This is a genomic window from Streptomyces sp. NPDC014734 (assembly GCF_043083325.1).
GTDB lineage: Bacteria > Actinomycetota > Actinomycetes > Streptomycetales > Streptomycetaceae > Streptomyces.
The window spans coordinates 81,128-196,470 of sequence record NZ_JBIBYN010000004.1 but is presented as its reverse complement, the minus strand read 5'-3'; the positions used below and the strand labels follow the sequence as shown (position 1 = coordinate 196,470).

Annotated in this window: 93 protein-coding genes, 1 tRNA gene, 1 pseudogene and 1 riboswitch (1 of these 96 cut by a window edge); of the genes and pseudogenes, 52 read left to right on the top strand and 43 right to left on the bottom strand. The window is 71.1% G+C overall.

Going from position 1 to position 115,343, the window contains the following annotated elements:
* Window positions 1-1,543, bottom strand: the 5' portion of a protein-coding gene (locus ACF1CT_RS09545; RefSeq protein WP_391783225.1) for an acyl-CoA dehydrogenase. Its footprint begins 635 nt before the window's first position; 1,543 of the gene's 2,178 nt are visible here — the first part of the coding sequence; the start codon lies at window positions 1,541-1,543; the stop codon falls past the left edge of the window.
* Window positions 1,544-1,968: 425 nt separating this feature from the next.
* On the opposite strand from ACF1CT_RS09545, the gene ACF1CT_RS09540 reads away from it, so the two are divergent.
* Window positions 1,969-3,765 (top strand): MFS transporter, encoded by a 1,797-nt coding sequence (locus ACF1CT_RS09540; RefSeq protein ID WP_391783224.1) that lies wholly within the window; start codon window positions 1,969-1,971, stop codon window positions 3,763-3,765.
* Here ACF1CT_RS09540 and pepE read toward each other — a convergent pair.
* Together pepE and ACF1CT_RS09530 are read right to left on the bottom strand one after the other, a co-directional pair.
* Complete coding sequence (gene pepE / locus ACF1CT_RS09535) at window positions 3,728-4,456, bottom strand: dipeptidase PepE (RefSeq protein ID WP_391783223.1); 729 nt, start codon at window positions 4,454-4,456, stop codon at window positions 3,728-3,730. The genes ACF1CT_RS09540 and pepE overlap by 38 nt on opposite strands.
* Window positions 4,457-4,588: 132 nt before the next feature.
* Window positions 4,589-5,422 carry an IclR family transcriptional regulator gene (locus ACF1CT_RS09530; protein ID WP_391783222.1) on the bottom strand — a complete coding sequence of 278 codons (834 nt, stop codon included), beginning with the start codon at window positions 5,420-5,422 and terminating at the stop codon, window positions 4,589-4,591.
* Window positions 5,423-5,591: 169 nt separating this feature from the next.
* Here ACF1CT_RS09530 and ACF1CT_RS09525 point away from each other — a divergent pair, with 169 nt between their 5' ends.
* From ACF1CT_RS09525 to ACF1CT_RS09515, 3 genes are read left to right on the top strand one after another with little or no spacing between them, the layout of a single operon-like run.
* Window positions 5,592-6,545, top strand: coding sequence for a DUF1177 domain-containing protein (locus ACF1CT_RS09525; protein WP_391783221.1), 954 nt, complete (start codon window positions 5,592-5,594; stop codon window positions 6,543-6,545).
* Window positions 6,545-7,936, top strand: a complete 1,392-nt coding sequence (locus tag ACF1CT_RS09520; protein ID WP_391783220.1) for a cytosine permease — start codon at window positions 6,545-6,547, stop codon at window positions 7,934-7,936. The genes ACF1CT_RS09525 and ACF1CT_RS09520 overlap by 1 nt, the downstream gene beginning before the upstream one ends.
* Window positions 7,933-9,264, top strand: coding sequence for a M20/M25/M40 family metallo-hydrolase (locus tag ACF1CT_RS09515; protein WP_391783219.1), 1,332 nt, complete (start codon window positions 7,933-7,935; stop codon window positions 9,262-9,264). The genes ACF1CT_RS09520 and ACF1CT_RS09515 overlap by 4 nt, the downstream gene beginning before the upstream one ends.
* Before the next feature lie 122 nt (window positions 9,265-9,386).
* Here ACF1CT_RS09515 and ACF1CT_RS09510 read toward each other — a convergent pair whose 3' ends face one another.
* Window positions 9,387-10,490: a DUF4037 domain-containing protein gene (locus ACF1CT_RS09510; RefSeq protein WP_391783218.1), complete on the bottom strand. Its 1,104-nt coding sequence runs from the start codon at window positions 10,488-10,490 to the stop codon at window positions 9,387-9,389.
* A 284-nt stretch (window positions 10,491-10,774) separates the two neighbouring features.
* Here ACF1CT_RS09510 and ACF1CT_RS09505 point away from each other — a divergent pair, with 284 nt between their 5' ends.
* The 5 genes from ACF1CT_RS09505 (at window position 10,775) to ACF1CT_RS09485 (ending at window position 16,024) form a co-directional block, all read left to right on the top strand.
* Entirely contained in the window at window positions 10,775-12,031 is a 1,257-nt protein-coding gene (locus ACF1CT_RS09505; RefSeq protein WP_391783217.1) for an MFS transporter, read from the top strand.
* Between the two features lie 205 nt (window positions 12,032-12,236).
* Complete coding sequence (locus ACF1CT_RS09500) at window positions 12,237-12,824, top strand: class I SAM-dependent methyltransferase (protein WP_391783433.1); 588 nt, start codon at window positions 12,237-12,239, stop codon at window positions 12,822-12,824.
* Between the two features lie 113 nt (window positions 12,825-12,937).
* Window positions 12,938-13,870 carry an N-acetylmuramoyl-L-alanine amidase gene (locus ACF1CT_RS09495; protein WP_391783216.1) on the top strand — a complete coding sequence of 311 codons (933 nt, stop codon included), beginning with the start codon at window positions 12,938-12,940 and terminating at the stop codon, window positions 13,868-13,870.
* 187 nt (window positions 13,871-14,057) lie between these two features.
* Window positions 14,058-14,894, top strand: a complete 837-nt coding sequence (locus tag ACF1CT_RS09490; protein WP_391783215.1) for a hypothetical protein — start codon at window positions 14,058-14,060, stop codon at window positions 14,892-14,894.
* 122 nt (window positions 14,895-15,016) lie between these two features.
* A complete protein-coding gene (locus ACF1CT_RS09485) occupies window positions 15,017-16,024 on the top strand; it encodes an LLM class F420-dependent oxidoreductase (protein WP_391783214.1) in 1,008 nt (335 codons plus the stop codon).
* A 130-nt stretch (window positions 16,025-16,154) separates the two neighbouring features.
* Here ACF1CT_RS09485 and ACF1CT_RS09480 read toward each other — a convergent pair whose 3' ends face one another.
* The 7 genes and pseudogenes from ACF1CT_RS09480 to ACF1CT_RS09450 form a co-directional block, all read right to left on the bottom strand.
* Window positions 16,155-16,820 (bottom strand): VOC family protein, encoded by a 666-nt coding sequence (locus ACF1CT_RS09480; protein ID WP_391783213.1) that lies wholly within the window; start codon window positions 16,818-16,820, stop codon window positions 16,155-16,157.
* A gap of 3 nt (window positions 16,821-16,823) precedes the next feature.
* Window positions 16,824-17,912: a PHP domain-containing protein gene (locus tag ACF1CT_RS09475; protein ID WP_391783212.1), complete on the bottom strand. Its 1,089-nt coding sequence runs from the start codon at window positions 17,910-17,912 to the stop codon at window positions 16,824-16,826.
* A 361-nt stretch (window positions 17,913-18,273) separates the two neighbouring features.
* Window positions 18,274-19,047 carry a maleylpyruvate isomerase family mycothiol-dependent enzyme gene (locus tag ACF1CT_RS09470; protein WP_391783211.1) on the bottom strand — a complete coding sequence of 258 codons (774 nt, stop codon included), beginning with the start codon at window positions 19,045-19,047 and terminating at the stop codon, window positions 18,274-18,276.
* A 41-nt stretch (window positions 19,048-19,088) separates the two neighbouring features.
* A pseudogene (locus ACF1CT_RS09465) lies at window positions 19,089-19,360 on the bottom strand (hypothetical protein); the annotation flags it as partial.
* Between the two features lie 164 nt (window positions 19,361-19,524).
* A complete protein-coding gene (locus ACF1CT_RS09460; RefSeq protein ID WP_391783210.1) occupies window positions 19,525-20,595 on the bottom strand; it encodes a prenyltransferase in 1,071 nt (356 codons plus the stop codon).
* Window positions 20,592-21,377 (bottom strand): methyltransferase domain-containing protein, encoded by a 786-nt coding sequence (locus ACF1CT_RS09455; protein WP_391783209.1) that lies wholly within the window; start codon window positions 21,375-21,377, stop codon window positions 20,592-20,594. Before ACF1CT_RS09455 ends, ACF1CT_RS09460 begins: the two co-directional genes overlap by 4 nt.
* Before the next feature lie 78 nt (window positions 21,378-21,455).
* Entirely contained in the window at window positions 21,456-22,787 is a 1,332-nt protein-coding gene (locus ACF1CT_RS09450; RefSeq protein ID WP_391783208.1) for a glycosyltransferase family 4 protein, read from the bottom strand.
* Window positions 22,788-23,065: 278 nt separating this feature from the next.
* Here ACF1CT_RS09450 and ACF1CT_RS09445 point away from each other — a divergent pair, with 278 nt between their 5' ends.
* From ACF1CT_RS09445 to ACF1CT_RS09415, 7 genes are all read left to right on the top strand, one after another.
* Complete coding sequence (locus ACF1CT_RS09445; RefSeq protein WP_391783207.1) at window positions 23,066-23,671, top strand: TetR family transcriptional regulator; 606 nt, start codon at window positions 23,066-23,068, stop codon at window positions 23,669-23,671.
* 193 nt (window positions 23,672-23,864) lie between these two features.
* Window positions 23,865-25,112 (top strand): substrate-binding domain-containing protein, encoded by a 1,248-nt coding sequence (locus tag ACF1CT_RS09440; RefSeq protein ID WP_391783206.1) that lies wholly within the window; start codon window positions 23,865-23,867, stop codon window positions 25,110-25,112.
* 72 nt (window positions 25,113-25,184) lie between these two features.
* Window positions 25,185-25,919, top strand: coding sequence for an ABC transporter ATP-binding protein (locus tag ACF1CT_RS09435; RefSeq protein WP_391783432.1), 735 nt, complete (start codon window positions 25,185-25,187; stop codon window positions 25,917-25,919).
* Entirely contained in the window at window positions 25,916-26,662 is a 747-nt protein-coding gene (locus ACF1CT_RS09430) for an ABC transporter ATP-binding protein (protein ID WP_391783205.1), read from the top strand. Before ACF1CT_RS09435 ends, ACF1CT_RS09430 begins: the two co-directional genes overlap by 4 nt.
* Window positions 26,662-27,549, top strand: a complete 888-nt coding sequence (locus ACF1CT_RS09425) for a branched-chain amino acid ABC transporter permease (RefSeq protein ID WP_391783204.1) — start codon at window positions 26,662-26,664, stop codon at window positions 27,547-27,549. The genes ACF1CT_RS09430 and ACF1CT_RS09425 overlap by 1 nt, the downstream gene beginning before the upstream one ends.
* Complete coding sequence (locus tag ACF1CT_RS09420) at window positions 27,546-28,697, top strand: branched-chain amino acid ABC transporter permease (protein WP_391783203.1); 1,152 nt, start codon at window positions 27,546-27,548, stop codon at window positions 28,695-28,697. The genes ACF1CT_RS09425 and ACF1CT_RS09420 overlap by 4 nt, the downstream gene beginning before the upstream one ends.
* Entirely contained in the window at window positions 28,694-29,581 is an 888-nt protein-coding gene (locus tag ACF1CT_RS09415; protein WP_391783202.1) for an alpha/beta hydrolase, read from the top strand. The genes ACF1CT_RS09420 and ACF1CT_RS09415 overlap by 4 nt, the downstream gene beginning before the upstream one ends.
* A 64-nt stretch (window positions 29,582-29,645) precedes the next feature.
* Here the strand turns inward: ACF1CT_RS09415 and ACF1CT_RS09410 are convergent, their stop codons facing one another.
* Window positions 29,646-31,670, bottom strand: a complete 2,025-nt coding sequence (locus tag ACF1CT_RS09410) for a helix-turn-helix domain-containing protein (protein WP_391783201.1) — start codon at window positions 31,668-31,670, stop codon at window positions 29,646-29,648.
* Between the two features lie 131 nt (window positions 31,671-31,801).
* Window positions 31,802-32,659 carry a 3-hydroxybutyrate dehydrogenase gene (locus ACF1CT_RS09405; RefSeq protein WP_391783200.1) on the bottom strand — a complete coding sequence of 286 codons (858 nt, stop codon included), beginning with the start codon at window positions 32,657-32,659 and terminating at the stop codon, window positions 31,802-31,804.
* Between the two features lie 390 nt (window positions 32,660-33,049).
* Between ACF1CT_RS09405 and ACF1CT_RS09400 the strand changes: the two genes are divergently transcribed.
* Window positions 33,050-34,540 carry a PHB depolymerase family esterase gene (locus ACF1CT_RS09400; RefSeq protein ID WP_391783199.1) on the top strand — a complete coding sequence of 497 codons (1,491 nt, stop codon included), beginning with the start codon at window positions 33,050-33,052 and terminating at the stop codon, window positions 34,538-34,540.
* Between the two features lie 156 nt (window positions 34,541-34,696).
* Here the strand turns inward: ACF1CT_RS09400 and ACF1CT_RS09395 are convergent, their stop codons facing one another.
* Entirely contained in the window at window positions 34,697-34,930 is a 234-nt protein-coding gene (locus ACF1CT_RS09395) for a ferredoxin (RefSeq protein ID WP_391783198.1), read from the bottom strand.
* A complete protein-coding gene (locus tag ACF1CT_RS09390; RefSeq protein WP_391783197.1) occupies window positions 34,930-36,420 on the bottom strand; it encodes an aldehyde dehydrogenase in 1,491 nt (496 codons plus the stop codon). Before ACF1CT_RS09390 ends, ACF1CT_RS09395 begins: the two co-directional genes overlap by 1 nt.
* Before the next feature lie 911 nt (window positions 36,421-37,331).
* Between ACF1CT_RS09390 and ACF1CT_RS09385 the strand changes: the two genes are divergently transcribed.
* A complete protein-coding gene (locus tag ACF1CT_RS09385) occupies window positions 37,332-37,775 on the top strand; it encodes a nuclear transport factor 2 family protein (RefSeq protein WP_391783196.1) in 444 nt (147 codons plus the stop codon).
* Window positions 37,776-37,887: 112 nt separating this feature from the next.
* On the opposite strand, the gene ACF1CT_RS09380 is transcribed toward ACF1CT_RS09385, so the two are convergent.
* Window positions 37,888-39,720 carry a protein kinase gene (locus ACF1CT_RS09380; protein ID WP_391783195.1) on the bottom strand — a complete coding sequence of 611 codons (1,833 nt, stop codon included), beginning with the start codon at window positions 39,718-39,720 and terminating at the stop codon, window positions 37,888-37,890.
* A 286-nt stretch (window positions 39,721-40,006) separates the two neighbouring features.
* Here ACF1CT_RS09380 and ACF1CT_RS09375 point away from each other — a divergent pair, with 286 nt between their 5' ends.
* The 7 genes from ACF1CT_RS09375 (at window position 40,007) to ACF1CT_RS09345 (ending at window position 48,179) form a co-directional block, all read left to right on the top strand.
* Window positions 40,007-41,047, top strand: coding sequence for an MBL fold metallo-hydrolase (locus ACF1CT_RS09375; protein WP_391783194.1), 1,041 nt, complete (start codon window positions 40,007-40,009; stop codon window positions 41,045-41,047).
* A 221-nt stretch (window positions 41,048-41,268) separates the two neighbouring features.
* A riboswitch (cobalamin riboswitch) is annotated at window positions 41,269-41,343 on the top strand.
* A gap of 130 nt (window positions 41,344-41,473) precedes the next feature.
* Window positions 41,474-42,757 carry a prenyltransferase/squalene oxidase repeat-containing protein gene (locus ACF1CT_RS09370; protein WP_391783193.1) on the top strand — a complete coding sequence of 428 codons (1,284 nt, stop codon included), beginning with the start codon at window positions 41,474-41,476 and terminating at the stop codon, window positions 42,755-42,757.
* On the top strand, window positions 42,754-43,461 hold the full coding sequence (locus tag ACF1CT_RS09365) for an SCO2322 family protein (protein ID WP_391783192.1): 708 nt from the start codon (window positions 42,754-42,756) through the stop codon (window positions 43,459-43,461). Before ACF1CT_RS09370 ends, ACF1CT_RS09365 begins: the two co-directional genes overlap by 4 nt.
* On the top strand, window positions 43,458-44,633 hold the full coding sequence (locus tag ACF1CT_RS09360) for an energy-coupling factor transporter transmembrane component T (protein WP_391783191.1): 1,176 nt from the start codon (window positions 43,458-43,460) through the stop codon (window positions 44,631-44,633). The genes ACF1CT_RS09365 and ACF1CT_RS09360 overlap by 4 nt, the downstream gene beginning before the upstream one ends.
* On the top strand, window positions 44,630-46,354 hold the full coding sequence (locus ACF1CT_RS09355; protein WP_391783190.1) for an ABC transporter ATP-binding protein: 1,725 nt from the start codon (window positions 44,630-44,632) through the stop codon (window positions 46,352-46,354). The genes ACF1CT_RS09360 and ACF1CT_RS09355 overlap by 4 nt, the downstream gene beginning before the upstream one ends.
* Entirely contained in the window at window positions 46,351-47,247 is an 897-nt protein-coding gene (locus ACF1CT_RS09350) for an ECF transporter S component (protein WP_391783189.1), read from the top strand. Before ACF1CT_RS09355 ends, ACF1CT_RS09350 begins: the two co-directional genes overlap by 4 nt.
* Before the next feature lie 245 nt (window positions 47,248-47,492).
* On the top strand, window positions 47,493-48,179 hold the full coding sequence (locus tag ACF1CT_RS09345; protein WP_391783188.1) for a hypothetical protein: 687 nt from the start codon (window positions 47,493-47,495) through the stop codon (window positions 48,177-48,179).
* Between the two features lie 22 nt (window positions 48,180-48,201).
* Here the strand turns inward: ACF1CT_RS09345 and ACF1CT_RS09340 are convergent, their stop codons facing one another.
* Both ACF1CT_RS09340 and ACF1CT_RS09335 read right to left on the bottom strand, forming a co-directional pair.
* Entirely contained in the window at window positions 48,202-49,506 is a 1,305-nt protein-coding gene (locus ACF1CT_RS09340; protein WP_391783187.1) for an alpha/beta hydrolase, read from the bottom strand.
* Between the two features lie 152 nt (window positions 49,507-49,658).
* On the bottom strand, window positions 49,659-50,828 hold the full coding sequence (locus tag ACF1CT_RS09335) for a steroid 3-ketoacyl-CoA thiolase (protein WP_391783186.1): 1,170 nt from the start codon (window positions 50,826-50,828) through the stop codon (window positions 49,659-49,661).
* Window positions 50,829-51,111: 283 nt separating this feature from the next.
* On the opposite strand from ACF1CT_RS09335, the gene ACF1CT_RS09330 reads away from it, so the two are divergent.
* Complete coding sequence (locus ACF1CT_RS09330) at window positions 51,112-52,464, top strand: cytochrome P450 (protein WP_391783185.1); 1,353 nt, start codon at window positions 51,112-51,114, stop codon at window positions 52,462-52,464.
* Window positions 52,465-52,631: 167 nt separating this feature from the next.
* Entirely contained in the window at window positions 52,632-53,735 is a 1,104-nt protein-coding gene (locus ACF1CT_RS09325; RefSeq protein WP_391783184.1) for an AEC family transporter, read from the top strand.
* A 169-nt stretch (window positions 53,736-53,904) separates the two neighbouring features.
* On the opposite strand, the gene ACF1CT_RS09320 is transcribed toward ACF1CT_RS09325, so the two are convergent.
* Window positions 53,905-56,016 carry a phosphatase PAP2 family protein gene (locus tag ACF1CT_RS09320; protein ID WP_391783183.1) on the bottom strand — a complete coding sequence of 704 codons (2,112 nt, stop codon included), beginning with the start codon at window positions 56,014-56,016 and terminating at the stop codon, window positions 53,905-53,907.
* Between the two features lie 493 nt (window positions 56,017-56,509).
* On the opposite strand from ACF1CT_RS09320, the gene ACF1CT_RS09315 reads away from it, so the two are divergent.
* Together ACF1CT_RS09315 and ACF1CT_RS09310 are read left to right on the top strand one after the other, a co-directional pair.
* A complete protein-coding gene (locus ACF1CT_RS09315) occupies window positions 56,510-57,616 on the top strand; it encodes a DUF2330 domain-containing protein (protein ID WP_391783182.1) in 1,107 nt (368 codons plus the stop codon).
* A gap of 27 nt (window positions 57,617-57,643) precedes the next feature.
* Entirely contained in the window at window positions 57,644-58,135 is a 492-nt protein-coding gene (locus ACF1CT_RS09310; RefSeq protein WP_391783181.1) for a GNAT family N-acetyltransferase, read from the top strand.
* Window positions 58,136-58,268: 133 nt separating this feature from the next.
* Here the strand turns inward: ACF1CT_RS09310 and ACF1CT_RS09305 are convergent, their stop codons facing one another.
* Both ACF1CT_RS09305 and ACF1CT_RS09300 read right to left on the bottom strand, forming a co-directional pair.
* Window positions 58,269-58,658, bottom strand: coding sequence for a VOC family protein (locus ACF1CT_RS09305; RefSeq protein WP_391783180.1), 390 nt, complete (start codon window positions 58,656-58,658; stop codon window positions 58,269-58,271).
* Window positions 58,659-58,735: 77 nt separating this feature from the next.
* Window positions 58,736-60,838 (bottom strand): MFS transporter, encoded by a 2,103-nt coding sequence (locus tag ACF1CT_RS09300; protein WP_391783179.1) that lies wholly within the window; start codon window positions 60,836-60,838, stop codon window positions 58,736-58,738.
* Between the two features lie 363 nt (window positions 60,839-61,201).
* Between ACF1CT_RS09300 and ACF1CT_RS09295 the strand changes: the two genes are divergently transcribed.
* A complete protein-coding gene (locus tag ACF1CT_RS09295) occupies window positions 61,202-61,864 on the top strand; it encodes an HAD-IA family hydrolase (RefSeq protein WP_391783178.1) in 663 nt (220 codons plus the stop codon).
* A gap of 171 nt (window positions 61,865-62,035) precedes the next feature.
* Here the strand turns inward: ACF1CT_RS09295 and ACF1CT_RS09290 are convergent, their stop codons facing one another.
* On the bottom strand, window positions 62,036-62,770 hold the full coding sequence (locus ACF1CT_RS09290) for an ABC transporter permease (RefSeq protein ID WP_391783177.1): 735 nt from the start codon (window positions 62,768-62,770) through the stop codon (window positions 62,036-62,038).
* Window positions 62,771-63,055: 285 nt separating this feature from the next.
* Between ACF1CT_RS09290 and ACF1CT_RS09285 the strand changes: the two genes are divergently transcribed.
* From ACF1CT_RS09285 to ACF1CT_RS09275, 3 genes are all read left to right on the top strand, one after another.
* Window positions 63,056-63,700: an HNH endonuclease family protein gene (locus ACF1CT_RS09285; protein WP_391783176.1), complete on the top strand. Its 645-nt coding sequence runs from the start codon at window positions 63,056-63,058 to the stop codon at window positions 63,698-63,700.
* A gap of 1,104 nt (window positions 63,701-64,804) precedes the next feature.
* Window positions 64,805-65,248, top strand: coding sequence for a DoxX family protein (locus ACF1CT_RS09280; protein ID WP_391783175.1), 444 nt, complete (start codon window positions 64,805-64,807; stop codon window positions 65,246-65,248).
* Window positions 65,249-65,670: 422 nt separating this feature from the next.
* Window positions 65,671-66,360 carry a DedA family protein gene (locus tag ACF1CT_RS09275; protein ID WP_391783174.1) on the top strand — a complete coding sequence of 230 codons (690 nt, stop codon included), beginning with the start codon at window positions 65,671-65,673 and terminating at the stop codon, window positions 66,358-66,360.
* Here ACF1CT_RS09275 and ACF1CT_RS09270 read toward each other — a convergent pair.
* Together ACF1CT_RS09270 and ACF1CT_RS09265 are read right to left on the bottom strand one after the other, a co-directional pair.
* The gene (locus tag ACF1CT_RS09270; RefSeq protein ID WP_391783173.1) at window positions 66,347-66,571 is read right to left on the bottom strand and encodes a DUF2277 domain-containing protein; all 225 of its coding nucleotides are present in this window, start codon (window positions 66,569-66,571) and stop codon (window positions 66,347-66,349) included. The two genes, ACF1CT_RS09275 and ACF1CT_RS09270, sit on opposite strands and share 14 nt — an antisense overlap.
* Before the next feature lie 114 nt (window positions 66,572-66,685).
* On the bottom strand, window positions 66,686-67,120 hold the full coding sequence (locus ACF1CT_RS09265) for a hypothetical protein (protein ID WP_391783172.1): 435 nt from the start codon (window positions 67,118-67,120) through the stop codon (window positions 66,686-66,688).
* Between the two features lie 439 nt (window positions 67,121-67,559).
* On the opposite strand from ACF1CT_RS09265, the gene ACF1CT_RS09260 reads away from it, so the two are divergent.
* From ACF1CT_RS09260 to ACF1CT_RS09250, 3 genes are all read left to right on the top strand, one after another.
* On the top strand, window positions 67,560-68,765 hold the full coding sequence (locus ACF1CT_RS09260) for a serine hydrolase domain-containing protein (protein WP_391783171.1): 1,206 nt from the start codon (window positions 67,560-67,562) through the stop codon (window positions 68,763-68,765).
* 221 nt (window positions 68,766-68,986) lie between these two features.
* Window positions 68,987-69,721: a TetR/AcrR family transcriptional regulator gene (locus tag ACF1CT_RS09255; protein WP_391783170.1), complete on the top strand. Its 735-nt coding sequence runs from the start codon at window positions 68,987-68,989 to the stop codon at window positions 69,719-69,721.
* A gap of 261 nt (window positions 69,722-69,982) precedes the next feature.
* Complete coding sequence (locus tag ACF1CT_RS09250) at window positions 69,983-71,032, top strand: N-acetylmuramoyl-L-alanine amidase (RefSeq protein ID WP_391783169.1); 1,050 nt, start codon at window positions 69,983-69,985, stop codon at window positions 71,030-71,032.
* Between the two features lie 99 nt (window positions 71,033-71,131).
* Here ACF1CT_RS09250 and ACF1CT_RS09245 read toward each other — a convergent pair whose 3' ends face one another.
* The 4 genes from ACF1CT_RS09245 to ACF1CT_RS09230 form a co-directional block, all read right to left on the bottom strand.
* On the bottom strand, window positions 71,132-71,701 hold the full coding sequence (locus ACF1CT_RS09245; protein WP_391783168.1) for a hypothetical protein: 570 nt from the start codon (window positions 71,699-71,701) through the stop codon (window positions 71,132-71,134).
* Window positions 71,694-73,553 carry an alpha/beta hydrolase gene (locus ACF1CT_RS09240; protein ID WP_391783167.1) on the bottom strand — a complete coding sequence of 620 codons (1,860 nt, stop codon included), beginning with the start codon at window positions 73,551-73,553 and terminating at the stop codon, window positions 71,694-71,696. The genes ACF1CT_RS09245 and ACF1CT_RS09240 overlap by 8 nt, the downstream gene beginning before the upstream one ends.
* A 9-nt stretch (window positions 73,554-73,562) precedes the next feature.
* Entirely contained in the window at window positions 73,563-74,000 is a 438-nt protein-coding gene (locus ACF1CT_RS09235) for a hypothetical protein (protein WP_391783166.1), read from the bottom strand.
* 117 nt (window positions 74,001-74,117) lie between these two features.
* Window positions 74,118-74,189, bottom strand: a tRNA-Val gene (locus ACF1CT_RS09230).
* A 276-nt stretch (window positions 74,190-74,465) separates the two neighbouring features.
* Between ACF1CT_RS09230 and ACF1CT_RS09225 the strand changes: the two genes are divergently transcribed.
* The 4 genes from ACF1CT_RS09225 (at window position 74,466) to ACF1CT_RS09210 (ending at window position 78,064) form a co-directional block, all read left to right on the top strand.
* Complete coding sequence (locus tag ACF1CT_RS09225) at window positions 74,466-75,239, top strand: DUF4097 family beta strand repeat-containing protein (protein ID WP_391783165.1); 774 nt, start codon at window positions 74,466-74,468, stop codon at window positions 75,237-75,239.
* A gap of 71 nt (window positions 75,240-75,310) precedes the next feature.
* Entirely contained in the window at window positions 75,311-76,846 is a 1,536-nt protein-coding gene (locus ACF1CT_RS09220) for a hypothetical protein (RefSeq protein WP_391783164.1), read from the top strand.
* Window positions 76,847-77,212: 366 nt separating this feature from the next.
* Window positions 77,213-77,794 carry a DUF4383 domain-containing protein gene (locus ACF1CT_RS09215; protein ID WP_391783163.1) on the top strand — a complete coding sequence of 194 codons (582 nt, stop codon included), beginning with the start codon at window positions 77,213-77,215 and terminating at the stop codon, window positions 77,792-77,794.
* A 42-nt stretch (window positions 77,795-77,836) separates the two neighbouring features.
* A complete protein-coding gene (locus ACF1CT_RS09210) occupies window positions 77,837-78,064 on the top strand; it encodes a zinc ribbon domain-containing protein (protein ID WP_391783162.1) in 228 nt (75 codons plus the stop codon).
* Between the two features lie 163 nt (window positions 78,065-78,227).
* Here ACF1CT_RS09210 and ACF1CT_RS09205 read toward each other — a convergent pair whose 3' ends face one another.
* From ACF1CT_RS09205 to ACF1CT_RS09195, 3 genes are all read right to left on the bottom strand, one after another.
* Entirely contained in the window at window positions 78,228-79,130 is a 903-nt protein-coding gene (locus tag ACF1CT_RS09205) for an HAD family hydrolase (protein ID WP_391783161.1), read from the bottom strand.
* Window positions 79,127-81,892 (bottom strand): phosphoribosyltransferase, encoded by a 2,766-nt coding sequence (locus tag ACF1CT_RS09200; RefSeq protein WP_391783160.1) that lies wholly within the window; start codon window positions 81,890-81,892, stop codon window positions 79,127-79,129. The genes ACF1CT_RS09205 and ACF1CT_RS09200 overlap by 4 nt, the downstream gene beginning before the upstream one ends.
* Window positions 81,893-82,053: 161 nt before the next feature.
* A complete protein-coding gene (locus ACF1CT_RS09195; RefSeq protein WP_391783159.1) occupies window positions 82,054-83,217 on the bottom strand; it encodes an HpcH/HpaI aldolase/citrate lyase family protein in 1,164 nt (387 codons plus the stop codon).
* Window positions 83,218-83,438: 221 nt separating this feature from the next.
* Here ACF1CT_RS09195 and ACF1CT_RS09190 point away from each other — a divergent pair, with 221 nt between their 5' ends.
* The gene (locus ACF1CT_RS09190) at window positions 83,439-84,386 is read left to right on the top strand and encodes a TerD family protein (RefSeq protein WP_391783158.1); all 948 of its coding nucleotides are present in this window, start codon (window positions 83,439-83,441) and stop codon (window positions 84,384-84,386) included.
* 91 nt (window positions 84,387-84,477) lie between these two features.
* Here the strand turns inward: ACF1CT_RS09190 and ACF1CT_RS09185 are convergent, their stop codons facing one another.
* The 6 genes from ACF1CT_RS09185 to ACF1CT_RS09160 form a co-directional block, all read right to left on the bottom strand.
* Window positions 84,478-85,215, bottom strand: a complete 738-nt coding sequence (locus ACF1CT_RS09185; RefSeq protein ID WP_391783157.1) for a Tellurium resistance — start codon at window positions 85,213-85,215, stop codon at window positions 84,478-84,480.
* A gap of 172 nt (window positions 85,216-85,387) precedes the next feature.
* The gene (locus ACF1CT_RS09180) at window positions 85,388-86,533 is read right to left on the bottom strand and encodes a DUF475 domain-containing protein (protein ID WP_391783156.1); all 1,146 of its coding nucleotides are present in this window, start codon (window positions 86,531-86,533) and stop codon (window positions 85,388-85,390) included.
* 50 nt (window positions 86,534-86,583) lie between these two features.
* Window positions 86,584-87,159, bottom strand: coding sequence for a TerD family protein (locus tag ACF1CT_RS09175; protein ID WP_391783155.1), 576 nt, complete (start codon window positions 87,157-87,159; stop codon window positions 86,584-86,586).
* A 133-nt stretch (window positions 87,160-87,292) separates the two neighbouring features.
* The gene (locus ACF1CT_RS09170) at window positions 87,293-87,868 is read right to left on the bottom strand and encodes a TerD family protein (protein WP_391783154.1); all 576 of its coding nucleotides are present in this window, start codon (window positions 87,866-87,868) and stop codon (window positions 87,293-87,295) included.
* A gap of 191 nt (window positions 87,869-88,059) precedes the next feature.
* The gene (locus tag ACF1CT_RS09165; RefSeq protein WP_391783153.1) at window positions 88,060-88,518 is read right to left on the bottom strand and encodes a peroxiredoxin; all 459 of its coding nucleotides are present in this window, start codon (window positions 88,516-88,518) and stop codon (window positions 88,060-88,062) included.
* A 378-nt stretch (window positions 88,519-88,896) separates the two neighbouring features.
* Window positions 88,897-89,334, bottom strand: a complete 438-nt coding sequence (locus ACF1CT_RS09160; RefSeq protein ID WP_391783152.1) for a DUF3052 domain-containing protein — start codon at window positions 89,332-89,334, stop codon at window positions 88,897-88,899.
* 469 nt (window positions 89,335-89,803) lie between these two features.
* Between ACF1CT_RS09160 and aceE the strand changes: the two genes are divergently transcribed.
* Window positions 89,804-92,536, top strand: a complete 2,733-nt coding sequence (gene aceE / locus ACF1CT_RS09155) for a pyruvate dehydrogenase (acetyl-transferring), homodimeric type (protein WP_391783151.1) — start codon at window positions 89,804-89,806, stop codon at window positions 92,534-92,536.
* A gap of 225 nt (window positions 92,537-92,761) precedes the next feature.
* Here aceE and ACF1CT_RS09150 read toward each other — a convergent pair whose 3' ends face one another.
* Window positions 92,762-93,202: a peptidase inhibitor family I36 protein gene (locus tag ACF1CT_RS09150; protein WP_391783150.1), complete on the bottom strand. Its 441-nt coding sequence runs from the start codon at window positions 93,200-93,202 to the stop codon at window positions 92,762-92,764.
* A 173-nt stretch (window positions 93,203-93,375) separates the two neighbouring features.
* Window positions 93,376-94,986, bottom strand: coding sequence for an MFS transporter (locus tag ACF1CT_RS09145; protein ID WP_391783149.1), 1,611 nt, complete (start codon window positions 94,984-94,986; stop codon window positions 93,376-93,378).
* A 367-nt stretch (window positions 94,987-95,353) separates the two neighbouring features.
* On the opposite strand from ACF1CT_RS09145, the gene ACF1CT_RS09140 reads away from it, so the two are divergent.
* From ACF1CT_RS09140 to ACF1CT_RS09115, 6 genes are all read left to right on the top strand, one after another.
* On the top strand, window positions 95,354-95,950 hold the full coding sequence (locus ACF1CT_RS09140) for a TetR family transcriptional regulator (protein WP_391783431.1): 597 nt from the start codon (window positions 95,354-95,356) through the stop codon (window positions 95,948-95,950).
* A gap of 242 nt (window positions 95,951-96,192) precedes the next feature.
* Window positions 96,193-97,404: an alpha/beta hydrolase gene (locus ACF1CT_RS09135; protein ID WP_391783148.1), complete on the top strand. Its 1,212-nt coding sequence runs from the start codon at window positions 96,193-96,195 to the stop codon at window positions 97,402-97,404.
* A gap of 103 nt (window positions 97,405-97,507) precedes the next feature.
* Window positions 97,508-98,512, top strand: a complete 1,005-nt coding sequence (locus ACF1CT_RS09130; RefSeq protein ID WP_391783147.1) for a DUF4429 domain-containing protein — start codon at window positions 97,508-97,510, stop codon at window positions 98,510-98,512.
* Window positions 98,513-98,727: 215 nt separating this feature from the next.
* Complete coding sequence (locus tag ACF1CT_RS09125) at window positions 98,728-100,176, top strand: sensor histidine kinase (RefSeq protein ID WP_391783146.1); 1,449 nt, start codon at window positions 98,728-98,730, stop codon at window positions 100,174-100,176.
* Window positions 100,173-100,856 carry a response regulator gene (locus tag ACF1CT_RS09120; protein WP_391783145.1) on the top strand — a complete coding sequence of 228 codons (684 nt, stop codon included), beginning with the start codon at window positions 100,173-100,175 and terminating at the stop codon, window positions 100,854-100,856. The genes ACF1CT_RS09125 and ACF1CT_RS09120 overlap by 4 nt, the downstream gene beginning before the upstream one ends.
* A gap of 384 nt (window positions 100,857-101,240) precedes the next feature.
* Window positions 101,241-102,317 carry an alpha/beta hydrolase gene (locus ACF1CT_RS09115; RefSeq protein WP_391783144.1) on the top strand — a complete coding sequence of 359 codons (1,077 nt, stop codon included), beginning with the start codon at window positions 101,241-101,243 and terminating at the stop codon, window positions 102,315-102,317.
* Window positions 102,318-102,418: 101 nt separating this feature from the next.
* Here ACF1CT_RS09115 and ACF1CT_RS09110 read toward each other — a convergent pair whose 3' ends face one another.
* Window positions 102,419-103,435, bottom strand: a complete 1,017-nt coding sequence (locus ACF1CT_RS09110; protein ID WP_391783143.1) for an aldo/keto reductase — start codon at window positions 103,433-103,435, stop codon at window positions 102,419-102,421.
* Entirely contained in the window at window positions 103,435-103,902 is a 468-nt protein-coding gene (locus ACF1CT_RS09105) for a MerR family transcriptional regulator (RefSeq protein WP_391783142.1), read from the bottom strand. The genes ACF1CT_RS09110 and ACF1CT_RS09105 overlap by 1 nt, the downstream gene beginning before the upstream one ends.
* A gap of 213 nt (window positions 103,903-104,115) precedes the next feature.
* Here ACF1CT_RS09105 and ACF1CT_RS09100 point away from each other — a divergent pair, with 213 nt between their 5' ends.
* Together ACF1CT_RS09100 and ACF1CT_RS09095 are read left to right on the top strand one after the other, a co-directional pair.
* On the top strand, window positions 104,116-104,466 hold the full coding sequence (locus ACF1CT_RS09100; protein WP_391783141.1) for a tyrosine-type recombinase/integrase: 351 nt from the start codon (window positions 104,116-104,118) through the stop codon (window positions 104,464-104,466).
* Window positions 104,423-104,803: a tyrosine-type recombinase/integrase gene (locus ACF1CT_RS09095; RefSeq protein ID WP_391783140.1), complete on the top strand. Its 381-nt coding sequence runs from the start codon at window positions 104,423-104,425 to the stop codon at window positions 104,801-104,803. Before ACF1CT_RS09100 ends, ACF1CT_RS09095 begins: the two co-directional genes overlap by 44 nt.
* Before the next feature lie 87 nt (window positions 104,804-104,890).
* Here the strand turns inward: ACF1CT_RS09095 and ACF1CT_RS09090 are convergent, their stop codons facing one another.
* Both ACF1CT_RS09090 and ACF1CT_RS09085 read right to left on the bottom strand, forming a co-directional pair.
* Window positions 104,891-105,181 (bottom strand): hypothetical protein, encoded by a 291-nt coding sequence (locus ACF1CT_RS09090; protein WP_391783139.1) that lies wholly within the window; start codon window positions 105,179-105,181, stop codon window positions 104,891-104,893.
* Window positions 105,182-105,369: 188 nt separating this feature from the next.
* The gene (locus ACF1CT_RS09085) at window positions 105,370-111,753 is read right to left on the bottom strand and encodes a polymorphic toxin-type HINT domain-containing protein (protein WP_391783138.1); all 6,384 of its coding nucleotides are present in this window, start codon (window positions 111,751-111,753) and stop codon (window positions 105,370-105,372) included.
* Here ACF1CT_RS09085 and ACF1CT_RS09080 point away from each other — a divergent pair.
* Both ACF1CT_RS09080 and ACF1CT_RS09075 read left to right on the top strand, forming a co-directional pair.
* Window positions 111,746-112,279: a hypothetical protein gene (locus ACF1CT_RS09080; RefSeq protein WP_391783137.1), complete on the top strand. Its 534-nt coding sequence runs from the start codon at window positions 111,746-111,748 to the stop codon at window positions 112,277-112,279. The two genes, ACF1CT_RS09085 and ACF1CT_RS09080, sit on opposite strands and share 8 nt — an antisense overlap.
* Window positions 112,280-113,020: 741 nt before the next feature.
* Window positions 113,021-115,343, top strand: a 2,323-nt coding sequence (locus ACF1CT_RS09075; protein ID WP_391783136.1) for a DNRLRE domain-containing protein, incomplete at its 3' end; no start/stop codon positions are given.

Sequence of the window (115,343 nt, the reverse complement as noted above, 5' to 3'; positions counted from 1 at the left end):
GGTCGGCCGTCCGGGCGGCGCTGGTCCACACCTTCTGCCCGTTGATCCGCCATCCCTTCCCGGTGCGCTCCGCCCTCGTCCGCAGCGAGGCGAGGTCGGAGCCTGCACCGGGTTCGGAGAAGAGCTGGCACCAGGAGAGTTCGCCGCGCAGGGTGGGCAACAGGTAGCGCTCCTGTTGTTCGGGCGATCCGTGGGCGATGAGCGAGGGAATCACCCAGGTCGCGATTCCGAGGTCGCTCAGCCGCACCCCCTGTTCCCTCAACTCCTGCCGCACCGCCAGTTGTTGCAGGGGCCCGGCGCCCAGACCGTACGGGGCCGGAAGGTGCGGGGCGGCGTAACCGGTGGGCACGAGGGCACGGCGGGCGTCCTTCGGGCCGAGGCCGCGGGCGGCGGCGACGGCCTCGCGCGCCGCGCGGCGGTGGGCGGCGGCCTCGGCGGGGAGTTCGAGGGCGAGTTCGCGGCGCGCCCCCGCCTCGGCGAGCCGCACGGCCCGCAGCCGGTGGGCGTCCCCGGCGCCCAGCAACTGCCGGGCGGCAACGGCCCTGCGCAGGTACAGATGGGCGTCGTGTTCCCAGGTGAAGCCGATGCCGCCGAGAATCTGGACGCAGTCCTTGGCACAGCCGTGGGCCGCGTCGAGGGCTTCGGAGGCGGCGAGGGCCGCGACCAGGGAGCGCGCGTCCGGGTCCGCTTCCCCGGCGGCGCGGGCCGCGTCCCACACCAGGGCCCGGGCCCGCTCGACCCGGACGAGCATGTCGGCGCAGAGGTGTTTGACGGCCTGGAACTGTCCGATGGGGCGGCCGAACTGTTCGCGCGTCCTGGCGTGCTCGGTGGCGGTGTCGAGCGCCCGGGCGGCGATGCCGCACGCCTCTGCGCCCAGGAGGACGGCGGCGAGGTCGCGGACGTGTGCGGTGCCGGTCCGGACGAGGCGGTCCGCGGGGACCAGGACGCCGTCGGCGCGGATCTCGGCCGTGGGACGGGTCGGGTCGATGCCGCGGTGTCTACGGGCCGTCAGCCCCTCGGTGGCGGCGTCGACGGCGAACCAGAGGGTGCCGGTGGCCGATTCGGCGGGCAGCAGCAGGAGGTCGGCGTCCGCGCCGGAGAGGACGGGGGGCGCCGTGCCGTCGAGCAGGTGGCCGTCCCCGTGCTCCACGGCGGTGAGGGTGCCGACTCCGAGGGCGACGGCGCCGACGCGCGCGCCGGACGCCAGATCGCGCACCGCCTCATCGGCGCCCGCCGCGTGGAGTACGGCGGAGGCGAGGGTACTCGGGAGGTACGGGCCCAGAAGCCCTGCCCGGCCGGTCTCCTCCAGGACCACGGCCAGGTCGAGGAGGTCGCCGCCCCCGCCGCCGCGCTTCTCGGGCAGGTGGACGGAGAGCAGACCCTGTTCCGCGAGCCCGTCCCAGTACCCGGGGCGCGGGGCGCCGGCCGGGAGGATGTCGGTGTCGAGGAGTTCGCGCGCCTCCTCGGGCGGTACGGCGCGGGCGATCCAGCCCCGTACGGCCCGCGCCAACTCCCTGTGTTCTTCGGTGATTCCGATGCCCATGCGGATCCTCGCCGGTCGCAGCCACTGGAACGGGCGCAAGAGTAGAACACGTTTCATTCTGACGGAAGGTCAGAAGATGTCCGAGGCGTTCACCGCCACGGATTCACCACTCCCGCCAGGTCCGCGGCGGATCGCCCGCCGGGCCCGCGCCACCCGGGGCGAACCACCTCCCGCTCCGCACGTCTGGCTCAACTCCCCATGTTCACAGCTCACTTCAGGCCAACGTGGGCAACCAGCACCGTTCTCGACGCAGTCGGCGGAATACCTGACGCCCGGAGGAGGTTTCACCCTGCACGCACTCCCGACCTCGCCCACCGTCCTTCGTGGGTGAGGTCGTCGGCGATCCGTGCCGCCCGCCGAAGCGGGCGCACGCCTCGCCCGCCCCCTCTTCTCCCGTTCGACAACGCCGCCCGGAGGCCGCACGCATGCCAGAGACGACGAATGGACAACGATCCGGGGAACTCCCCGATCCGCGGACGCGCGGCGCGGGCGGCGGGGTGGTCCCCGTACTCGCCTTCGCGGGCATCACCGTCGCGGTGATGCAGACCCTGCTCGTCCCCGTCATCAAGGATCTGCCCGCCCTTCTGCGCACCGACCCGTCCAACGCCACCTGGGTGATGACCGCGACCCTGCTCGCGGGGGCCGTGGCCACCCCGATCATGGGGCGGCTCGGCGACCTCCACGGCAAGCGGAAGATGCTGCTCGCCTCTCTCGCCGTGATGGTGGTCGGCTCGCTGATATGCGGCTTCACCGACGATCTCGTGATCATGATCGTGGGACGCGCGCTCCAGGGCTTCGCCATGGGCGCCATTCCGCTGGGCATCGGCATCATGCGCGACGAACTGCCCCGGGAGCGGATGGGGGCGGCGATGGCGCTGATGAGCTCCTCGATCGGAGTGGGCGGCGGACTCGCGCTGCCCGCCGCCGCGCTGATCGCCCAGCACTTCGACTGGCATGCCCTGTTCTTCGCCTCGGCCGGCCTCGGTGCGCTGTCGATGGCGCTCACGGTCCTCGCCGTGCCGGAACCCTCGCTGCGGGCCCCGGGCCGGTTCGACCTCGTCGGGGCGCTCGGCCTCTCGCTCGGCCTGGTCTGCCTGCTGCTGCCGATCACCAAGGGCAGTGACTGGGGCTGGACCTCTCCGACCACGCTCGGCCTGATCGCCGCCGCTCTGCTGATCCTGGTGCTGTGGGGCCTGTTCGAGCTGCGCAGCCCTGCCCCGCTGGTCGACCTGCGGACCACGGCCCGGCGCGAGGTGCTGCTCACCAACCTCGCCTCGATCATGGTCGGGGTCGCCTTCTACGCCGTGTCGCTCGTCCTGCCGCAGCTGCTCCAGCTACCGACGGCCACGGGGTACGGCCTCGGACAGTCGATGGTGGTCGCCGGGCTGTGCGTGGCACCGCTCGGTCTGACGATGATGCTCGTGGCCCCGTTGTACGCCCGGCTCTCCGCCCGCCGGGGCCCCAAGGTGTCGTTGATGGCCGGGATGCTGGTCATCGCGGTCGGCTACGGGGCGGGGCTCGGGCTGATGGGCTCCGCCTGGCAGACGACGGTGATCGCGGTGCTGATCGGGGCCGGCATCGGACTCGCGTACTCCTCGCTGCCCGCACTGATCATCGGAGCCGTCGATCCGTCCGAGACCGGCGCGGCCAACGGTCTGAACGCCCTGATGCGGTCGATCGGTACCTCGGTGTCGAGCGCCGTGATCGGCATGGTGCTGGCGAACACCTCGGTACGGACGGGTGGGGTGTCGGTGCCGTCGATGGAGGGGTTCCGGATCTCGTTCCTGATCGCGATGGGCGCGGTGGCGGGCGGGCTGGTGCTCGCCGCGTTCCTGCCGTCGCGGCGCGAGGCGGCGCGCCCGACGCTGCTGGCGAGCAGCGAGGACGAGGCTCCGGCTCCGGTGCCGTCCGCCTCCCGCCCGGTCGCGGGCTCGGGCGGCTTCCGCGGCAGGGTGCTGGACGAGGACGGGGCCCCGGTGGCCCGCGCCAACGTCACGCTGATCGACCGTCACGGCAGGCAGGCGGGGCTCGCCGTCGCGGACGGGGACGGCCGTTACGCGCTGTCCGCCCCGTCCGGCGGGGCCTATGTGCTGGCCGGGTCGGCCACCGGGTACACGCCGCGCGCCCGCTCCGTGGCCTACCCGGGCGACGGGCTGCCGGTCGACACCGATCTGGTGCTGGCCGTCAGCGCACCGGAGCGTCGAACCGCGGTGTCGTCGTGAGCAGATGGGAGACGTCCGACCCGGCGGGGAGTTCCTGCGGCTCGGCGCCGCGTGCGAACAGCCGGGCGGGGCGGGCGCCCCGCACCCGGGCCTGACGGCCGTCGACCCGCAGCCACGTCCCCTCGCGCAGGCCGAGCACCGGAACGTCGTTCTCCTCAAGGAACTCGGTGATCCGCTCCTCGCGGGTCTCGCCCTTGTGGGTGCTCCCCGGGTCCGGGTCGAGGTAGTGCGGGTTGATCTGGAACGGGACGAGGCCGAGCGTCTCGAAGGACGGCGGCTGCACGATGGGCATGTCGTTGGTGGTGCGCAGGGTGGGCGCCGCCATGTTCGTTCCCGCACTGGCGCCCATGTACGGGAGTCCGTCGCGCACCGCTTCGGTGACGGCGTCGCGCAGCCCGGTCCGGTACAGCGCGCTCAGCAGCCGGAAGGAGTTGCCGCCGCCGATGAACACGGCGTCGGACGCCGCGAGTTCGGCGACCGGATCGGCGTTCTCGTGGACCCCGCGGACGGTGATGCCGGACGGAGCGAGGGCGTCGCGGACGCGCGCGGTGTACGCCGTGTAGTCGGCGAGCGCGTACGGCACGAAGGCAAGGCGGGTGCCGGAGGGCAGGAACGCGGTGACGGTGTCGAGGGCGTGTTCCAGATAACCACGGCCGTACTGGGTGGAGTTGGAGAGCAGGAGCAGGTTCACGGGGTTCCTCTCGGTTCTGTTCCGGATCAGCGGTTCTCGTCCGGAGCAGCGGTTCGTTTCCGGATCACCGGTTCCGTGCCGGACCAGCGGTTCGTTTCCGGACCAGCGGTTCCACGGACGGTGCCGGGGACATCAGGTGGCGCGGGGGCGCCGGGTGCGCTGCTTGGGGCGCTGCGGGGGCTGGGTGAGCCGTCGCTCCAGTAGCTGGGCGGCGTGGCGCAGGGGTTCGAGCCGGTCCTCGGGCGCCTCCCGGAAGAGTTCCTCGGCCCCGCCGAGGCTGAGGCTGCCGTACGGTTCACGGCCGAGGAAGACCGGGACGGCGACGGTCGCGATCCCGGTGTCGTACTCGCCGACCGTCCACGCGTACCCCTGGGAGCGGACCTTGAGGAACTCCTCCTCCAGCCGGTCCGGGTCGGTGACCGTCCGGTCGGTGAAGCGGGCCATCGGGCGGCCCCGGAAGAGCCGGTGGCGCTGCTCGTCGGGCAGGTACGCGTAGTACGACTTGCTGGTGGCCCCGGCGTGCGCCGGATAGAGCTCGCCGACCAGGGGGTAGTAGCGCAGCGGCCCGGCCACGCCCTCCTCGGCAGCGACGCACCGCATGTGGAAGCTGTCCGGCAGGCAGAACAGCACGGTGTCGCCGGTGACCCGGCACAGCTCCTCCAGGACCGGCCCGGCCAGCAGCTCCAACGAACCGGAACGCTCCCAGAGCCTGCCCAGGCGCAGCACGGCGGGGCCGATGCGGTAGCGGCGGGTGACCGGGTCGGAGACCAGGAAGCCGCGCCCGGCGAGGGTGGCGAGCAGCCGCTGGGCCACCGAGGTGTCCCAGCCGAACTCCTCGGCGACCTCCGTGACGCCCCAGTCGGGCCGGGTCCGCTCGAAGGCGAGCAGCACGATGAGCGCCCGGTCGACGGTTTGCAGCGCACCGGCGGGGGTGCGCCGGTCGAGATCGAACTCCGCCATCGTCATCTCACCATTCAGACCTGAATTGCAAATAACGGGAAACTATTGCGTTCAACGCTATCCGATCCCGAATGTTGCCTGAACACCCCGCCCCCGCCCTCTCCCCCGTCGGGCGCCGGCCCGGGTGACCGGATCGCGCCGTCCCGGGTGTCCGGATGAGTGAGAAAGGCCCCCCATGTTGAAGTACGTGCTGGACATCGTCGATCTTCTGGACGATCCCCAGGTCAATGGCAAGGCCGTAGCCGAGTACCTCGACTCCGTCAGCGGCGCCGAGGGCGCGTCCGCGCAGGTCACCACGGTCGTCGGCGAGCGTGGCTCGACGGACTTCGTGATGGTCCGCGTTCCGGGCTCGCAAGGACGCTCCCGCGGCGGCGACGCCCGCACGCTGGGCGTGGTGGGCCGGCTCGGCGGCATCGGCGCCCGGCCCGAGGTGACCGGCCTGGTCTCCGACGCGGACGGCGCGGTCGCCGCGATCGCCACCGCCGCGAAGCTGCTCGACATGCGCCGCCGCGGCGACGTGCTGCCCGGCGATGTGATCGTCGCCACGCACATCTGCCCGAACGCGCCGACCGAGCCGCACGACCCGGTGCCGTTCATGGGCTCGCCCGTGGACATCGCGACCATGAACCGCCACGAGGTGACCGACGAGATGGAGGCCGTGCTCTCCATCGACACCACCAAGGGCAACCGCATCATCAACCACAAGGGCCTCGCCCTGTCGCCCACCGTCAAGGAGGGCTGGGTGCTGCGGGTCAGCGAGCAGCTCGGCGAGCTGCTGGCCGTGGTGACGGGTGAGCCGTTGGTCACGTACCCCGTGACCACACAGGACATCACGCCGTACGGTAATGGTGCACACCACATCAATTCGATCCTGCAGCCCGCCACCGCGACGGCCGCCCCGGTCGTCGGCCTGGCCATCACCTCGGCCGCCGCGGTGCCGGGCTGCGGCACGGGCGCGAGCCACGAGACGGACATCGCGTCCGCCGCCCGCTACGCCGTGGAGGTCGCCAAGACCTACGGCGGCGGCCACCTGGACTTCCACGACGCGGTGGAGTTCGACAACCTCGTCAGCCGTTACGGGTCGCTGACTCACCTCCAGACCCTCGGCCGCACACCCCAGGAGTCCTGATGGCATCCACCCCGCAGGCCGAGGCCGTCGCCCACGAGACCAAGGCCATCGGCAGCGACGACTACTCGCTGTCCCGCGTCCCGCGCGACAAGCGGTTCGGGTTCTGGTCCATGCTGCTCCAGTGGCTGGCCCAGTCCGGTTCGATCTCGCAGTTCACCCTCGGTGCCACCATCGGTGTCGGGATGAGCTTCGGAAACGCCTTCCTTGCCTTCACGCTCGGCGCGGTGATCCTGGAGGTCGTGATCTTCGCGATCGGCCTGGCCGGGATGCGCGAGGGTCTGGCGACCCCGATGCTGACCCGTTGGGTGGGCTTCGGCCGCAACGGCTCGGCGCTGGTCAGCTTCGTCATCGCGGTCAGCCTGGTCGGCTGGTTCGGCGTCCAGAACACGATCTTCGGCAACAGTGTCTCGGCGCTGGTCGGCGGGCCGTCCTGGATGTGGTGCGTGCTGGCCGGCATCGCCATCACCGCCCTGGTGATCTTCGGCTTCAAGTACATGGCGAACTTCGCGAAGATCGTCACGCCGCTCTTCTTCGCGATGGTCGCCTGGTCGGTGATCTCGACGCTGAAGGACCACTCGCTCAGCGAGCTGATCCACTCGCCGCCGCCGGGCGACGCGATCCCGCTGGCCGTCGCGGCCACCGCCATCGCGGGCGGCTACATGACGGGGGCGATCGTCTCCCCGGAGATGACCCGCTACAACCGGAAGGGCTCGCACGTCTTCCTGCAGAGCGCCTCCTCGATGATCCTCTCCGAGTACATCGTCGGCATGACCGGCGTGCTCCTGGGCCACCTGGTGAAGAGCAACGAGGTCTCGCACATCGTGCTCTCCACCTCCGGTGCCTTCGGTGTGATCGTGGTCCTGATGTCCACCGCCAAGATCAACGACTGGAACCTGTACGGCTCCTCGCTCGGCGTCGTCAACTTCTTCCAGGTCGTCTTCGGCAAGCGCGTCCACCGCGGCGCCGTCACCATCGTCCTCGGCATCGCCGGCACGCTCCTGTCCGCGGTCGGGATCATGACCCACTTCACCGAGTTCCTCACGATCCTCGGCGTCGCCATCCCGCCGATCGGCGGCATCATCGTGGCCGAGTACTGGGTCGTGAAGCGGATGCGCAAGCCGCTGGACGACACCCGTGAGTCCGAGACCCTGCCGAAGTCCTCGCCCACCTGGGTGCCGATGTCCATCGCCATCTGGATCGCCGCGTTCTGCGTCGGCAAGTTCTACGACGGCGGCATCCCCGCCCTGAACTCGCTGGCCACCGCCTTCGTCCTCTACAGCGTCCTCGGCCTGCTGGGCTGGGTGAGGCCGTACGGCACCTCCACCCTGGACGACGACGGGGCGACCGACGCCCCCGCCGCCCGTGACACCACCCCTGTGGGAGCAGCATGACCACCCCCGACCCCCTCTCCTCCCCGCTCGCCCCGGCCTCCGGCCTGGCCCAGGACGAGGTCGTCGAACTCTGCGCCGAACTGATCAGGTTCGACACGTCCAACCCCACCAGCGACGAGCGCGCCTGCGCCGACTGGGTGGTGGGCCGCCTCGCCGAGGTCGGCATCGAGTCCGAGCTGATCGAGTCCGCCCCCGGCCGGGCCAGCGTGATCGCCCGGATCGCGGGCGACGACCCGGAACGCGGCGCCCTGCTGGTCCACGGCCACCTGGACGTCGTCCCCGCGGACGCCGCCGAGTGGCAGGTCCCGCCGTTCTCCGGCGAGATCCGCGACGGCTACCTCTGGGGCCGCGGCGCGATCGACATGAAGGACACGGTGGCCGTCATGCTGGCCACCGCCCGCCACTTCGCCCGCACCGGCACCAAGCCGTCGCGCGACCTGGTCCTCGCCTTCCTCGCCGACGAGGAGGCGGGCGGCAAGTTCGGCGCCCACTGGCTGGTCGAGCACCGCCCGGAGCTGTTCGCCGGGGTCACCGAGGCGATCGGCGAGGGCGGCGGCTTCTCCTTCGCGATCGACGACACCCGTCGTCTCTACCCGATCGAGAACGCCCAGCGCGGCATGGCCTGGATGGAGCTCACCGCCACCGGCCGGGCCGGCCACGGCTCGTCCCCCAACGACGAGAACGCGGTCACCGACCTCGCCGAGTCGCTGGCCCGCATCGGCCGCGAGACCTTCCCGATCCGCCTGATCGAACCGGTCCGCGCCCTCCTCGAAGAGGCCGCCCGCCTCTACGGGGTCGAGTTCGACGAGAACGACATCGAGGGCAGCCTCGAACGCCTCGGCCCGGTCTCCGACTTCATGCAGGTGGTGCTCCGCAACTCGGCGAACCCCACCATGTTCGACGCGGGCTACCAGACCAACGTCATCCCCGGGAAGGCGACCGCGCGGGTGGACGGGCGCTTCCTGCCCGGCCACGAGCAGGAGCTGATCGACACCGTCGACCGGCTGCTCCTGCCCTCGGTCACCCGCGAGTGGGTCAACCACGACATCGCGATGGAGACCACGTTCGACGGCCCGCTGGTCGACGCCATGTGCGCGGCCGTGCGCGCCGAGGACCCGGACGGCCACCCCGTCCCGTACTGCAACCCGGGCGGCACCGACGCCAAGGCGTTCACCCACCTCGGCATCCGCTGCTTCGGCTTCAAGGGCCTGAAGCTCCCGCACGACCTGGACTACGGCCGCCTCTTCCACGGCGTGGACGAACGCGTCCCGCTGGAGGGCCTGCGCTTCGGCGTCCGCGTCATGACCCGACTCTGGCAGAGCTGCTGACCTCCATATCGCAGCCCTGCCGGGAACGCCCCGACCCGGGCTCACCCCTCGTACGCCCCCGCCGGACGGATTCCCCGTCCGGCGGGGGCGTGCGGCATCGCGGGCCCGCCCCGTACCCGGGCTCACGGTTCCTGGGCGTCGAGCGCGGCCCGGGTGACGGCACGCGCCGACTCGGCCCGGCCGAGGACGTCGGTGCTGTCGACGAACTGGTCGACGGCGCCGCTCGGCGGCAGGGCCCGCACGGCCGGGTCGGTGATGCGGGCGGCGAGGGCGGCGGTGAAGCGCTCGGCGTGCAGCACCCGGAACGGGCGGCTGTGGTACGGCCGGGTGGCCGGGTCGACCGGGTCGGTGAGGGCGAGCCGGTTGTGCAGAGCGGCGACCGTCTCGTAGGCGCGGCAGAGGTGCGCCTCCCGGGTGCGCCAGTCGGTGGCGGCGAGCGCGGCGGTGAGGTGCGGGGTGAGGGAGGCCGCTTCGGACGTGCGGGCGAAGGCCGAGCCGAGCCATTTGCCGTACGGCGGGTAGCGGCGGTCCATCAGCAGGCACAGCCGCATCAGATCGCGCACCAGACGGGCGGCGACGACGGCGGAGCCGAGTTCGTCGCCGGTCTCCCCGCAGCGGCCGACGAACGCCTCCTCCTGGGAGATCCGCCGCCACTGGCGGGCCAGCAGATGGAGCCAGAGGTCGTGGGGGTACCAGTCGAGAGCGGTCCGGGCCGGGCCGAGCCGCCCCAGCCCGTCGTGGAGGACGGCACCCGCGGTCACCTCGGCGAGACGCTGGGTGGGGGCGGACAGCCAATCGTCCGTGGTGACGCCCTCCCCCGGATCGAAGCCGAGCCGGGCGACGAACCAGGTCGCCGGGTCGGTGATCTCGACCCGGTGGTGGACGGGCCCGTCGGTCGCCCGCATGACCCCGATGCCCGCCTCGCCGGTGGCGGCGAAGTGGGTGGGGTAGCCGCAGACGGTCTTCGGCAGGCGTTCGGAGAGCAGGGCACCGATGGCCGCGCCGTGGCGGGCGACGTCCCGGGGGCTCAGGAAGACCTGGACGCGGGGGCCCCACTCGTGGTCCGTGGAGCGGGCCGTGTCGTATCCGAGCACCTCCGAACCGCTGCCGATCCGGGCGGCGGAGTGCACCAGACCGGGAACCGCCTCCTCCAGTACGGGCCGGACGGCTTCGGCGTAGAAGCGGCGGCAGAGTTCGAGGCCTGGCAGGAAGGCGGGGGCGTCCATACCGGGCAGGGTGCCGCAGCGCGACGGTCGGGTCGACAGGTTTTCCCACGGGTTCCCGCGGAATCCGCGGGCGGACCGGCCGGGGGCCGCCGCCGCGCCGACGGGGAACGGCCCGGACCCCGCGCCACCGGTCCGGTATCCCTGCCACAACGGGATTCAAAGGGGCCGACGCACGCACCTCATCCAGGAAATCATCAATGGGATACCATTTATCCCCGGCCGGTACGCCCCGCACCGGTGGGACGGCCGCCCCACCGAGAGGAGCCGTGCCCCAGGTGCCGTCCGTGACCACTCCCGCCACCGGCAACGACCGGGGGCTGCGCGCCGCGCTGGCGTCGCTCCGGGGGAACCGGCCCTTTCGACGGCTGTGGTTCTCCAATGTGTTCTTCTTCGGCGGCGTGTGGACACAGACCCTGGTGCTCGGCTGGCTCGCCTTCGAGATGACGCACTCGGAGTTCCTGGTCGCGGTGTTCACCGCCGCCCGGCTGGCGCCGATGTTCCTCGGGCCGGTGGCCGGCGCCTTCGCCGACCGGCACAACCGTGTCCGGCTGCTCGTCGTCGCCTGCGGGTGGGCGATGGGCGCGGTGTCCGTCGTGGCGGCCCTGGCCACGGCCGGCCTGCTGCCGTACTGGGTCCTGGTCGTCGGCGGGCTCGCGATCGGTCTCGCCCAGTCGCCCTCGCAGCCCGCCCGGGCCTCGCTGGTCCTCGAACTCGTGGGCCGCGAGAACCTCTCCAACGCGAACGCGCTCAACGCGATGGCGCTGAACATGACGCAGGTGATCGGCCCGGGGCTGGGTGGGGCGCTGATCGCGACGGTCGGCGCGCCCGCCGCGTTGTGGGTCTCCACCGCCTGGTACGGGGCCTCGCTGGTGCTGCTCCTGCCACTGCGCGGGTACGGAAAGGCCGTCCACGACGGAACCCAGTCGGTGCTGGCGATGGTGGCCGGAGGGTTCCGGATCATCGGACGCAACCGTCTGGCGGTGGCGGTGCTCCTGGTCACCCTCGCGGCGAACACGCTGCTGTGGCCGGTGTACCAGTCCTTCATGCCGGTCTTCGCCCAGGATTCCCTCGGGCTCGACGCGGCGGGCCTGGGCGCTCTGCTGACCTGCTGCGGCATCGGCGGGCTCGTGGGCTCGCTCGTCATCGCCGGCCTGGGCGACTTCCGTCACAAGGGAGGCGTCTTCGTCATCGGCACCGCGGTCTGGGCCTCGCTCTGGGTGCTGTTCGCCCTGTCCCGCAGCGTGCCGCTGTCGTTCGTGCTCATGTGCCTCATCGGCCTCAGCAGCGCCGCCTTCGGGGTGCTCCAGACCACCCTGTTGCTGCTGACGACCGCCCCGGACGTGCACGGCCGGGCCCTGGGGCTCCAGGAACTCGCCATCGGCATCATGCCGTTGGCCACCCTCACGCTCGGCGCGATCGCGGAACGGGCCGGGCTGGACCGGACGGTGTTCGGCGCGGGGCTTCTCCTCGTCGTCGCCCTGGGCGTCCTGACGCTGCGCATACCGGCCCTGCTCAGGTTCGACGGACGGCGGTCCGCCTGACGGGCGGCGGAGGTCCCGGGGGCGTACACCGCCCCGCCCGCGCCCCCGGCCGGGGCGTACGGCACGATGAAGCGCCGTCCCCCACGCGTCCCCGCCGCACCCACCAGGAGGAACCGTGCCCGCCGAGTCCGTCGCCGAGCCGTCGCCGGAGATTGCCGAACCGTCGCCGGAGGTTCTCGCCGCCTTCCAGGCCGCCAAGGGCTTCATGCCGGTGGTCGAGGGGCTGGCGCTGTACCGGGCCGCCGTCGAGGGCGCCGCGCTGGGGCTGCCGATCCTGGAGGTCGGGACGTACTGCGGGCGTTCCACCATCCTGCTCGCCGATGTCGCCCGGGCGGCGGGAACGACGGCACTCACCGTCGACCACCACCGCGGCAGCGAGGAACAGCAGCCGGGCTGGGAGTACCACGACCCGACCGTGGTGGATCCGGAGGTCGGCCGGATGGACACGCTGCCCACCTTCCGCCGGACCCTGCACGCGGCGGGACTTGAGGACCACGTGGTGGCGATGGTCGGAAGGTCCCCGCAGGTCGCGGCCGTCTGGAGCGGGCGGTTGGGCTTCGTCTTCATCGACGGCGGGCACACCGACGAGCACGCGAACGGGGACTACGAGGGCTGGGCACCGCATGTCGCCGAGGGCGGTCTGCTGGTGATCCACGACGTGTTCCCGGACCCGGCGCACGGTGGCCGGGCTCCGTACCGGATCTATCTGCGGGCGCTGGAATCCGGTGCGTTCACCGAGGTGTCGGTCACGGATTCGCTGCGGGTGCTTCGGCGTACCGGCCCGGGGATCTGACGGGCGGCCGGAAGACCGCCGGAGAGGCCGGGCCGCCCGGGCCGGCACGGGCACGGTGCCCCGGCCCGCGGCGTCCGGCCTGCCGTGTGTCACCGCCCCGATAGCATCGCGGGGTGCCGTACGACGAGAGCGTTCCCCCCACACCGCGCCGCCGGCCCCTGTTCGCCGCCGCCGCGCTCGCCGCCGTGTGCCTGACCGCCGCCGGCTGCGGCGCGGGCGAGAGCGGCGGGACACGGGCCGCGCCCCGGCCCGGCGACGACGGTTCCTCCGCCGCGCCGCCCTCGGCCCCGGCGCCGGAGAAGACCTCGGCATCGCCCACGCCGTCCCCTGAGTCCCCGAAGTCCCCGAAGCCTGCGGACCGTCCGGTCTCCGGGCCGCTGTCCGGGAGAACCGTGGTCATCGACCCGGGGCACAACCCGGACAACCACCTGCACACCCGCGAGATCAACCGCCCGGTGGACATCGGCACCGCGCGCAAGGAGTGCGACACCACCGGGACGTCGACCGACGCCGGTTACGCGGAGGCCCGTTTCACCCTGGACGTCTCGCACCGGGTGCGGGATCTCCTTCGGGCGCAGGGGGCGAACGTCGTGCTGACGCAGGACGGCGACCGCCCGTACGGCCCCTGTGTCGACGAGCGGGCCCGAATCGGCAACGAGGCACGGGCCGATGCCGTGGTGTCGGTGCACGCCGACGGTTCCGCGGTCGGCAACCGCGGCTTCCACGTGATCCTTCCCGGGCCGGTGCGTGCCGGGAAGGCGGACACCTCGAAGATCGTCGAGCCGTCGCGCGATCTCGGCACCAGGATCGCCGGTCTTTTCGTCCGCGATACCGGAAGCGCGCCTTCCAATTACATCGGCGGCGGCAGCGGATTGGACACGCGCGAGGATTTGGGCGGACTGAATTTGTCGACCGTACCCAAAGTCTTCATCGAATGCGGCAATATGCGTGACCCGAAGGACGCCGCCCTGCTCACCCGTGCGGACTGGCGCCAGAAGGCGGCGCAGGGCATCGCCGACGGCATCAGCAGCTATCTGAAGGGGTAGCAAGAAGGACGTTCCGACGCGAAACCGAGGGGAACCGCGTCCGAGTTGCGGGCTGGGGCACGACCCGCCCGGGCAGACGATAGATTCATCCGTACGATGGGGAGCCACCCCCGAGCTTCGCACGCCGCGACCGCCCACCGGCGGTGCGGCGACCACCCCGACGAGACGATCGACTAAGGACCTTCACGTGAATATGCGCTCCCTCACTCGAGGCGACGGCGTGGTGATCGGAGCAGCGGTGGTGCTGTTCATCGCCTCTTTCCTCCACCTCAACGGTTACACGTGCCCCGCGGGCCTCAACTGCTCCGGATACTCGGCCCCGAACGCCTGGGACGCCCTCTCGGTGCTCATGAGCCTCTTCCTGGGCGGCATCATCGCGGCGGCGCTCGTCGTCGTCGGCCGCACGATGCCGAGCCGCAAGGTTCTCGGCCTCGAACTCGGCCAGCTCGGCACCGCGTTCAGCGTCTTCGTGCTGTGGACGGCGTTCTGGACGATGATCGACTCCAGCAACGCGGGCGCCGGTCTGATCCTCGGCCTGCTCGGCGCGATCCTGCTCGCGCTCGGCGCGGTCGGCACCCCGCTGATCCCCGCGCTGCGGGCCCCGTTGATGGGCGCCCCGAGTCCTCAGGCCGTGCAGCCGCCGTACGGCGGCCAGCCGCAGGCCGGGCAGGGCTACGGCTACCCGGGCGCCCAGCAGCAGCCGTACGGTGCGCAGCCGGGCCAGCAGCCGCCCTACGGCGCGCAGCCGCAGGCGGGCCAGCCGCAGCCCACGCAGCCGGACCCGAAGCAGGGCCAGGCGGGCACGGCGGCCGGTGCCCCGGCGGGCGACTTCACCCCGTTCTGGTTCGCGGTGCCGGTGGCCCGCCCGCTGTACGGCGAGGACGGTTCGCCGTCGCCGATCGCCGAACTGGCGCCGGGCACCTGGTACCTCGCGGTCGAGCAGCGCGGTGCGGCGCTCATCGCCCAGACCCAGGACGGCCGTCGCGGGGTGCTCCAGGACACCACGGGCATCCAGCGCGGCTGACCCCACCCGCTCCGCGGCACGAACAGCGGCCCCCCGCCCTTCCGGGCGGGGGGCCGCTGTCGTATCCTCCGTCCTACGTCACACACCTGACAGACCGTCAGAATCGTGCAGGAGGCGGCGACATGCGGCTCGGACTCGCGCTCGGCTACTGGGGCCGCGGCCCGAACGCGGATCATCTGGAGCTCGCCCGGGAGGCGGAACGCCTGGGCTACGCGTCGGTGTGGACGGCGGAGGCGTGGGGGTCCGACGCGTTCACCCCGCTGACCTGGATCGCCGCGCACACCTCCCGCATCCGGCTGGGCACCGGCATCGCGCAGATGGCGGCGCGCACCCCGACCGCGACCGCCATGCAGGCCCTCACCCTCGACCATCTCTCCGGCGGCCGGATGATGCTGGGACTGGGGCTGTCCGGACCGCAGGTGGTGGAGGGCTGGTACGGGCGCCCGTTCCCGAGCAGCCCGCTGACCGCGACCCGCGAGTACGTCGACGTGGTCCGCCAGGTCCTCGCCCGCGAGGCTCCGGTCGCGCTGGACGGGCGGTTCCACCCCCTCCCGTACGACGGCCCGGACGCCACGGGCCTGGGCAAGCCGCTGAAGTCCATCACCCATCCGCTGCGGGCCCGGCTCCCCGTGCTGCTCGGGGCGGAGGGGCCGAGGAACATCGCGCAGACGACCCGGATCGCCGACGGCTGGCTGCCGTTGTACTGGTCGCCGATGCGCACCGATGTGTACGAGGCGTCGCTCACCGGCCTCCCCGACGGTTTCATGATCGCGCCGATGGCCCGCGCGTCGGTCTGCGACGACGTCGCGAAGGGGCTGCTGCCGGTGAAGGCGATGCTCGGCTTCTACATCGGCGGGATGGGGCACGCCGCGCGGAACTTCCACGCCGATCTGATGGCGCGGATGGGGTTCGAGGAGGAGGCGCGGCGCGTCCAGCGGCTCTTCCTCGAAGGGCGCAGGCAGGAGGCGGTACTGGCGGTGCCGGACGCGTTCGCCGACGAGATCTCGCTCGTCGGTCCGCGTGAACGCATCGCGGAACGACTGGAGTCGTGGCGTGCGGGCCCGGTGACCGATCTGCTGGTGACGGCACCGGACCCGCACACGCTGCGGGTGCTCGCGGAACTCGTCTGAGATCCTGTCGGGTGGCCTCCGGCCGGGCGGCCACGTCCCGGCACGCACGCTTCCGGCGTCCGCGGCGGACCGGCGCCCGGCGAGGAAGGGATGCTCCGGACCCGCGCGGAGAACGGCCGGTGGAACGGGCTCAGGAGGAAGGCGCGGCCCCCGGACGGTCCGGGTCCGTGGGCCAGGTCCCGGCGGCGGCCGGTACGGGAGCGCGGCCCGCGCAGGACACCGGTTCCAGCCGGTCCGGGTCCGTGGGCCAGGTCCCGGCGGCAGCGGCCGGTGCGGGCCGGGCGCGGCGCCGGGCGGCGGTGGCTTCCCAGGGCTGCGGGTCGGGATACGTCAGGAGTTCCAGGGTGCTGCCCCACGGGGTGCGCAGATAGGCGAACCGGTTGTGCTCCCCCGCCTCGGGGCCGGGCAGCGGCCGGGGTCCGTCGAGGAGCGCGGCGCCCGCGGCCACGCAGTCGCGCACCGCCGCGTCCAGGTCGTCGGCGTAGAGCGCCACGTGCTGCCATCCGAAATCGCAGGGCAGCGCGGGCGGTTCGCGGCGTGGTCCCTGGTACTCGAACAGCTCGATGCCCGGCCCGGTGCCGGGCAGGGCCAGCATCCTGATCGCCAACTGCTGTGTCCCGGCGGGGACGCCGAGCAGCCGCTCGACGTCCGGGCCGCCGTTCGGTCCGTCCTGGCGTCGCAGGGCGTCGTACAGCACCTCGGCGCCGAACGCCCTGCTGAGGAAGAGGGTGGCGGTCTCCAGGTCGGGGACCGTGACCCCGACGTGGTCGATGCCGCGCACGGTTGTGGCCGTCATGCTTCACCGCTCCTGTCCCGGGGCGGCACCGACCGTCCCGCGTGCCCCGTCCGTCCCGGTGCGGGCCGACCGGGGGATCGTGCCGTCGCGCGACCACGCCAGCAGTTCGTCGGCCGACCAGGTGGTGACCACACGTTCCGCCGGTACGTGGCACTCCTCGGCGCGGGCGCAGCCGTGGATCTGCCAGTCCAGTTGGCCGGGCGCGTGCGCGTCGGTGTCGATGGCGAACAGCACACCGGCGTCGACTGCCGCGCGCAGCAGCCGCCGGGGCGGATCGAGCCGTTCCGGTCTGCTGTTGATCTCCACGGCGGTGCCCGCCTCCGCGCACGCGGCGAAGACCTCGTCGGCGTCGAACCGCGATTCGGGACGGCCGCGTCCGGTGATCAGCCGCCCGGTGCAGTGGCCGAGGACGTTCGCCCGCGGGTGGCGTACGGCGGCGACAAGGCGCCCGGTCATCGGCGCGGGGTCCATCCGCAGCTTCGAGTGCGCGGAGACCACGACGACGTCCAGCCGGTCCAGCAGGTCGTCGTCCTGGTCGAGGGAGCCGTCCGGGAGGATGTCGCACTCGATGCCGGTGAGCAGCCGGAACGGCGCCCACCGGGTGTTGAGCTCGGCGACCTCGTCAAGTTGCCGTCGCAGTCGGTCCGGGGAGAGTCCGTTGGCCACGGTCAGCCGGGGCGAGTGGTCGGTGAGGACCGCCCAGGCGTGGCCGAGCTCGGCGGCGGTGCGGCCCATCTCCTCGATCGGGCTGCCGCCGTCCGACCAGTCGGAGTGCAGATGGCAGTCGCCGCGCTGGAGGGCGAGCAGGCCGGTGCCGTGTTCGGTCCGGGGTGCGGCGGCCACCGATTCCTCCAGCCGGGCCAGGTATCCGGGCACCCGCCCGTCCGCCGCCTCGCGGATCACCTCGGCGGTCCGCGGCCCGATGCCCCGGACCGACTCCAGCGAGCCGTCCGCCGCGCGCCGGGCCGCCTCCCTGTCGGCCATGGCCGACACCACGGAGGCGGCCGTGCGGAAGGCCTGGACACGGTAGGTGTCGGCGCCGTCGCGTTCGAGCAGGAAGGCGATCCGTCTCAGGGCACGGACGGGCTCCATCGGCACCTCCACGGGGCCGCCGGGTGCTGGGGGCGGACACACGCCAGCGGCGTTCCGGGCGTCCGGCACGCACGCCCGGGTGCCCGGGCACCCCCAGGGCTCTCCCCTCCAGCTTGGCCCAGCACGGCCGCGCCCGCACAGCGGCGGGGCGAAGCGCCCGGAAGCCTGCCGGAGGCCGCCCGTCGGCCCGGTGGCTCAGAGGCTTTCGGGTGACCTCCGACCGGGCGGCCACGTCCCGGCACGCAGGCTTCCGGCGTTGCCGGGATGACCGAGCAGCTCCGCTACCGGGCGCTCCCGACGCCTTGGAATCGCACGCACCATGCCGCGTCCGCCTTCCGGTCGAAGGTCACCCGACAGGCTCTCAGAAGCTGGTGCGCTCCAGCCAGAAGTCCAGGACCTCCGTGTCCCCCAGTACCTCGACCCGGTCGCTGTTGACCGGGAGACGCCGGTTGAAGACCAGCATCACGTCGGTGAGCGGGCCGCGCAGCGCCACGGACGCCTTCCCGTGGGCGCGCCGCCACTCGAAGCCGTCCTCGCCCAACTCGATCAGCCATTCGGCGTCCGGGGCGTCCGTGGCGTGCAGGTGGATCGAGCGCCCGGGTCCGGTCAGCCCGGCGGCCTTCTTGTCGCCGGCGGCCCGCACGAACGAGACGATCTCCAGCCACTCGTCGATCGTGTCGGCGGCGAACTCGGGCGCGACCTCGAAACCGGCCCGGACGGCGAGTGCCGCGTCGGCCTGGTGGACGATCGTCTCGTGGGCCATGCGGCGCGCCCAGAAGCCCGTGCTGTGCTCCCAGCCCCAGGACCACACCTCCAGGTCCGTCCCGGCCTTCCGCAGCGTCTCGGCGGTGCTCTCCGCGCCCTCGGCCAGCCAGGCGTCGAGCACGGCGGGGTCGTCGCCCTCCGGCCTGACGTGCGGCACGTCCCGGGGCTGCACCGCTTCCTCCGCCCGGGTACGGACGATCTCGCCGGCCCAGCGATGGGCGCCGCCGACGTGCCCGGCGAGGTCACGCAGGGTCCAGTCGGGGCAGGTCGGTACGTTCGTGTCGAGGTCGGCGCCGCGCAGCACGCCCCTCAACGCGTCGGTGCGGGCGATGATTTCGTCGCAGTAGAGGTCGTGCGAGAGTGATCCCATGACTCGCACCCTAGTACGACCGGGGGGCTGGACCTCAGCGGTTATCCGGCGAGTTGTGCGGTGCTGGGCACCCGGTCACGGACGTCCGCGCCCGCGCTGCGGCCCGCGCCCCTGATGCCGTTGATCACGCTCTCGAAGGCGCCGATGTCGGCCTCGCCCGCCTCGCCCCTGCGGGGAGTTTGCCGCCGAGCCCCTTGAGGGTCTCGATGCCCGCCGTCAGCGGTGCCACCGCCTTCGACAGCAGCGGGTCGCCCTGGGCGTCGGCCGCGGCGGCCTTCAGCCGGTTGTACGCGAAGCCGCCCGCCAGCCCGGCCGGCGGGCCCACGGCGGCGGACACCGTGGCGAGCGCCCGACGTGGCACTCACAGCACAGGCTGGCCCCGAACCGGACGGCGTGCCAGCCGGGGCGGCCGTCCGGGTGCGCCGCCGCCGTCCCGCCCGGTGCGGCCCTGCCGGTGTCCCCGCGCGGGGGCGGGACTCAGCAGCAGTCCGGTTCCAGCCCGCGCGGCAGCCGTTCGCCGCCGAAGACCGCGGTGGTGGCCTCGTCGCCACCGAGCGCGGCGACCGCGAGCAGCAGCGAACCGGCCGTCCAGGTGGTGAGTTCCTGGGGCCAGAAGTCCCGGTTGCCCTCGAAGACGTACCCCGTCCAGTACATGCCGCCCTCGGCGCGCAGGTGCCCGATCGACTGGAGGATCTCCAACGCCCGGTCGGACTCGCCCGTCGCCCACAGCGCCAGGGCGAGTTCGCAGCTCTCGCCGCCGGTCACCCACGGGTTGGGCAGCACGCAGCGCACCCCGAGGCCGGGGACGACGAAACGGTCCCAGCCCTCGTCGATCCGCTCCCGCGCGTCCCGCGCGTCGAGGACCCCGCCGAGGACCGGGTAGTACCAGTCCATCGAGTAGTGGCTCTTGTCCAGGAAGCGTTCCGGGTGGTGGCGGATCGCGTGGGCAAGCGCGCCGGTCGCCAGCTCCCAGTCCGGCTGCGGCTCCTCGCGCCGTTCGGCGATGGCCAGGGCGCAGCGCAGCGCCTGGTGGATGGAGGAGCAGCCGGTCAGGAGGGCGTCGGTGACGGGGGTTCCGTCGGCCTCGCGCTTCCAGCCGATCTGGCCGCCGGGCTGCTGGAGCCGCAGCACGCACTCGACGGCGGCGTACACGGTCGGCCACATCCGGTCGACGAAGGCGTCGTCGCCGGTGGCCAGGTAGTGGTGCCAGACGCCGACGGCCACGTACGCGCAGAAGTTGCTCTCCAGGGCGCGGTCGGTGGGCCGGTCCGGGTCGCCGTCGTGGTAGGCGGCGTACCAGGAGCCGTCGCCGTTCTGGTGCCGGGCCAGCCAGGCGTAGGCGCGTGCCGCGGCGTCGTGCTCGCCCGCGGCGTCGAGGGCCATGGCGGCCTCGGTGTGGTCCCAGGGGTCGAGGTGGTGGCCCCGGAACCACGGCAGCGCGCCGTCGTCGCGCTGGACGGCGAGCAGGGCGGAGACGGTCTCGGCCGCCTGCTCGGCGGTGAGGACTCCGGGCAGGACGAGGTGTTCGGTCTGCTCGGGAGTGGTCACGCCTCGGCCCTGGGGGATTCCTCGGCGGCGGCCTCGGCACCGGGCTCGGTACCGGCGGTGGTGGCGGGGAGGTGCGGTTTGGTCGCGTACGCCACGAAGCTCTTGCCGACGACCGGGTTGAGCAGTTGCTCGGCGACCCGGGTGGCCATCGGCTTCTTCATGATGTCCCAGACCAGCAGCTTGTGGTAGGCGCGGACCGGCAGGGCCTTGTCGTTGTCGACGCCGAACGCGCACTTGAGCCACCAGTAGGGGGCGTGCAGGGCGTGGGCGTGGTGGGTGCCGTACGGCTTGAGACCGGCCCCGCGCATCTTCGCGAGCAGTTCGTCGGCCCGGTAGATGCGGATGTGACCGCCCTCGACCTCGTGGTAGGCGTCGGAGAGCGCCCAGCAGACCTTCTCGGGGCCGTAGCGCGGCACCGTGACCGCGATCCGGCCGCCGGGCCGCAGGACCCGGACCATCTCGGCGAGCACGCCCTTGTCGTCGGGGATGTGCTCCATCACCTCGGAGATGATCACGACGTCGAAGGACGCGTCGGGGAACGGGAGGTTGAGCGCGTCGCCCTCCATGGCGGTGGCGGTGGCGCCCTCGGGGGCCTCGCCCTCCGCCTTCATCGCGGCGAACCACTTCGCGACCTCGCGGATCTCCTCGCCGTTCCGGTCGAGGGCCACGACCTGGGCGCCGCGCCGGTAGCACTCGAAGGCGTGGCGTCCGGCGCCGCAGCCCAGGTCGAGCACCCGGTCGCCTGCGGCGAGCGGGAAGCGGGTGAAGTCCACGGTCAGCACAAATGCCTGCTTTCGCGGTCGAGGGGGATCAGTGGGCAGGTACGGCGGGAACGGCGGGGGCGGGCTCGGCCTGCCGGGTCAACGGCGTCTGTCGCGGCCGGTGGCGGCGGCCCGGGCGGCGATCGCCTCGCGGTAGCGGGCGGCGGTGCCGAGGGCGGCCTGCTTCCAGGTGAAGCGGGCGAGCACCCGGGCCCTGCCCGCGGCGCCGAGCCGGGCGCGCAGTTCCGGGTCGCCGAGCAGCCTGCCGAGCGCGTCGGCAAGTGCCCCGGCGTCGGCGGGCGGAACGGCCAGGCAGGTCTCGCCGTCCGGGCCGGCGACCTCGGGGATCGCCCCGCCGGTGGTGGCGACCAGGGGTGTGCCGGTGGCCATGGCCTCGGCGGCCGGCAGCGAGAAACCCTCGTACAGGGAAGGAACGCAGGCGATCTGGGCGCCGCGCACCAGGTCGACGAGTTCGGCGTCGCTGACGCCCTTGACGAACTCGACGGCGTCCTGGAGTCCGTGCCGTTCTATGGCCTGTGCGACGGGTCCGTCCTCGGCCCGCTTGCCGACGACGACGAGGTGGGCGCGGTCGTTGCCGGTGCGGAGCTTGGCGAGCGCCTCGACGAGGTGGACCAGCCCCTTCAGCGGGACGTCGGCGCTGGAGGTGGTGACGATCCTTCCGGGTATCTCGGCAACGGAGGGGTCGGGGGACCAGAGGTCGGTGTCCGCGCCTATGTGCACGACGTGGACGCGGTCCGGGCGCACCCCGAGGTGGTCGACGATCTCCTGCCTGGAGGAGCCGGAGACGGTGAGCACGGACGGCAGTCGGCGCGCGACCCGCTTCTGCATGCGGGTGAAGCCGTACCAGCGGCGCACGGAGGCGCGTCGGCGGCGGGTCTCGGCGGCGTCCAGATCCAACTGGCGGTCGACCGTTATGGGGTGGTGGATCGTGGTGACGAGCGGGGCACCGAGGTCCGCCAACAGTCCGTAGCCCAGGGTCTGGTTGTCGTGGATGACGTCGAAATCGCCCCGCCGGGCGGCGAGGTGGCGACGGGCGCGCAGGCTGAAGGTGAGCGGTTCGGGGAAGCCGCCGGTCCACATGGTGGCGACCTCGGCGGCGTCGATCCAGTCCCGGAACTCGTCGCGCCCCGGGGTGCGGAACGGGTCGGGCTGGCGGTAGAGGTCCAGGCTCGGCAGTTCGGTGAGCGGGACGCCCTCGTCGAGCACGGGGTACGGCTGGGCGCCGATCACCTCGACGCTGTGGCCGAGGCGGGCGAGCTCACGGCCGAGGTGGCGCACGTAGACGCCCTGGCCGCCGCAGAAAGGATTTCCCTTGTAGGTGAGGAGTGCGATGCGCAACGGGCGGTCGCCGGACGCACCCGACGCGCTGCCGCCCGTGTGGGGGCCGGTCTCTATGGCCTCAGCGGTCACACTCGGCACCCTTCTCGCTGCGTGTTCGCCGGAGCGTAACCGCTCACGCTAATCTAGAACAAGTTTCAGACTGGATCGTTCAATGAGCTACGAATCTACCGGCAGGTAGCGTCGGTGCAACGGCGGGACCGGGTGATTCGCGCCACGACCGGCGCCCTGGCATGCTGTGCGCCGCCGGGAGGCCGAGCACCTCCTTCCGGCCGCTCCGGTCACTCCGGTCGCTCCCGGTCGCTTCCGGTCGCTTCCGGTCGCGGACAGACGCCTTGGATGGGGGACACATGACAGCGGAGGCCAGGCCGGTATCGCCACCCCTGACCGAGCGTCAGGAGGCCCGTCGGCTCCGGATCCTGCACGCCAGTGCCCAACTCGCCCTCCGCGGCGGGTTCGAGGCCGTGCAGATGCGCGAGGTCGCCGAGGCGGCCGAGGTGGCCCTCGGCACCCTGTACCGCTACTTCCCGTCCAAGATCCACCTACTGGTCGCCACGATGCAGGACCAGCTCCAGCGGATGCACACGACCCTGCACAAACACCCCCCGGCCGGGGACGATCCGGCGCAGCGGGTCGCCGGCACCCTGATGCGGGCGTTCCGCGCGCTCCAGCGCGAACCGCACCTGGCGGACGCGATGGTGCGGGCGCTGACCTTCGCGGACCGCAGCGTCAGCCCGGAGGTGGACACCGTCTCGCGGATCACGACGGCGATCATCCTGGACGCGATGGGCCTGGAGCACCCGACGCCGGAGCAGTTGTCCGCGGTCCGGGTCATCGAGCACACCTGGCACTCGGCACTGATCACCTGGCTGTCGGGGCGGGCGTCGATCGCCCAGGTGAAGATCGACATCGAGACGGTCTGCCGGCTGATCGACCTGACCGCGCCGGAGCGCTGACGGCGGCGGGCCCGCTCCCCGGGCCCGCGCCGAAAGGTTTCGGCCACCCGGCTTCCGACGGCCCGCCCCGGCTCCCATGTGTGCGCGGCACATGGCGGTCGCGCGAGGTGGGGTGCCCGGCACCATGTCGACGGCGGCGCGGTGTTCATACGGTTCGGCGACATCCCATGAACACGCCGAGGAGCCGGTCACCATGCGTCGCTCAGCCACAGGCACCGTCCGCCGCCCCAGATCCCTGTCCACCGTCGCCGTGCTGGCCGCGGCCGGCCTCCTGCTGACCGGGTGCACCGCCGCCGGGAAGGCCGGCGAGGACGATGCCGGGTCCGGCGGGGACGGCAAGGACAGCACCGTGAAGGTCGGTCTCGTCTACTCCCGCACCGGGCTGCTCGCCGACTACGGCAAGCAGTACCGCGAGGGCTTCATGGCGGGCCTGGACTACGCGACGAAGGGCACCGGGAAGGCAGCCGGGCACCGGATCGAGGTCTCCGAGCAGGACGACGCGGGCGACCCCGGCAAGGCGGTCGCGGCGGCGAAGAACCTGATCGGGAAGGGCTACAAGGTGCTGGCCGGCACCACCGATTCCGGGGTGGCGCTCCAGATGGCGCCGCTCGCCGCCCAGAACAAGGTGCTCTACATCAGCGGCCCGGCCGCCACCGACGCCGTGACCGGGATCAACGGCTACACCTTCCGCTCGGGGCGGCAGTCCTACCAGGACATCCTCACCGCCGGGGCGATGCTCGGCGACGCCAGGGGCAAGAAGGTCACCGTGCTGGCCCAGGACTCCACCTTCGGCCAGGCCAACGTGGCCGCGGTGAAGGCGGTCCTCGGCGGCCGGGGCGCGACGGTGGGCTCCGTGCTGGCCCCGCCCAGCGCCACGGACCTGACCCCGTTCGCCCGGCAGGTCAAGGCGGGCGGTCCCGACCTCGTCTTCGTCGCCTGGGCCGGCTCGACCGCGCCCGCGCTGTGGACCGCGCTCGACCAGCAGGGCGTGCCCGCGGCGAGCAAGGTCGTGACCGGCCTCGCCGGGGCGGCCTCGTACCCGGTCTTCGGGGACGCCGGATCCCAGGTGTCGTTCCTGGCGCACTACTTCCCCGGCGCGGGCGGCGGCAACGCCGTGGAGAAGGCCATGCTGGACGCGGTCGGCAAGGCGGGCGGCACCCCGGACCTGTTCACGCCGGACGGGTTCACCGCCGCGCAGATGGTGGTGCGGGCCGTCGAGAAGGGCGGGTCCGGCGACACCGGCGCCATGGTGAAGGCCCTGGAGGACTGGACCTTCGACGGGGTCAAGGGCAAGGTCCGGGTCCGCGCCGAGGACCACGCGCTGCTCCAGCCGATGTTCGTCGCGAAGCTCGACGGGACGGGCTCCGGCGCGAAGCCGCGGCTGGTGACCACCGAGCCGATGGACACGGTGGCGCCCCCCGCGAAGCCCTCGGCGGGCTGAGCCGTGCCCGTATCGCACACCACCGCACAGCAGCCGGGCGGCACTCCTGCCGCCGGCCCCGCCGCCGCCCCGGTGCTGCGGCTCGCCGGTCTCGGCTGGGGCGTCGGCGGGGCGACCATCGTCGAGGACGTCACGCTGGACGTCCGCGAGGGCGAGTTCCTGGCCTTCATCGGCCCCAACGGGGCGGGCAAGACCTCCCTGTTCAACCTGATCAGCGGGCTGACCCCGGCCACCTCCGGCACGATCGCGCTGGACGGCGCGGACGTCACCGGCCGCCCCGCGCACGAGCGGGCGCGGCGGGGCCTGGGCCGCACCTTCCAGACGTCGAGCCTCTGGCCGGGCATGTCCGTCGCCGACCACGTCCGGCTGGCCGCCCAGGCGGCCCGCGGCGGCTCGTACCGGCTGTGGCGGCGCGCCCGCCCGTACCCCACCGAGGTGGCCGACGTGCTGGAACGCACCGGACTCGGCCACCGGACCCGGGCCCTGGCGTCCGAGCTGTCGCACGGCGAGAAGCGGAAGCTGGAGCTGGCCGTACTGCTGGTCGGCGAGCCCCGGCTGATGCTGCTGGACGAACCGATGGCCGGGGTGAGCGCGGAGGAGGTCCCCGCGCTCACCGAACTCATCCGCACCCTGCACCGGGACGAGGGCCGCACCGTCCTGATGGTCGAGCACCACATGGACGTGCTGCTGGGCCTCGCCGACCGGCTCGCCGTGATGCACCACGGCCGGCTGCTGGCACTGGACACGCCCGAGGCCGTGACCGCCGACCCGACCGTGCAGCAGGCCTACCTCGGGGAGGGGCTGTGACCACCGAACCCCTGCTCGCCGTACGGGACCTGCGGGTCCTGATCGGCGGCCGGCACATCCTGCACGGCGTCGACCTCGATGTCGCCGCGCACGGGGTGACCGCGCTCCTCGGCCGCAACGGCGCCGGGAAGACCACCACCGTGCGCGGTGTCCTCGGGCTCGTCCCGCGCACCGGCAGCGTCCGGCTGGACGGCACGGAGACCGTGTCGATGCCCACCCACAGCGTGGTCCGGCTGGGCATCGGCTACGCCCCCGAGGACCGGGGCGTCTTCGCCGGGCTGACCGTGGCGGAGAACCTGCGGCTGGCCGAGCGGCGCGGCGCGGACGGGCCCGACTACCCGCTCGTCCACGAACTCTTCCCCGAACTGAAGCGGCGGGAGAAGCAGTTGGCGGGCACCCTGTCCGGCGGGCAGCAGCAGATGGTGGCGATCGGGCGCACCCTGCTCAACGGCAACCGGCTGATCATCGCCGACGAACCCACCAAGGGCCTGGCGCCCAAGGTGGTGACCGAGGTCGCCCAGGTGCTGGAGCGGGCCGCCGAGGCGGTGCCGGTGCTGCTGGTGGAGCAGAACCTCGCCGTCGTGCGGCGGCTCGCCGCGCACTGCGCGGTGCTCGCCGACGGCCGCACCGCCCACCGGGGCCCGGCCGCCGAACTGCTCGGCGATGCCGAAGCCGCCCGGCGCCTGCTGGGCGTGGGGCACGGCCCGGCCATCGACGCATCTTCCGTGGAGGCGGGTTCCTGATGTCCACCGTCGTTCTGCTCACCATGACCGGGCTCGGTCTGGGGGCGCTCTACTTCCTCGTCGCCTCGGGCCTCTCGCTGATCTTCGGCCTGATGGACGTGCTCAACTTCGCGCACGGGGCGCTGCTCTCGATCGGCGCGTACGGCACCTGGTGGGCGGCGTCCGGGAACCTGCCCGGCGCCGGCCCCGGCGGGGCGGGGTTCGTCCTCGCGGTGCTGTTCGGCACGGCGGTGGGCACCGCCGCCGCCGTGCTGCTGGAACTCGCCGTGGTCCGCCCGCTCTACACCCGGCCGCGCGAACAGGTGCTCGCCACGGTCGGGGTGGGGCTCGCCGTCCCCGCCCTGCTGTCGGGGATCTGGGGCTCGGACGCCCGCACCTTCCCCGGCCCGAAGGCCCTGTCGGGCACCTTCGAACTCCTCGGCGCCCAGGTGCCGGTCAACCGGCTGGTGCTGGTCGCGGCGGCGGTCGTGGTCCTCGTGGCGCTGCGGCTCTTCCTCGGCCGCACCCGGCACGGCCTGGTGGTACGGGCCGGGGTCGAGGACCGGGCGATGGTCACCGCGCTCGGCATCGACGTGCGCAGGGCGTTCACCCTCGTCTTCGCGATCGGCGGCTGTGCCGCGGCACTCGGCGGAGCGCTCGGCGGCCTGTACTTCGGCTCGGTCGACCCCCACCAGGGCACCTCGCTGCTGATCTTCGCGTTCGTCGTGGTCGTCACCGGCGGCATGGGCTCGGTGACCGGGGCCGCCGTGGCATCCGTGGTCATCGGCCTGGTCCAGCAGTTCGCCAACTACTACACCGCGGCGGGCCTCGGCGACCTGGCGGTCGTCGTGCTCCTCGCCGCGCTGCTGCTCCTCCGCCCGCGCGGACTGACCGGGAGGCTCGCGTGAGCACCGTCACCGAGACACACGACCGCACCACCGACGAACGCCCCACCGCACCGGCCGGCGCCGGGAGCGCCACCGGGTTGCTGCGCCGCTGGTGGCCCGCCGCCGTGCTGCTGCTCCTCCTCGTCGCACCGTTCAGCGCGGTGCCGCTGCCGGGCCTGCTGGACGGGCCGCTCGGCAGCCCGGGAAGCCTGCAACTCCTCGCCACCTGCCTGCTGTTCGGGGCCCTGGCGACCGGCTACGACCTGCTGCTCGGCCGCACCGGGCTGCTCTCCTTCGGGCACGCGCTGTACTTCGCCACGGGCAGCTACGCCACGAACGTGTTCCTGCTGGAGGCGGGGCTGCCGTTCGCGGTGTCCGCGCTGCTCGGACTCTGCTCGGGGATCGTGCTCGCGCTGGTGCTGGGGTCGGTGAGCCTGCGGGTCACCGGAATCGGTTTCTCGATGGTGACGCTGGCGTTCGCCCAGGCCGGTTCGATCCTGGTCTCCCGCAACCCGGGGGGTCTCACCGGCGGCGAGGAGGGCCGGGCCGCCCCCGCCGATCTGCTGCCGTCCTGGCTGGTGGGCATCGACCACACCGCCAACCTGTACTGGGTGGCACTGGGCTACCTCGTTCTCACCCTGGCCGTCGTCCACTGGGTGGTCCGCTCCCCCACCGGGCGGGTCTGGGAGGGCATCAAGGAGAACGAGCGCCGGGTGGAGGTGCTGGGCCTCAAGCCGTACGGGTTCAAGCTGACGGCGTTCGTCCTGGCGGGCGCGCTGGCCGCGCTGGGCGGCCTGGTGCACCTGCTGCTCACCGGCGGCTCGACCCCGCAGACGACCACCTCCGACTTCACCCTCTCGCTGCTGGTGATGGTGGTGCTCGGCGGATCCGGCACCCGCTGGGGCCCGATGGTCGGCGGCATCCTGTACACCTGGGCCGATCACCGGCTCGGCGACCTGGCCGGGTCGGGCGCGGTCGCGGACCTGCCCGCGGTGCTGCGGGTGCCGCTGTCCCAGCCGTTGTTCCTGCTCGGTGTGCTGTTCGTCGCCGTGGTACACCTGCTGCCGGGCGGCCTGGCCCGGCTGCCCGCCCGACTGGCCGCCGCGCGTCGCGGCCCGGCCAGAACCCCCGCACCGCACGTCGCCCGGAAGGAGAACGGACAGCCGTGACGCCGTACGAGGAGATACAGGTCCCCGTGACCGGGGGCGAACTGGCGGTGCTGCGCTGGCCCGCCCGGGAGCCGGACGCCCCGGTCGTCGTCGCCCTGCACGGCATCACGTCCAACGCCCTGTCCTGGGGCCCGGTGGCGAGGCTGCTGGACGGCCGCGCCACCCTGGTCGCCCCGGACCTGCGCGGCCGGGCGGGAAGCCGCGCCCTGCCGGGGCCGTACGGCATCGCCGCGCACGCCGACGACGTCGCCGCCGTGGCCGAGGCGCTGGGCCCGGGCAGGGTGGTCCTGGCGGGCCATTCGATGGGCGCGTTCGTGACGGCGCTGGCCGCCGTACGGCACCCGGAGCGGTTCGGTCCGCTGCTGCTGGTCGACGGCGGGGTCGGCTTCCCGGCGCCCACGCACCTGTCGCCGGACGAGCTGATGACCGCGGTGATCGGCCCGGCCATGGACCGCTTGTCGATGGCCTTCCCGGACCGGGCCGCGTACCGCGCGTTCTGGCAGGCGCACCCGGCGTTCGCGGACCACTGGTCGGACGAGGTGGACGCGTACATCCAGCGCGACCTGACCGGCGAGGAACCGGCCATGCGCTCCACCTGCCGGATCGAGGCGGTGCGCACCGACGGCATCGGCCTGTTCGACGAGGAGGTGCTGACGGCGATCCGGAAGCTGCCCGCCCCGGCGACGCTGCTGTGGGCGCGGCGCGGCCTGATGGACGAGGCACAGGGACTGTACGACGAGACCCGCCTGGCGGCGGCCGCCCTGGACGGCACGGGGGTGACGCCGGTGGAGGTGCCCGACGTCAACCACTACACCGTGCTGACGGGCGGGCGGGGCGCCGGTGAGGTCGTACGGCAGCTGCTGGAGCTGTGCGGGGTCTCCTGAAACGGGCGGTGGTGTGTGGTGGTGGGGGGAGCCCCGCGTCCGCGGAATTCCCCCCACCGCCCCCTCACTCCTTGAGCTGATGGAGCCGCAGGGCCAGTTGCAGTTCCAGCGCCCGTCCCGGCTCGTTCCAGTCGTGCCCCAGCAGCACCTGCACCCGCTCCAGCCGCTGCACCACCGTGTTGACGTGCACGTGGAGTTCGTCCTTGGCGCGGACCAGGCTGCCCCCGGACCCGAAGTAGGCGCCCAGGGTCCGCACGAGGTGCGTGCCGCGCTGGGCGTCGTACTCCAGCAACGGCCCGAGCGTCGCGGACACGAAACCGTCGACGTTCCGGCCGTTGCCCAGCACCACGCCCAGGAAGCCGAGTTCCTCGACGCACGCGCCCTGTCCGGTACGTCCCAGGACCCGCATGGCGCTCAGGCAGCGGACGGCCTCGCCGTACGCGGCGGCGAGTTCCCGGACCCCGCGGGCCGGACCGGCGGCGGCCACGGTGACCGGGGCCTGGACGAGCTGCCCGAGCTGCGCCGCCGCCGCACGTGCCACGTCGCCGGGGTCCGCGCCCCGGTCGTCGATGGCGGCACCCCGGTCGTCGGTTTCGGCGCCCCGGTCGTCGGTGGTGATCAACAGCACCACGCTGCCGTGGTGTTCCGCGCTCACTCCGCGGAGATCGCCGCCGAACAGATAGCGCATCGCGGCGGGGGCCAGCCGACCCCGCGCCCCGCCGTCGGCAAGCAGCAGCAGGTGCGGCCGGTCCAGGTCGATGCCGAGCCGCCTGCCGCGTTCGACGAGTCCGGCCGGGTCGCGGTCCGAGTCGGTCAGCAGGTCGGTGATCAGTTCGCCGCGGACCCGGTTCTCGGTCTCGGCGACCGTGCGCCGCAGCAGCAGGAGCAGCCCGGTCACCACCGAGGCCCGCTCGAACAGCCGCCGGTCGGAGTCGTCGAGCGGTTCGCGCCGGTGCAGGACGAGGCGGGCCATCAGTTCCCGCCCGGCGAGGACGGCGCAGATCCACCGGCCGTCGCGGTGCACGGCGCGCGCCCCCGTACGGGACTCCTCGGCGGTCTCGGCCAGCCATCCGGCGTCCATGCTGTCGGCGGCGAAGGCCACGCCGTCGGGCCGGACCGCCGCGAGGGGCCGCCCGCCCGGGTCGTGGATGGTGAGCGGGGAGCCCAGCAGGCCCGCGACGGCCGCGGCCACGTCCTTCACGTCACGGCCGCGCAGCACCAGGTCGGTCAGCCGGTCGTGGGATTCCTCGGCCCGCCGCATGGCCGCCGAGTGGGCCCGTACGGCGGCGTTGGCCTCGGCAAGTTCGGCGTTGGCCGCCGCGAGTCCGTCCAGGGCGGACCGGGTGTCGGCGAGCGCGCGTGCGGTGTCGATGGCGATCGCGGCGTGCGCGGCGAGCGAGCACAGCAGGGCGACCTCGTCGGGGCTGAACACCCGGGGCGCGCGGTCGGCGGCGAAGAGCACGCCGATGACCTTGCCGGTGCCGCCGCGGCTGGAGCCCAGGAGGAGCGGGACGCCGAGGATGGCGACGAGCCCCTCGTCCAGCACTCCGGCGTTGATGTTGCGGGTGTGGCGGAAGCGGTCGTCGGTGCGGTAGTCGTGGGTGGCGTACGGGCGGGCGGTCTGCGCCACCAGCCCGCCGAGCCCCTCGCCCAGTTCCAGCCGCAGGCGCTGGAAGACCACCGACACCGACCCGTCGGTCACCCGCATGTAGGTGTCCCCGGCCTCCTCGTCGGGGAGCGTGAGGTACGCGGTGTCGGTGCCGAGCAGCATCCTGGCCCGGCGGACGATCGCCTTCAGCACGTCGTCCAGGTCCCGCGAGGCGGCAAGGTCGCCCGCGGTGTCGAAGAGGGCGGTGAGCTGGAGCTCGCGGCGCCGGTGCTGGCGCAGGGAGCCCCTGATCCGCAGGGCGGTGGCGGTGGCCCGTTCCACCTCCGCCAGGTCCGCCGCGGACACCCCGGCGGCCCGCGCCCGCGAGGACACGGCCCCCAGCGCCTCGGCGGGGGCGTCGTCGGCCAGCAGGTCCAGGAGGCGCCGCAGGTGGGGCGCGGCGGATGTGGCGGACGCGGTGGGCGCGGTGGGTTCGGTCATGAGTGGCCTGTTCGGTCATGGGCGGCCGGGGTCCGGCGGGGCTGGCGGTTCGTCGGGGCCGGTGGGTTCGTCGGGGCCGGTGGGCCGTCCGGCCCGGGGCGTCGGGGCAGCGGATCGCCGGGGACGGCGATTCAGTTGGCGGTCCAGCCTCCGTCCATGGAGAGCGAGGTGCCGGTGATGTGGCCGGTGCGCGGCCCGCAGAGCCACAGCACCGCCTCGGCGACGTCCTCCGGCTCGATCAGCCGCTTGATCGCGCTGCGTTCCAGCATGACCCGGCCCACCACCTCGTCCTCCGAGATGCCGTGGGTGCGGGCCTGGTCGGCGATCTGGTTCTCGACCAGGGGCGTACGCACATAGCCCGGGTTGACGCAGTTGCTCGTCACCCCGTGCTCCGCCGCTTCGAGCGCGACCACCTTGCTGAGTCCCTCCAGTGCGTGCTTGGCCGTGACATAGGCCGACTTGTAGGGGCTGGCCCGCAGGCCGTGCACGGACGAGATGTTGACCACGCGCCCCCAGCCGCGTTCGTACATGCCCGGCAGGGTCCGGCGCAAGATACGGAACGGTGCCTCCACCATGACGCGCTGGATCAGCGCGAAGCAGTCCGGCGGGAACGCGTGGACGGGGGCGACGTGCTGGAGCCCGGCGTTGTTGACGACGATGTCGGCGTCGGCGGGCAGCGCGTCCACCGCCTCCGGGTCGGAGAGATCCGCCGCCCACACCGTCCCGCCGATCTCCTCGGCGAGGTCCCGGGCGGCATCGGCGTTCTTGTCCACCACGTGGACGTGGGCCCCCGCGGCGGCCAGGGCCTGCGCGCAGGCCCGCCCGATCCCGCTCGCGCCCCCGGTCACCAGGGCGGTACGACCGGCGAGCGGCCGGCCGACGGGCGACGGCACGTCCCCGGACGCGGACGACGGTGCGGGAGGCAGGACGGTGTGCGGGGCGGTGGCGGGCCGGGCGGGCCCGCGGACCGGGCTCTGGGGAGTCTCCATGGTCCGTCACCGTAAGGAGGCCGGGGCCCGCGTCACACGGGGCCGGTGCACACACCGCGGCACCTCGCCATGGTGGCGGCGTACATGGTGCGGGCCCACGCCGGGAGAGAGGCCGACGCCGGGCCGGGGGCAGGGCCGAAGCGCATACGGCCGGCCCCGCGGCGGCGGGCGGCCGGATCCGTGCCGCACCGGCCGGGAGCCAGCGGCACGTGCAAGGTCCGTGGCGCACACAGCCGGGACCGGGGAGTGTCCGTCGGGCCCATGGGCGGGGCGGATCGCGGCTCATAGCGTCCGCCCAGCACCCCCTTCACCCGCTCCCCCGCAACCGACCACTCGCACCGCCCGCACGACCGGGGCGTCCCCCGACCGTCCGGGCCCAGGGAGGCACCCGTGCGCCCATCGATCCTGCGACGCCTGTTCCGGCGCGTCGCGTCCACGGCCGTTCTCGCCCTCGTCGCGGCGACGCTGAGCACGGTGGGGACCGCCCCGCCCGCCGCCGCGTCCGCCACCGCGACGAGGGGCGGCCTGCAACAGGTGACCGGCTTCGGCACCAACCCCGGCAACCTCCAGATGTTCGCGTACACCCCCGCCGAACTGCCCGCCGACGCCCCGCTGGTGGTGGCCCTGCACGGCTGCGCGCAGACCGCCGACGCCTACTACACCAACTCCGGCTGGCCGGAGTACGCCGATCTGTGGGGCTTCGCCGTGGTCTTCCCGCAGACCGCTTCCGCCAACAACGCGCTGTCCTGCTTCAACTGGTTCGACCCGGCCGACGACAGCCGGGGCAGGGGCGAGGCCGCCTCGGTCGCGCAGATGGTGGAGTACGCGAAGCAGCGGTACGGCTCGGACTCCGGCCGCGTCTACGTCACCGGCCTGTCGGCGGGCGGCGGCATGGCCGCCGACCTGCTGGCCGCGTACCCGGACGTGTTCGCGGGCGGATCGATCGCCTCGGGCCTGCCCGCCCAGTGCGCGACGAGCCAGGCGGGCGCGTCCTCCTGCCAGATGGGCTCGCAGAAGCTGACGCCCGCGCAGTGGGGAGACAAGGTCCGCGCCGCCCACCCCGGCTGGTCCGGTCCCTGGCCCCGGGTGGCGATCTGGCAGGGCACCGCCGACTACACGGTGTACCCGGCCAACGCCACGGCCCTGCGCGACCAGTGGACGGATGTCTGGGGCATCGGACAGACCCCGTCGTCCACGGACACCCTGCCCGGCAACACGACGCGCGCCACGTACGACGACGCCTCCGGGCAGCCTGCCGTGCAGACCTACTCCGTCTCCGGCATGGGGCATGGCCTGGCGGTGAACCCCGGCTCCGGTACGGAGCAGTGCGGCTCGACGGCCGCGTACTTCCTGAACACCATCTGCTCCACGTACCACACGGGCGTCTTCTGGGGCCTCGACCGGGACACGCCCGGAGGCGGCGAGGGCCGGCTCCCCGCCCCGTCCGGCCTGCGGGTCACCGCCGTCACGGCCGACAGCGCCTCGCTGACCTGGGACGCCGTCGAGGGCGCGGCCTCGTACACGGTGTACCGCGACGGCACGAAGCTCGCCTCCCCCACCGCCACCACCCACACCGACACCGGACTCACCGCCGGTACCGCGTACCGCTACACGGTGACGGCGGTCGACGGATCGGGCAGCCCCGGCACGGCCTCGGCCCCGGTGACGGCGACCACCACCGGCGGAGGAACCCCCGCCCGGTGCTTCACCGCCACCAACTACGCGCACGTGGTGGCCGGGCGGGCGCACACCACGGGCGGCCTCGTCTACGCCAACGGCTCGGACCAGAACATGGGCCTGTACAACGTGTTCGTCACACACACCCTGCGGGAGTCCCCGGCGGGCCACTTCGTGATCGCGGACACGGGCTGCACCGCCTGAGTGTCCGGGTTCGGGCCCGGGGGCGGTCGCACGCGGCTCGCGGCCGCCCCCGCCGGTGCCCGAAGGGCTGGCCCGGAATCCCTGGCGGGCGGGCTCGCGGCGTCCTGCGGCCCCGCCTCCCGCGTTGTCGTCGGTCGCCTGTTGCCCACCAGCTCGTCACTCCTCCGGCGGGAACACCGCCTCGCCCGAGCCGACCAGCGTGATCATGATGGCCTCGACGGGGCACCCCTCGGCCGCCGCGAGGACCCGCTCGTCGGCGCCGGTCTCCGGGGAGCGCGGCCGGGACTGGCGGGCGGTGTCCAGCGCGAAGCCGTCCGGGGCGTGGTTCACGCACATCCCGGAGCCGATGCACACCCCCCGGTCGACCTCCACGGTCCAGCGGTCCCCCATCACGCACCGCCCTCGTCACCGGGGGCGGCCGTCGTGGCCCCGTACCCGGCCGGCAGGTGGATCATCTTGTGCTCGAAGTACTCGCCGTACCCCTCGGGCCCGAACTCCCTTCCCAGGCCGGAGTTCTTGTAGCCGCCGAACGGGCCGAGCATGTCGAGGCTGAAGGTGTTGACGCTGTACGTGCCCGTCCTGACCCGGCGGGCGACGTCGATGCCGCGCTCGGTGTCGGCGGTCCAGACACTGCCGCTGAGACCGTAGTCGGAGTCGTTGGCGATGCGCACCGCCTCGTCCTCGTCGCCGTACGGCAGGAGGCAGATGACGGGGCCGAAGATCTCCTCGCGGGCGATGCGCATGGAGTTGTCGACGTCGCCGAACAGGGTCGGCTCGACGTACCAGCCGCGTTCCTGGGAGGCCGGACGGCCGCCACCGGTGAGGATCTTGGCGCCTTCGTCCTGACCGATCCGGATGTAGTCGAGCGAGCGCCGCTGCTGGCGCTCGGCGACCAGCGGGCCGAGTTCGGTGGCGGGGTCCAGCGGGTCGCCGATCCGCAGCGCACTCGCGGCGGCGGCGAACGCCTCGGCCGTCTCGTCGTAGCGGGAACGCGGGACGAGGATGCGGGTCTGGGCCACGCACGCCTGCCCGTTGATCATCCAGGCGAACGGGACGATCCCGGCGACCGCCGTCTCCAGGTCGGCGTCCGGGAGGATCACGGCGGCGGATTTCCCGCCCAGTTCCAGCGTGACCCGGGTGAGGTTGCGGGAGGCGACCTCCATCACCCGGCGTCCGGCTGCCACGGACCCCGTGAACGAGATCTTGTCGACGCCCGGGTGTCCGACCAGGTACTCACTGACCTCGCGGTCGGCCGGGATGATCGACAGCACCCCCTCCGGCAGTCCGGCCCCTGCGGCGATCTCGGCAAGCAGGTAGGCGTCCAGCGGGGATTCGGGCGACACCTTCAGCACGACGGAGCAGCCGGCCAGCAGCGCGGGCGCGAGCTTGGCGGCGGCGGTGAACTGCGGGACGTTCCACGGCACCACGGCCGCGACCACCCCCACCGGCTCCCTCCGCACCAGCAACGGCCCCAGCGCACCGTCCCGCCGCTCCTCGTACGGGAAGTCCCGGGCGACGGTGAGCGCCGCGTCCCACACCATCATCGCGGCGAGCGCCTGCACCATCACGCTGGACGAGTACGGGGTGCCGTTCTCCGAGCTGATGACCCGGGCGAACTCCTCGTACCGGGCGGCGAACGCGTCCTTGATCCGGGTCACCACCGCGATCCGCTCGTCCAGGCCCGTCCGGGGCCAGGGTCCCTCGTCGAACGCCCGCCGGGCGGCGGCGACGGCCCGGTCCACGTCCGCCTCGCAGGCATGCGGCACTCTGCCGATGACCTGTTCGGTGTGGGGCGAGACGACCTCGATGACCTCCCGGCCCAGCGGATCGACCAACTCTCCGCCGATGAACAGTTTTCCGTGTTCGACAAGCTCGGTCATGGCTGCTGCCTCCCGCGAACCGGCACGACATCCGACAACGTCATCCCACCGCATCTTCATCTGATTCTCCGTCAGAACTGATACCAGTTCCAGTTCCAGGAGTCCACGGCACCGGGGCGACTCACCGGCCGATCGGCGCGAGCGCCGTTCCGCACCACCGGGAACGACCGGGCGCTGCACCCTTCCCGGGTCAACGCGGCACGCTGTCGCGCACCTTCGGCACATCCCCCTCCCGCGTGACGGCGAAGCGCGCCCAGACGATCTTGCCGAGCGGTTCACGCTCCTCCACGCCCCACGAATCCGCTGGAAGGCCTGCTGGTTCATGGCCGCACGCTCTCGGCAACGCTCCGTGACGCATGGTCGACCAATGGTGACCACCCTGGACTTCCGGCAGTCAACTCCCCGAGGTTCGCCATGCGTGATCAGTTCCCCGCGTTGGCCCGCCGGGCGCTACGGGACGCCGGATACTCGACAAAGACGGCGGCCCGTGCCATTCGGTACACCCGGCGTCCGTCGTTCCGGCCGCGGTGACACAGATGCGGGAGGTCGTCCGGCCGCTCCGTGCGGCACGGGGGCCGCATCGCGACCACCGGTTCGTCGGACTCAAGCAGCCCTTTCCCCATCGCCCCGCTACGCGGTCATGGTCAGGCATCCGGGTGGCGCCCGATACGCCGACATCCCTCCGCCTTGCGATGCACCACATCCGACGCCGCGCGCCGATCCGCCGCGGAGCACGGGACGGCCCTTGGCGACCACCGTGGGCCCACCGGCCGGCCGGCGCGAGCACTCGCCTCCCCCTCACCCGGCCATTACCCCTGGCGTAATCGACCACGGTCCTCCGCCGGGGCAGTGTGGTGCACGTCAACGAGATCCCCGACGAGGGTTCCGGCACCGAGGCCCGAGGAGCGACCATGCCCGTCACGTCAGCCGACACCACCACACGTTCCGTCGCCGACAGCACTCGCCACGTCGTCGAGGAGTTCCTCGCCGCCCGGATCGCCGGGGACGTCGAACGGCTCGTCGCGCTCTTCGCGGACGACGTCGACTGGATGCTCGCCGAGAACCCCGTTGTCCCGTGGATCCGGCCGCGCTCCACCGGAGCCGAATGCGCCGCCCAGTTCACGGAGCTGGCCGCGCACACGGTGGCCGAGGACTCACGGGCCTCCGTCGACACGTTCCTCGTCGACGGCACCGACGCCGTCCTGATGGGGCACCTCTCGGGGACCGTGCACGCGACGGGGAAGTCCTTCGAGGGTCCCTTCGCGCTCCGCCTCACCGTCGAGGGCGGCCGGATCACCCGGCATCACCTCTACGAGAACAGCGTGTCGATCGCCGAGGCGTGCACCCTCTCCTGAGCCCCGGCCCCCGGCGATGCCCGGGACGGCGACGCCCGGGACGGCGACGCCTTCTCCCGTCACGGTGGTCGGCGGGCTTTCGCCCCACGGCCGCCGCGTCCGGCGAGTGCGTTCAGTCCCAGCCGGTCACCTGCCGGGGCTCCTGGATCGGCTTGTCATGATACGTACCGTCCGCCACGGACATCCTGACGTACGAATCGCCGGAAAATACCAGGTAGTTGTTGTGTTCGCCCGGTACCCGGACGGCGGCGTCGATCCTGTCCCGAAAGCCGGGGTACCGCGCGAAGGTGTTGCTCCAGGTGCTGAGCGGCTGCCAGCTGTTCACGGGTCTGCCCCGGGGCCCGATGCCGTCCAGTCCGCACCGGACGTATTCGTTCCCCGAGAACACCCAGAACTCCGGCGAGCCCTTCTCCGGCGCCGGCATCAGCGCGTCGACGACGGTCAGCGGGTTGCCGGGCCCGCGCCCGAAGGTGGCCGCCCAGTCGTCGAGCGGGGCCGGTTCCGCCAGTCGGCTGTCGTTGTACGCGCCGTCCGCGACCCCGATGCGGATGTACTGCTGCCCGGAGAAGACCCAGTATTCGCTCCTGCGCCCCGGGACCGGCAGCACCGCGTCGATTCCCCCGGTGAATTCCGGCAGATCGCTGAAGGCTCTGCTCCAGTTCGCGATCCTGTACGGGCCGATCTCCCGCCGGAACGGCTTGTCCGGGTCCGACACGTCGACCCGTACGTACTGGTCGCCGTAGAAGAGCCAGAGCCGCGACGAACCGTCCGGGGCGGGCATCGCCGCGTCGACGTGGACGCTCCCGTGTGCCGGAGGCGCCGAGGACGCCGGACCCCTGGCCGCCGGGCCCTTCGTCGTGGGGGCCGGTTCGCCCGCGCGTCCCGTGTCGGCCGCGGCCCGGTCGTCCCGCGACAGGCGGCTCAGCACGAGTCCGGCGCCGACGCCTCCCGTGAGCGCCAGACCGGCCGAGAGCACCGCCCGGCGGGACGGCCGACGACGCGGTGCCCCCGCATCGGCCGTGGACGCCGCCCATGACGGGGCGGGCGGGCCGCCCGGCGGCGGGGCGTCGGGGGTGGCCGCGAGACCCGCCCCCGCGGCCACCGGGCGCAGCAGGGCGGCCGTCTCGGCGGCGGTCGGCCGCTCCGCCGGGTTCTTGCGCAGCAGGGCTTCGAGGACCGGGGTCAACGGCCCCGCACCGGCCGGAACCTCCGGCTGTTCGCTCATCACGGCGTACAGGACCGCGGCGGGCTCCGGACGGGCGAAGGGGGAACGACCGGACACCAGGGCGCACAGGGTGGCGCCCAGCGAGAACAGGTCGCTGGGCGGTCCCGACGGGCGGCCGCTCAGTCGTTCCGGGGCGATGAACTCCAGGGTGCCGATCACCGCGCCGGGCGTGGTGAGCGACGCGGTGTCGGCGAGTGCCACGATGCCGAAGTCGCAGAGCACGACGCCGCCGTCCTCGCGCATCAGGACGTTGGCCGGTTTCACGTCCCGGTGCAGGGCGCCGATGGCGTGCACCGCGTCGAGCGCGTCGAGCAGCTGGAGGCCGATCCCGGCGATCCGGGACGGGGGCATCGGGCCGAGGGCGGCGACGTGTTCGGCCAACGAGCGGCCCTTGACGAGTTCCATCACCAGCCACAGCCGGTCCTCGTGGCTCACGAGGTCGTAGACGTCCACCACGTTGGGGTGGGAGACCCCGGCGATGGCGCGCGCCTCGCGGTGCGCGCGTCGGGAGCGCTTGGCGAACTCCTCGCCGCCCTCCTGCAGATGTACTTCCTTGACCGCCACCGAGCGGCCGAGCAACCGGTCGGTGGCCCGCCACACGGTTCCCATGCCGCCGCTGCCGAGGCGTTCGTGCAGGAGGTACCGGTCGCCGATCGCCCGTTGTCGCGCATCGTCACCCACCCGCCCAAGGTAGCCGAGCACGGTGCCGGACACAGTCATCCTCTCGGATTCAACCACCGCCTGTCCGCGCCCCGTTGGGGGTGCCCTCTGACGCGCGACGACCGGATCCGCCCGTTCCTGTTCCCGTCCCCTCCCCCGGCATGCCCACCGCTCCACCGGGGACCCGTCGGTCCGGCCGCCCGCCCTCCGGCCCGGACGGACGAGATGGTCGACCGGGGCTACTACTGGAACAAGTTCTCGTTACAGTGGTCGACAGGCGCGCACCGCACAGCCGTTACGTCCGAACGTCCGGTGAACCGGCCGGGCTGCGGGGAGATGGGGAACCATGACGCAGGTGACCGACCACGGCGGGGGCGTGCACAGCATCAAGGTGCCCATCCCGGACAACCCGCTCGGCCATACCCTGGTGCACGTCCTGGACACGGATCGCGGGCCGGTCCTGATCGACACCGGCTGGGACGACCCGGAGGCGTGGGACACGCTCACCGCCGGGCTGACCGCCGTCGGCACGGACGTCGCCGACATCCACGGCGTGGTCATCACCCACCACCACCCCGACCACCACGGACTGTCCGGGCAGGTCCGCGAGGCGTCCGGGGCCTGGATCGCCATGCACGCGGCGGACACCGAGATCGTGCGCCGCACCAGGGAGTCGGAACCCGGCACCTGGCTGACGTATCTGGTGGGCAAGCTCACCGCGGTCGGGGCACCCGAGGCGCATCTCGCGCCGTTGCGGGCCGCGGCGGCGGAACGGGGGCGCCCGAGCACGCTGCCCGGGGCACGGGCCGCGGTCCCGGACCGGGAGATCGTGCCCGGCGAACTGCTCGACCTTGCCGGGCGGCGGCTGCGGGCGGTCTGGACTCCGGGACACACCCCCGGTCATGTCTGTCTCCACCTGGAGGAACGGCATCCGGCCGAACTGCCCGGGCGGGGGCGGCTGTTCTCCGGGGACCATCTGCTGCCGGGGATCAGCCCGCACATCGGGCTGTACGAGGACCCGGACGACGCCACCGTCACCGACCCCCTCGGGGACTACCTCGACTCGCTGGAGCGGATCGGGCGGCTCGGGGTCGCGGAGGTGCTGCCCGCCCATCAGTACGCGTTCCCGGACGCGGCGGGGCGGGTCCGGGAGCTCCTCGTCCACCACGAGGACCGGCTGACCGGGCTGCTCGGGCTGCTCACCGCGCCGCTGACCCCGTGGGAGCTGGCCGAGCGGATGGAGTGGAACCGGCCCTGGGAGCAGATCCCGCCCGGCTCGCGCAACATCGCCGTCTCGGAGGCGGAGGCCCATCTGCGGCGGCTGGTGAAGCTGGGGCGCGCGGAGGCGGTGGCGGGGAGCGACCCCGTGACGTACCTCGCGGTGTGACGTCGGCACCGCCCCCCTGTCCGGTGTGACGTACCTCGCGGTGTGACGTCCGCGGGCGGCGGCCCCGGTGTGACGTCGGTGCGCTGTGGGCCCGGGAGGAGTGCGGCCCCGCCGCACCGCGCGGGGCCGCCGCGGGGCCGTCGCCGTGGGGCCCGGGGGCGTACCCGGGGGCCCTCGCCGGACCGCCCGGTAGAGTGGGCTGGTCGTCATCATGCCCGTACAGGGGGAAGCCGGTGCGAATCCGGCGCTGACCACGCAGCCGTGAGCCGTCCCGCGGACGGTGAGCCGGAATGCCCTGTCCGCGGTCGTGACCGGCTCGTACCACCGGAACCCCGGTGGTCGGCATCGTCGAGGTATACGGAGCCGGAGCCTGGTGCGTGAGCGTGCCCGTCCCCGGTTCCCCGTGCAGGAGAGGCCCCGCCCGCCATGACCGTACGCCGCAGCGCGGCAACGCTCGCCGTCACCGCCGCCGTGCTCTGCGCGGCCGCCCCGGTCGCGGTCGCGGCGCCGACCCCGCCGACCCCGCCGCCCACGCCGACCCCCACAGCGCCCATCGGGCTGTACGGCACGAAGGACCCCACCTACGACGGTGTCTGGCGGCAGTCGCTCGCCTTCCTCGCGCAACGGGTCGAGGGGGTGACGCCCGCCTCGGCGGCGGTCGACTGGCTGATCGGCCAGCAGTGCGACAACGGCGCCTTCGCCGCGTACCGGGCCGACGTCTCCGAGCCGTGCGACGCGAAGACGATGCTGGACACCAACGCCACCGCGGTCGCCGTTCAGGCCCTCGTCGAGGTGGACGGGCACCGGGAGACCGTGAACGACTCGGTCCGCTGGCTGAAGTCCGTGCAGAACGAGGACGGCGGCTGGGGCTACGCAGCCGGGCAGCCCAGCGACGCCAACTCCACCTCGCTGGTGATCGGCGCCCTCGCCCGGCAGGGCCAGCGGCTCGGGGACATCACCACCCCGGGCGGCAAGACCCCGTACGACCCGTTGCTCGCGCTCGCGATCCCGTGCGGCGGCAAGGACGGCGGCGCCTTCGCCTACCAGCCCGACAAGGCGGGGAAGCTCACGGCCAACGCCGACGCCACGGCGGCCGCCGTGCTCGGCGCCATGGGCAAGGCCCTGGCCACCGGCAACAACGCGGCGGCCAAGGGGACCAGTTGCCGCCCCGGCACGGACCTGGCCCCCGAACAGGCCGCCCAGAACGGCGCCCACTTCCTCGCCGGGGCCCTCGCCGCGAACGGTCACCTCGACCTCGCACCGATGCCCGGCGCCGAGGACACCACCCCGCAGCCCGACTTCGGCAACACCGCGGACGCCGTCGTCGCGCTGTCCGCCTCCGGCCACCAGGACAAGGCAGCCGGAGCCGTCGCCTGGCTGAAGAAGAACGCCGGCCCCTGGGCCGAGCAGAACGGCCCCGCCGCCTACGCGCAGTTGGTCCTCGCCGCGCACGCGACCGGCAACAACGCCCGGGACTTCGGCGGCGTGAACCTTGTCGACCTGCTGAACGAGACCGGGCCGAAGCCCGCCGCGATCACGACGCCCGACCCGTCCGCGTCCGACTCCGGGTACGAGCCCACGCAGAAGGACCAGACCCACAGCGGCGACGACGTGATCGGCGGCGTGTGGTGGTTCATCGGGATCGGCCTCGTCGTCGGTGCCGGTGTCGGCTTCCTGATCAGCGGGCGCCGGAAGAACCAGCAGCTGTGAGGCGGGCGGGGAGGACCGGCGCGGTCCTGGGCGTCCTGAGTGTCCTGGGCGCCGTCCTGGCCGTGCTGTGCGCGGGACCGGCCCAGGCGGCCGGCTACCGGTACTGGTCGTTCTGGGAGAACTCCGGCACCGGCTGGACCTACGCCACCCAGGGCCCGGCCCTGGTCCGGCCGGACGACGGCTCGGTGCAGGGCTTCCGGTTCTCGGTGAGCGAGGATTCACAGGACTCCGCGCAGCCCCGTACCTCCCCCGATTTCGCGAAGATCTGCGCGGACACCCCGTCCGGGAAGGGATCCAAGCGGATCGCGCTCGTCATCGACCCGGGCACGGCCTCCGACGCCCCGGACGGGCGGACCCCGCCCGCGCGGCGCACCGCCTGCGCCCGGGTCGCCCCGGACGCCAGCACCGCCGAGGCCCTCGCCTCCGTGGCGAAGCCGCTGCGCTACAACAGCGACGCGCTGCTCTGCGCCATCTCCGGTTATCCGGCCACCGGCTGCGGCGAGCAGGTGTCGGGCGACGGCGGGCACGCGAAGCCCGCCGGTTCCGCGTCGGGCACTGCACCGGCCGGGCCCGCGACCACTGCCGCCGCCGACGGCCCGGACGGCTCCGGTGGCGGCCCTTCCGCCGGGGTGTACGTCGGGATCGGCGCCGTCGTCGTCCTCGGCACCGCCGCCGTCGCGCAGGCCCGCCGCCGCCGAGGATGACCGCGCCGACCGGCGGCCCGGGGTCCGGTCCCACCGGCACCGCCCGGCCGTACCACCCCTTGCGCGCCCCCGAGGCGACCCGGAGCAACGCCCTGCCCGCCGGGGCATGGTGGCTGTGGGCGCTGGGCCTGGCCACCGCCGCGTCCCGGACCACCAACCCGCTGCTGCTGGGCCTGCTGGTGGGGGTGGCGGGCTATGTGGTCGCGGCGCGCAGGACGGACGCGCCGTGGGCCCGCTCCTACGGGGCGTTCATCAAGGTCGGGTTGCTCGTCATCGGGGTGCGGCTGGTCTTCTCCGTCTTCCTCGGTTCGCCGATCCCCGGCACCCACACGGTGTTCACGCTGCCCGAGGTGCCGCTGCCCGACTGGGCGAAGGGCGTCCGGATCGGCGGCCGGGTCACCGCGGAACAACTGCTCTTCGCCCTGTACGACGGGGCGAAGCTGGCAGCCCTGCTGATCTGCCTGGGCGCCGCCAACTCGCTCGCGAATCCGGCCCGGCTGCTGAAGTCGCTGCCGGGCGCGCTGTACGAGGCGGGGGTCGCCGTCGTCGTCGCGATGACGTTCGCGCCGAACATGGTCGCCGACGTGGTGCGGCTGCGCACCGCACGGCGCCTGCGGGGGCGCCCGACGGGCGGGATCAGGGCGGTTCTCCAGATCGGGCTGCCGGTCCTGGAGGGCGCGCTGGAACGGTCGGTCGCGGTGGCCGCCTCGATGGACGCGCGCGGCTACGGGCGCACCGCCCAGGTCCCGCCCGCCGTCCGCCGCACCACGAACGTGCTCACGCTCGGTGGGCTGCTCGGGGTGTGCGCGGGCACGTACGGGCTGCTGGCCGCGCAGGGCGCGGTGTACGGGCTGCCGCTGCTGGTCGCCGGGCTGATCGCGGCGGCGGCCGGACTGCGCCTGGGCGGCGCCCGGTCGGTCCGTACCCGCTACCGGCCCGACCGGTGGGGTGCGCGGGCCTGGCTGGTGGCGGGCTCGGGGGCCGCGGTGGCCGCGGCGATGATCTGGGCGGGCGGCGTCGACGAGGCGGCGCTGCACCCGGGGGTCGTGCCGCTGACCGCGCCGGTGCTTCCGTTGTGGCCCGCGGCCGCGGTGCTGGTGGGGCTGGTGCCCGCGCTGGTGGCGCCCGTACCGCCGTCGGCGGGTGGCAGAGATGGCGAGGAGGACGAGTGATCCGGTTCGAGCAGGTAGCGGTGCGGTACGAGGGGGCCGGGCGGCCCACCCTGTCCGGAGTGGACCTGACCATTCCCGAGGGGGAGTTGGTGCTGCTCGTCGGCCCGTCCGGGGTCGGCAAGTCGACCCTGCTGAGCGCCGTCTCCGGTCTCGTGCCGCACTTCACCGGCGGCACGCTGAGCGGCCGGGTCACGGTCGACGGGCGCGACACCCGCGTCCACAAACCGCGCGAACTCGCCGATCTGGTCGGCACCGTGGGCCAGGACCCGCTCTCCCACTTCGTCACCGACACCGTCGAGGACGAGCTGGCGTACGGGATGGAGTCGCTGGGCCTGGCTCCCGACGTGATGCGGCGGCGGGTCGAGGAGACCCTGGACCTGCTGGGTCTCGCCGGGCTGCGGGACCGGCCGATCGCCACCCTGTCCGGCGGCCAGCAGCAGCGGGTCGCGATCGGTTCGGTGCTCACCGGGCATCCGAAGGTCCTGGTCCTCGACGAGCCGACGTCCGCGCTGGACCCGGCGGCCGCCGAGGAGGTCCTCGCCGTGCTCCAGCGGCTGGTGCACGACCTGGGGACGACGGTCGTGATGGCGGAGCACCGCCTGGAGCGGGTGGTGCAGTACGCGGACCGGGTCGTCCTGCTGCCGTCGCCGGGCGCGGCACCGGTCATGGGCACACCCGCCGAGGTCATGGCCGTCTCCCCGGTCCATCCGCCGGTCGTGGCGCTGGGCAGGCTGGCGGGGTGGGAGCCGTTGCCGCTCTCGGTCCGCGATGCCCGGCGGCGCGCCGCCGGCCTGCGCGAACGGCTCGCGGGGGTCCGGCCGGCCGCGCCGTCGGCCCCACGGGCCGGGGCCGTGGTGGCCCCGCTGCCCGACGCCCCCGAACCGGTGCGGCGCGGCCCGCTCGCCCGGCTGCTGGGCCGCGGCGGGCGGAATGCCGCCCCGGCCCCCGAACCCGTCGACGGCGCCCCGGCCCGGGTCGAACGGCTGGGTGTACGGCGCGGGCGCGTCGAGGCGCTGCGCCGGGTCACGCTCGGCGTCGCCCCCGGTGAGACCATCGCCCTGATGGGCCGCAACGGGGCGGGCAAGTCGACGCTGCTCGGCACGCTCGTCGGCATGATCGAACCCACCGCGGGCACCGTCCTCGTCGGCGGCCGGACCCCACACCGCACCCAGCCGCGCGAGATGGTGCGCCGGGTCGGGCTGGTACCGCAGGAACCACGGGATCTGCTGTACGCGGACACGGTCGCCGCCGAGTGCGCGGCGGCCGACGCCGACGCGGGCGCCGGGGCGGGCAGTTGCCGGGCCCTGGTCTCCGAGCTGCTGCCCGACGTGCCGGACGACACCCACCCCCGCGACCTGTCCGAGGGGCAGCGGCTCGCGCTCGCCCTGGCCGTGGTGCTCACCGCGCGGCCGCCGCTGCTGCTCCTGGACGAGCCCACCCGCGGCCTGGACTACGCGGCGAAGGCCCGGCTGGTCGGGGTGTTGCGCGCGCTCGCCGCCGACGGGCACGCGATCGTGCTGGCCACGCACGATGTGGAGCTGGCCGCGGAGCTGGCGCACCGGGTGGTGATCCTCGCGGACGGGGAGATCGTCGCGGACGGGCCGACCCGGCAGGTGGTGGTCTCCTCGCCGGCGTTCGCCCCGCAGACCGCGAAGATCCTCGCCCCGCAGGAGTGGCTGACCGTGCCGCAGGTGCGCGACGCGCTGGGAGACCGGGGATGAGCGGCCACCGCGAACGAACGGGAACGGCCGTCGAGCGCGCTCGGCGACCGGCACGGGACGGGCGGAGCCGGGCGACCGGGGTGGGCGTGGCACGGCCGGTACGTCTGGGGCCGCGGGCGATCACCGCGCTCGTGCTGGTCGGCGCGGTCGGGGTGGTGGCGTTCGGCTGGCCGCTGCTGGCCGGGGCGGATTCCGGCCTGGCGCACTCCCAGGACGCGCCGTGGCTGTTCGCGGCGCTGCTTCCGTTGCTGGTCGGCGTGGTCGTCGCGATGATCGCGGACTCCGGCCTGGACGCGAAGGCCGTGGCCATGCTGGGGGTGCTGGCCGCGGTCGGTGCCGCGCTGCGCCCGCTGGGCGCGGGCACGGCGGGACTGGAGCCGATGTTCTTCCTGATGGTGCTGAGCGGCCGGGTGCTCGGGCCCGGCTTCGGTTTCGTGCTCGGCTCGGTGACGATGTTCGCGTCGGCCCTGCTCACCGGTGGAGTGGGGCCGTGGATGCCGTTCCAGATGCTGTCGATGGGCTGGTTCACCATGGGTGCCGGTCTGCTCCCGGGGCCGGACCGGCTGCGCGGGCGGGGCGAACTGCTGATGCTCGCGGGGTACGGGTTCGTGGCGGCCTTCGCGTACGGCACGGTGATGAACCTGTACGGCTGGACGATCGTGCCCGGTCTCGGCTCCGGGATCGCCTTCCACCCGGGCGATCCGCTGTCGGAGAATCTGGTGCGCTTCCTCGCCTACGTCGCGGCGACGTCGCTCGGCTGGGACCTGGGCCGGGCGGTGCTGACCGTGGTGCTCACCCTCACGCTCGGCACGACGCTGCTGAAGGCCCTGCGCCGGGCCACACGCCGCGCCGCCTTCGACGCCCGGGTCACGTTCGACGCTCCCGGCGACTGAGGACTCCCGCCGGACCTCGGTCCGTCACGACCGGCAGCACCCGGCCCCCTCGCAGGTCGACAACCAGCAAAGCGAGATGCTTCATAGCACTTGAAGACTTCATTACCCGTTGGTCCATACAGGCGCATTTTGCTCAACTGTCCGTTCCCGGAAACGGCCGGAGCGTTGTCACGTACGTGGAACCTCGTGATTTCTGGGATCGGAACACCGTCCTGGCGGAAGCTTTCTGCGTCAGCGACGAACGCATGCGCCACGCTCAAGCCTTGCTGGACGAGGCGCAGGCCGAGCGGAGCAGGACGCTTGCCGCGTTCGCCGTCACGGTCGGCGACGACGGATCGATCGCGGACCTGATGGGCCTGAACGAGCGCGAAGTGCGATTGGCGCGACGCACGGTGGGCCGCAACGACGCCCGGTCCCTCGCCCAGGAGCTGCTCGGACGGAAGCCGCACGCCGCGAAGGAATCCGACGGGAAGAGCCGTGCGGAGCCCGGGATCCCGGTGCCGAATCCTCGCGCCGGAACACCCGTCCCCGCACCGGCCGCGTCGACGCACTCCTCGACGGGGACCCTTCCGCCGGCCGTACCCCCGCCGCCGGCCGCGCCGCCACCGCCGCCACCGCCGGCCCCGCCGATGCCGCCCGCCATGCCGCCCGTCGAACCGGCCGGCGCCGTCGCCTGGTCGCCCAGCATGGACTCCGTGCTGTTGTGGAGCTGGGAGTCCGGTCTCGACGTGCAGACGGTTGCCGCCGAGCTCGGCCTGGATGTGAGGGCGTTGTTAATGCGCGTTCAGGAGCTTGCCAACGACGGGCTGATCACGCTGGCCGGCCCGCTCGTCGAGATGAACCGGTCGGGCCGCCACCGCCGTCAGCACGAGGAGGCGTACGCCGCGTTGCTCAGCCCCACCGCCACCTTCCCCACCCACGTACCGTACTGAGCCGGTTCGGTCCCCGCCCACCTCAGTGCCGCCCGGCGAGCGCGTCGAACCACCGCACGATCTGCGGCCCGGACTTCAGATACGTGCCGTTGTGGTCGGTCGTCCCCTGGTCGATCACCCGGGCGCCGGCACCGTGGGCGGCCAGATCCGCGGCACAGTCGCGGGCGTTGGCGATCGGCACGTCGGTGTCGCCGGACGAGGAGTAGAGGCGCACGGGGACGTCCGGCTTCCAGGCGCAGGTGCCGTCCTGGGCGCGCACGGCGTCCAGAAGGGCCCCGGTGGGGTGCTGGACCTGCTGGTAGTAGTCGTCGGTGAGCAGGTCCTTCAGTGTCGCGGGCAGGGCGGGGATGATCTCGTCCTCGGTGTGGTTGCTGTCGAAGAGGTCGTCGACGATTCCCGCGTACGGCTCCCGGAACACCTCCGACGGTTCCTTGTAGAGCGGGTGGAGCCGGTTCTGCGCGGTGAGGAAGTACGTCATGTAGAAGATGCCGCTGATGTCGTTGACCCGGCCGTCGAAGAGGGCGGGCATCTCGGCGTGTTCGATGTCGTAGGGCCCGGACACGGGAGCGAGCGCACGGAGCCTGAAGTGCCGGTCGGCACCGCTGTCGATGGCTCCGGCCAGGGCCATCGCGACCTGGCCGCCCTGGGAGAAGCCGCCTGCGTACACATCGCCGGTGAGCGGCCGGTCCAGCCGCAGCGCGGCGGTGCGGGAGGCCCGCAGCATGTCGACGGACGCGGTGACGGCGGACGCGGTGTCCATGTACGGGTGGCGGCCCGGGCCCTTGCCGAGGCCGAGGTAGTCGGGGGCCGCGACGGCACGGCCCGCGGAGGCGTGCAGGTAGGGGGCGAGGCGGCCGAAGTCCTCACCGACGGAGGGCGCGTAGTCGCGGTGGGCCATCGTGCCGTGGGTGTCGGAGACCAGGTCGAGACGGTGCGGGCCGCCCTTGGGCAGGGCGAGGAGGCCGGTGGCGGTGGTGGGTGTGCCCTGCGGGGTGACGGTGCGGTAGGTGAGGCGGTAGCCCCGCAGTCCGTGGCGGACGGTGGCGGTGTCCATCCCGCCGTCGGCCAGGAAACGGGCGACCGCGGCGCGGTCGAGGTCGGCGACCGGGGTGATGTCCAGCAGCTCGCCCCTGTCCCGTTCCGCCGGGCCGCCGTGCGCGGTGGCGGAGCGGTGTGACGCGGCGGCGGCCGGGGACTGCTGGGCGTGGACGGGGGTGGTAACCGCGAGTGCGGCGAGGACCACGACGGTGGCGGTCGCCGGACCTCTGCGGACGGAACGGCGGCTCCGGCGCGAAGTCGACGGGTTTTCAAGGGCGTTGTTCTCCATGCCCCGACGCTATGCGCGGCCCGGCGGCACCGGTATCGGCCTGGCGCCCCGGCCGGGGGTACACCTGTCGACACCCCCGGCCGGGGGTTCTTCCCACGGAACGGCGGCGACGGCACCCTCGCACGACGCCCGCGAGCACGACACCCCCGAGGTCACAACCGCTGGATGATGGTGCCCGTCGCCAGGGCCCCGCCCGCGCACATCGTGATCAGGGCGAACTCCTTGTCCGTACGCTCCAGTTCGTGCAGCGCGGTGGTGATCAGCCGGGCCCCGGTGGCGCCGACCGGGTGGCCGAGCGCGATCGCCCCGCCGTTGACGTTGACCTTGTCCAGGTCCTGTTCGAAGACCTGGGCCCAGCTCAGCACCACGGACGCGAACGCCTCGTTGATCTCCACGACGTCGATGTCCTTGAGCGACATCCCGGCCTTGCCGAGCACCGCGCGGGTCGCATCGACCGGCCCGTCGAGGTGGAAGTGCGGGTCGGCGCCGGTGAGCGCCTGCGCGACGATCCGGGCACGCGGCCTGAGCTTGAGCGCGCGGGCCATGCGCCTGGACGCCCACATGATCGCGCAGGCGCCGTCGGAGATCTGCGAGGAGTTGCCCGCGGTGTGGATCGCGGTGGGCATGACCGGCTTGAGGCCGGCGAGCGCCCCGGTGCTGGTGTCACGCAGCCCCTCGTCGCGGTCGACCAGCCGCCACATGCCCTGACCTGCGGCCTGCTCCTCCTCGGTGGTCGGCACCTGGACCGCGTACGTCTCGCGTTTGAACCGCTCCTCGGCCCAGGCGACGGCCGCCCGTTCCTGCGAGAGCAGCCCGAGCCGGTCGACGTCCGCCCTGGTGAGTCCACGCTTGCGGGCGATGCGCTCGGCCGCCTCGAACTGATTGGGCAGGTCCACGTTCCACTCGTCGGGCCACGGCTTGCCCGGCCCGTGCTTGGAGCCGCTGCCCAGCGGCACCCGCGACATCGCCTCGACGCCACAACTGATCCCGACGTCGATCACACCGGCGGCGATCATGTTGGCGACCATGTGGGAGGCCTGCTGCGAGGAACCGCACTGGCAGTCCACGGTGGTGGCGGCGGTCTCGTACGGAAGGCCCACGGCGAGCCAGGCGTTGCGGGCCGGGTTCATGGACTGTTCGCCGGCGTGGGTGACCGTACCGCCGACGATCTGTTCGACGCAGTCGGCGTGGATCCGGGTGCGCCCGAGGAGTTCTCGGTAGGTCTCGCCCAACAGGTAGGCGGGGTGCAGGTTGGCGAGCGCTCCTCCGCGCTTGCCGATGGGGGTGCGTACGGCTTCGACGATGACGGGTTCCGCGGCCATGAGCTCGTCCTCTCCTCGCGCCTCCGCAGGGGGCGTCCCGGCGCCCGCGGAAGCAAACTAGTACGCGTTCTAGTTCTTTGGGCAGTCTTATGAGACCCGGCGCCGCCGCGCAAGGGTGCTGCACGCACCTTGCATCCGTTCCTCGCCCGCCCCACCCACTCTTCACGCAACAGAACCGACGACCCCTCTTGCCAGTTGTAGAACCCGTTACTACCTTGCGGACAACTTCTGATGGGTCGTCAGACATCGTGCGAGCGACCCTCGGACCGACCTGGAGATGCCGATGTCCTGCCCCCATCTGCCCGAAGGGTTCGACTTCACCGATCCCGACCTGCTCCAAGCCCGCGTCCCGCACCCGGAGTTCGCCGAGATGCGACGAACCGCACCGGTCTGGTGGTGCACCCAGCCGACCGGTGTCTCCGGTTTCGACGACGAGGGCTACTGGGTCGTCACCCGGCACGCGGACGTCAAGTACGTCTCCACCCACCCGGAGCTGTTCTCGTCCCACACCAACACCGCTGTCATCCGCTTCAACGAATCGATCGAGCGCGATCAGATCGAGGTCCAGAAACTGATCATGCTGAACATGGACCCGCCCGAGCACACCAGGGTCCGCCAGATCGTCCAGCGGGGCTTCACACCGCGCGCGGTCCGCTCGCTGGAACGGGCGTTGCGCGACCGGGCCCGCTCGATCGTCGAGACCGCCCTCGCCGAGGCCGACGACGACGGTTCGTTCGACTTCGTCACCCGGGTCGCCGTCGAACTGCCGCTCCAGGCCATCGCCGAACTCATCGGCGTACCCCAGGAGGACCGGTCGAAAATCTTCGACTGGTCCAACAAGATGGCCGCGTACGACGATCCGGAGTACGCGATCACCGCGGAGGTCGGCACCGAGGCGGCCATGGAGATCGTCTCGTACTCGATGAACCTGGCGGCGGCACGCAAGGAGTGCCCGGCCGGGGACATCGTGAGCCGGCTGGTCGCCGCGGAGGGCGAGGGCAACCTGTCCTCGGACGAGTTCGGCTTCTTCGTGATCCTGCTCGCCGTGGCCGGGAACGAGACCACCCGCAACGCCATCAGCCACGGGATGCACGCCTTCCTCACCCACCCCGGTCAGTGGGAGCTCTACAAGCGCGAGCGTCCGGAGACGACCGCCGAGGAGATCGTCCGCTGGGCCACCCCGGTGGTCTCCTTCCAGCGGACCGCCACCCAGGACGTCGAACTGGGCGGACAGCGGATCAGGAAGGGGGACAGGGTGGGGCTGTTCTACTCCTCGGCCAACAACGACCCCGAGGTCTTCGAGTCGCCGGAGACCTTCGACATCTCCCGTGACCCCAACCCGCACCTGGGTTTCGGCGGCGGCGGGCCGCACTTCTGCCTCGGCAAGTCCCTCGCCGTGATGGAGATCAACCTGATCTTCAACGCGATCGCGGACGTGATGCCGGACCTGCGGCTGGTCGGTGAGCCGCGACGGTTGCGCTCGGCCTGGCTCAACGGAATCAAGCAGCTTCAGGTCATCACCTCCGAGGGCACCTCCCCCGCCATGGACACCGCAGGCGCCTCAGGCACGGCGGACACCGGGCGCACCGCGGACACCGCGGCGGGTACGTCCACACCGGGCACCGCCGGGACCTGAGCGTCCTCGTCGCGTCCGGGCGGGACGGGCGGCATCCCCAAGGCATGTCGCCCAACCGCCCCGCCCGGACCGTCCGGACGCGACGGAACCGCCCGGACCACCGGTCCGTCCGGCCGGGCCCGGACCCCCGCCGACACGCGTACGACGGCACCAGGATCATGGGCGGCATGCATGCCCTGCTCCCCGCCTTCACTCCCATCTGGATGCTCACCGCCGTCGGTTACGCGGCCGGGCGCGGCGGACTTCTCGGGGCACGGGCGGCAGACGTGCTGGGCCGGTTCGTCTTCCATGTGGCCATGCCCGCCGCCCTGTTCACCATGGTCTCCGGGACACACCTCGGCGCGTTCGCCAACGCCTCGATGGTGGCCTTCGCGACCGGCACGGCGCTGACCTGTGGTCTCGGTTTCCTCGCGGCGGGCCGGCTCTTCGGCCGGGGCACCGCGGACCGGACGATCGGCGCCATGGCGTCCGGCTACGTCAACTCGGCCAACCTCGGCATACCGGTGGCGGTCCAGGTACTGGGCGACGCCTCGTTCGTCGCCCAGATCATCCTGTTCCAGGTGCTGTTGGTCGCCCCGGTGATCCTCACCTCACTGGACGCGGCGACACGGGCCCGGGCCGGAGCGATCTCCCCGGGCGGCGACGGAACCAGGGGCGCGGACGGCGGAACCGGTGGTACGGGCGGCGGGACCAGGGGCGCGGACGGAGACGGTGCGGTCTCCGGAGCCCGTCCCGGGCCGGGTGTCGTGGTCCGGCGCATGCTGGCCGTGCCCGTCCGCAATCCCATCATCCTGGCCTCGTTCTCGGGTGTCGTCGTGTCCGCGCTCGGCCTGCGGCTGCCGTACGCCCTCGCCCATTCCTGTGATCTGCTCGGTGCCGCCGCCGTGCCGACCGCCCTCGTCACGCTGGGCCTGTCCCTGAACCGGCGTGCGTCGGCCGACGGCTCCGCGCCGGGTGGGGCGCGGGAGAACGCCGGCACGGAGGGGGCGGAACGGACCCGGCGGGCGGAGGTCGCCCTTGTCGTCGTCCTCAAGACGCTGGTGCAGCCGCTGATCGCGTTCGCCGTCGCCGGTCCGCTGCTGCACCTTCCGGACCGTCATCTGCTGGCCGTCGTGCTGTGTTCCGCGCTGCCGACCGCTCAGAACGTCTTCGTCTACGCCCAGCAGTACGGCCTGGACACCCGGTCGGCACGCGATTGCGTGGTGGCGTCGACGGTGGTGTCGATGGCGACGCTGTCTCTCGCCACCTTGGCGCTCGGAACGGTCTCCTGAGCCGTTCGAGTGGCGGGCCGGGGCCCCGGGGCGGATGCTGGTGTGGCGGCGATCCACGCCGAAGGGGTGCCGGGACGGTGTTCGTCCGGCGCCCCTTCGGCACCTCCCGGCACCTCCGGGCAGGACTTCAACGCCTTCCTGCACTCCTTCGGCTCGGGCCGGGCAGGCCTCAGGATCGTCTGCCGCCCACCGCTTCACCGGCCTTGTCCGGCACTCCGACCGGTACGTCGTCCAGCGGTTTCGCCGCCGCCGGCACGCCCGGGACCCGGACCCTCCGGGGCCCCGCCAGCAGGTAGGTCAGACCGAAGCCGAGCGCGACGACGGTGGCCCCTCCCAGCGCGTCCAGCACCCAGTGGTTGGCCGTGACGATGATCGCGGTGACCGTGAACAGCGGGTGCAGCAGACCCAGTGCCTTCATCCACGGGCGCCGGGCCAGCATGACGATGACCACACCGCACCAGAGCGACCAGCCGAAGTGCAGCGAGGGCATCGCCGCGTACTGGTTGGTCACCGCGGTCAGCGAACCGTAATCCGGCTTCGCGAAGTCCTGGACGCCATGGACGGTGTCGATGAATCCGAGCCCCGGCATCAGCCGCGGCGGGGCCAGGGGGTAGAGCCAGAAGCCGACCAGCGCGAGGATCGTGGCGAAGCCGATGGCGCTGCGGACCCAGCGGTAGTCCGCGGGACGCCGTACGTACAGCACGCCGAGGATCGCCAGCGGCACGATGAAGTGGAACGTCGAGTAGTAGTAGTCGAAGAAGGCGCGCAGCCAGCCCACCCCGACGACCGCGTGGTTGGCCCAGTGCTCGATGTCGATGTGCAGCCACTGTTCGAGGGAGTGGATCTGTCTGCCGTGTTGTTCGGCCGTGTCCCGGCCGGCCGTCGCCGCGAGCCTGACGTACGCGTACGCGGAGTACACCACCCTGATCAGGAGCAGTTCCAGCAGCAGATTGGGCCGGCTGAGCACCCGGCGCCAGAACGGCAGCAGCGGGACACGGCTCCAGCGGGCCGGGACCGGGGTCGCGTAGTCCGTGGGGATCGGCTGCCGCCAGTACGGCGAGGTGCGCGACAGGAACGGTGCGACACAGGCCGCGCCGAGCGCCGCGATCAGCAGGACGTTGTCGCGGACCGGGAAGAACGCCGCCGTGTTGGGCAGCAGCATCTTCCCCGGCAGCGTGATCACGAGCACCACCACCGCCGGCCACACCAGCCGGTCGGAGGCCCTCCTGCCGGTCCGGCCGACGACGGCGAGCAACACCCACAGCAACTGGTGCTGCCAGGCGGTCGGTGCGACGGCGACGGCGACGCAGCCGGTCACGGCGACGGCGAGCAGCAGTTGCCCGTCGCGCGCGTACTGCACGGCCCGGCGCAGTCCCACGCAGCAGACGGCGGCGGCCAGCACCGCGAACAGCACGATTTCGAGCGGACCGGTCAGACCGAAACGGAGCAGCGCACCGTGCAAGGACTGGTTGGCCAGGCTCTCCGGGGTGCCGCCGAGTCCGACGCCCGCGACGTGGTGCACCCAGTAGGTCCACGAGTCGTCCGGCATCGCGGCCCAGGCCAGTGCCGTGCACGCGGCGAAGACGACACCACCGGTCGTCGCCGACCGTCGGCGGCCGGTGAGCAGGAACAGGACCGCGAAGAGCAGCACCGTCGGCTGGAGCGCGGCCGCGAGTCCGATGAGCAGGCCCGAGGCCCGTTCCCCCCGCACCACGAAGCAGGCCAGCAGCACCAGGAGCACCGGCATGATGCTCATCTGCCCCAGGTGGAACGCGTTGCGGACGGGCAGCGACAGCATCAGCAGGCTGATCGCCACCGGCGCGGCCAGCAACGAGGTGCGGCGGGAGACCGGGGCCGGCAGCGCACGCGCGGCGACCACGCCCAGGGCGACGACGAGCAGCAGCGACCCGAAGGTCCACACGACGCCCAGGCTCTGCTCCGCCGTCCGGGTCAATGGTTTCAGGACCATCCCGGCGAACGGGGTGCCGGTGAACCTGTCGCTCTCGTACAGCGAGCCCGTCACGTGCAGAACACCGTTCTCACCGATCCAGGTCTCCAGATCGGTGAGCCGTTCGCCCGGCGGCTGCCGCAGCACCACCGCCATCTGCCGTACTGCCAGTGCGGCCACGACCAACCAGAGCAGGGCCCGCGCGGCCCCGGTTCCCGCCCCCGTCGCCGCGTCCGCGCGCACACTGTGTTCCGCATTCGCCACGCTGCGCCGAACCTCCCGCCGTTTCCGTGCCCGTCCCTCGGACCTGGGCGTGCTGTGAAACCTTCGCATTGCATCAGGGGAGAGACACAATCAACCCCCTTTTCGCCCAACTGTCACCCTCACCTTTTTCGAAGGAATGGCCGAAACGGCGACGCCTGCCCCGGCGCGCCGCCCGGAACCGGGGATCGATCCGGAACCGACGGGCGGGGCCCCGAGCTCAGGGGCGGGGCCCCGAACCGAGGGGGCCGGAACCGGGCCGACGGCTGCCACGTCCTCCCCCGTGTTCGTCGATCGCGGGGGAGGAAGACGAGACATGCGGGGCTCGGGGGAGACGTGTGGCATCACATGTGGCACACGGAACACGCGGAACACATGGGATACGCGGGACGCGCATGGTGCGGCGGGCGCACATGGCTCAGGACACGCACGGGGGGAGGAGAGTCCGGACGTCGGTACGGGGGCGACCCACGGCGAGGCCGCCACGCGGGCGGTTCGGCCACGGACGGTTCGACCGCAGGTGGCGCGCGGGCGGGCGGCACGCGGGTGGACGGCACGTACGGGGATGGTGCGCGCGCTGTCGCTGGCGCTGCTGCTGGCATCGCTCCAGTTGGGGTCGCTGATCAGCCCGGCGTATGCCTGCGGATGCGGGGTGATGGTGCCGCGCGGGTCGACCGAGGTCTCGGTGGACCGGGAGACGTCGGTGGTGACCTGGGACGGCCGCACCGAGCAGATCGTCATGCGGCTCACGGTCCGCGGCAACGCCCCGGAGGCGGCCTGGATCATGCCGGTACCGCACCGGGCGAGTGTGGAGCTCGGTGATCCGGCGCTCTTCTCCGAATTGGCCGACCTCACCGCACCGGTGCCGACGGCCCGGCACCACTTCTGGCCCCGCTCCGGCGACTGGCCGTTCGACGTGTCGACCGGCGACAGCGCCGCCGCGCCGTCGGCGGGCGCGCCGCCGGTCCGGGTGGTCGGGCGGGAACGCCTCGGCCCCTTCGACGTGGCGCGGCTGGCCGCCACCGACCCGGGGGCGCTGCGGAACTGGCTGGACGACAACGGCTTCGAGCTGCCCGGCCGGCTGGCGACGGCGCTGAAGCCCTACGTCGACCGGGAGTGGGAGTACGTCGCGATCCGGCTCGTCCCCCAGGACGGGAGCGATCCGCTCCGTGGCGATCTGGACCCGCTGGTGCTGCGTTTCGCCAACGACCGTCCGGTCTACCCGATGCGGCTGTCGAAGCTCGCGTCGACGCCTCAGCGGCTGGGTCTGTACGTCCTGGCGGAGCACCGGATGGAGCCGCGCGACGCGATCGGCGGCAGCACACCCGAGGTGACGTACGCGGGCCGGGTCGGCCCCGGGGCCGCGCGGGACGGCGCCGGGGCACTGGCGGCCGTGACGGGCGGGAAGCCCGTGTTCCTGACCGCGATCGAGCAGTCGTTCCCGCACCCGGAACGGATCGACGGCGACCACGAACTGCGCGCGGCGCCCTCCGACGCCTCGTACCGGACTCCGCTGTACCGGAACGAACTGCTGACCGTGGGCGGTGTTCCCGCCTGGCTGCTGTCGGTCGTGGGGGCCGTGCTGGTGGTGGCGGTGGCCACGAGGGCGGCGGCGCGGCGCGGGCGGCGGGGCCGGAGGCCGTCCGCGTTCGGAAACCTGTTTGCGGAGTGATGCGGAGCCCCGGCCACAATGACCCGCATGACCTGGACCGTGGCCCACGAACCCTTCGACTCCCCCGACGCGTCGCTGCTCCGTCGTGACTACTACGCCGAGGTCGCGGGCCGCTACTGGGAGAGGACCGCGACCACGGCGGAGGTCGACGAGGGGCTCGCCGGCGACGGCGCCGACCGGCTCGCACCGCCCACCGGGCAATTCGTCGTCGGCCGATTCGGCGGAAGGGCCGCTGGCTGTGTCGGCCTGCTCGTGGTGGACTCGGACGTCGCGGAGGTGACCCGGGTGTACGTACGGCCCGAGCACCGCGGCACGGGTGGCGGCGGACTGCTCCTGGCCGCCGTCGAGGACGCGGCACGTGCCTTCGGCGTGCGTACGCTCAGGCTGGACACCCGTCACGACCTGGTCGAGGCACGCGGCCTGTACGCCAAGCACGGCTACCGGGAGGTCCCGGCGTTCAACCGGGGGCGGTACGCGGAGCACTGGTTCGCCAAGGAACTCCGGGTACGCGGACGGTAGCCGCCGGAGGACGGCCGCGCGGCCGACGCCCCGGCCGCGGTGCGCGATCCGGACCGGGGCCCGCCACGCGTCATCCGGTACCAGGGGCTCGCCGCGCAGCACCCGGATCAGGGCTCCCCGTGCGTCACCCGGATCAGGACTCGCTGTGCACGATCTGGATCAGATTGCCGCAGGTGTCGTCCAGAACCGCGGTGGTGACCGGGCCCATCTCCAACGGCTCCTGGGTGAAGCGCACCCCGAGCCCGCGCAGCCTGTCGAACTCCGCCCGGACGTCGTCCACGGCGAAGGATGTGGCCGGGATACCGTCCCGGACCAGCGCCGTTTGGTACGGCCGCACCGCGGGATGACCGGAGGGTTCGAGCAGGAGTTCGGTACCGCCCGGGTCTTCCGGCGAGACCACGGTCAGCCATCGGTCGTCGCCCACCGGGACGTCGTGCTTCTTCACGAAGCCCAGCACGTCGGTGTAGAAACGCAGCGCCTTGTCCTGGTCGTCGACGAAGACGGCGGACAGGTGAATCCTCATGGAGTGCTCTCCGGTGGGTCGGGCCCGGGCCATCGGGCGGCGATCGGTACGTACGGTTCGTTCTTCCCCGGCCACCGTCAGGACGTGTCCGCGGGGCGGCAGGACGGACCTGCCGCGTGGTCCCGTCTCGGCTCCGGGCCGTGCGGCTGTTCCCTGCTCGACCCGCTGGTCTCGGCGGTCAGTTCCGCCACCAGCCTGACCAGGTCGGTCGGTCGTTCCGGTCCCCACCAGTCCCCCAGCCACTCGGCCATCGACTGCTCGCGGGCCTCGGCGAGCTTCACCACCACTTCCGATCCGGCGTCGGAGAGGACCAATTGCACTCCCTCGCGCCGGACCAGACCACGTTCCTCCAGCTGCCGCGCCGCTTCGCTGATCACGCGCAGCGGCACGGGTGTGGCGTCGGCGAGCGCGGCCGGTTCGACCGTGCCGTGGCGCCTGAGGCGCAACAGCATCCAGCTCGCCGCGGGCAGCAGGTCGTACCCCGCTCTCCGGGTGATCTTCTCGTACGCCTCGCGGCGCCCCTCGCGGGTGGCGAGCACCGAGAGGGCGCGGGCGCATTCGTCGTACGAGGAACGCTCGACCGGATTGGAGGCCAGTGTCTCGCTGGGTTCCGGGGCGGTCACCGAGCCGCGCAGCCTGTCCTCCTTGAGGAACCAGGCGAAGACGAAGGCGACCAGGACGACGGGGGCCGCGTACAGGAACACGTCGGTGATCGACGTCGAGTACGCGTGGAACACCTGTGCCCGCAGCGCGGGCGGCAACCGGTCGATGGCGCGCGGATCGGCGGCCAGTTGCCCGGCACTCGCGCCGGGCGGCAGCGAATGGCCGGCGAGCACCGCGGCCAGCTTGTCGGTGAGCCGGTTGGTGAAGATCGTGCCGAAGACGGCGACGCCGAACGAGGCTCCGATGGAACGGAAGAACGTGGCCCCGGACGTGGCGACGCCGAGGTCCTGGTACGTGACGGCGTTCTGCACGACCAGTACCAGCACCTGCATCACCAGGCCGAGACCGGCCCCGAAGACGAAGAAGTAGGCGCTCATCTCCCAGGTGCTGCTGGCCTCGGTCAGCCGGTGCAGGAGCAGCAGACCGATCGCGGTGATCCCGGTTCCCGTGATCGGGAAGATCTTCCAGCGGCCGGTACGGCTGACGATCTGCCCGGAGACGGTGGAGGTGATGAGCAGGCCCGCCACCATGGGCAGCATGTGCACCCCGGAGAGGGTCGGGGTGATGTGGTGCACGACCTGGAGGAAGGTCGGCAGGTAGGTCATCGCGCCGAACATCGCGAACCCGACGACGAAACTGATGACGGCGACGAGTGTGAAGGTCCTGATCCGGAACAACGAGGGCGGGATGACCGGCTCCGCCGCGCGTCGCTCCACCTGGACGAAGGCGACCGTCAACAGCACGCTCAGCGCGGCGAGCACGATGACCTGCGCCGAGCCCCAGGCCCAGGTGGTGCCGCCGAGCGAGGCGACGAGGACCAGGCAGGTGGCGACGGCGGCGATGAGGAACGTGCCGAGGTAGTCGATGGTGTGCTTCGTGCGGTGGGCCGGGATGCGCAGCGCGGCGGCGATCACGAGGAGCGCGACGACACCGACCGGCAGGTTGACGTAGAAGACCCAGCGCCAACTGAGATGTTCGGTGAAGAAACCGCCCAGCAACGGCCCGAGAACGCTCGTCGTGCCGAAGACCGCGCCGAACAGACCCTGGTACTTCCCCCGTTCGCGCGGTGGCACGAGGTCGCCGACGATCGCCATCGACAGCACCATGAGACCCCCGCCGCCGAGGCCCTGAAGTGCGCGGAAGCCGATCAGCTGCGGCATGTCCTGGGCGACACCGCAGAGTGCCGAGCCGATGAGGAAGATGACGATGGCGGACTGGAAGAGCTTCTTGCGTCCGTACTGATCACCGAGCTTGCCCCAGAGCGGCGTCGCGGCGGTCGATGCCAGGAGATAGGCCGTCACCACCCAGGAGAGGTGCTCCAGGCCCCCGAGGTCACTGACGATGGTCGGCAGCGCGGTGGAGACGATGGTCTGGTCGAGCGCGGCCAGAAGCATGCCGAGGAGCAGTGCGCCGATCGCCATCAGGACCGATCGGGTGGAGCGGTTCTCCCCGGGGAACGGTTCCGGGGACGGCTCCGGCGACGGTGTGGGGGAGGGGGGACTCGGTTGCTGCGCCATGGAACGTCTCCTCGGGTCCGCTACACCCCCATCCTGTCCGTTCCGCACATTTATGGCCTGCCGAGCGGAACCCCGCCCCCTCAGCCCCGTTCCCCCCTCCGGCCCTCCCCCTCCGGCCCTCCCCCTCCCCCTCCGGCTTGTCCCCCATCCGGCCCGGTCGTCTCCGCCCACCCCTTCCCGTGGCGATTGGCTTTCTCGCACAGGTTTTTGTATCGTGATGGAACAAAGTAGCCTCCGCCCGCCACCCCCTGACCGGCGGGCGAGGCTGCTTGTTCCCCCCACCCCACTCGCTCTCCACCCCGCGCCAGTCCCCGCGTCACGCGTTCTCTCGCGTCACCGCATCCCCGCCCCTGGAGCCCGCCCATGCCGGCCACCGTTCTGACAGCCCGCGCCCTCCTCCTGGACATGGACGGCACCCTCGTGAACTCCGACGCCGTCGTGGAGCGCTGCTGGCGACGCTGGGCGGAGCGCGAGGGACTCGATCCGGCGGCCGTGCTCAAGGTGGTCCACGGACGACAGGGGTACGCCACCATGGCGGTGCTCCTCCCGGCCCGCCCGATGGAGCAGAACCACGCGGACAACCGGGCCATGCTCGCCGAGGAGACCGCCGACACCGACGGCGTCGTCCCGGTCGCCGGGGCGCCCGCCTTCATGGCCGCGATCGCCTCGCTCCCGCACGCCCTGGTCACCTCGGCCGATGAGGCCCTCGCCCGGACCCGGATGACGGCGTCCGGGCTGCGCATGCCCGCCACCCGCGTCACCGCCGAATGCGTCGGTGCCAGCAAGCCGGACCCCGAGGGCTTCCTCAAGGGTGCGGCCGAGCTGGGCTTCGCCCCGGCGGACTGCGTCGTGTTCGAGGACTCCGAGGCCGGCGTCGCGGCCGGGCGGGCGGCGGGCATGCGGGTCGTGGGCGTGGGCCCCCGGGCCGCCGCCCTTTCGCCCGACGCGCACGTCGAGGACCTGACGCACCTGCGGGTGGAAACGGCGGACGACGGCTCGATCCTGCTGCACATCGACGCGCGGTAACCCACCACCGTCCACGCGCCGCAACCCAGCGGCGGGCCCGACCCCCGGCGACCTGGCCCGCGCCGTCGTCCCGTCCCGCCCCGCCCCGCCCCCTGCTGTCGGCCCGGCCCGCACCGTCGACTCGACGCGTACCGCGTCCGCGGCCCGGCCCGCACCGTCGGCCGGGGACGCTCAGTCCCGGTGCAGCCGCCCGCGCGCCACCAGTTCGAGCACGACCGTGACGGCCACCGCCTGCACGGCCATCAGCGCCACCAGCACGAACAACTGCACGGCCCCCGCCTGAACCGGTGAGGCGCCTCCCAGCAGCATGCCCACGAACGCTCCCGGCAGGGTGACGAGCCCCACCGTCCGCGTCTGATCCAGCCCCGGCAACAACGCGTCCGCCGCCGCGGGCCTGGCGATCTCCAGCCGCGCCTCGCGGTCGAGCAGCCCGAGCGCCATGCCGGCCTCCACCTCCCCGCGCCGGACCGTCAGCTCGTCCAGCGCCCGCCGCCCGCCGAGCACGGTCGCGGTCAGCGCGCCCCCGATGAGGATTCCGGTCACCGGAATCAACGCGATGCCCCGCACCGGAACGAGCCCGGTGAGCAACAACAGCGCCACCACCGGCGCAACCCCCACACCGATCGGCAGCGCCGCCCACCACCACGTGCGGTTGCGGGTGACCCGACGCCCCGCGGTCCGTACCGCCACGGCGTACATCACCACCACGAACGCGAGCAGCGGCGGCAGCGAACGCACCACCCAGCCGATGAGCAGGGACACCGCGGCGAGTTGGAGCGCGGCCCGCAATCCCGCCAGCAGGATGTCACGCGACCGGCCGAGCCGGGCCAGCGCGGCGACGACGGACGCCGCCACCAGCAACAGGGCGAGAACGACACCGAGCGTGAGGTTGACAGGGAACAGCACCCCGCAACCCTATGACCGGGCGAACGGGACCGGTCGCACGCGGCGGCCCACCCCGTCCGAACCGGCCTGCCGCCCCGTCGAGTTGCCGACACGTCAGCACGCACGCCCGCGCAGACCCGGACGTACGCCCCCACACTCCAGTCGCCTTCACCGAAACCCTTGATGTGACGTGCCCATGTCGCCACTCTGTTACCTGGCGCCCACCCCACGGAAACCTGGCGCCGCCACGATGACCGGGCCCCACCGGTCACCTGTTCAAGGTCCCCCCACATCAAGGGAGTTCGCATGTCTGGTGTCTACGCGCGTCGTATCGGCGTCGTCGCCGCAACCGCGGCCCTCGCCGCGACCACCGGCCTGCTCGGCGCCCCCACCGCCCAGGCAGCCATGCCCACCCCGGTCGCGGCGTCCACCGCCCGCTCCTATCTGAGCCAGCTGACCGTTGCGGCCGAGGGTTCGATGACCGGCTACAGCCGGACCAAGTTCCCGCACTGGATCACGCAGTCGGGCACGTGCAACACGCGTGAGGTCGTCCTCGAACGCGACGGCAAGAACGTGGAGCAGAACTCCAGTTGCGCGGCCGTCAGCGGCACCTGGTACTCGGAGTACGACGGCGCCACCTGGACCGCGGCCTCCGATCTGGACATCGACCACATGGTCCCGCTCGCCGAGGCCTGGCGATCGGGCGCCAGCAGCTGGACCAATGCGCAACGACAGGCGTATGCGAATGACCTGACGCGACCCCAGCTGATAGCGGTCACGGACAACGTCAACCAGGCCAAGGGCGACAAGGACCCGGCCAAGTGGATGCCGCCGCGCACCGCGTACCAGTGCACGTACGCGCGCGCCTGGGTCCACGTGAAGCACTACTACGACCTGAGCGTCGACTCGGCCGAGAAGAGCGCCCTGCAGTCCATCCTGAACAACTGCTGAGCCCGGCACCGGACCGGCCGCCCCGCCCCGCCCGAACGGAAGGACGTTCGGGCGGGGCGCGCCGTGCCGGCCCGCGAACCGGCCGGGGGGACCGGCGACCGTTTCGGACGGCCCCCCTCCAAAGCCGTGGGCCGCGCCGCCCGAACCGGCGGCCCGACACCCCCGAAACCGCCGCCGCCGAACACACCGTGGCCACGGCCGGGACACCTCACGGCCGCCGGGCGCACCACGCCCCCGGGCGCAGCGCGGTGGCCGTCGGAGACGCCGAAGCACAGACGCACGGGCAGAGGCAACGGCGCGTTTTCGGTCGAGTACGACCGCCGACCGTGATCGTCACCGCACCCACGAGGCCCGCCGAGACGCCCCGCTCGACACCGAACGGCGAAGAGGACCGCCCGGCGACGGAAGAGCCCCTTGAGGAACCCGGTTCGCCTGCCCGTCCCCCCGGTCGGCGGCACGCCGTCACCCTCGCGCCCCCTCCCGGCCACCCGCCGTACGGGACCCGGAACGCGACGCTCCGCCACGAGGCACATCGCGTTGCCGACGGACATCGGACACGGGTCGACGAGAATCCCGGCCCGGCACCCTCCGCGACGTCCCGCGATGCCGGACACCGGCCCGGAGCTGCCGCCCTCCGGCTGACCTGCCCCCCAGCGCGCGGCCCGGCACCCCTCCCCGAAACCGGTGCCTCTCGTTCCGGGTCCGGCCCCCTCGCCCCGAGACCCGATTCCGCCGCGGACGGGAGCCGGGCCCGACAGCGGTCCGGCCGACCGGCGGCACCGCGGACCGCGACAGTCAGCCACTCGGCCCGGGCGGCTCGCACGGCCGACCGGGCTGCATACGCGGCCGACCGGACACGGTTCGAGGGCCATCCCTGACACCGGGCCCTCGTGGCCGGAAAGCTGCGCCGCCATTGGTTCAGGCCAAGTAGGCGATCGAAGGTTCGCAGATGGAGATGGCCACGGCTTAAATCCCAGCCGACAATCGCAGGGCAATTTTCAGCCAGTCGACATAATGTTGAACTTGCAAGTACTGGTGAGGTCTCCCTAACCTGAGGCACCCGATCGGTTCACGTCCCCACCCGACCGAAGGAGCCATCCCCCCATGCACACACGCTTGAACCAGGCTCAGCCCTACGTTCTCGGCCTGTTCCGGATCATCCTCGGCCTGCTCTTCACCTGCCACGGCGCGGCCGCGCTATTCGGCCTCTTCGGCAGCAGCTCCATAGCCGCGGGCACCTGGCCCAAGTGGTACGCGGCAGTCATCGAACTCATCGGTGGCGCCCTGGTGGCACTCGGCCTGGGAACCAGGATCGCCGCCCTGATCTCCTCCGGCTCCATGGCCTACGCCTACTTCACGGTCCACCAGCCCGAGGGCCTTCTCCCGATACAGAACGGCGGTGAGGCCGCGGCCATCTTCTGCTGGATCTTCCTGCTGCTCGTCTTCACCGGCCCGGGAGCGATGTCCCTGGACCGATTGTTCGCCAGGGGCAGCACCGAACGAGCGGAGGACCATGCGCCCGACCGGGCCCCGGCCGTAACCGTCTGACCGCCGGACCCCTCGGCGCGGAGGCCGGTCCCTGCTCTCGGACACTGTTGCCGACAGTGCCCCTTTCCACGGACCGGCCCCCGCCCGAGACCCTCCGGCGCCCCCGAACGGGACCCGAGCCGCCCCTTCCGCACCGCGGCGCGCCGTCCCCCCGGGTACGAGCACCCGCGCCCCTCGAACACACGCGGCCCGCGGCCCCCGGGCACACGCCACCGCCCTCTCGGGCACGCGCGACCCGAGCCCGTCGGGCACGCACACCCGGAACCCACCCTTCCCGTTCCCCGGGCCCACGTGAGCTTCCCAACATCGCTCATAATTATCGATCATCGGATGAACGTCGGGCGTACGCTGTACAGCTGACCCTGCCGCTCCTGCCGCTCCCCTGCGACGTCGCGGCGTTGTACCGGATCGGGGAGTTGGAGTTGCTCGAGAGTGTGGCTGCGCTGACCAGCAGCCCCTGGATCTACGCGGTGGTCGCCGTCTCGGTGCTCCTGGACGTCTTCCTGCCCGTGCTGCCCAGCGGAGTCCTGGTCATCACCGCCGCCACCGCGGCCGCCGCCGGTTCGACCACCGTGGCCGGTGCGGCCTCCGCGGCGAGCACCGCGCAACAGGTACCGCAGGTGCCCTCCCTCCTCGCGCTGATCCTCTGCGCGGCCACCGCCTCGGTGCTCGGTGATCTCGTCGCCTACCGACTGGCCTGGCGCGGGGGCGAACGGCTGGACCGGGCCATCGCCCGCTCCCGCCGCCTCACCTCCGCGCAGGAGCGCCTCGGCGCCGCCCTCGCCCGGGGCGGCGGCATCCTCGTCATCATCGCCCGCTTCGCCCCGGCCGGCCGTTCGGTCGTCTCACTGGGCGCGGGCGCGGCCCATCGCGAGGTCAAGGAATTCCTGCCCTGGTCCGCCCTGGCCGGGGTGGCCTGGGCCGGATACAGCGTCGGGCTCGGCTACTGCGGCGGCCAGTGGCTCGGCGCGACCTGGGTGGGCACGGCCGTCTCCGTCCTCGCCCTGTTCGTGGCGGGCGCGTTCGCCGCCTACCTCATGCGCCGCCCGGCGGCGGAGGCAGCCGCCGCTGCCGCTGCCGCCCAGACGTCCGCCGCGACTACCGCGTCCTGACGGCGCCCCGTATCTCCAGACCGTCCAGCAGTCTGGCGGTCGCCTCGGAGATCTCGTCGACGGCCCGGTCGAACGCCTCCTGATTGTGCGCGGCCGGTGCACGGAAGCCCGATACCTTCCGCACGAACTGCAGAGCGGCGGCCCTGATCTCCTCCTCGGTGGCCTCTTCGGGGAGAACGGGCGGGCGTAGGGTCTTGATGCTGCGGCACATGCCCCCAGTGTGACCCGGGCCACCGACAACGTGCCGCCGCTACCCCGCGGACCGCGCGGCCGGACGGACGACCGGACGCGTACGGCGCTCACGTTCCGGTTGCGGGCGAGCCGCTCAGGCGAGCACCTTCGACCGGTCCACGCACAGGGCCCAGATCACGAAGGTGTCGATGGCGATGGAGATGATCGCCCAGATCGGCTGGTACGGCAGCCAGGCGAAGTTGATCACGAGGCTGACGGCGGCGAGCACCACACCCGTGGCACGGGCCCACATCGCCCCCGCGAGGATGCCCCAGCCGATGATCCCGAGCACGATACCGAGGATCAGGTGGATCCAGCCCCATGTGGTCACATCGAATTTGAACGTGTAGTTGTTGATGCGCGCGTAGACCTGGTCCGAGGCGATGCCGGCGACACCCTTGATCACGCCGAAGACGCCGTCGACGAGGAGCAGGACACCGGCGAACATCGTTCCACCGGCCGCCCACGGATTGTCGTCCCCCCGGTCGGTGGAACGAGCCGGTCCGGGCGTGGTAGCTGAGTGTGCCATGGGGACTCCTTGGCCGGACGGAACTGCGGGTCAGAACCGACCCTGTGCGGAGCCCCGCGGTGCGACCACTCCGGCACCCCCGAACGGGTGATGGCCCATGTGGTGCGGAGCGGCGCACGGTCCCTGCGGCGACGGATCGGCCGACCGGTCCCGACGGGTTCGCGGAGGACGTGCCGGTGCCGCGCGAGGGCGCCTTCCCGGAAACGGGCGGACTTCCTTCCTCATCGGGCGAGCCGCCGCCCTCATCCCGCCATCCCCGCCATCCCGCCGTGTCTCGCCGTCCCGCCATCCCGCCGTGTCTCGCCGTCCCGCCGTGTCTCGTCATCTCAGCATCCCGCCGGTGACCGTCGACAACCTCGCCCTTGCCCGGCGACACCACCGGTGTCACCATTGGTTCGAATTTCGTCCGTATGCGGCTGTGGATCACGAGGTGTGCGCGATGGCGAGCGGAATACGGTGGGCGGCCGCGGCGGCCGGGGTCGCTGCGGCGGGAACGGGACTCGCCTGGCTGTGGCGGCACCAGGACGAGCTGGCGATGCGACGGCCGGTGAACGAGTGGACCTTCACACACATGTCGCTCGTGCTCCCCACGGAGACGGTCGCCCGCTCGGGGCCGGTGCACGAACTGCCGGACCGCCCGCGCCCGCTCGCGGGTTTCCGCTACGAGTTCCGCGGTGCCCGGCGCACACTCGCTGAGCTGCACGAGCGGACCCACACGACCGGTTTCGCCGTACTGCACCGCGGTGCACTCGTGCACGAGGACTATCCGGGGCGGTTCGCCGCACCCGAGCGGCGCTTCCAGCTGTTCTCGCTGTCGAAGTCGGTGACGTCGATGCTGATCGGCATCGCGCTCGACGAGGGCGCGATCGGCTCGGTCACCGACAAGGTGGTGAGCTACTGCCCCGAACTGGCGGGGTCGGCGTTCGACGGTCCGGGCATAGAGGACCTGCTGCACATGACCAGCGGCGCCGGCGGGATCGAGGACTACGAGGACCCCGACGCCCCGGTCAACCGGCTGATGGGCGCCGTGATGGGACGCGGCACGGTGCTGCGGGCGGTCCGTTCGGTGGAGCCGGCCGCGACACCGGGGACGTGGTTCAACTACTCCACGCTCGACACACAGGTTCTGGGCTGGGTGCTGGAGGCCGCGACCGGGATGCCGCTGGCGCGGTACGCGACGGAGCGGCTGTGGAGCAGGATCGGGGCGGAGCACGACGCCTTCTACGGGCTGTCGCGCAGCAGGCCGCGCACGGCCGTCGGCGGCGGAACGTTCAACGCGACGGTGCGGGACCTGGCACGGGTGGGGCTCGTGATGGCGCGCGGCGGGCGGCTCGGCGAGGTCCAGGTGGTGCCGGAGGCGTGGGTCCGGCGCAGCCGCGGCATGGACCTGCCGCACCTGGAGGTGGGCGCGCTGGGCCATGACTTCGATCACTACGGATACGCGAACCAGTGGTGGACGCTGGGCGGCGCGCACCGCGCGTTCACGGGGCTCGGGATCCACGGCCAGTACCTGTGGGTGGACCCGGAGGCGGACGTGGTGGTGGTCAAGACCAGCGCCTGGCCCACGGCGGACGACGTGGAGCGGGAAGCCGAGACCTTCGCGGCCCTGTCGGCGCTGGTCGCGCATCTGGAGGACACGGACTGACGACAGAACGCCCCCGAGAGAACCGTCCCCCCAACCCAACCCCACTCCACTCCACTCCACTCCACTCCACTCCGCTCCACTCCGCTCCGCTCCGGTCCCGCCCCGCCCCGCCCCGCCCCGCCACAATCCGGCCCGCCACAGCCCCGTCCGCCACGGCCCGGGCACGCGGCCTCGCGCACGACGCCGCTGCCCGTCGCGGGCGAGATCGTTAGGATGACCGCATGACGGATCCCGGGACCACGGCCGCGCCGGAGCCCGGGCCCCGGCGCGGCAGACCGCCCAGGGCGGGCCTGTCCCGGGAACGGATCCTGGACGCCGCGGCGTCGGTCATCGAGCGCGAGGGCCCCGATGCGCTGACCCTGCGTCGGCTGGGGGCGGACCTGGGCTCCAACCACACCGCGGTGCTGCGTCACTTCACCGGCAAGGACGACATCCTTCTCGGGCTGACCGAACGGCTGATCGCCGAGGCGATCGACGGCTTCGAGGCGGGCGGGAGCTGGCGCGACACCCTGGCCGCGCTCGCCCGCCGGATGCGCCGGGTGTGCCTGGCGCATCCCCGCATCGCCGTTCTGGTCACGTCCCGGGTCTCGCGCCGCGGGGCCGAGTTCAGTGGCGCGGACACGGTCATCGGCGCCCTGCGGCAGGCCGGATTCGACGACCGGGACGCCGCCCGCTACTACCGGGCCCTCGTCGACACCGCCCTGGCCATGGGCGCGTTCGAGGCGGCGTTCGCCGCTCTGGACCCCGAGGCGCGGGAGGGCGACCGCATGGCTTGGCGCCGCGAGTACCTCGTGGCCTCCCCCGCCCGCTACCCGCATCTCGCGGCCGCCGCCCCGTACTTGGCCGAGGCCGACGAGGACGACCACTTCGAGACCACTCTGGCCCTGCTGCTGGACGCGGTCGAACTGCGTGCCCGGCGCGCGCAAACCGCCGGTTCCGACCCGACGCGGGACTAACCGGAACCACCGGGACGAGTCCGGCCGCCGCGTCGGGGGTATGCATCTCATACGAGCCGCTTGTCGCGCCATGGACGGACCATGTCTGCCCATATGTTGATGAACGGCACGAAGTACAGGGTGACAGCGACGGATTCCACACGGATCGGTCCGTACTTCCGATGTCCGGGTGGAGAGGGGCGAAGCCGGTCGACGAGTCGGCCAACCACGTCATGGACCGGTTCCGGAATGTCGCGTACACCGCAGGTGAAAGGAGAATCCGTGGCAAATCCACTGAGCGCCGCGCAGGTCATATCCGCGCTGCGCGCAGAGGGCGTCCGTGTTGTCGAGGTCGGCAACTGGCGGACGCACAATCGCAATTCGAAGGGTGCGTGGGGGCCGATCAACGGCTCGATCGTGCATCACACGGTCACCAAGGGCACCGCTGCCACGGTGGCCATGGTCCGTGACGGGTACTCATCCCTGCCCGGACCGCTGTGCCACGGAATGATCGCGAAGGACGGCCGGGTGCACATGGTCGGCTGGGGCCGCGCCAACCATGCCGGGGGCGGCGACCCCCGCGTGCTGGAGCAGGTGATCGCCGAGTCGTACGGCAGCCGCCCGACCCCGCCCACGAAGGGCAACGCTAACGGGGTCGACGGCAACGCACGGTTCTACGGCTGGGAGTGCGAGAACCTCGGCGACGGCAAGGACCCGTGGCCCAAGGCCCAGTACGACGCGATCGTCCGCGTCCAGGCCGCGCTGTGCCGCGCGCACAAGTGGTCCGCGAAGTCCGTGATCGGCCACCTGGAGTGGTCGTCGGACAAGGTCGACCCACGCGGCTTCACCATGGTCCAGCTCCGCACCGATGTGGCCGAGCGGCTGAAGCACCCGGCGAGCTGGAGCCCCGGCAAGCCCGCCCCCGAGCCCCCCACCCAGGAGGAGAACGACGTGCCCGATCTGATCAAGCCCGAGGTGGAGGCCGGCGGACCGAAGCTGGCGGCCGGTACGTGGACGCTGCTGCGGATGGCGGCCGACACCGCCTTGGCCCAGGGCCCGTGCCGGTATCAGGTGACCGCCTACGTCCAGGTGACCGGCAAGCCGGGCACGAGCGTGATCGGCCGCTTCCAGGACCTGACCCTGGCCACGAAGCGGCCGTCCCTCGACCTCCCGCAGGACGGCGGCGTCATCCCGGAATCCGGTGTCCTCAACGCGACGTTCACCCGCCCGGGACAGCTCGACAAGAACGTGCAGCTGAAGCTCGAAGTGCAGGCGTCCGCCCCCGCGACGGTCACCTACCGGCTGCTCCGCGGCCTCCGCTGGCCCATCTGACCCGGCCCGGTCACGGCACTCGCCGGACCGGCCGCCACGGGCGCGGGCCCCGCGCAACACGCTCGCGCCCGTGGCCCGTGGGACACACGGGTGGCTCGCTCAGTACTGGCCGTCAAGGGCCTCTGAGGACGCGGCACGGAAACAGGCGGAGACGACCGTGAAGGTGATCATGGTGTCTCCGCGGGCCGCCCTCTTGACACCGGTGACGTGCACATCAAACTGCTCGGCCTTGTTCTCTGCGTAGATCTCGGGGTCCTGTGCCCTGCTGTCGGCCTTGCCGTCCTTGAGGATCTTCCAACCGTCCCGGTCGAGCGCCTTGCGCAGATTGCTCATGCCCCGGTCGACGTCTTCCCCCGAGAGGTCGTACAGCGACCACGGGTGCCTCAGGGAGAACAGGTCATCCCCGTACTCCTCACAGCGGGACACGCTCGGGCCCGGCTCCGTCACCTTGCCCTTGACCCCGGTCATCTCCAGCAGACGGCTCGAAACCGCCTTCGTCCTCGCGCGGGCCGGATCGGTATCCATCCTCACAGGCTTGTAGTCGAGTTCCTTCACGTTCGAGCACCCCACAGACAGCAAAGACAGTGATCCGAAAAGGAGGAAGGAAAGAGCCGCAACCCTCTTCCTGGAATTTCTGCGGCCGCCATCCGCATCCTTCGCCTCATTCACGCTTGACCCTGTCGTAGCCACCGGTGACAACGTGCGCCTGATTTTCCAGGCTCGATGAGCCCTCTCTCCAGTAGTCTCCGTGATCCTTGGCATCGGTCGTCATGAGATTGGCGCCGAAATCCTCGTCGGAGGGCACGTTCGAGGACCACGCGTATCCGAAGGGCAGCCATTCGACCCACGGTGTGAGGTCGCTGTCACCGCCGAGCCCGGCGAGCTTGCCACCCAGCGGAACCTGGTCCTTCGTGGTGGAGGCCGCCTCGGACCACACGTGCCCCTCCTCGACGTCCAGATCATCGGCATGACCGACCAACATGCCCGGACTGGCGACCGCGACGATGTCGTCGGTGCGCAGGTTGCCCTGCTCCGACGCCGCACCCACGACGGTCGTTCCATAACTGTGTCCGATGACCGTGGTGTGACTCGCGCCGTCGCCACCCTGACTGGTCTCCAGTCCAGCCATGAACCGGTTCAACGCGGGAGCCGCCTCGTCGGCGTATTCCTGGTCCATCGCCGCCGGAACGATGCTCTGCGGCGCGTCGTATCCGATCCACGTGATGGTGGAGACCTCCTGACCGGGGACCTGCGCCTGGCTCTCCTTCCAGAGCCTCGCCATATGTCCGACGTAGCTCTCGGTCTTCGTAATGTCGGTGTATGTCCCGGGGACGAATACCGCCGTATGGTCGGCAGTATCCGGGTTGCCATTCGCCACGATGGCGCGACCGCCGCCCGCGGTGTCGAAACCGAGCAGGAAGGCCGGCGGAAGCCCCTCTTTCCCCGTCGCATCGAAACGGTTCTGGATGGCGACCATCCCCTGGCGCACCTTCTCCAGTTCCTCCTTCTCGGCGGCATACTTTCTGTCCCATTCCGACCAGGCCGGATTGGTCACCACCGCCGGATAGTCCCGTCCGGAAGGGACATATTTCTGCGGCTCCTCGGGGATCGCCCGGAGACGAATGTCGCACTCGGCCCGTTTCTCGGCAAGCACGGTACGGTTGGCCTCGTCACGGACTGCGGCGGGCAGCCCGTCCAAGGATCCCACCTCGGCCGCGTTCAAGGACATGTACGCATCCTGCTCATCCGGCGCCAACCCCTTCCACCACTCGGCATTCGCCTTCGTGTCACCTCCCTCGGGAGGTCCCTCGATCTCGTGCAGATAGCTCTGCGCACCCCTGCGGACGTCATCCGTGTCTCTCCGGACGTCGGCCCAGTCGCTGTCGGAGACCTTGAGATCGTCGTCGGCCTTGAGCCGGCGCAGTTTGGGGGCCCAGAGCGCGTCGGCCTCGGTGGCTTCGGCAACGGCCCGCGCGATGCGGTTGGCGATCTCCACGGCCCGGCCGAAGTTCGGATTGGGGTGCATGTTCGCTGCTTGGCGCTCCAGGGCGGAGGCGGCGTCGTTGGCATCCCGCACCGGGTCGATGGGAGCGTGGGACGCGTTTCCGCGCGCGCCACCAGTGACAGTACCCCCGGCGGGTAGTCGCCCATCCGTTTCCGTGCCGTCCGGGGGATACGTCACCGAACCGTCCGAACCCACTCTGAACTTGGCGCTCTTGGCGTCGTCCAGAGCAGCGTCCAGCTTCCTCTTGGCCTCCGTCAGCGCGGCTGCCAGCGCGTTGAGGGAGGTCGCAACGAGGCCGCACTCGACCTGTGTGTAGTGGAAGTTCTTCGCCAGTTCGCGGAGTTGTCCAAGAGCGGCCATGGCGGCAACTCCGCTGAGGCCCGCCTGCAACCTCGCCGCAATCTGCCCCTCGGCATCCGCTCGTGCCTGATCGGCCATGCTGCTGGTCGACTGGTACCCGTCGGCCGCGTCGGAGATTTCGGACGGCTTGAGCGCCTTGAGCGATGCGAAATCCATGTCCCGGACTCACTTCCCACCATCGCTGCCGCCTGTGGCAGGTGTGTCCTTGTATCGTCCGCTGAGCCTGGCCAACTCGTCGGCGAAGTCTTGGTCGTTGTCGTACTGATCCTTGCCCGCCTTCTCCAACAGTCCCTGGAGCGAACGGCACTTCCCCGTCAAGTCTTTGAGATAGCGCGTCCATGACTGGCACAACTCCTGTTGGGCCGCCGCGCTCTCCAGACTGGTGGCCGCAGCACCCTCCTGGGCCGCCTTCAGAGCATTCCCGGCCTTGTCCGTATTCACCGCCAGGCCGCCGACATCTCTGCCGACGCGGTTCCAGACCTTCTTGTCACTGACCAGGTCGGCGTCGCCCGCGCCTCCTGCGACGGTGGTACTCGCGAGATTCGTCCTCGCCCTCACCACTCCCTGCTTGAGCTGCGTCCACTCCGTATCGAAGGACGACATGCTCCACCCAGCCCCCTGTGTTTCCGGTCCCCGCGAACGAAAGCGATGAGCGAAAAGGTCCCCCGGACATGATCGTCCGGGGGACCGAAACAGGCTCTCACCTGCGATCACCTATCGTGGGCGCGGACGGTTTCGAACCGCCGACATCTGCTTTGTAAGAGCAGCGCTCTACCCCTGAGCTACGCACCCGTGGATGAGGCAACAGCCTACATGGCGGACCACCCGCGGTCACAAACGGTTCCGGGACGAGGTTCCCGCGAGGCTTCCGGACGGCATTTCGGGGCCACGGGCGACAGCCACGGGGCGGCGGGGCCCGGGAAGACCGGGTGGCGGGGCCCGGGAGTGGGGCGGCGTGCGGGGGGTTATCCCCACCCCGCTTGCGGTGGTCGCCCGGATTCCCGCGCCGGAACGGCGTACGTACGGTGATGCCACACCGTCGGGGAGACCCGTCCGAACTTGGGGGGAATGATCATCGTGGCGCTGCACACCCGCGCTCTCGTCGCATCGAGCGGGGCCGTGATCCTGGGGGCTGTCCTCACCGGCTGCGGCAGTACGGACCCCGGGGACGCGCCCGCCGAACACAAGTCGTTCGCGCTCTCCGGCAGGACGCTGACCGTGGAGTCCGGCAACACGGCACTGGAGATCGAACCGGCCGATGTACGGAAGGTCGAAGTGACCCGTCGCGTCGACGGCTGGGTGGTCGCCGGGAACGGACCGGACCCGCAGTGGGGCATGGAGGACGGCACGCTCACGCTCAAGGTGAAGTGCCGGGCGCTCATCAGCGACTGCGCCGCGCGGCACCAGGTGAAGGTACCGCGCGGCGTGGCGGTGGTCATCAAGAACGGGAACGGAAAGGTCACCGCGTCCGGCTTCGACACCTCCCTCACGCTGAACAACCGCAACGGCGGGGTCACCGTCCGGAACTCCAGCGGAAAACTGGCGCTGGAGACCCACAACGGGGCCATCACCGCGGAAGGGATCTCCGCCAAGTCCGTTTCGGCGCGGTCCGAGAACGGCAGCATGCGGCTCGACTTCAGCTCCGTACCGGATCTCGTGGAAACCCGGGCCCACAACGGGAGCACCGTCATCGGCCTGCCGAACGGCTCCACGACGTACGCGGTGAGTGCCGCCGCTCGCAACGGACACGTCTCGGTGGAAGCGCCCCGCAGCGACGACAGCCCTCACGTGGTGAAGGCCAGCAGCAACAACGGACGGATCACTGTTCGAAGTGCGAACTGATCGTCCCGTGTGTTCGTCCTTACCTGGTGGGAGAATGTACCGGGCAGGACGGAACGGCACGGGAGAGGGATGTGACGGCGACACACGCGCGGCCGCGGGCGGGAGCGGGTGGTGGTTCCGTCGTCAGGAGTTCAACCACCGGAGGTTCCGGGAGCAAGGGCTTCGGCGTCAGGGGTCCCGGTATCACCCGTATCAAGGGCCTCGGCATCAAACGCCTCGGCCCGAGGGAATCCGTCGGCAGGGAATCCGTCGGCACGGGGTCCGTGGCCAGGGGGTCCGTGGCCAGGGGGGTCGGGGATGCCCTGGCGCTGGTGCTGCTGCCGGTTCCGCTGCTCGCGGCGGCCCTTCCGGCCGCGTTCGCGGGTGGGGGCACGAGGCGCTGGTTCGGCGGGCGCGGGGAGAGCAGGCGTGCCGACGCGCAGGCCGCGAAGGACGCCGCCGCCGCGGCCTTCTACGAGCTGGACACGGCCCAGCGCGACCTGCGGATCTCGATCGAGACGATCACCGCGGTGGACAGCTCGCCCGCGGCGCGTACGGTCCTCGACGACTTCGCCGCTCTCGGGCGGCGGATCGATGAGGTAAGCCACCGGTACATCACCGCGGTCGACGCACACGACCTGGACCGGGACGACCTGGAACCATCCGTCGCGACCCGTGCCGGAACGGAGCTGACCGCGGCCAGGGACGAGCTGGTACGGGTCAAGGGCGACCTGGACCGGTTCGCGCAGGGCCTCGGGCCGCTCCTCGACAATGCGGAGACACAGCTCGCCCGGCTCGCGCCCGCCGTTGAGCGGGCGCGGCAGGCGCTCCTCGGTGCGAGCAACGCTCTCGACTCGGTGCGGGCGTCCGGACTGCGAGCGGACGACCTCGCCGCACGGCTGGCGGCCCTGGCCCCCGAACTGACCAAGCTCAACGAGGGCGCCGGCCGCCACGGCATCGCAGAAACCCTGCAGCGCGCCGACCGGGTGCTCCGCGACGCCGAGGCGGTACGGGCCGAAGCCTCCCGGCTGCCCGAACGGGCGGCGGAGATCGATCACCGGCTGGTCTCGCTGCGCACGCGGGCCCAGGCGCTGACCACCCGTGCCGGTTCGGTGGAACCGGTGCTGAGTGAACTGCGGCGCCGTTTCTCGGCTGCCTGCTGGCAGGATCTGCAGCCCGTGCCCGCGCAGGCGGCGGAGCAGGTGCGGCAGGCCGAGGAGAAACTGAAGGAGGCCACCCGGGCTCGCGACGAGCAGCGCTGGGCCGACGCCACCTCGCGTCTGAGTACGGCACGCGCCCTGCTGAACGCCACGGACGACGCCGTGTCCATGGCAGGTGACCGGCTGAACCGGCTGAACGAGGTGGCCAAGGACCCGCAGCAGGAGATCCAGCGGACCCAGTTCACGATCAGGGACGCCCAGCGTCTGGCCATGGCCGGGCGCTCCACCCCCGACCGGCGCCATGCCCGTCCGCTGGACGATGCCGTGGCCCGGCTGGAGCGCGCCGTCGCGGGGCTGGAGGGGCGCCACCCCGACTACTGGCATTTCCTTACCGAGACGGAGGCCGTACGGCAGACAGCCGCGCGAGTGGTCTCGGAGATCCGCGAGGAGCGCGGGGCGGGCATCTGATCCACGCCGGGTCCGCACCCTGCTCACGAACTGCTCGGGCCCGGTCCGCGCCCGGCTCGCACTCGATGCACGCCCGGTCCGCGCCCGACTCGCACTCGATGCACGCCCGGCCCGCGCCCGACTCGCACTCGATGCACGCCCGGCCCGCGCCCGGCTCGCACTCGATGCATGCCCGGTCCGCGCCCGGTTCGTACCGGAGTCGCGCCGTACGACGCACGACTCCGTGCCGCACGACTCCGTGCCGCACGGCACGCCGTCCGCACGGCACGGTACGTCGTCCGGGCCGGTCGCACGGGTCGCGCGGTCTCTGACGTGCGACGGCAGGACCGCGGGCGGATCCTGGGAGTACGCCCGAAGGAGGCCGCCATGGTCACGCACGCGCTGCCCACCACCGGACGCCGGGCCACTCGCCGTCGCACGGCCGGCCCGCTCGACAAGCATCTGCCGGTCGATCACCGGCTCAACAGTGTCTACCGGGTCGGAGCGGGGCTCATGGGTCTGGTGCTGCTCTGCTTCGGCATCCTGGGGCTGATCGACAGGATCGGCTTCTTCAGCACCGGTGGCGCCACCGTCGCGGGCCTCAACACCAATGGCGCCCTCAGCGTCCTGTCCATCTGTGTCGGCCTGTTGCTGTTCATCGGGATGGTGATCGGCGGCAACTTCGCCTCGTCACTCAACATGGTTCTGGGTGTCGCCTTCGTCCTCAGCGGCTTCGTCAACCTCGCGCTGCTCGACACGGACTTCAACTTCCTCGCCTTCCACCTCCAGAACGTGCTGTTCAGCTTTGTGGTCGGTCTGATGCTGATGGTCTTCGGGATGTACGGGCGGGTCAGCGGTGGGCTTCCGCACGACAACCCGTACTGGAGGGCACGCCACCCCGAGGAGGTCGAGCGCGAGCTCCGGCTGCGGCGGAGGGCGACGACGATGCCCGTGGTCCGCCGTCCCTGACCAGTCTGTCCCGAGTCGGTCGGTGCCGGATAGCCTGGGATCATGCCTCGTTACGAGTACCGCTGCCGCTCCTGCGGAGACACGTTCGAACTCAGCCGCCCGATGGCCCAGTCCTCGGATCCGGCAGCCTGCCCTGCGGGTCACTCCGACACCGTGAAGCTGCTCTCCACCGTCGCCGTGGGCGGGTCGTCCGCCAAGTCGGCGCCCGCCGCCCCGTCGGCCGGGGGCGGGGGCGGGGGCGGCTGCTGCGGCGGAGGCTGCTGCGGCTGAGGACCGACCGGCGGCACGCCGACAACCGGGCCCATGAAGCCGGTGGCCGGGCCCATGAGCCGGTGGCCGGGCTCGAAATCCGGTGACCGGGAACGTGCCGGTGAAGAAAGGTGCCGGTGACCGGGAACGCGCCGGTGAACAGGAGCGCGTTGGCGATCGACGGTCAGCGGACCCGCTCCGGAAGCGGGTCCTGAAGAGAGTCCGGAGGCGGGTCCGGGAGGGTACGCGTCCCCGAAGCTCTCAGGAAGTGCCGCAGGATCTCCTCGCCCGCCGCCACCCCGTCCTCGGCCGTCACCCGGACGTGCGGGGCGCTCCAGCCGGTGTCGGCGAGTTCGCCGTGGGCCGGGCGCCAGGCGAGGTCGGCGGCGAGGAGCAGGTCGGCATCGAGGAAGCTGTCACCGGCGGCGAGCGTGAGCGTGGCGCCGGTGCGCCGGGCCACCTCGCGCATGGCGGCGCTCTTGGTGAGCGGACCCGGCACCGCGTAGATCTTGCGTCCCTGGAGGGAGACCGTCCAGCCGCGGTTCCCCGCCCACTCCCCCAGTTCCTCGACCCAGCCCCCGGGCAGCGACGAGCGTTCGACGACCAGGTATGCGAAGAGGTCCTCGGCGACACGTTCCTTGAGCAGCCAGGCGGGATCGGCGGCGGCCAGGAGGTGGGCCCGGACCTCGGCCAGCGGGGCGGACTCGGAAGCGATCCTGCGCGTGACCCGCGCGTGCCAGTCGCGATCGGACTCGCCGTCGACGAGCAGATGCCCGCCGTTGGCGCAGATCGCGAAGCGCGGCGCGGGGCCGGGCAGACGGATCCGTCCGTACTGTTCGCGGGTGCGGGTGGTCGTGGGGACGAAGACCGTGGCCCGGGCCAGGTCGTCGAGCAGTGCCGCGGCCGTCTCGGTCAGGTAGGAGAGGGGCTTGTTCCCGTACACCTCCACGCAGAGCAGCCGCGGCGCCGCGGCGTCCGGCATGCGGAGGCGGAGCGCGGCCGCGGAGTAGATCAGGGTGCGGTCGAGGTCGCTGGCGACCAGCGTCACGGGAGCGTCCGGGACGGCCGGGGTTTCCGGGGTGGTCACTTCGGCTCCACCGCCCTGCCGTCCGCGCCCGTGGCGCCCCTGGTGTACTTCGGGTGGATCAACCCGACACAGGTGTAAGGGAGTTCGTCGACCTCTTCGACCGGTACCCCGCGCTGCTCGGCGAGCAGCCGGATGTGATCGAGGTCCGCGCCCGCGCCGCGCTTGGCGAGGACCTTCCACGGGACCCGGCGCAGCAGGACTCGTGTGGTCTCGCCGACGCCGGGCTTGACCAGGTTCACATCGTGGATGCCGTGCTCCTCGCTGATGCGCTCCACGGCCGTCCAGCCCTCCCAGGTGGGCGCGCGGTCGGCCGCGAGCAACTCCTTGACGTCGGCGTCCACGGCGTCGGCGACCTCGTCGAAACGGGCGGCGACGGAGTCGAGGAAGTGACCCGACACATCGCTGTCGGCGAGTTCCCGGTAGAACTTCGCGCCGTGGAAGTCGTCGGGGCCGACCAGGTCGGAGCGCAGGACGGTGCGCGAGACCAGCCCGGACACCGTGGAGTTGAGACAGGCCGACGGGATGAGGAAGTCGTCACGGGTGCCGTAGGTGCGGACACAGCCGCCGGGGTCGGCAAGTACCGCGATCTCGGGGTCGAAGCCGTCGAACTCGGCGAGTGCCGCCGAGAGTTCGCGGGTGATCGCGCCCTTGCCGGTCCAGCCGTCGACGAAGACGACATCGGCCGGGTCGTGGTGGGCGGCGAGCCAGCGCAGGGCGTTGGCGTCGATGCCCCGGCCGCGCACGATGGAGACGGCGTAGTGCGGCAGGTCGAGACCGTGCCGGTGCAGGGCCCAGCGCCGCATGAGCACCCCGACGGGGGTACCGGCCCGGACGAGTGAGACCAGGACGGGGCGTGGTGTGCGCTCGGCGAGGATCGTCTCCGTGACGGTACCGACGGCGCGGGCGACGCGGGCGGCCGACAGTTCCAGCGCCGCCTCGAACAGGCTCTGGTACCGCGCGGACGGCTGGTACTCGACGGGGAGCGACTCGGCGTAGTGCGCGCCGCCTCCCTGTATCGCCTCCTCGCGCTCCTCGATGGGTGCCTCCAGTTCGACGTGCGAGAAGTCCTGGAGCAGCCAGCCGACGTCGTCCGGCGCGTAGGAGGAGAAGGCGGGTCCGCGAAGGGGCTCGGGCAGCACGGGGGTTTCCTGCCGTTCGGTGGCGGGCGAGGGCCGGCCGGACGCGTCGCGCGGAGCGGCGGCGTACGACGGGACGTAGGAGGGGACGACGGCGAGCAGGACGTGCCCGGTGTGGGGGGCGAGCCGCGCCAGCAGGCCGTCGGGGGCATGGAGCGCGGGGGTGTCCGCGGTGGAGTCGACGGTCACCACGACGGCGTCGAACCCGCCGCCCGCGACGTTGTACGCGTACCGGTCGCCGGGCCCGTCGGCCGGGTCGTCGTGGGCTGGGAAGACGAGTCGGGTGCGTATCGCGTAGCCGGGATCGTCCACGGCGAGGACGGGGGACCTCGTGGTCGTCGAGTAGCGCACCTCGGCGTCGGAGCATTCCTCCAGGGCCGTGCCCAATCGGAGCGGGGCGTACATCAGCTCCTCGAAGCCGAGGACGAGCACGCGCCGGGCGTCGCCGAGGGCGGCGGCGATACGGTCGGCCATGGCGGGAAGAGCCTGTTCCAGGGTGGTCCGGTGGGCGGGGGTGAAACCGTGCCGTCCGCCGTCGGGGACACCGGAGGGCCAGCGGAGGTCGACCCTGGTGACCGGCCGCCGGACACTCCGGCCGGCCGCGTCGGGCACGTCGCCCGCGTCGGGCACGTCGCCCGCGTCGGACACGCCGGACGCACCACCAGCGTCGGACGCCGGTACGGCTCCGGCCCCGGTCCCAACCTTGCCCCCGCCCCCGACCCCGGCTCCGGATCCGGCTCCGGTCCCTGGCCGGTCGGCACGTTCCTGGGCCTCGACCAGCGCCCGGCCCTTCTCCAGGACGCCGTCCGGGAGGGTCACCGTGCCCGAGACGCGTGCCAGCAGGTCGACGCGGGCGCCGATCTCCGCGGCGAACTCGGCGAGGCGCACCCGGTCGGCCGCCGAGCGCATGTCCACCAGGGCCACGATGACGTACCGGTCGCGCGGATACCGCCCGTGCAGGACGCGGATGGTGTTGAGCACGGTGTTGCCGGTGGAGAACTCGTCGTCCACCAGCACGAGCGGCGCGGCGGCGGGAGTCTTCGCCGGGTCGCCGCCGTCCGCCGGACCGCGCCCGGCAGCCAGCAGATCCGGGTCCTCCGGGAGGAGCAGGTGCGAGGTGGCGTGCGAATGCGCCTCCTCGAAGCCGCCCGCGCGCTCCACACCGTCGACGGGGCGGCGCGTCGAGTGGAGGTACGGTGCCACGCCGAGCCCGTCGGCGACCGCGTGCCCGAGACCGGTGGCCGTCTCCGCGTAACCGACCACGACCGCCCGGCCCGCCTCTTCCTCGCCGAGGAGGTCGCGCACCTGCCGGCCCAGCTCGAAACCGGCGCCGTACACCACGGACGGCTTCTGCGGCACGTGCTTGCCGAGCACGTTCGACACGAGCAGGTGGGCGCGCTTGGGGTTGCGGCGCAGGGCGAGACCCAGCAGTTCCCGCAGCTCCCGGTCGCCGGTGGGACGTCCGTCACCGGAGAGCTCGACGCCCAGGCGTGCCGTCACCCAGCTGCCCGACCACACCGCACCGGCCGTCGTCTCATCCGTCCCGTGCGTCTCCGGTGTTGTCTGCGTCGCCTGTGCAACCGGCGTCACCGGCATCACCGGCGTCGGCTGCGTCACCTGCGTCATGTGTGCCTCCTGTGCGCCTCGCGCGTCCTGCACCCCTCGGTCACCTCCGTCCTCTCCATCCCCCGCGCCACCCGCGTACGCGGAGTGCTCCGCTCCCTGGCGATCCGTTCCCGGCCCCCGGCCAGGCGCCACCCGTGTACGAGGAGCACTCCGAGGGGCGCTCATTCCACGACGCCCGCGGCCAGCAGCTCCACGAAGCCGATGTCCTCCCTCGCCACGCCGAAGACCTCGGCCCGCTGCAGCGTCCGCTCGGCCCAGGCCCGGTGCGGCTTCACCTCGTTCATCTTGTTCGTGTACGCGGAGCGCATGACACCACCGCCGTCGCGTTCCGGGCGCAGGATGTCCCGGGCGTCGCTGAACTCTTCGTGGCTGACCACGGACAGCGCGTGCACGGGGGCGACGTGGGAGGGGTGGATGCAGGTCTTGCCGAGGAGGCCGTTGGCGCGGTCGAGCTCGATCTCGCGCAGAAGGCCGTCCAGGTCGTGCTCGATCAGCGCCGTGCGCAGTTCCTCGACCCGGCCCTCCAGGAAGGGGCTGCGGCGCAGCTGCGGCTTGAACATGCGCTCCTGGAGCCGGAAGTACTCCCAGACCGGTCCGGTGATCGTGAAGCCCGTACCGTCCGCGCGGCCGAGCACATTGACGACGTCGGCGATGACGGAGCCGACGATCTGTACGTCGTAGGCCGTCATGTCGGGCGCCCTGCGCAGCCCGTAGGCCGAGCAGAAGTCGGTGACCCCGAGCCGCAGCGCGAGCACCTGCTCCCGGTACTTGTCGACCGTACCGGCTATTCCTTGGAGCGTTTCCCGACGGGTTTCCAGATGCAGCAGCTCGGGAGATTCGAGAACGGGCATCGCGAACAGACGCCGCCCGCATGCCTTTTCGGCCTGTCCGAGGGCTTCCAGGAAGGGCACGCCACGCTCTTCGGTGAATTTCGGAAGTACAAAACCGGACAACAATCGGACCGCATCACCGAGGCGGCGCACCAGGTCGACCACCTGGTCCGGTTCCCGGACCCGGATGAAGAGCAGCGGCACCTCGGCGCCACGCGCGTCGAGGTCGGCGAACTGGCCGACCAGGTTCTCCTCCGCACCGACGACCTCGGAGTCGTCGATCGAGTCCTCCAGGCACAGCACCATCGAGACGACTCCGCGTCCGGCCTGCTTGATGACGTCGTCGGCGAGCCTCGGCCTGGTGGCGGGGCTGTAGAGGGTCGCTCCCAGTGCCGCCGCGAGCATGCGGGCAGGTGAATCCGGCCCGAACGCGCACGGCTCCCGGAAGAACAACCTCTCTCGCACCGCGGGCGCGATATGCCCGAAATGACGCATGTGATTCCCCCGAACTACCTGACTGAACCGAACAACGTATGGCCGGTAATAGTACGTACGAACGAGTGTCAACAGTTCCCCAAGGGCATGAACTCCGGGTAACTCGTCCATTTCCCGACGACCCGTCGTGCCGCGGACGGCCCGGTTCCGACACGCCGCCGGGACATCCCGTATGCCCCCCGCGTTGTCCGCACGGGCAGCCAGCAGGCAGGATGACGGGCATGACGCACGCGATGGTGAAGGGCTCGAACGTCCCTCTGGACGCCATGGCCGTACGGGCCGTGCTGCGCTGGACACCGGGCACCGGGGTACCGGACGTGGATGCCTCGGCCCTGCTGCTGGGAACCGGCGGCCGCGTGCGCTCGGACGAGGACTTCGTCTTCTACAACCAGCCCCGCCACCCCTCCGGCCTGGTACGACGGCTGCCGAAGCGCAGTGTGCCCGAGGGGCTCACGGACAGCATCGAGGCGGACCTCACCGCGCTCGACCCGACGGTCGACCAGGTGATCATCGCCGCCTCCTCCGACGGGGCCGCGTTCGCCCAGGTGCACGATCTGCGCATCCTGCTGTACGACACGGCCGGGTCCGGTGAGGAACCGCTCGCCGTCTTCGACGTACGGCCGGAGACCGGCGAGGAGACGGCGATCATCTGCGGTGAGCTCTACCGGCGCGGTGATGGCTGGAAATTCCGGGCCGTCGGGCAGGGCTATCCGACCGGACTGGTCGGACTTGCCACCGCCTTCGGCATCTCGGTCGACGAGACGGAGGCCTCGGCACAGCCCGCCACGACGTCGCCGGCCCCCGGCACCGCCACGTCTGCGCCGGTGCCCGTACCGCCTCCCATAGCGGCGTCCCCGCCCCCCGCGTCCCCGGCAGCGGTGGTGCCCGAGCCGATGGCCGCCCCTGCCTTCCCGCCGCCCGCGCCCGCCTTCCCGCCCACCCCGGCGTCCGGGCCCGACTCACAGGTCACGGTCCAGCACCAGCAGCCCGCCTACGGATACCCGCAGCCCTCGGCGGCACAGGCGGTCCCGCAGCCCTCGTACGGATACCCGCAGGCGTCCGTCCCCCGGCCCGCCCACGGCTATCCGCAGCCCTCGGCTGTCGCGGCGCCCGCGCCCGACCCGAACTTCGTGCTGCCTCCGCAGGGACCGCAGTTCGTGCGGCAGTGAGACCGTACCGGGCGCCTCGCCGGACGCCTCGCCGGACCGAACCGGCCACGGGGCCGGTCCCGTCCCGCACCGCTGTGATCCGGTGCCGCGCTCAGGTGCGGGACTTGTAGCCGCGCCCCCACTGCAGGCCCCAGCCGTACATGCGGTCCAGCTCCGACTGGAAGCCGTAGACGAACTTCACCTCGCGCCGCACCAGGAACTCGTCCTTGGTGTTGTCCACGGTGAACACCGCGCAGGAACGGGCCTCCGGGGCGTGCTCGTCGAGTTCGATCTCGATCTGCTGCCCGTTGCCCGGGTAGAGCGTCACCTTGGCGTCGGTGCGGTCGAAGGCCGGTGTCTGGTCGTAGATGTAGACGAAGAACAGCAGTCGCTTGAACTGTTCGCGCTGGTCGAGATTGACGTACACGGTCTCGCCCGACGGCGCCCCGAAGCGGTCGTCGCCGCTGAGCCGGATGTACGGCACCGCGTTCAGATCACCGAGGAGGTTGCCCAGCGGCTGCACCACTCCCCTGGTGCCGTCCTTCATCTCGTACATGCAGCCCAGGTCCAGGTCGACGTTGACCATGCCCTGGGTGTGCGCCTGGACGACATCGGGCTGGAACAGCTTCAACGGCCGCAGCAGTCGGCCGCCCTGCCGCGACCGGCCCTCGATGTCGGACGTGCGCATCCGCCAGGAGAGATTGACCCGCAGGTTGCCGCTCAGCGCCCCCTCCTTGGTCAACGAGACCGTGGAGTGCCGCTTGGACAGCACGATCGAGCTGGTCAGTGCGTTGCTGCTCGACTCGAACGGCGACTGCCGCCCCGGTCGCAGGTTCTCCAGGAACCCCATCCCCTACCCCCACGCGTATCGGTCGAAAGTGCGCCGGCCCTGCGGCCGTCCGCCGTCCGGCGGTGGCCGTCCACACCACTGCGGGGCGGCCGCCGGGCCGGTTCCGGGTGCTCCCGGAGAACCGTCGCCGCACGGACCGCCCCGCTGAGAGCGTTCCTCAATCCCTACCGGGTCACACCCCGGACGGGACTTCCGCCTCGGAACCTTGTTCGTCGTCCCCGCCCGCGGCCGCCAGCGCCTTGTTGCGCCGGACCGAGGACCAGAAGGACCAGCCGATCAGCGCGACCCCGACGAAGCCGGTGATGAGCTCGTTGATCTGGTGCTGGATGGTGACGAGGAGGATGACGGCAAGGGCGCCGATGGCGTAGTGGGCGCCGTGCTCCAGGTAGACGTAGTCGTCGAGGGTGCCCTGCCGGACCAGGTAGACCGTGAGGGAACGGACGTACATGGCACCGATGCCGAGGCCGAGCGCCATCAGCACGATCTCGTTGGAGATGGCGAAGGCGCCGATGACGCCGTCGAACGAGAAGGACGCGTCGAGCACTTCGAGATAGAGGAACATGAAGAAGGCGGCCTTGCCGGAGAGCGCGATCGCGGAAACCTTCTTTCCGCTCTTCCTGGCCTCCTCCTCGGCCTCCTGCTCCTTCTCCTCCTCTTCCTCCAGCCGGTTCTCGAAGTATCCCGAGAGACCCCCGACGATGAGGTAGGTGATCAGACCCGCGACCCCTGCCAGCAGAACGGTTTCCGCCTTGTTGGCGTGACCACCACCGTGCTGGTGGGCGTTGGTCGCGAAGGTCATGGCCGCGATCAGCAGCACGATCAGCGCGATGCAGACCGACAGCATGTCGACCTTGCCGAGCTTGGCGAGCGGACGCTCGATCCAGCGCAGCCACTGGATGTCACGCTCCTCGAAGATGAAGTCGAGGAAGATCATCAGCAGGAACATGCCACCGAACGCCGCGATCGCCGGGTGGGCGTCCGTGACGAGTTCCTGATAGCGCTCGGGCTGGCTGAACGAGAGATCGACCGCATCGATGGGCCCGATCTGGGCCGTGATGGCCACGATCACGACGGGGAAGACCAGTCGCATGCCGAAGACCGCGATGAGCACACCGACCGTGAGGAAGATCTTCTGCCAGAAGGCATTCATCTTCTTCAGAATTCCGGCGTTGACCACCGCGTTGTCGAAGGACAGCGAGATTTCGAGGACGGAGAGGATCGCCACCACTCCGAAGGCTTCCCACCCCCCGTAGATCACCGCTGCGACCAGGCCGAGCGCGGTAACCGCGAACGACCAGCCGAAGGTTTTCAGAAGCACTGGCTACCCCATCGTGTATGTAACGGGTCTCCCCCGCGCCGTGCGCGGCTTTACGAAACGTTGACCCCAAAGTCTAGAGCGATCCCGCGCAGGCCCGATGCGTACCCCTGCCCCACGGCCCGGAACTTCCATTCGCCGTTGTACCGGTAGAGCTCGCCGAAGATCATCGCGGTCTCCGTCGACGCGTCCTCGGTGAGGTCGTAACGCGCGAGTTCCTGGCCGTCCGCCTGGTTCACCACTCGGATGAACGCGTTGCTGACCTGGCCGAAGGCCTGCCCCCGGTTGTCCGCGTCATGAATGGAGACCGGGAAAACGATCTTGTCGCAATGTGCCGGAACCTGGGTGAGGTTCACGATGACGGACTCGTCGTCGCCCTCGCCCTCGCCCGTCAGGTTGTCCCCGGTGTGCTCCACGGAGCCGTCGGGGCTCGTGAGGTTGTTGTAGAACACGAACCATTCGTCGCCGAGCACCCGGCCCGACTGACACAGCAGTGCGCTGGCGTCGAGGTCGAAATCGGCGCCCGTGGTGGATCGCGCGTCCCAGCCGAGACCGACCAGCACCTGGGTGAGATTGGGTGCGGCCTTGGAGAGGGAGACGTTGCCTCCCTTGGCGAGCGTGACGCCCATGGTGTGGTCCTCCCCGAATCGATGAACCGTCTGTCGAACCGACTGCTGAGCCCGTCCGGGGGCCGCACCGGAGTGCGGCCCCCGGACGGGCCGTGTTTTCCCGCGTGGACCGGGCCGGGCCCGGCCCGCCCTCTCAGACGTTGACGCCGAAGTCCTGCGCGATGCCGCGCAGCCCCGAGGCGTAGCCCTGACCGATGGCGCGGAACTTCCACTCCGCACCGTTGCGGTACAGCTCGCCGAAGACCATCGCGGTCTCCGTCGACGCGTCCTCGCTCAGGTCGTAGCGGGCCAGCTCGCTGTTGTCGGCCTGGTTGACCACGCGGATGTACGCGTTGCGCACCTGGCCGAAGCTCTGCTGGCGGGTCTCGGCCTCGTAGATGGAGACCGGGAAGACGATCTTGTCGACGTCGGCCGGAACGGAGGCCAGGTTGACCTTGATGACCTCGTCGTCGCCCTCGCCCTCACCGGTGAGGTTGTCACCGGTGTGCTCCACGGAGCCGTCGGGGCTCTTGAGGTTGTTGAAGAAGACGAAGTTGCTGTCGTTGCCGACCTTGCCCTGGGCGTTCGTCAGCAGGGCGCTGGCGTCGAGGTCGAAGTCACCACCGGTGGTGGTGCGGGCATCCCAGCCGAGACCGACGATCACGGCGGTCAGGTTGGGCGCGGCCTTGGTCAGCGAGACGTTGCCGCCCTTGCTGAGGCTGACTCCCACGAGTCCTCCCATTGGTGTTCTTGGGGGCCGGCGGGCGCCGGCGCCTCCACGTTGCGTTGGCATCCGATCAACGAGTGGATCCTAGTGACCGGTTCCCCGCGGAAGCAGCCTTTCGGACGGGTTGCCCGCAGATCAACCGATCGCGCGTCACGGTTCCGTCCGCGCGGGCCACGGATCCACCCGGTCGCGGATCAGAGCGCGTCGAGCGCCTTGATGTAGTCGTTGAGGTCGCGTGCGTCGGGCAGACCGTTGATGACGGTCCAGCGCACCACGCCCTCCTTGTCGATGATGAACGTGCCGCGCACCGCGCAGCCCTTCTCCTCGTCGAAGACGCCGTATGCCCGCGACGTCTCGCCGTGCGGCCAGAAGTCCGAGACCAGCGGGTATTCGAGGCCCTCCTGCTCGGCGAAGACACGCAGGGTGTGGATGGAGTCGTTGGAGACGGCGAGCAGCTGGGTGTCGTCGTTCTCGAACTTCGGGAGTTCGTCGCGGAGCGCGCAGAGCTCACCCGTGCAGACGCCGGTGAAGGCGAACGGGTAGAACAGCAGCACGACATTCTTCTCGCCGCGGAAGTCGGAGAGCTTCACGGTCCGGCCGTGGTTGTCCTTCAGCTCGAAATCCGGGGCCTGGGTGCCGACCTCGATGGCCATGTGACGCGTCCCTTCGCTACGTTCACCGGGCTGGGCTGTCCGGGTGGCTCCCACCCTACGCAGCGCGCGTCGCGGGCCGTGCGCCACCCGGCACGGGCCGTCGCGGACCGCCGCGGGCATCCGCGGACCCGGAACGCCACGCACCGGGACATCACGCACCGGGACGTCACGGATCGGCGTATTGCGGATCGGTGCATTGCGGATCGGTGCATTGCGGATCGGTGCATTGCGGATCGGTGCATTGCGGCTCCGGTCCGCCATACGGCCGACGTGGATCCGGTCCGCCGTACGCCCGCGGCGGATGTCTGCCGTCACGACGAAGGTCCCCGGCGGGAGATTTCCGTCGGGGACCTTCATGAGTCGCGCGTCAGCCGCCGGTCAGCGCTTGCCCCGGGCCGCCTTCGGCGTGACCAGACGGCTGCCCGTCCAGTCCTTGCCCACGCTGATGCTCTTGGTCTGGGAGAGACCGGCGGTCTGCGCGGCCTCGTTGATGTCGCTCGGTTCGACGTAACCGTCACGGCCGGTCTTCGGCGTCATCAGCCAGACCGCGCCGCCGTCCTCGATCAGACCAATGGCATCCACCAGCGCGTCCGTAAGGTCGCCGTCCTCGTCACGGAACCACAGCAGCACGACGTCGGCGACGTCGTCGTACTCCTCGTCGACGAGATCCTGGCCGATCGCGGCCTCAATGCCCTCACGGAGCTCCTGCTCGACGTCGTCGTCGTAGCCGATCTCCTGGACCACCTGTCCGGGCTCGAACCCCAGGCGTGCAGCCGGGTTGGTCCGCTCCTCCGCGTGGTCCGCGGTCGCGCTCACGGGTTGCCTCCTGATCATGTTTCGGAAAATGCTTCAGCCACGCGCGTGCGCGGGCCGTTGGCCGTAGTCCACACGGGAGTGGCGGATCGCGCAAGTACCCGGCGTCCGAGACCGCCTAAACGGTGACGTTCCCTACCACGTCCCCGCGCTGCTGACGGCCCCCTGCGAGGTCCGGCGCTCACTTCCACACCCTTTACGTCCTTGGACAGCTTATGCCGTTTCGGTACCCCATTCGGATTCGAACATGCTTTGGGAACACCTGAGCGGCTTGGGCGTATGGTTTCCGTTTGCACCGGCCCGTCCTCACGCGGCGGGCGCGATGTCTCGCGACAGCAGGGGTTACCCCTGGGTAGAGATGACGTTTGCGCCCCCGCGGTACACGATGGTGATGGCGTACAGGCATACATCCCGGGGGTTCGTCCTCCCGTGACCGGCCCCGTAGAGCAGCACCGAACAGCGAAGGAACAGCGTGGCTTCCGGATCCGATCGCAACCCGATCATCATTGGCGGCCTGCCGAGCCAGGTCCCGGACTTCGATCCCGAAGAGACCCAGGAATGGCTCGACTCGCTCGACGCCGCCGTCGACGAGCGAGGCCGTGAGCGGGCCCGTTACCTGATGCTCCGGCTCATCGAGCGCGCGCGGGAGAAGCGCGTCGCCGTGCCCGAGATGCGCAGCACGGACTACGTGAACACGATCGCCACGAAGGACGAGCCGTTCTTCCCCGGCGACGAGGAGATCGAGCGCAGGATCCTCAACGCGACCCGCTGGAACGCGGCCGTGATGGTGTCGCGCGCCCAGCGCCCGGGGATCGGTGTCGGTGGTCACATCGCCACCTTCGCCTCCTCCGCCTCTCTGTACGACGTGGGCTTCAACCACTTCTTCCGCGGCAAGGACGACGGCCTCGGCGGCGACCAGATCTTCTTCCAGGGCCACGCGTCCCCGGGCATCTACGCCCGCGCCTTCCTGCTCGACCGGCTGAGCGAGGCACAGCTCGACGCCTTCCGCCAGGAGAAGTCGAAGGCGCCCAACGGGCTGTCCAGCTACCCGCACCCGCGGCTGATGCCGGACTTCTGGGAGTTCCCGACCGTCTCGATGGGCCTCGGCCCGCTCGGCGCGATCTACCAGGCCCGGATGAACCGGTACATGGAGGCGCGCGGCATCGCCGACACCTCGCAGTCGCATGTGTGGGCCTACCTCGGCGACGGTGAGATGGACGAGCCCGAGTCGCTGGGCCAGCTCTCCATCGCCGCCCGTGAGGGTCTGGACAACCTGACCTTCGTGGTCAACTGCAACCTCCAGCGGCTCGACGGCCCGGTGCGCGGCAACGGCAAGATCATCCAGGAGCTGGAGTCGCAGTTCCGCGGCGCCGGATGGAACGTCATCAAGCTGGTCTGGGACCGCTCCTGGGACCCGCTGCTCGCGCAGGACCGCACCGGCATCCTGGTCAACAAGCTGAACACCACACCGGACGGACAGTTCCAGACGTACGCCACGGAGTCCGGCGCGTACATCCGCGAGCACTTCTTCGGCGACGACCCGCGACTGCGCGACATGGTCAGGGACATGACCGACGACCAGATCCTGCACCTGGGCCGCGGCGGTCACGACCACCGGAAGGTCTACGCGGCGTACGCGGCGGCCAAGGCCCACAAGGGCCAGCCGACGGTGATCCTGGCGCAGACGGTCAAGGGCTGGACGCTGGGGCCGAACTTCGAGGGCCGCAACGCCACGCACCAGATGAAGAAGCTCACGGTCGAGGACCTCAAGCGGTTCCGCGACCGGCTGCACCTGCCGATCACCGACAAGCAGCTGGACGAGGGCTACCCGCCCTACTACCACCCGGGTCGCGACTCGGAGGAGATCCAGTACATGCACGACCGCCGCAAGGGTCTGGGCGGTTACGTCCCGACGCGTGTGGTGCGTGCGAAGCCGCTGGTCCTGCCCGAGGACAAGACGTACGCGACCGCGAAGAAGGGTTCGGGTCAGCAGTCGATCGCCACGACGATGGCGTTCGTCCGCATTCTGAAGGACCTGATGCGGGACAAGGAGATCGGCAAGCGCTTCGTGCTGATCGCGCCCGACGAATACCGCACCTTCGGTATGGACGCCTTCTTCCCGAGCGCGAAGATCTACAACCCGCTGGGTCAGCAGTACGAGTCGGTGGACCGGGATCTGCTGCTCGCGTACAAGGAGTCGCCGACCGGTCAGATGCTGCACGACGGCATCTCGGAGGCCGGCTGCACGGCGTCGCTGATCGCCGCCGGTTCGGCGTACGCCACGCACGGCGAGCCGCTGATCCCGGTATACGTCTTCTACTCGATGTTCGGTTTCCAGCGGACCGGTGACCAGTTCTGGCAGATGGCCGACCAGCTCGCACGCGGCTTCGTGCTGGGTGCGACCGCCGGTCGTACGACCCTGACCGGTGAGGGTCTCCAGCACGCGGACGGCCACTCGCAGCTGCTGGCCTCGACCAACCCGGGCTGCGTCGCGTACGACCCGGCGTTCAGCTATGAGATCGCGCACATCGTCAAGGACGGTCTGCGCCGGATGTACGGCGAGAACAGTGAGGACGTCTTCTACTACCTCACCGTCTACAACGAGCCGATCCAGCACCCGGCCGAGCCGGAGGACGTGGACGTGGAGGGCATCCTCAAGGGTGTCTACCGCTACAGGGCCGCCGAGCGGGGCGAGATCCCGGCCCAGATCATGGCGTCCGGTGTGGCCGTCCCGTGGGCGGTGGAGGCGCAGCGGATCCTCGCCGAGGAGTGGAACGTCCGGGCGGACGTCTGGTCGGCGACCTCCTGGAACGAGCTGCGTCGCGAGGCCGTGGACGTGGAGCGGTACAACCTGCTGCACCCCGAGGAGGAGCAGCGCGTCCCGTACGTGACGCGGAAGCTCTCCGGTTCCGAGGGCCCGTTCGTGGCGGTGTCGGACTGGATGCGTTCGGTGCCGGACCAGATCGCGCGGTGGGTGCCCGGTGCGTACCAGTCGCTGGGTGCGGACGGTTTCGGTTTCGCGGACACGCGGGGCGCGGCCCGCCGCTTCTTCCACATCGACGCGCAGTCGATCGTGCTCGCGGTGCTGACGGAGCTGGCGAAGCAGGGCCGGATCGACCGTTCGCTGCTGAAGCAGGCGATCGACCGGTACGAGTTGCTGGACGTGGCCGCCGCCGACCCGGGCGCGGCCGGCGGCGAGGCGTAACCGCGGCGCAGGCCCGGCGGACGACGGCGGAGGGGCGGCCGGGACCGAAAGGTTCCGGTCGCCCCTCCGCCGTGCGTTCCGCCGTTTCCGGCGCCCCCACCCCGCGTGTTCCGTCGGTCCAGGCCGGACCTCCCGCGTGTTCCGTCTCCAGGCCGGACCTCCCGCGTGTTCGGTCGGTCCCGACCGGACCTCCCGCGTGTTCCGTCGGTCCCGGCGGGCGGGGTCTCAGCTCTCCCAGATCTTGAACGCCCTTACCTGGTACGGGGACTGGGGCAGCCAGGTGCCGCCGCCCGGGTAGGTCTCGAACTCCCCGGTCTCGGCACACTTCTCCGACTGGTACGTGGTGACCGGACGGCCGGTGCGGTTGGCGAGCGACTGCACCCGGCCGCCCGCCGGGACCGGGACACAGCTCTCGATGTCGATGGTGGACAGCTCATGGATCTGCCGCGCGCCGGTGAAGTCCGGCTTCGCCCACAGGCAGAGCTGCCCGCCGGCGCAGGAACCGAGCCGGACCGGTGCCGGGCGGGCGGTGGCCGGCGGGTTCGCGAGGCGGGCCGAGGCGGTCGGAGCCGCGGCGTGCGCGGAACGGGCCGCCGTCTGCGGTACCGCGGCCGTGACGGCGAGGGCGGCGGTGGCCAGGGTGGTGGCGAGGACAGTCGTGCGCATGGAAATACCCCCGTGGTGGTGCGAATCAGTTGCACGCACCCTGGCCTGCGCGGCAGGGCCCGGGAAAGGGGCTCCGGGCCGTACCACCCGGATAGGCGACAGCCCCGCCGGAGCGTTCCGGCGGGGCTGTTGTACGCGGTGTGTTGACGCGTCGGGGCGATGCGGGCGGGCGGTCAGATGTGGCCGACGCCCGCGCCGGCCTCGGCGTTCGCGCCGCGCTTGGTGAGCGTGGCGACGACCGCGGCAACCGCGGCGACGATGCCGGCGACCATGAATGCCGTGCTCATGCCCGACACGAACGTGTCATGGGCGACCCCGGCGATCTTCTGCGCGACCTCCGGCGGAACGTTGCCGTTCACCGGCGGGATGCCGACCTCGACGGCCGAGGACGCCTGGTCGAGCTGCTGAGGGCTGAGCGGCGGGAGTTCCGCGGCCTTCCAGTTGTCGCCCAGCTTCGAGTCGACCTGGGAGGCCATGATCGCGCCCAGCACGGCGGTGCCCAGGCTGCCGCCGACCTGCATCGCGGACTGCTGCAGGCCACCGGCGACGCCGGACAGCTCCATCGGCGCGTTGCCCACGATGACCTCGGTGGCACCCACCATCACCGGGGCGAGGCCGAGGCCGAGCAGGCCGAACCAGATCGACATGGTCAGCGTGCCGGTGCCGATCTCCAGCTGGGACATGCCGAACATGGCGACCGCCGTGCACACCATGCCGCCGACCAGCGGAATCCGCGGGCCGACCTTGGTGATCGCGGCGCCCGCGAGCGGCGAGGCGACGATCATCATGCCGGTGAGCGGCAGCAGGTGCAGTCCGCTGTCGACGGGGCTGAGACCGTGCACGTTCTGGAGATAGAAGGTGACGAAGAACAGTCCGCCCATGAAGGCGAAGGCCATCAGCACCATCAGGACGACGCCCGCGGAGAGCGGTACGGAGCGGAACATCGCCAGCGGGATCAGCGGTTCCCGGACGTTCTTCTGGGAGAGGGCGAAGACCACGAACAGGGCGACGGCGGCCCCCAGGAAGCCGAGCGTCTTGTAGTCGCCCCAGCCCCATTCGGAACCCTTGATGAGCGCCCAGATCAGGCAGAACATCGCCTGTGACAGCAGCACGATGCCGCCGATGTCGAAGGAGCGCGGGGCGTTCTGGGCACGGTGGTCCTTGAGAATCACCAGGCCCAGCAGGAGTGCGATCACACCGACCGGCACGTTGATGAAGAAGACGGACTGCCAGTTGACGTGCTCGACGAGCACGCCGCCGAGGATCGGACCGCCCGCGGTCGAGGCACCGATCACCATGCCCCAGATGCCGATCGCCATGTTCAGCTTCTCGGCCGGGAAGGTCGCGCGCAGCAGGCCGAGGGCGGCGGGCATCAGCAGGGCGCCGAAGAGGCCCTGGAGCACCCGGAACACGATCACCAGGGCGACGCTGTCGGAGAGGCCGATGGCCCCCGATGCCGCGGCGAAGCCCACGACACCTATCAGGAAGGTCTGGCGGTGCCCGAAGCGGTCACCGAGCTTGCCCGCGGTGATCAGGGAGACCGCGAGCGCCAGCATGTAGCCGTTGGTGATCCACTGGACATCGGCGAGCGAGGCGTTCAGGTCGTGCTGGATGGCAGGGTTGGCGATCGCGACGATCGTGCCGTCGAGCGCGACCATCATCACGCCGATGGCCACGGAGAAGAGGGTCAACCAGGGGTGGCCGCGCAGCCCCTTGGCAGGTGCGGGCACGGCGGTGTCCTGCGGCTCCCGCGACGCCTTCTCGACGGTGGTCTGACTAGTCATGCCGGGGAGATTAGTGTCAGCCTCTGACAGTTGACAAACCATTTCACTAGTCGGTAACTGTCACGTAGCTCACAGGTACGCTGAGCCGGCCGAAAGCAGGAGAAAGAGGACCACTGCAGTGACGGATGGGCAGCGGGCCGCACGCCCGATCGGGCCGAGCGACTGTCCGGCGCGCGAGCCGCACACCGGTCCGGCGACGGACCGGTCGTCCGAGGCCCCGGTCCGCGGACCGCACGAGCACCCGACGGGGCCGGGCGAGCACCGGGGCGATTCCGGCGAACGCCCCGCCGGGCCGCGTGAACGCGATGACGGCGAACGCCCCGCCGGACTGCGCGAACGGAAGAAGCGCCGCACCAGGGACGCCCTGATGCACGCCGCCCTCGACCTGTTCACCACCCAGGGCTACGAGGAGACGACGGTCGACGAGATAGTCGACGCCGTCGAGGTCTCCCAGCGCACCTTCTTCCGCTACTTCGCCAGCAAGGAGGCGGTCGTCTTCGCCATCCAGGAGATGGTGGAGTCCCACTACCTGTCGGAACTGCGCCGACGCCCCGCCGCGGAGGCACCGTTCGAGGCCATACGCCGTGCGGTCTTCTGCGCCTGGAACAACATCGGCGACGCGGTCGAGGCCGTCGTCACGGTCGAACTCCACATGCGCACGTACCAGATGATCGAGTCGACGCCTTCGCTGCTCGCCGCCCATCTGCGGCGCAGCATCGACCTGGAGAACCAGGTCGCGTTGCTGATCGCCGAACGCGAGGGCCTCGACGTGGACGAGGACCCCCGGCCCAGGATCGCCGTCGCGGCGTTCTGCGGCGCGATGCGAGTGACGGGGCAGCTCTGGGGCCGGGGCCCGGACACCAGCGTGGAATCGCTGCGCGCGATGACCGAACGGTATTTGGACCATCTCGGCCCGGCCCTGGCGGGAGACTGGCGGTCGGGCTCCGGCTCCCGTTCCGGGTGAGTACCTCACCGTTCCGCCCCATGTGCCGGATGTCTCAGCACGCGACGTGACCGACATCACAACACCCCCGGCCCCATGAGGAACGCGACGCTCCGGTGGCGCCCCGGCCCCGTCCCCGCGCGCCCGAGCGTGCGCGCAGCACCAACACAGCGTGAAGCGCGCGCCATTGAATTCCCAAAAGCCGGGTGATGCGCGTCACCCTCGTCACGGACGTCGTGCCGCGTCTCCTAATGTGGGCGGGAGTGACTTCCTTCGACTCCTCCCCCACCCTTGCCGCGTGGCGCGCGCTGCTCGCCGTCGCGGTCGTGTTCGTGATGCTGGCGACCACGGGCTGGACGGCCGTTCGGCACCAGCGTTCCGACGAGCCGCGAGCGGTGGCACTCGCCGCCTGGACACGGGGTCGCCTCGCCGGCCACCCGCTGCCCGACGTCGACGAGCCACCGCACCGCCTGGCGCAGTTCTTCGCCACGCTCACGAACGCGCAGCGCACCGCTCTCGCCGACAGGTACCCCCTGGTCGTGGGCAATCTGAACGGCGCGCCGGTGACCCTGCGCTACCACGCCAACCGGCGCGCCCTGGTGCAGGCCCGCGCGGTCGAGCGGAAGCGCACGCACGACGTCAGGCTCTCCCCCGAGGGCCGCGCGGAGGCGGTGCGCCGGATGGACCGGTTCCGGTCGATGCTCGCGGACGGCCGGCACATCCTCGCCTTCGATCCGTCCGGGCGGGGCCGGGCCGCGGAGGTGTTCGGTGATCTCGACCGGGCCGAACGGATCTCCGTGGTGGTCCCCGGTGTCGACACCAGTCTGCTGACGCTGGAGCGGCCGGCTCCCATGGTGAACGCCGCCCCGGTGGGCATGGCGAAGTCGTTGTACGCGGCGGAGCGCGCCGCCCGGCCCGGCACCCGTACCGCCGTCATCGCCTGGGCGGACTACACCACGCCCGCCGGGATCGGGGTGGACGCGGCCATGGGCAACCTCGCCGCACGCGGGGCGGTACGCCTGGAGGCACTCGTGGACGCGCTGCCCGGCACGGTCCCGGTCTCGCTGTTCTGCCACAGCTACGGTTCGGTGCTGTGCGGTGTGGCGGCCCACGACCTGCCCGCCAAGGTCACCGACATCGCGGTCGCGGGCAGCCCCGGCATGAGGGTGGAGAACGCCGGACAGTTGCGCACCGACGCCAGGGTGTGGGCGATGCGGGACCACGGCGACTGGATCGAGGACGTGCCGAACCTGGAGTTCGGCGGGCTCGGGCATGGGGCGGACCCGGTCGACCCGGGCTTCGGCGCGCGCGTCGTCTCGACGGGCGACGCGGTCGGGCACAGCGGCTATTTCGAGCCGGGAACCGAGAGCCTCAGCAACTTCGCGGCCATCGGCGTGGGCGCCTATGCCTCGGTGAGCTGCGCGGATTCCGACGCCGCCTGTGACGAAGGGGTCGTTCAGGACCTCGCGTCCTGACGGGCACCTCACCCACTATCGGGCACATCATGCGGTATCCGGGCACATATCGGTGCTTGCACCGAGGGGTGCGTGCGGGCAAGTGCCGCTTACGATGAGGCACATGGGTGATGTGCTGGCCGGAATTCATGCCACCTGGGAGTTCGACACCGACTCCGTGCTCATCCGCTTCGAACGGGGGATACGCACGCCGAGGCTCTTGCAGAGCCTGCGTGAACGCCGCGTCCCGCACGCGGCGCTGTCATCGGTGACGCTGACTCCCGGCAAGCGGGGCACGGTGGTTCTGCGTGCCGTGCCGAGACCCGGGGCGGACCCGTTGCTGGAGGTCGCCGCCGGGCAGCTGAAGGACGGCTACGACCCGTACCGGCTGGTGCTCCCCGCCGAGCGCGGGACGCTCGCCGCGTACTACGCGGACGAGATGCGCGCCCTGCTCGGCCCGGACGCGGCGGAGCCCGCCGAACGGTTCCTGGTCGCGGCGCCCGAGGCACCGATGCAGTTCAAGGCGTACGACGGCCGGGCCGGGTTCGACGGCGAGCGGGTCTCCTTCCGCTGGTTCTGGACGGGGGCCTCCACGGCGAAGTGGAAGGCCGGCGACCAGACGTTCCCGGTGGCGGAGCTGGGCGGGGTCGAATGGCGTTCGCCGGAGGCCATCGACGGCTACCTGCGGCTGCTGCCCCGGCGGCCCGAGGGTACGGCCCCGGTACCCGGGCCGGTGTCCTGCCTCCACATGAACGCCGATACGGGCGCGGGCGCGGGTGCGGAACCGGTCACCGGTCCCGGTGCCGACCCGGCACAGGACGCCACCGGACCGGTGGTCGCCGAGTCCGTCCGCTCCGCCCGCGCCGATCAGGATCCGGCCGCGGTGGTCTTCGGCCTCGGTTACGGTCCGGTGCACGAGTCGCTGCCGTTCGCCGCGGCCGTGCTGGAATCCGTACGCCGGAAGCAGCCCGCGCACGCCGCCCCGGCCGCCGTCCTGCCCCGCCCCGGCCGCCGCGATCCCGCCGACATCGCGGAACGCATCCACCACCTCGGGGAGTTGCACCGGGCGGGCCTGGTGACGGACGACGAGTTCAGCGCGAAGAAGGCCCAACTGCTCGCCGAGCTCTGACCGTTCCTCGTCGTTCAGCTCCCGTCGATCGGTAGTCGGGCAGGGCGGGGAACAGGGCGGGGCGGGGCAGGACCGGGGTCGGGGAACGCGCGGCGGGGCGCCGCAGCCGCGTGACCCCGTGGCCGTGTCATACCTCCGTACGAAGCGGGGCGGCGGCGGAACGGGACCCCGGTATGACGCCGTCCCGCAGGTCGGCTGACTACGCTGAGGCGGCCATGACGACTCCCCCGCCACGCGTTCCGCCCGAGACATCGACGTCCCCGCAGCACGTCTCCCCCAAGGCGCCACGCTCCCCGGCACCCGCCGCCGACGGCCTGGTGAGCGCGGCCCGTCGCAATCTGCGCCGGGCCGCCCACGACCTCACCCACCCGTCCCACCCCCCGACGCCCCTCCTGGCGAACGCGCCGAGGCGCTGGCAGCGGCTGCTGCCGTACGTGGCCCTCGTCGCCCTCACCGCGATCTTCGTCCCGGTCACGATCAACATGCTGACCCACGAGTACGGCGTGGACGGCGGACTGGCGGGCCTCCTGGCCGTCGCCCAGACGACCCCGCTCCTGATGCTGGCGCACCGCCCGTTGCAGGCGTGGTGGATCATCCTGCCCGCCCATGTCATCGGCGCGCTGGTGCTGCTCGGCTACCCGCCCCACTCCTACGACGTCTGGCCGTGGCCCGCGCCCGCCCTGATCGGTTACCTGTTCCTGATGTTGTCGCTGTCCCTGCGCGAGACGCGACGGACCACGGTCTCCGTCTGGGGGGTGACGGTGGTGGTGGGCCTGATCCTGCATCTGATCGACCCGGACCGCAGCAAGGGCAGCGCGGTGCTGCTCCCGGTCCTCAGCGCGGTGGTCATGGTGATCGGCGCGGCGGTACGGGAGCGGCGCGACACACAACGACGACTCGTCGAGCAGGAGACGATCAGCGAGGCGGAGCGGGCACAACGGACTCTGTTGGAGGAACGCGCCCGCATCGCCCGGGAGTTGCACGACGTGGTCGCGCACCACATGTCCGTGATCACGGTCCAGGCCGATTCCGCGCCGTACCGGATCAGCGGCCTGTCCGAGGAGGCGTGCGAGGAGTTCGGGGCGATCGCGGCGAGCGCACGGGAGTCACTTGCCGAGATGCGGCGTCTGCTGGCGGTGCTGCGCAGCGACGGCACGGAGGGCGAACGGGCACCGCAGCCGGGGATCGGCCGGGTGCAGCAGTTGGTGGAGGCGACGGTACGGGCGGGCCTGTCGGCCGAACTGTCGATGACCGCCGACCTGCCGGACGTCCCGCAGGCGGTGGACCTCTCCGTGTACCGGATCGTGCAGGAGGCATTGGCCAACGTGATGCGGCACGCGCCCGGGGCGCGGGTTCGGGTGTCGATCACCTCCGACGACGAGCACCTGACCGTGCTGGTGGTCAACGACCGGGCGGAGCGCCCCGATTCCCCGCTGGAGACGACCGGGACCGGGCACGGGCTGGTCGGCATGCGGGAACGCGTACGGTTGACCGGCGGCACCTTGGACACCGGACCGCTGCCCGGGGGAGGCTTCCGGGTGGCCGCGCGCCTGCCGCTGGCACCCACGGCCCCCGACACTCCCCCGGCGACGATCCCGGCCCCGACCCCAGCGCCGGCCCCGACCCCGACCTCGACCCCGACCTCGCCTTCGGAGGAACCTTGACCATCCGCGTGATCATCGTCGACGACCAGGCCATGGTGCGCGCGGGGTTCGCGGCACTGCTCACGGCACAGAGCGACATCGACGTGGTCGGTGAGGCGCCGGACGGACGCCGGGGCATCGACGTCAGCCGGAACACCCACCCGGACGTGGTCCTGATGGACGTCCGGATGCCCGAGATGGACGGCCTGGCGGCGGCCCGCGAGTTGCTGAACCCGTCGGCCGGGGTGGTGCACCGGCCCAAGGTGCTGATGCTGACCACCTTCGACGTGGACGACTACGTGTACGAGGCGCTGCGCGCGGGGGCGTCCGGCTTCCTCCTCAAGGACGCGCCACCCGCGGATCTGATCGCGGCGGTACGGGTGGTCGCGGCGGGCGAGGCGTTGCTGGCCCCGTCCGTGACCCGGCGCCTGATCGCCGACTTCGCCCGGCAGGGGCCGTCCGGGGCCACCCGGAGCGGGCAGGCCCAGCGGCTGAAGGGGCTGACCCCACGGGAGACGGAGGTCCTGGAGCTGATCGCGCGGGGGCTGTCCAACCAGGAGATAGCGGCCCGGCTGGTGCTGGCCGAGCAGACCGTCAAGACCCATATCGGCAGGGTGCTGGCCAAGTTGGACCTGCGGGACCGCGCCCAGGCGGTGATCTTCGCGTACGAGGCGGGGCTGGTCGTACCGGGCGAGGCGTGAGGGCGCCGTCCGGTCGAGGAGGCGGGGCGTGACGGTGCCGTCCGGCCGGGTGTGCGAGCGGGCCGGGCGCGGCGGGGCATGCCTGCCGGTGCCCTCCGGCCTCCGCCCTCCGGCGCCACCGCATACGCCCGCTACCCCGGTATCACCTCGAACTCGGCTCCTGGGTACGACGCTTCCGCCCCCGCCGTCTTCCTATCTTCCTCTCCGTCACGCCGCACGGCGTGCGGGATCCGGGCCGTCCCGGAGGGGGAGGGACTTCCATTGCTCCGTCGTACGAGGAACCGGTCCGAGGGAAGCCGGTCCGAGGGAAGCCGGTCTGCGGGAAACCGGTCCGCGAGGGGCCGTTGCGCGCGGCCCCTGGTCGCGCTCGCACTGGCGACCACCATGGTGGCGGGGACGGCCGGCTGGGCGTCCGGAACCGCCCAACAGGCCCTGACCGGACCGCCGCCCGGCACCGCGGCCTGGCGCGCGGAACGCGTTCCGGGGCTGGACCTTCCCGATCCGGAACGGGCAACGCCCGCCCAAGTACACCGATTCTTCGCCGGGTTGACCGAAGACCGGCAACAGGAACTGGTCACACGGCATCCGCTCGTCGTCGGCAATCTCGACGGCGTACCGACGGAACTGCGCTACCGGGCCAACACGCTTGCCCTGAAGGCCGATCACCACCCCCGGTACACCCACCTCTCCGAAGCCGGGCAAGGCGCGGAAGCCGGAGACGGCGCGGGAACCGGAGACGGCGCGGGAACCGGAACCGGGACGTCGTCCGGTGCGGAGCCCCGGCAGATCCTCGCCTTCGACCCGCGCGGACGTGGCCAGGTCGCCGAGGTCTTCGGCGACCTGCGCACCGCCCGCCACGTGGCGGTGGTGGTGCCGGGTTCGGACATCGACGCCGGGACCTTCGACCGCACCGACGACGTGTACGGCACCCCTGCGGGCATGGCCAAGGCGTTGTACGCGGAGACCGGGCCCGGCACCGCCGTGATCGCCTGGGCCGGGTACACCACGCCCGTCGGCCTCGGGCTCGACGCCGCGACCGGTTCGCTCGCCGAGGCGGGGGCGGACCGGCTGACCCGGTTCGTGGCCGGACTGGTCGCCGACGGCCTGCCCGAGCCCACCGTGTTCTGCCACAGCTACGGCTCCGTGGTGTGCGGTCTCGCCGCGTCCCGGCTGGCGGCCACGGACCTGGTCGTGCTCGGTTCGCCGGGCATGCGCGCCGACACCGCCGCCGACCTGCACACCCGTGCCCGGGTCTGGGCCGCCAAGGACGCCACGGACTGGATCGACAACGTGCCGAACATCCGGGTGGCCGGCATCGGCCACGGCCCCGATCCGGCCGCCCCGGAGTTCGGCGCACGGCGCATCCCGGCGCACGAGGCCCACGGACACACCGGCTACTTCGCCCCCGGCACGGACTCGCTCCGCGCCTTCGCCGCGATCGCCGAGGGGCGGGCCCGGTGAACGACGGCCCACCCCCCTTCCACGCACGGCCCGCCCCTCCCTACACACTGCCCGCCCTTCCCTACACACTGCTCGCTCCTGTACGCGTACTGCTCGACGTACTACTCGCGCGCCGTGGCCGTGTTGCTCATGTCCGGGTAGCGGTCCCCCGCCACCTGTCCGGCGATCGGCTCCAGCAGGGCGAGCTCCTGGTCGGTCAGGACGATCCGGGTGGCGGCCACGTTCTCCAGCAGGCGGCTGCTCCTGCGGGTGCCGGGGATCGGGACCACGGTCAGGCCGTGCACCCGGGCGCGCTGCTGCACCCAGGCGAGGGCCACCTGCGCGGCCGAGGCGCCGTGCGCCGCCGCGATCTTGTGGACGGGCTCCAGCAGAGCGGCGTTCGTGCGGGCGTTGTCACCGGTGAAGCGCGGCTGGTACTTGCGGAAGTCGCCGTCCGCCAGGTCCGTGGCCGCGTCCGTGAACGCCCCGGTCAGGAAGCCCCGGCCGAGCGGCGAGTACGGCACCAGGGTCACCCCGAGCTCGACCGCGGCGGGCACGGCGCTGCGCTCGACATCCCGGCTGAACAGCGACCACTCGGACTGGAGGGCGGCGATCGGGTGCACGGCGTGCGCCTCGCGCAGTTCCGCGCCAGTCACCTCGCTCAGCCCGAGCTGCTTGACCTTGCCCTGCTGGATGAGCTCGGCCATCGCGCCGACGGACTCGGCGAACGGGACGGCGGGGTCGCGGCGGTGCATGTAGTAGAGGTCGATGACGTCGACGTCCAGTCGGCGCAGGCTGTCCTCGACGGCCTGCCGGATGTACGCGGGGTCGTTGCGCACGCCCCGGTAGTGCGGGTCGTCGTCCTTCCGCTCGATGGCGAACTTCGTGGCGATGGTGATCTCGTCCCGGTGCGCCCCGAAGAACGGGGCGAGAAACCTCTCGTTGGCCCCGCTGCCGTAGACGTCGGCGGTGTCGAAGAGCGTGACGCCCGCCGCCAGCGCCGTTTCCAGCGTCTCGCGGGCGGCGGCCTCGTCGGTCTCCCCGTAGAACTCGCTCATCCCCATGCAGCCGAGCCCCTGCACACCGACCCGCGGGCCGTCGTTGCCGAGCTCCACGGTGGCGATCTTGTTGTCAGTCATCAGGCACAGGGCCTTTCCGGTGCCCGTCGGGCACGCGCATAGAAGTCGATCTTGTGGTCGAGGACGGCGAGCGTTCCCTGGAGCTCCGCGATCCGTGCCCGGACGTCGCGGCGGGTCGCCTCCAGCAGCTCCTGCCGTTCCTCGAAGGTGTGCTCGCCCTCACGCAGCAGCTCCGCGTACCGCACCATGTCGGCGACCGGCATCCCGGTCAGCCTCAGCTTGCCGACGAAGGTCAGCCAGTCCAGGTCACGGTTGGTGAAGCGGCGCTGACCGGTGTGCGACCGGTCGACGTGCGGCATCAGCCCGATCCGCTCGTACCAGCGCAGGGTGTGCGCGGTGAGCCCGGTGAAGGCGACGACCTCGCTGATGGTGTAGCGGTCCTGTCCGTCGGGGCGCGGATGCGCCGGGGGTGCCGAGGCGCAGATGTCCGTCGCCGTCCTCGCGGGGGTGCTCTCCATCACCGTCATGCCCTCCACGCTAAAACCTTGGAGTGCACTCGAAGCAAGCGCAACCGGAAACGGGGCGCGCCTTTCGACAGCCGATGCCCGGCTCACGACTCCCTGCACGCGACGCAGATCCCGCGACCGCGCATCCGTGCTACCGCGCTCCACATCCACCCCGATGACCGACGCGTTCAAAGTTGGTGCGCTTCCGCGCAACTGGACCGGTTCAGCGAGAACTTGACCCGCCCCCGGAGTCGAACGCCCGCCGCCACCGACCCGACCACGGCAGCTCTCCTCCTCAACGCAGACCAAGACCACCGGCTGCACGCCCTGTTCGAACTCGCCCTGCATACCGGACTCCGCAAGGGAGAACTCCTCGGACTCCGCTGGGAAGACCTCAACCTCGACGCAGGCACCGCCGCCATCCGCCGCACACTCCAGCGCACCAACGCCGGCGGTCTCACCATGCTGCCCACCAAGACGCGAGCCTACGAGCGCCGCATCGCCCTCCCCGCCCGCCGCGTCCAGTCGCTGAAGCTCCACCGTGAGCAGCAGCAGCGCGAACGTGAGGCCGCAGGCACGGTGTGACAGGACGGCGGGCACGTGTTCACCCGCTGCGCAGGGCGGTGCGATCGACCCGACCAACCTCACCCGCGCCTTCACCACGCTCCTCCGCAGTGCTGGCCTCCGCCGCATCCGCTTTCGCGACCTCCGCCACTCCACCGCCGCCCTGCTCCTGGAGCAGGACGTCGACCTCGTCGTGATCAAGGAACTCCTAGGCCACGCCCACATCGGCGTCACCGCCACCGTCTACGCCCACGTACGCCTCCGCCTCCAACGCCAAGCCATCGACACCCTCGGCACCGCCCTCAGCCGAGCCGACGACGGCAACGACGATCCATCTGCCGTGGCCGTCGTCCGCTGACGTTGCCGTCAAACAACACGGGAGCCCCACCGAGCACAGCTCGGCGGGGCTCCCGTTTTCAGCTCTCCTGAAAGGCGAGAAATCCGATCAGTCCCATCGGACGAGGTCAGCAAGTTCGATTAGATACTCGTTAAACCTCAAGTCGCCATGAGCGGAAAAAAGCACCTCAAAGGCCGACTGAAGAGCCATATTCGGGGCTTCCTTCAAATCGCACAGAGGGACCTTTGAAACCACATCGGAAAAGCTATAGGAGAGCTCCACCGCACCTCCTGCCATCACAGCTGTAATTGAATCCTGAGTTTGCGAGGATTCTACAACTGACGCACCAGAAGATACGACTTCGCGGCACAGCTGAACAAGCATCAGGACAAAGTCCACGACGGGGAGGCCAGGCGTCCTCAATTGAACCTCGTTACACCCATCGCCAATCACTACGTCGGAACTGAAGTAGCGAAAAGTCAGGTCATCGGCCGTTAGCGTGCGAGCTGAGAGTCCCGACAGGCCGTCGGCATCCCAGGATGGATCGTCGACGCGAGGTAGGAATGTAAACGAGATCACTTCGTCCCCTAGTACATAAACTTCGGCATCGCGGTGACAAAGTTCCCCGCACCATCAACGGCTATTCTCATGCCGTTCTGGCCCATCGCACCGACTTCCACATCGCCGAAATTGTAGTCGATGTAATATCCGCCGCGAGGGTCGGACTTAGACCTAGGAACCTGCGTCCCGTTCTTGATCGCCTCATCCACCATCCCTCGGAATCGGGTCTTGTCGATGCCATCGGCAAATACATTCTCCACCTTTCCGGCCTTATGGTAGGCCCCTCCAGGTGAATGCTGGTCCCAAGCGTGGTCAAACTGCCGGGTTCCCACAACGCAGTTTGCATTGTGAACAAGGACCGGAGTCTTACCCGCCAGCACATAGTACGTGTGCAGGTCGTCGACGGTGAGGTTGTACGTCCGCGCATGCTTCTCGAAGCTCCGGTTGGCCGTCACGATGACCGTGTGGCCGTCGTCCGACCGCAGGGTCATGCCGGGCTTGAGCTCTTCTGCGCCGAGCCAGTCGCCTTCGGACGGGGACCAGAAGGGGTGTTCGTGGGTTGCTGTGAGCTTTTCGATGCCGTCGGCGGTGGCGATGGAGAGTTCGTTGAACTTCTTGTCGTCATCCGTGACGATGAGCCGGGTAACCTTCCTCGGCCCCGTCTCACCGGTCTTCGGGTCGGTGGCGAGGACTTCTTCGCCGACTTCTATGTCCTCGATGTTCCTCGTCGTACCGTCGGCCATTTCGACACCGGTACCGGCAAGGAAGCACTTTGTACAGGGGTTCGGCTTCCCCCGCTTTCCTCCTCTGCCCGAAGGTCCCACCGGGCCCGTCATCCTTGGGCCGTCGCCGAAGCTGATCGCGAAGCCGAAGGACTCGTTCACCTGCTCGCCAAAGCTCTGTATCGGACCGCATTTGACACCCTCCACCTTGCACATCGTGGTCAGCACGACGTTTTGCATGGTGACGTCCCACGGGATTCTGGTGCAGCCCCGGGCTCCCGTTTCACAGGCATTGGCGAAGTCGAAGTTGTGTGAAGCGGGTTTGAATATCAGAGCTGTCTGGGGGTTCTTGAGCAGCGCGTCGATGGCCTTGACGTAGTCCTTCGTGGTCGCATCGACATAGCTCCTTCCGACACGGTGACGCACGCGTGCCGTGGTGCCGGATACGTAGCCCTGCGCCTTGTCCCGGTTCGCGGCCGGTTTGTTGCTGCCGCCGCCGCTGTCGACGCCGTGATTGTCGGACCACCCTTCCGGAATCCACAGACCGGAGGGATCGCTGGAGGTGACGGGTGTGTTCTTGGCGTAGGTGTATCCGTTCATCTGCTGGGGGTCGGTGAGGTCGAAGACCGGGTCGACCGAGATGAAGCGGCCGAGGTCCGGGTCGTACTCCCGTGCCCCGAGATGCGTGAGACCTGTGCTCTTGGTGTCGTCGGTGCCTCCGACGAATCCCCTGGTGCCGGGCCAGGTCGTCGGGCTCTGGCCACGAATCGCACCGAAGGGAAGCATGCGACGCTGGGTGATCGACAGATCAGTGGCCTGTACGGCGAGCTGACCGGTTCCGTGGTGGTCGGCGATGGTGAACGAGAAGGTGCCTTCGTCCGCCCTGACGGCCGTCTGGCCGGCTCCGAGATCGAGGTACCGGGTGGCCTTGGCCTTCGTGGCCCCGGCGGGCAGGGTCACTTCGGTGTTGCCCAGGTAGAGCGTGGTCTCGGTGTCGGTGCGGCTGATGAGACGGTTGCCCGCCGCGTCGTAGAGGTACGCGCTCGTCCTGCCGTTCTCGGTGACCGAGGCGAGGTGACCTTCCGCGTCCCAGGTCAGGGACTGGCCTGCGCGAGCGACAGTGTTGCCGCTCGGGTCGTACGCGTACGCGTCGGTCGTGGTGCCCGACACGGCCTGGGTGGTGACCGAGGTGAGGGAGTGCGACTGCGGAGCACTCGCGGCGGGATAGTTGTAGGTGCGCGTGACGTCCTTGGCGCTGTCCCCGGCAGTGTCGTGCCGGGTCTCGGTGACGCGGTTGCCGGACTTGTCGTACGAGAAGCTCTGCCAGTACGGGGCAGGCCCACCGATCTGGTTGCCGGAGGGAGTCACCGCGCAGGTTGTGGAGATCTGGGTCCACGCCTCGGTGATGCGACCGAGGTAGTCGTTGTTGAAGCACTGGTTGTCGGTGCCCGTGCGGGAGACGTCCGCCATCGACCGGACGTAGCCGGCTTCGTCGTAGTGGTAGGTGACGTGACGGTCGACACCGGGTTGGTCCTGGCGGTCGACTCGTGAGGTCTCCAGCCGCTGCGTGCCGCGCTCGTAGGTGTTGGTGACCCTGACCGTCTTGCCGCCCGTGGCAAGACCCATCGTGGCGATCTGGGGCTTGCCCGTGTGGGTATAGGAGAGGCTGGAGGTCATGCCTTCGCCGAAGGCGTTGATCCGGCGGAGGGTTTCGTCCTCGTAGGTGTAGTTGACCGAGCCCGCGGGCAGCGAACCTGCCGCGGAGTAGCTGTCGGCTCCGGGAAGTCCGGACTGCAGATACGTCGTGCCCGCCTGGTAGGTACCTTGCAGAGCGCCTTCGGCCTGAGGGATGACGACGGCTGTCTTGACGGTTCGGTAGAGCCGGTCGTACATCGTCACCTTGCTGGTGTACGGCTGGCCGTCGACGTAGCGTGTCGATTCGGCGAGCTGCCCCTTGGCACCGGTGATGGTGTCATAGACCTGCTTGGTCCGCAGGGTGCCGGTGGCCGATCCCTCGCGGACCTCCGTCTGCCTGCCGAGTCCGTCGTAGAGGTAGGCAAGGCCGGGAACATCGGTCCGCGAACCCTTGACGAAGGTCAGTTGCCCGCGGTCGTCGTAGCTGCTGGAAGTCGTTCCCTTGTCGGGGTCGTCGACCCTGGTCTGCCGTCCGAGCTGGTCGTACGTGTAGTTCCAGCTGATGCCGGCCGGATCGGTGACCTGCTTGAGTTCGTCGCGCGGTGTGTAGGTGTACCGCGTCGTGTCGTAGGCAGCGTCGGCGCCGCGGCTGTGATGCTGCCGACGCTCAGTGGTGTTGCCGCGCGCGTCCGTGACGGTGGTCGTCGCTGTCCCGCCGACGGGTGGGATGACGGTGGTGCGGTCCCCGCCGTAGAGGGTCTTTGTGGTGTTGAGAACCTGTGCGCCGTCGGAGGAACCGGTGAGCTCCTGGATTTCGACGGCGCGGTTCAGGCCGTCGAAGGTGGTGCGGGTCTGGGTCTCGACGGACAGCGCGTCGAGCGGCTGGAAGATCACACCGCTCGGCTTGCCCGTCGTGTAGTACGGCTCGAAGGTCTTGGTGGCGAGCCCTCGTTCGTCGTAGAAGACGTCCGTGATGACTCGGCCGCCCCCGGGACCGGGCGACTGGGTCTGCCGGTCGCGCAGGAATCCGTCGTAGAGGGCGTACGCCGTGATCTGGCCCCCCTTGTTGTTGGGGGTCTTCGTCGCGACGGCGACCGACGAATCATTGATGACGTAGACGAACTCCTGGCTGGGCACCTGGTTGCTGGGCCGGTCCGCCAACCAGACCTTGGTGGAGCGGCCCAAGGCGTCGTAGGCCAGTTCCGTCACATTGCCGTTGGTGTCCGTTTCCTTCAGCGCAACACCACGTCGGGGGTCGACAGTGGTGACACTGGTCTGGGACGTGGTGGCGTCGGTGGCGTCGGCGGGAGGCGTGGTCACCTTGATCTGCGTGACATGGCCTGTGGCCGGGACGTACTCCGTGGTCGTCGTGCGCCCGTCGTTGCGGAGGGTGCGCACCGGGGCGCCGGTTCCTGTCACGGTGACATCGGCGACCAGATCGGTCGTCCTCAGCTGCCGACCGTAGCCGTCGTACGTGATGCCCGACTCAAGGTACGTGGCCTTGGTGCCGTCATGGCTCTTGAGCGTGGCCATCGCCGTGGCGTCGCCCTTGACGGGAGCGGTGCCGTACGCCCCTCCGTCATATGCGGTACGGATGTCGGAGAGGACATCCTTGGACCGGTCGGGGGCGGCGGCACACGACTTGGTGACCGTTTCCTTGCGGTCGAAGAGGTGGAGCAGGTTGGCGTCCGTGACGGCCGGATACGTGGTGCGGGTGCAGCGGTCGTCGGCCGCCGTGGCGTCGTCCCCGAAGTCGTCGACCTGGATGACGCGGCCCGCGATCGTGTCGTACGTGTACGACGACGAGGTGGTCCGCCACTTGGCGCCCGCACCACTGTCGAGCGAGTCCCACCCCTTGGTCGCGGCCGTACCGGTGAAGTCGGCCGTCACCGTGCCCCAGTCACGGACCTTCTTCGCCGTCTCGTGGTGCCACGGCCTGTTCACGGATTTGTTGAGGGTCTTCCCGCCGGGCTTGTCGAACTGCACGGTCTTGTAAACGAACCCCGCGGCGGACTCGTGGTCGGTGATCGGGTCGCCCTCACCCGCGGCAAGCGCCACCGAAACCGTCTTCGTGCCGCCGGCCTTGTTCTTCCGGTCTCCGTCCATGCCGCGCAGGAAGTAGGAGTCCTGCTGCGTCATCATGGCGGCGTCACCGCCCTGGCCACCGGTGCGGACCCGGACCTGGCCGTAGCCCCGCCACTGCGACCAGGTCTTTTCCTTCTCCTTCGTCAGACCGTCGTCGTCATCGAAGTGCCAGGCGGCGTCGCCGAGGTAGTCGTACCGCGTGACCTCGTCCGGCGCGCCACCGATGCGATCGGTCTGCGTGACGGAAGTGGTGACGTACTTGTTGAACCAGTGCTGCTCCGCGGGCTCGGAGTCGCTCCCGCCTATGTACTGGGGGAAGCAGCGGGTGGTGTTCGTCTCCGGCGTCGGCAGCGCGTTCCAGGCACACACCGGCGCGGAATAATTGGCCTCGATCTGACCGCCGTACTCGTCCGCGACACTGGACAGCCGCGACTTGATGAACGGTGCGAAACCGTCGCCGGTCTTGTCGAGACGGTTCGCCAGCTGCGTATAGGCGAAAGTGGTCTTGGGAAGTGTGACAGCGGGGGTGGCGGACTGGCCCGTGTGCTCGATGCTCTCCAGCAGCAACTGGTAGTCCGTGTCGGCCATGCCCCAGCTGTGGTCGAACGTCCAGGAGTCGACCTTGTCGTAGGTGCTGTCGGGCTTGAGGACCTGGGTCGTGATGCCGGTCAGCCGCTTGCGAGTCCAGAACGAGGGCGAAGTCCGGTGGTTGTCACAGCTCGTACCGGCTTTGCAGTTCAGGTCCCATGGCGTGTCGTACCAGTAGGCGGACTTGCTGTCGATGGTGTCGGCGGCGCAGGTGACGCCGGTCGTCGGCAAGCATCGTTCGGCGTTGTCGAAGACGACCTGAGCCAGCGGCTTGGTCGCGTACAGGTCGTTCGACTTCTGACCGTAGTCGATCCGCTTCAGATAGCCGCCACGCGTGTAGGGAGTGTCGTCCGCGGCCTTGAGGTTGCGGCCGTAGGAGTTGGTCTCCTTGGTGTAGTGGTAGCTGATGGTGTTGCCGTGGGGGTCGACGGCGTAGTCGAGGTTCCACCGCCACGCCTGCTGGCACCACGAGTCCGCGAACGTCGCGGCGTGGCACTTCTCACCGCTGTTGTTGCCGTACACCGGCAGCGTCCAGGTGGACTCGGTGGTGTCCTTGCCGGCGGCCCAGCCCGGCAGGCGGTTGTACCCGAAGTAGTAGGCGGTCCCGTCCGAGGCGGTCAGCCGCCAGTACTCGCCGTCGTTGTCCCCGTTGCCGCGGTCGGCGGATTCCAGGCGAGTGATCCGCGTCCCGTCATCGTTCTTGAGCTTGAACTCGTTCTTGCCTGCGGGGACGAGTTCACCACTCGCACCGTTGAATGAGATGAACGCGTTGTCATAGGCCCAGCACATGTCGCCGGGCTTGCTGCCGTCGGCGTTCTTCACGCCGTCGTCCGCGCACGGCTTGTAGCGGCGCTCGATGAATCCGGGCCACAGTTCAAAACCGTCACCGACCCAGGACCCCTGGTTGTTCGTTCCGTTCGTCCGGCCGTCGATGGCTCCGGAGGCGTACGACAGACCGATGCTCGGCTTCAGTCCCCCAGGGACCTCAGGTGTCGGGATGCCGTACGACCACGTGAAGTCCCCTGTGTTGAGGCTGGTCGCCCATGCGGAGGAGGGAGTCAGCGGCGTGGACTTGTAGTCGCCCTTGTCGCCGGAGGCGGCGGCCGTCGCGGCAAGAACCGTCGGCCCGTCCGACCGGAGGGACACCGATGTCGCCGTCAGTGTCTGCTCTACCGGGTCGTTCGTGGCAGCAACGGCTCGGGCGGCGCGGCATCCCGGCTCACCAGGGGTCGTGAGCGCACACGCCGGCAGCTCCACCAGCCGCATCCGCGAGGAGTAGGAGCCGCCGAACTGCTCCGCGAACGAACCGTAGTCGAAGCTGAGTGCGATCGATTGCCGCGCCGCGTCGGGGATCGTTGCCTCCGGAGCAAGAGTGAACATCGCACCCTTCACTCCGGCCCGTTCGGCTTCTCGACTGCCGAGAATGCGCGCCTTCACGCTCTTCGGTGTGTGGGTGCCGACGACGCCACGGTCCTTGGCCGATGCGCTGTCCTCCGCCCTGCCGATACCGATCGGCTGCCCTTGGGGAGCTGCGAAGCGCTTCGAGCCCTTCGCCGCCGTCCCCGGCACTGTGATCGTCACCGCGGTGGTCGAGGGAAGGGCCTGCTTCGGGAGCCTCGACGGCGTCCGGGGCCCCGGAATTCTCTTGCGCGGCTTGACCTTGATTCGTTCTCCGCCTGCGACAGGCTTCTCCGCCTTGGGCAGTCCGAGTTCGTCGAAGGCCGCTGCCACCGATGTCGGAGCCGCCGCGGCCTGGAGCAACGTGGCCACCAGAACGCCGGAGATCACCAATGACAATCGGCGGCGCACTCTGTTCCTCGAAGTAAATCGTGCGGTACGTCTCATGTGGGTACGTCCATCACTGCCGGGCGCCGCACGCCGTGACAAGAGTGGCGACGCGTACTGAAGGTTGGCGTTCTCATGTCTCTGACTTGCGTGCGGCTCGGTCAGGCAATGTTTCCGGCAGGTCACATCGCGCGTCGTGATGTCGGAGCGTCGGACGGTGCGACGTCAATTCCTGTGCTCACCGGTCCCGTTCGGAGCCCCGTCATCGGCAAAGAACCCGAACCAGTACCCGGGGCCCGTCCGTCCTGAGCGTCCCGCGCGACTCGGCAGCCCTGGCCTCCCCGCGCACGGCCTCGACGTCACAATCGACGCACATCGACGCCCCGTCGGCACACTCCACGTCGCCCCCCGCGAAAATGAAGATCCTCTGAGAGTTGGGATCTTGCGGGACTCTATGTAGAGGACACGTGAATATCCAGAGGGATTTACCTCCACATCACCACAGGAAGAGAGCAAATAGCGCGTGTCGCACCGTACTTGTTCGCACACGCAGGGCTGTGATCTCCTCTCGGGCAGAGAGGTCGGGGGTGGCCTCGGCGCGAGTCGGCACGTCACGTTCGAGTACTTCCGACTGCCCGGCACCACCACGCGACACCCGCCGACCCGGGCCACGGCCGATGCCCGCCCCACGCCTCAACGTTCTTGACCTGCACCCGATCAGGGAGTTGACTCTTCGCGATTGTGCACACAATGTGAATTTGGGGTGGGATGTGTGAAGGGAACTCAAAGGTGCCTTACCGGCGCCCGTGCCCGTAGTCGGGCGACGGAACGACGGCCCTGGCCTGGGGTGTTGGTCTCCGGGATGGCCATGGCTCTCACGGCCGGGCTGGTACCGGCGGCGTTGCCCGCGTTTGCCCAGTCCTCGGGGAGTGTGGTTTCCGCTCAGGAGGCTGATGGCGTCGGACCGGCTGCGCTAACGACGGACGAGGCTCTTGCAGAAGCGAAGCGTTCCGGTGCGAATGTGGAGGTCGAATCGCTGCGTGGCGAGAGCAGCGATGTCTACGCCACCCCGGACGGCAATTTCGAGGCACGTGAGTATCTGCGACCTGTACGGGCCCGGGTGGGCGGTAAGTGGAAGCCGGTCGACACGCGGTTGGCCGTGACGACCGACGGGTCGGTTGCCCCCAAAGTCTCCACGATCGGCCTGGAGTTCTCCGCCGGTGGGAGCACTCCTCTGGTACGGATGACCAAGGCGGGGCGTGTGCTCGCCCTGTCGTGGCCCAGTCCGCTTCCCGCGCCGCAGGTCGAAGGAGCGACGGCTACCTACCGCGACGTGCTCCCCGACGTGGATCTGCGCATGGAGGCGCAGGAGGACGGATTCACCCAGCTCCTGGTGGTCAAGTCGGCTGAAGCTGCCGCAAGTCAGGAACTGACAGAAGTCCGTATGCAGCTCGCTGCGGACGGTATGGACGTGCGCCAGACCGATGACGGTGGATTGCAGGCCGTCGATCGCGGGGCGAAGAGTGCCGTGTTCGAGGCGCCGCAGCCTGTGATGTGGGATTCCAGCGTCAGTGAGAGACATCCCGCGCCCTCGACCGGCCTGCGCTCCTCCTCCGCGGCGACGAGCACCGAAGTCGAGGCCGAAGCCGGTGATTCGGCGAAGCTGGCGCCGGTGGGCGTAACGGTGCCTCCGGACGGCAAGCAGTTGGTCCTCACCCCGGATGCCAATGTACTGAAGGGCGAGGGCACCACGTATCCGGTGTTCATCGATCCGCAGTGGTATTCCCCCAGGGCGTCGGCGTGGACGATGGCGTCGAAGTACTGGGCGTCCTCGCCGCAGTGGAAGTTCAACGGGAATACGGACGCCGGCATGGGGCTCTGCAATTGGGCGTACTGCCAACCGAACGATACGAAGCGGCTCTTCTACCGCATTCCCACCTCCAGCTTCGCCGGAAAATCAATCTTGTCGGCGGAATTCGTGGTACGCAACGTGTGGTCGGCTTCCTGTGGCGCACGTGAGGTACAGCTGTGGCGTACCAAGGACATCTCCGCCTCCACCACCTGGAACTCGCAGAACGCCAGCGGTTTCTGGATCAGTGAGCTGAAGAAGGCGTCGTTCGCGTACGGCTATGACGGTTGTGCGGCCAAGGACGCGGAGTTCGACGTGAAGTCCACGGTCCAGCAGGCCGCGAACGGCAAGTGGGCGAACGTGACATTTGGTCTGCGGGCCACCAATGAGAACGACGGATATGCCTGGAAGCGTTTCTCGGACAAGGCGTTTCTGCGCGTGAAGTACAATCGTCCGCCCGCGCAGATCAAGATGTCCCAGCTGACCATGGAGTACGGCGGTACGTGTAAGAAGCCTGCCGCCGCGCCACGCGTGCGCTCACTCGGGAAGATCTACGCGAATAATGTGACCGATCCCGACGGGGACAATATCGCAGTACAGTTCCAGGCCGACTGGGACACGGGCGACGGGAAGGGCTCGATTCCCCGTTGGCAACCGGGCCTGACGACCTACAAGAAGTCGGGGTCGAGCTTCTCCATCTCTCTCCCGTCCTCGGTGCCCAAGGGAAAGAGCGTGCACTGGTATGCACGCTCCTACGACGGGGCACAGTACTCCCCGTGGTCCTATGCCGGTGACGATCCCACTTCCTGCTATTTCTCCTATGACACCACGGTTCCCGCAGCACCGGCGATCACGTCCGGGGAGTACCCGGCCTCGAACCCGGAGAACCCGGAAGACCCGTGGTTCGACGGGGTGGGCAAGTACGGCTCCTTCCAGTTGAAGGCAGCCGACAGTGACGTGACGACGTACTGGTACGGGATAAATGGCGATCCCACACCCAAGAACGCGTTGACGACCTCCGCGGGCGCGGCCAAGACGATGAAGTTCCTTCCAGGGAGTCCCGGACTGAACTTCGTCACCGCTCAGGCATTCGACCAGGCAGGCAATGGCTCTGAGGTCCGTACGTATCAATTCCGAGTGAAGGCCGGACAGCCCGAGCGGGCGATGTGGCAGATGGACGAGGATGCCACGGCCACTTCGGCCCGGGGCACCGCCGGTGGGGGCCCCCCCCCCCCCGGGGGGGGGGCGCCCCCCCGGGGCCCGGGCCACCAGGGGCCGGCGCAGCACCACCGCCGGTCGCGCGGGGACGCCGCGCCCCCCCACCCCCCCAACAACC

Excerpts from the sequence above, each read along its gene's own strand:
- ACF1CT_RS09340 (WP_391783187.1), bottom strand. The coding sequence starts at position 49,506 with ATGGAGAACAACGCCCTTGAAAACCCGTCGACTTCGCGCCGGAGCCGC.
- ACF1CT_RS09225 (WP_391783165.1), top strand. The coding sequence starts at position 74,466 with ATGATCATCGTGGCGCTGCACACCCGCGCTCTCGTCGCATCGAGCGGG.
- ACF1CT_RS09370 (WP_391783193.1), top strand. The coding sequence starts at position 41,474 with ATGACCGTACGCCGCAGCGCGGCAACGCTCGCCGTCACCGCCGCCGTG.
- ACF1CT_RS09140 (WP_391783431.1), top strand. The coding sequence starts at position 95,354 with ATGCACGCCGCCCTCGACCTGTTCACCACCCAGGGCTACGAGGAGACG.
- ACF1CT_RS09360 (WP_391783191.1), top strand. The coding sequence starts at position 43,458 with ATGACCGCGCCGACCGGCGGCCCGGGGTCCGGTCCCACCGGCACCGCC.
- ACF1CT_RS09440 (WP_391783206.1), top strand. The coding sequence starts at position 23,865 with ATGCGTCGCTCAGCCACAGGCACCGTCCGCCGCCCCAGATCCCTGTCC.
- ACF1CT_RS09130 (WP_391783147.1), top strand. The coding sequence starts at position 97,508 with ATGGGTGATGTGCTGGCCGGAATTCATGCCACCTGGGAGTTCGACACC.
- ACF1CT_RS09520 (WP_391783220.1), top strand. The coding sequence starts at position 6,545 with ATGGCATCCACCCCGCAGGCCGAGGCCGTCGCCCACGAGACCAAGGCC.
- ACF1CT_RS09280 (WP_391783175.1), top strand. The coding sequence starts at position 64,805 with ATGCACACACGCTTGAACCAGGCTCAGCCCTACGTTCTCGGCCTGTTC.
- ACF1CT_RS09105 (WP_391783142.1), bottom strand. The coding sequence starts at position 103,902 with ATGACGGTGATGGAGAGCACCCCCGCGAGGACGGCGACGGACATCTGC.
- ACF1CT_RS09510 (WP_391783218.1), bottom strand. The coding sequence starts at position 10,490 with ATGGACGCCCCCGCCTTCCTGCCAGGCCTCGAACTCTGCCGCCGCTTC.
- ACF1CT_RS09375 (WP_391783194.1), top strand. The coding sequence starts at position 40,007 with ATGACGCAGGTGACCGACCACGGCGGGGGCGTGCACAGCATCAAGGTG.
- ACF1CT_RS09185 (WP_391783157.1), bottom strand. The coding sequence starts at position 85,215 with ATGGGGTTCCTGGAGAACCTGCGACCGGGGCGGCAGTCGCCGTTCGAG.
- ACF1CT_RS09200 (WP_391783160.1), bottom strand. The coding sequence starts at position 81,892 with ATGACGCAGGTGACGCAGCCGACGCCGGTGATGCCGGTGACGCCGGTT.
- ACF1CT_RS09475 (WP_391783212.1), bottom strand. The coding sequence starts at position 17,912 with ATGGAGCCCGTCCGTGCCCTGAGACGGATCGCCTTCCTGCTCGAACGC.
- ACF1CT_RS09215 (WP_391783163.1), top strand. The coding sequence starts at position 77,213 with ATGGTCACGCACGCGCTGCCCACCACCGGACGCCGGGCCACTCGCCGT.
- ACF1CT_RS09125 (WP_391783146.1), top strand. The coding sequence starts at position 98,728 with ATGACGACTCCCCCGCCACGCGTTCCGCCCGAGACATCGACGTCCCCG.
- ACF1CT_RS09255 (WP_391783170.1), top strand. The coding sequence starts at position 68,987 with ATGACGGATCCCGGGACCACGGCCGCGCCGGAGCCCGGGCCCCGGCGC.
- ACF1CT_RS09380 (WP_391783195.1), bottom strand. The coding sequence starts at position 39,720 with ATGACTGTGTCCGGCACCGTGCTCGGCTACCTTGGGCGGGTGGGTGAC.
- ACF1CT_RS09325 (WP_391783184.1), top strand. The coding sequence starts at position 52,632 with ATGCATGCCCTGCTCCCCGCCTTCACTCCCATCTGGATGCTCACCGCC.
- ACF1CT_RS09330 (WP_391783185.1), top strand. The coding sequence starts at position 51,112 with ATGTCCTGCCCCCATCTGCCCGAAGGGTTCGACTTCACCGATCCCGAC.
- ACF1CT_RS09085 (WP_391783138.1), bottom strand. The coding sequence starts at position 111,753 with ATGTTCACTCTTGCTCCGGAGGCAACGATCCCCGACGCGGCGCGGCAA.
- ACF1CT_RS09150 (WP_391783150.1), bottom strand. The coding sequence starts at position 93,202 with ATGCGCACGACTGTCCTCGCCACCACCCTGGCCACCGCCGCCCTCGCC.
- ACF1CT_RS09235 (WP_391783166.1), bottom strand. The coding sequence starts at position 74,000 with ATGTCGTCCTTCGATACGGAGTGGACGCAGCTCAAGCAGGGAGTGGTG.
- ACF1CT_RS09390 (WP_391783197.1), bottom strand. The coding sequence starts at position 36,420 with ATGACCGAGCTTGTCGAACACGGAAAACTGTTCATCGGCGGAGAGTTG.
- ACF1CT_RS09320 (WP_391783183.1), bottom strand. The coding sequence starts at position 56,016 with ATGCGAAGGTTTCACAGCACGCCCAGGTCCGAGGGACGGGCACGGAAA.
- ACF1CT_RS09385 (WP_391783196.1), top strand. The coding sequence starts at position 37,332 with ATGCCCGTCACGTCAGCCGACACCACCACACGTTCCGTCGCCGACAGC.
- ACF1CT_RS09540 (WP_391783224.1), top strand. The coding sequence starts at position 1,969 with ATGCCAGAGACGACGAATGGACAACGATCCGGGGAACTCCCCGATCCG.
- ACF1CT_RS09295 (WP_391783178.1), top strand. The coding sequence starts at position 61,202 with ATGCCGGCCACCGTTCTGACAGCCCGCGCCCTCCTCCTGGACATGGAC.
- ACF1CT_RS09190 (WP_391783158.1), top strand. The coding sequence starts at position 83,439 with ATGACGCACGCGATGGTGAAGGGCTCGAACGTCCCTCTGGACGCCATG.
- ACF1CT_RS09530 (WP_391783222.1), bottom strand. The coding sequence starts at position 5,422 with ATGACGATGGCGGAGTTCGATCTCGACCGGCGCACCCCCGCCGGTGCG.
- ACF1CT_RS09500 (WP_391783433.1), top strand. The coding sequence starts at position 12,237 with ATGCCGGTGGTCGAGGGGCTGGCGCTGTACCGGGCCGCCGTCGAGGGC.
- ACF1CT_RS09110 (WP_391783143.1), bottom strand. The coding sequence starts at position 103,435 with ATGACTGACAACAAGATCGCCACCGTGGAGCTCGGCAACGACGGCCCG.
- ACF1CT_RS09425 (WP_391783204.1), top strand. The coding sequence starts at position 26,662 with ATGTCCACCGTCGTTCTGCTCACCATGACCGGGCTCGGTCTGGGGGCG.
- ACF1CT_RS09410 (WP_391783201.1), bottom strand. The coding sequence starts at position 31,670 with ATGACCGAACCCACCGCGCCCACCGCGTCCGCCACATCCGCCGCGCCC.
- ACF1CT_RS09485 (WP_391783214.1), top strand. The coding sequence starts at position 15,017 with ATGCGGCTCGGACTCGCGCTCGGCTACTGGGGCCGCGGCCCGAACGCG.
- ACF1CT_RS09470 (WP_391783211.1), bottom strand. The coding sequence starts at position 19,047 with ATGGGATCACTCTCGCACGACCTCTACTGCGACGAAATCATCGCCCGC.
- ACF1CT_RS09265 (WP_391783172.1), bottom strand. The coding sequence starts at position 67,120 with ATGGCACACTCAGCTACCACGCCCGGACCGGCTCGTTCCACCGACCGG.
- ACF1CT_RS09350 (WP_391783189.1), top strand. The coding sequence starts at position 46,351 with ATGAGCGGCCACCGCGAACGAACGGGAACGGCCGTCGAGCGCGCTCGG.
- ACF1CT_RS09315 (WP_391783182.1), top strand. The coding sequence starts at position 56,510 with ATGGTGCGCGCGCTGTCGCTGGCGCTGCTGCTGGCATCGCTCCAGTTG.
- ACF1CT_RS09145 (WP_391783149.1), bottom strand. The coding sequence starts at position 94,986 with ATGACTAGTCAGACCACCGTCGAGAAGGCGTCGCGGGAGCCGCAGGAC.
- ACF1CT_RS09525 (WP_391783221.1), top strand. The coding sequence starts at position 5,592 with ATGTTGAAGTACGTGCTGGACATCGTCGATCTTCTGGACGATCCCCAG.
- ACF1CT_RS09210 (WP_391783162.1), top strand. The coding sequence starts at position 77,837 with ATGCCTCGTTACGAGTACCGCTGCCGCTCCTGCGGAGACACGTTCGAA.
- ACF1CT_RS09515 (WP_391783219.1), top strand. The coding sequence starts at position 7,933 with ATGACCACCCCCGACCCCCTCTCCTCCCCGCTCGCCCCGGCCTCCGGC.
- ACF1CT_RS09300 (WP_391783179.1), bottom strand. The coding sequence starts at position 60,838 with ATGGCGCAGCAACCGAGTCCCCCCTCCCCCACACCGTCGCCGGAGCCG.
- ACF1CT_RS09115 (WP_391783144.1), top strand. The coding sequence starts at position 101,241 with ATGGTGGCGGGGACGGCCGGCTGGGCGTCCGGAACCGCCCAACAGGCC.
- ACF1CT_RS09285 (WP_391783176.1), top strand. The coding sequence starts at position 63,056 with ATGTCTGGTGTCTACGCGCGTCGTATCGGCGTCGTCGCCGCAACCGCG.
- ACF1CT_RS09445 (WP_391783207.1), top strand. The coding sequence starts at position 23,066 with ATGACAGCGGAGGCCAGGCCGGTATCGCCACCCCTGACCGAGCGTCAG.
- ACF1CT_RS09480 (WP_391783213.1), bottom strand. The coding sequence starts at position 16,820 with ATGACGGCCACAACCGTGCGCGGCATCGACCACGTCGGGGTCACGGTC.
- ACF1CT_RS09305 (WP_391783180.1), bottom strand. The coding sequence starts at position 58,658 with ATGAGGATTCACCTGTCCGCCGTCTTCGTCGACGACCAGGACAAGGCG.
- ACF1CT_RS09175 (WP_391783155.1), bottom strand. The coding sequence starts at position 87,159 with ATGGGCGTCACGCTCGCCAAGGGAGGCAACGTCTCCCTCTCCAAGGCC.
- ACF1CT_RS09405 (WP_391783200.1), bottom strand. The coding sequence starts at position 32,659 with ATGGAGACTCCCCAGAGCCCGGTCCGCGGGCCCGCCCGGCCCGCCACC.
- ACF1CT_RS09395 (WP_391783198.1), bottom strand. The coding sequence starts at position 34,930 with ATGGGGGACCGCTGGACCGTGGAGGTCGACCGGGGGGTGTGCATCGGC.
- ACF1CT_RS09335 (WP_391783186.1), bottom strand. The coding sequence starts at position 50,828 with ATGGCCGCGGAACCCGTCATCGTCGAAGCCGTACGCACCCCCATCGGC.
- ACF1CT_RS09345 (WP_391783188.1), top strand. The coding sequence starts at position 47,493 with ATGCGCCACGCTCAAGCCTTGCTGGACGAGGCGCAGGCCGAGCGGAGC.
- ACF1CT_RS09195 (WP_391783159.1), bottom strand. The coding sequence starts at position 83,217 with ATGCGTCATTTCGGGCATATCGCGCCCGCGGTGCGAGAGAGGTTGTTC.
- ACF1CT_RS09165 (WP_391783153.1), bottom strand. The coding sequence starts at position 88,518 with ATGGCCATCGAGGTCGGCACCCAGGCCCCGGATTTCGAGCTGAAGGAC.
- ACF1CT_RS09260 (WP_391783171.1), top strand. The coding sequence starts at position 67,560 with ATGGCGAGCGGAATACGGTGGGCGGCCGCGGCGGCCGGGGTCGCTGCG.
- ACF1CT_RS09270 (WP_391783173.1), bottom strand. The coding sequence starts at position 66,571 with ATGTGCCGCAGCATCAAGACCCTACGCCCGCCCGTTCTCCCCGAAGAG.
- ACF1CT_RS09240 (WP_391783167.1), bottom strand. The coding sequence starts at position 73,553 with ATGGATTTCGCATCGCTCAAGGCGCTCAAGCCGTCCGAAATCTCCGAC.
- ACF1CT_RS09310 (WP_391783181.1), top strand. The coding sequence starts at position 57,644 with ATGACCTGGACCGTGGCCCACGAACCCTTCGACTCCCCCGACGCGTCG.